The organism is Pseudomonas sp. BF-B-26, from assembly GCF_019956495.1.
Lineage (GTDB): Bacteria > Pseudomonadota > Gammaproteobacteria > Pseudomonadales > Pseudomonadaceae > Aquipseudomonas.
In genome coordinates this window covers 1-80,902 of sequence record NZ_JAHBDP010000068.1, presented here as the reverse complement: position 1 = coordinate 80,902, position 80,902 = coordinate 1, and the positions used below count along the sequence as shown (strand labels likewise).

Here is an 80,902-nt window from a genome sequence, read left to right as displayed (position 1 = left end):
GCGGTGGATCAGTCGATATCAATGTTGACTGACCCACCGCATTCGCGAGCAAGCCCGCTCCCACATTTGATTTGTGTTCGCTTTAAAGTGCCAACGGATTGCCCGATGAAACTCTCCCGCCTCGCCCTGACGCTGACCCTTCTGCCGGCCGGCCAACTGCTGGCCGACACCTTCGAACGCGATCAGGCCCTGAAACTTCCCGACGTGCTGATCAGCGCCAACCGTCAGGTCGAAGCGCGCAATGACAGCAGCGCCGCCAACACCGTGTTCACCCGCGAAGACATTGATCGTCTGCAACCAAGCAGCGTGACTGACTTGCTGCGTCGTGTACCGGGTGTGCAAGTCGGGCAAACCGGCGGGCGCGGCAGTCTGCCGGGGATTTACATTCGCGGCACCAAGTCGGCCCAGAGCCTGGTGCTGGTCGACGGCCAGCGCATCGGCAATGCCACCTCGGGCGACAGCAACCTGCAACACATCAACATCGAACAGGTCGAGCGCGTGGAAGTGTTGCGCGGCTCCCGCTCGGTGATATATGGCAGCGATGCGATTGGCGGGGTGATCCAGATCTTCACCCGGCGCGGCGGCGAGCAAGGCCTGCAACCGCGAATGCACGTAGGCTTTGGCAGCCACCAGACCTGGGAACGCAGCCTCGGGCTGTCCGGCGGCGACGAGCAGACCCGATTCAACCTCGGCGCCAGCCTCGATGAAACTGCCGGCATCAATCGCACCCGCGAGTCGTATCCCAGCGATGGCGATCATGACGAGTACCGCAACCAATCGATGAGTTTGAGCCTGAGTCACGCCCTCACCGATGACATCGAAATCGGCGCCAACCTGTTGGATAACCGTGGCAAAAGTGAGTTCGACAATCCGTTCGGCCGCTTCGACATGGACACGTTCGAGTCAGTCCAGCAACAGCCCTACAGCGACTTCGCGGTGAGCAGCGTCAGCAGTTACGTCGATGCGCGGATCAACGGCCTGTGGAAAACCCGCGTCGAGTTCGGCCACAGCGAAAACCGCGAGAAGACTTTGGACAAGCTCAGTGACGAACGCAGCGTGTTCAACACTTACCGTGATTCGGTGAACTGGCAGAACGACCTGACCCTCGATGAGCGCAACGGCCTGATCCTCGGCGGCGACTGGTATGAGGACCGGGTCAACAGCAGCACGCCATTCGACGAGGACAGCCGCTGGAACCGTGCCGCGTTCATTCAGCATCATTACCAGGCGGATAGCTTCTCCACCGAACTGGGCCTGCGCCGCGATCAGAACCAGCAGTTCGGCGGCCAGAACAGCTGGAGCGGCACCTTCACCCTGCCGCTGAATCCGGACAACGATGTGCTGCTGACCTACAGCGAAGGCTTCCGCGCGCCGACGTTCAATGACCTGTATTACCCCGATTTCAGCAATCCGGACCTGAAACCCGAGACCTCGAAAAGCTACGAGCTGCAATGGCGCAGTCAGCTGACCGACACCGCTCGCCTGGAAGCTTCGCTTTACCGTACGGACCTGGAAGATGCGATTATTTTCGGCAGTAACAACCGGCCGCAGAATGTGGCCTCGGCACGGATCAATGGTTTCGAAGCGGCGTTGAAACAGGAACTGTTCGGCTGGCAGAGCAACCTCGGCGTGGCGATCATTGACCCGCGGGATCGCGACAGCGGCCACACCCTGGCTCGGCGCGCGCGGCGGACCTTGAGCCTGGATCTGGATCGGCAGTTCGACCGGCTAGGGCTTGGCGCCAGCTGGCAGGCTGTGAGCAGCAGCTATGACGATGAGAACAATCGCCAGCCGTTGGGCGGGTACGCGTTGCTGGGGTTGCGCAGCAGTTGGGAGTTGAATCGGGAGATCAAGCTTGAGCTGAAGGTCGATAACCTGCTGGACAAGGGTTACAGCCGGGCGCTGTACAGCCATGACGGCAGTCAGAATGGGTATCGAGAGGAAGGTCGGGCGTGGATGTTTGGGGTGACCTGGACGCCAGAATTCTAAAGACTGGCGCAGTCACCTGTGGCGAGGGGATTTATCCCCGTTCGGCTGCGAAGCAGCCGTAAACCTGTGGATGCGGTGTGACTGCAGCCATTGGGGGCCGCTTCGCAGCCCAACGGGGATAAATCCCCTCGCCACATAAATCCCCTCGCCACAGGTCACCGGTCGGGCGCAATCACCTGGCACAACTTGGCCGTCGCATCGATCATCTGCCCGCTCGGCCGCTCCAGCCCCTTATCCGTTACCAACAGCAATTGCCCCTGCGCCACCGCCGCCACCTGCGGCCAGGCTTTCCACGCATCGAGTTGCGCCTGATCACTGGCCAGAATCACTTCGGGATTACGCTGCAATACCGCTTCAATACTGACCTGCGGCGCCGGCAGCGTCAGGTCGGCAAAGACGTTACGAGCCCCGCACACTTCAAGCGCATCGCTGATGATCTGCCCGCCGCCAACGGTGTATAGCGGCCGATCCCAGACCTGATAAAACACCCGCAATGGCAGCTCTCGACGATAACGCTGGCGCAACGAATCCAGCCGCTGACGCAACTTCTCGGCCAATGAAACACCACGTTCCGGACGGCCGAGTTGTGAGGCAATGGCCTCAATCTGCGCAGTGAGTTGTTCGAGGTTGTGAGGTTCAGCAACGTAGGTCGGGATGTTTAACCGCTTGAGTTGCTCACGCTGGGCCGGGCCAACGCTGCCGGGCCAGAGCAACAGCAGATCGGGCTGGAGGCTGAGCAACTGCTCCATGTCCAGCTGACCATAGCGGCCAACCGAAGGCAGGTGTTTGAGCTCGGCAGGACGCTCACCGGCATCCAGCACACCCACCAGCAGGTCGGCTGAACCCAGCTCAACAACGATTTCAGAGAGCGATGGCGCGAGGCTGACAACGCGTTCGACCGCAGCCGCCGGTCCACTGACGGCCAGCAGCAAAACCGCCAGCCAGACGGGCCGCATCAGCCGAGTTGACGCGGAATACGGTAGAGGTAAAACAGCACCAGGGTCGACAGCGCCAGCAGCATCAACGGCACGGCTTCGAGGCCGACGAACACCGCCAGCGCGCCGATCCAGGCCGGCAGGCCGGCAGCCAGGAACGCCGTGCGACGCTTGGCAGCCAAGGCGATCCAGGCAGCAGGTTCTTCTGGGGTATCGAGGGCTTTTTGAGTGGCGATCAGCGCGTGTTTGTAGCCGCCAAAGAATTTCAGGCTGACAAACATCGACGCCACACCGGCGATGAACAACGGCATCGCCAGCACCGGCAGGATCGCCTCGCTCTGGCCAAATACACCATTGATCACGAACAGCGGCACCAAGGCCAGCGCCAGGTATTGCCACCAATTGACGGACAGTCGCCGCCTGACCTGACCGCGGGTCACGCCCGGTCAGCCTCACCCTGGTGCTCGTTGCCCATCATGTGGTCGAGCTTGCTGGCCTTGGTGGCCAGGTAGAGTTTGTTGTGCGGGTTATGGCCGGTGTGCAGCGGCACGCGCTCGGCGACTACGATGCCCATGTCGGTCAAGGCTTTGACCTTGCGTGGGTTGTTGGTCATCAGACGCAGGGATTTCACGCCCAGGTGCTCCAGCATCGGCAGGCACATGGCGTAGTCGCGCTGATCGGCGGCAAAACCCAACTGTTCGTTGGCTTCAACAGTATCGGCGCCGCCATCCTGCAATTCATAGGCGCGGATCTTGTTCAGCAGGCCAATGCCGCGACCTTCCTGACGCAAGTACAGCAATACGCCACGGCCCTCACGGGCGATGGCCTGCAAGGCGGCCTCGAGTTGCGAGCCGCAGTCGCAACGCTGGCTGAACAAGGCATCGCCGGTCAGGCATTCAGAATGCAACCGGCCGAGTACCGGGGCACCATCGGCAAACTCACCCAGGCTCAGCACAACGTGCTCGCGCCCGTTTTCTTCATCGAGAAAGCCGTGCATGGTGAATTGCGCAAAAGGCGTTGGCAGCTTGGAAGCGGCGACAAAAACGACAGGCACCGGTGTGCTCCTGATCAATAAGTACTGGAGATTCGCAGACGCGGCATTGTAACAGCACGTTCCGACAGACGCTTAGGCTGAATTATGGGGCATAACAATCAAAAAGTTAGATCTCAAGCCATCACAGCCCCCCTGCGGGAGTAAGCCTGCTCGCGATTGCGGTCTGTCTTTCACCATTGATGTCGACTGATACACCGTCATCGCGAGCAGGCTCGCTCCCACAGGGTTAATCAAGCGCTGCAGGGTTCGCGCTTAGTTCGAGTCGAACGGATAGGGTTGTTTCCAGCGCTCGAAGATCGGTTTCAACTGGCCGCTTTTCACCAGTTGCTCCATGCGTTGGTCGAACAGCGCCATCAGTGTCCGGGCCTTGGGGGTCTTGGCAAAGCACAGATACAACGGCAATTCCGCAATGTGAGTGCGACGGAACTGCGTCGGATCCTTGGCCCGCTTGAGGACATAGTCGACTTCGGTCAGCGCGTCGATGTAAAAGTCGGCGCGGTTGCGGGTCAACATCGACAAAATCCCGGTACGCCGCAGTACTTCGTTATAGCGGCGTACGTTGGGCAGGTAATCCTGATAGTCGTAGCCGCGGACCCAGGCCAGTCGATAGTTGCCCAGGGTTTCCGGGGTCGGCGCGGGGTTGCTGGCCAGCCCCAGGGCATAAATGTGATCGGTATCGAAGTTCCAGTGCGGATAGAGCAGATCGCTGGACTCATCAAGATAGGAGCCGACACAGGCATCCACTTCACCGCGCTGGGCCAGGCCCATGGAGCGCACGTAAGGTTCGCTGCGGATGTCCAGCTTGACCCCCGCCGGCTCGAAGACTTCGCGCAATACATCCCAGCCCAGACCGTGGCCATCGGCGGCGGTGTAGTCTTCCCAGTCTTCGCTGGCCAGATGAATCACCGACGGCGTCGTCACTGCATCGTCCGCCTGAACGAGCGAACTGAACACCACAAAAACCATCGCCACCAACCAGCGCCGAGCCATCCCTAGTCCTCTGTTTCGCCACTCAGGCGAAAAACCAAACCAACCCCTGCATCCCCAGCCACGCAAACACCCCGGCCAATACATCATCGAGCATGATCCCGACGCCGCCATGCACATGCCGGTCGATCCAGCGAATCGGCCACGGCTTGAGGATGTCGAAGAAGCGAAACATCAAAAACCCCGCCAGCAACCAGTACCAACCTTCCGGCACCAGCCACAGGGTGATCCACATCCCGACCATTTCGTCCCAGACGATGCCTTCGTGGTCATGCACCCGCAAATCGTCGGCGACCTTGCCGCACAGCCAGAAGCCAAACAGCATGGTGATGCCGAGCATCAGCCAGTAACCCCAATCGGGCAGCATCTGCCACAACGGAATAAAGGGTAGCGCAACTAACGACCCCCAGGTGCCCGGTGCTTTTGGCAAGGTGCCCGAGCCAAAGCCGAACGCCAGGAAGTGCCACGGATTGCGCCAGACCGACGGCGGTACGAATTCCGCCGGGACCTGTTTGGGATGATCTGTCACGGTGTCTCCCGAAAATGTTGATAGCCCCGGTTCTGCGGGGTGATGTCTTGTCCGTCGGCGTCAAGCAGCACTACGCCCTGCCCCGTCACAACACGGCCGACCACATGGATCGGCCAGCCATCGGCCACCAGTTTCGGTAACTCGACAGGGGGCAAGGTAAAGGCCAGCACGTAATCATCACCACCGCTCAGGGCCGCGACTTCTGCACCTGATTGACCGAGGAAGGCGACCAAAGCGTTCGACAATGGCAGCGTGTGCCGTTCAATCTGAATGCCGACCTTCGATGCCAGGGCAATATGTCCGCAGTCCGCGAGCAGCCCGTCGGAGATGTCCAGCGCCGAGGTGGCTTTGCCGCGTAGCGCCTGACCCAACGCGAGTTGCGGCTGCGGCGACCAGTAATGTGCCAGCAGCGGATCGGCGATGGTGGCTTCAGCCGTACGCTGACCGAGCACCAGCGGCAATGCCCCCGCCGCGTTACCAAGCTCACCGCCAACGCACAGCAAGTCGCCTGGCTGCGCACCACTGCGGGTCAACGCCAGACCCGCCGGCACACGACCGAACACCGTCATGGTCAGGCTCAACGGCCCACGGGTGGTATCACCGCCCACCAGCGCCACACCGCAGCGCTGCGCCATGATGTTCAAACCACGGGCGTAGGCGTCCAGCCAATCGGCGGTCACCGTCGGCAAGGTCAGGGCAAGGGTAAAGGCAACGGGAGTGGCGCCCATGGCAGCCAGATCGCTGACGGCCACAGCCAGCGAGCGCTGACCGAGCAGAAACGGGTCGCAAGGATCTGCGAAATGCACACCGGCAACCAGTGTGTCGGTAGAAATGGCCAACTGCTCCCCGGGGGGAACAGCCAGCAAGGCGCAGTCATCGCCGATCCCGAGGGCAACGCATTCGCCGCCCTGCGCACAAGGCGCGGCGGCGAAGAAATTGCGGATCAGCTCAAACTCGCCCATGGCATCTCCAAGCGCAGGTTAGCGCTTGAACGCCTTCACTTCAGCTTCACGCAGACGCGGGGCCAGCTTGTCGAGTACACCGTTGACGAACTTGTGGCCGTCGGTGGAACCGAAGACTTTCGCCAGCTCGATACCTTCGTTGATCACAACGCGGTATGGCACGTCGACGCGCTTGAGCAGTTCCCAGGTCGACAGGCGCAGGACGGCCAGTTCAACCGGGTCCAGCTCTTCGATGGTGATGTCCAGGCACGGCGTCAGTGCAGCGTCGATCTCAGGCTTGTGGGCCGGAACGCCATGCAGGATGTCGTGAAAGTAAGCGGCATCGACATCGCTGAAATCGTTATCGACCCGAAACTGCGCTTCGATCTCGTTCAAAGATTGCTTGGCCATGTGCCATTGGTACAGCGCCTGAGTCGCAAGCTGACGGGCTTCGCGACGCTTGACGCTTTTCGATGGCTTGCCGGCATCCGCAGGCTTTGGATCGCGCGGGTTGAAACGATCGCTTTCGTCGCTAATCACTTGGCCTCCAACTGCGCCAGCAGGCTGACCATTTCCAGAGCGGACAGGGCAGCTTCAGCACCTTTGTTACCGGCCTTGGTGCCGGAACGTTCGATGGCTTGCTCGATGGAATCAACGGTCAGCACGCCGAATGCGACTGGAACGCCGAACTCCATGGACACCTGGGACAGGCCTTTGGTGCATTCGCCCGCCACGTATTCGAAGTGCGGAGTACCGCCACGAATGACCGCGCCCAGGGCGATGATTGCCGCGTATTCGCCCTTCTGAGCGACTTTCTGCGCAACCAGCGGAATTTCGAAGGCGCCAGGTGCGCGGATGATGGTGATGTCGCTTTCGCTCACGCCGTGGCGAACCAGGGCATCAACTGCACCGCTGACCAGACTTTCAACGACGAAGCTGTTGAAACGGCCTACTACCAAAGCGTAGCGGCCTTTAGGGGCGATGAAGGTACCTTCGATGGTCTTCAGGGTCATTCGTTAGATCTCTTAAAGAGCCGGGACGCGTCTCGTACGCGTCCCTCAGTGATATTAGCCACGAATACACGGCCGGAAAAAACCGCATTGCTGCTCGACTACACCCCTGTGGCGAGGGGATTTATCCCCGTTGGGCTGCGTAGCGGCCCCTATTTTTGGACTGCTACACAGTCCAACGGAGGATAAATCCCCTCCCCACAATGGGTGAACATCAGCAATACGAATCTCCGGGTCATTATTCGGAGGGCACGTATTCTACAACTTCCAGATCGAAACCGGATATCGCATTAAATTTCATCGGCGCACTCATCAGGCGCATTTTGCGTACGCCCAGATCCCGAAGGATCTGCGAACCGGCACCCACGATGCTGTAGGTGGTCGGTTTTTTCGCCGGAACGTGCTCCGCGGTTTCGCGGATATGCGCCAGCAACACGTCGCCATCGAGCGGGTGACCGAGCAACAGCACCACGCCACTGCCCGCCTCGGCAACCGCGGCCATCGCGGCGCGCAGGCTCCAGCGGCCGGGCTGTTTGACCATCAACAGGTCGCGCAGCGGGTCCATGTTGTGCACCCGAACCAGGGTCGGCTCTTCGGCGCACACGGTGCCCAAAGTCAGGGCCATGTGCACGTCACCTTCCACGGAATCACGATAGGTCACCAGGTTGAATTGGCCCAGTTCGCTGTCCAGCGGCTGCTCGGCAATCCGCTGAACGGTACGTTCGTGGATCATCCGGTAGTGAATCAGGTCGGCGATGGTGCCGATCTTGATGTTGTGTTCGGCAGCAAATGCTTCCAGTTCCGCGCGGCGGGACATGGTGCCGTCGTCGTTCATCACTTCGCAGATCACGCCGCTCGGCTCGAAACCGGCCATGCGCGCCAGGTCGCACGCCGCTTCGGTGTGGCCGGCGCGAGCGAGGGTGCCGCCAGCCTGGGCCATCAGCGGGAAGATGTGGCCGGGGCTGACGATGTCTTCAGCCTTGGCTTCTTTCGCGGCGGCCGCTTGCACGGTGCGCGCACGGTCAGCAGCAGAGATGCCGGTGGTCACGCCGGTGGCTGCTTCGATGGACACAGTGAACTTGGTGCCGAAGCCGGAACCGTTGCGTGGCGCCATCAAGGGCAGTTTCAGCAGTTCGCAGCGCTCGCGGCTCATCGGCATGCAAATCAGGCCACGGGCGTGCTTGGCCATGAAGTTGATGTGTTCAGGCTGGCAGCACTCGGCGGCCATGATCAGGTCGCCTTCGTTCTCGCGGTCTTCGTCATCCATGAGGATGACCATCTTGCCTTGGCGGATGTCTTCAACCAGTTCTTCGATGCTATTGAGCGCCACAAGGCACCCCCCTTCTTTCAAAATTGAGTTTCAGGAATTGAGGTAGCCGTTCTCGGCCAGAAAGCTTTCAGTAATGTTCCCGGACTTTGCTGGCTCTGCGGCCTTGTCGCCCAACAACAGGCGTTCCAGATAACGGGCAAGCAAGTCAACTTCAAGATTCACCCGGCGACCTGGCTGGTAAGACGCCATGATGGTTTCGCTCAGGGTGTGCGGAATGATGGTCAGCATGAACTCGGCGCCATCGACCGCGTTCACGGTCAGGCTGGTGCCGTCGACGGTGATCGAGCCTTTATGGGCGATGTACTTGGCCAGCTCTTTGGGCGCGCGGATGCGAAACTCCACAGCGCGAGCATTTTCGGTACGGGCAACCACTTCGCCCACGCCATCGACATGGCCGCTGACCAGATGCCCGCCGAGGCGAGTGGTCGGGGTCAGGGCTTTCTCCAGGTTCACCGGGCTGCCGCTTTTCAGATCATTCATGGCGGTGCAGTCGAGGGTTTCGCGGCTGACGTCCGCCGCAAAGCCGTTGCCTGGTAACTCAACCGCCGTCAGGCACACGCCGTTGACTGCGATGCTGTCGCCCAGTTTGACGTCGCTCAGGTCGAGCTTGCCGGTTTCTACGTATACCCGCACATCTCCGCCTTTTGGGGTCAATGCACGAATACTGCCGATGGATTCGATGATGCCGGTAAACATGGAGTCCTCCTCGAGAACAGGGCCGTCGCGTGGCGCAGGCCCGGAATTATACGCTCGCTGCTGGCGAAGGAATGGCGATGACTCGCCAGTCATCGCCAACCGCGCGGATTTCGGTGATTTTGAGTTCAGGCGCATCCTTCATTAGCGCGAGCGGCCAATCCAGCAACGGGCGCGCAGATGAACCTAAAAACTTGCCAGCGATGAAAATCTGAAACTCGTCCACCAGCCCTTGCTGAGCGAAAGCCCCGGCCAGACGCGGCCCCGCTTCGACCAACACTTCGTTGACTCCGCGATTGGCCAGTTCGACCAGCAGTTTACGCAGGTCGACCAAACCATCCTCGCCCGCAACGATCAGGCATTCCGGACCATTGGCGTATTGCTCTTCGATCGCCATGCACGTGGCGACCAGCGCCGGGCCAGCCTTGAAGAACGGCGCATCCAGCGGCACTCGCAGACGGCCGTCGATCAACACACGCAGCGGCGGACGGCTCATGGCCAGGGCCGTTTGCTCAGGATCCAGGCCTAGTTCATCGGCACGCACGGTGAGACGGGCATTGTCCGCCAGCACCGTGTCGGCGCCGGTCAGCACCACGCTGGCCTGAGCGCGCAGGCGTTGTACCGCCGAACGCGCCGCAGGGCCGGTGATCCATTGGCTTTCGCCGCTTTCCATCGCCGTGCGACCGTCGAGGCTCATGGCCAACTTGACCCGCACGAACGGCAAGCCGTGCTCCATGCGCTTGAGGAAACCTTCATTGAGCTTGCGCGCTTCGCCTTCCAGCACGCCGCTTTCGGTAGCGATGCCAGCCTGGGCCAGGCGCTGCATGCCACGACCGGCCACCGACGGGTTCGGGTCTTGCATCGCCGCGACGACCCGAGCCACACCGGCATGTACCAGCGCATCGGCACAAGGCGGCGTCCGTCCATGGTGGCTGCAAGGTTCGAGAGTCACGTAAGCGGTGGCGCCTCGAGCCTTGTCGCCGGCGTCGCGCAGGGCGTGAACTTCGGCGTGGGGTTCGCCGGTGCGCACGTGCCAGCCTTCGCCGACAATTTGCCCGTCACGCACGATCACGCAGCCCACCCGAGGATTGGGGTGCGTCGTGTAATGACCTTTACGCGCCAGTTCCAGCGCGCGGGCCATGTAATGGGCGTCGAGGATGGCAAGTTCTACAGAGGTGGTCATTCTTTCACCGGCTCTCTGGCCAGGCGATCGATCTCTTCGCGGAACTCGTTGAGGTCCTGGAAGCGCCGATACACGGAGGCGAAACGAATGTAGGCGACTTCGTCGAGCTTTTGCAGCTCGGCCATCACCAGTTCACCGACGACAAGGGATTTGACCTCTCGCTCACCGGTGGCGCGCAGTTTGTGTTTGATGTGCACCAACGACGATTCCAGGCGCTCGACGCTCACCGGGCGCTTCTCCAGCGCACGCTGCATGCCGGCGCGGAGTTTTTCTTCGTCGAACGGCTGGCGGCTGCCGTCGGTTTTGATCAGGCGCGGCAACACCAGTTCGGCCGTCTCGAACGTCGTGAAACGCTCGCCGCAGGCCAGGCATTCACGCCGGCGGCGTACCTGTTCGCCCTCGGCGACCAGACGCGAGTCGATGACCTTGGTGTCGTTGGCACCGCAGAAGGGACAGTGCATGGTGGCAGGCAACAAAAAAAGGGAGGGCCATGGTAGCGCATCCCCGTGGCAAGACAAGCCATAGGGTTTGCGGTATACAGACGGGCTATAGAGCTAGATCCATGGATTTCACCTTGCTGGAGCCGAAAATGTCCCTAAGACCGCTCGTTTTGCTCAGTCTTTTCAGCCTGCTGGTGGCCTGCAGCAGCGATGCGCCCAAGCCCCAGCCGCCGACGCCAGGCCCCGCGCCACAGGCCGCGCAGAAGAAAGCCAGGGAATCGGCCAACCTCGGCCCATTGCCCGCGTATCAGCGTGAATTGAGCGGCACCCTGCAAGGCGTGCCGGCCGACGCCGAAGTCGAACTGGCGTTGCTGGTGATCGATGACAAGGGCCGCCCGCAACAATTGTTGGCCAGCTCCAGCCTGATCGGCACCAATCAGGTTCTGCCGTTTCATCTGCGATTCAATCCGGAATCCTTTCCGGTCGGTGCCCGCGTTGAACTGCGCGGCCGCGCCAGCCAGTCCGGCCAGCTAATTTTGCACCTGCCGCCGCAGATCATCACGCAGCCAACGACGCAAGTACTGGGTCAGCTGCAATTCGTCAAAGCCCCATGATTGCACCGCTCAACCTGCAACAGGCGCTAGGTGAACTGCTCGGTGACGCACAGCTGGTTGCCTGTGAATTGCCGGACACCGATCTGAAGCTTTGGCTGATCGACGGCGACAACATGGACCGCGCGTTCAGCCCGGAAGAAACCCGGCGGATTCTCCATGAGCCGCCTTATTGGAGTTTTTGCTGGGCCAGTGGGCTGGCGGTCGCCCGTTATCTCGCCCAGAACCCGCACTGGGTCGAGGGCAAACGGGTGCTGGATTTCGGCGCCGGTTCCGGGGTGGCGGGGATTGCGGCGGTAAAAGCCGGAGCGCTGGAAGTGGTGGCTTGTGACCTGGACCCGCTGGCGATTGCCGCGTGTCGAGCGAATGCCGAACTCAATGACGTACACCTTGATTACTCGACAGATTTTTTCACCGAAGCGGATCGCTTTGATCTGATTCTGGTGGCCGATGTGCTGTACGACCGGGCAAATCTGCCGTTGCTCGATGAATTCCTCAGTCGCGGGCAGCAAGCCCTGGTGGCGGATTCGCGCGTGAGGGATTTTCGCCACCCGTTGTATGAACGCATCGAGATGCTGGAAGCGATGACCCTGCCCGATCTGGCCGAGCCCGAAGAGTTTCGGCATGTGAGTCTCTACCACGCCACCCGAGCCTGATCATTCCCACGCTCCGCGTGGGAATGCAGCCCGGGACGCTCCGCGTCCCAAAGCGGACGCAGAGCGTCCATTGAGGCATTCCCACGCAGAGCGTGGGAACGATCGGCACTCTGGCTTCCGGCCACCCCCGCCAAGTCGTATAGTTGCCCCATTCACGCTTTTACGAGATCCCCCATGAGTCAGGAAACGCCGTACATCTTCGACGCCACGACTGCCGATTTCGAGCAGTCGGTGATCGAGAACTCTTTCCACAAACCGGTGCTGGTGGACTTCTGGGCCGAATGGTGTGCGCCGTGCAAGGCGTTGATGCCGATGCTGCAAACCATCGCCGAGAGCTATCAGGGCGAGTTGCTGCTGGCCAAGGTCAACTGCGACGTCGAGCCGGACATCGTTTCGCGCTTCGGCATTCGCAGTCTGCCGACGGTGGTGCTGTTCAAGGACGGTCAGCCGGTGGATGGTTTTGCCGGTGCACAGCCGGAATCCGCCGTGCGCACAATGCTCGAACCTCACGTGCAAATGCCACCACCGACGGCTGCCGATCCGTTTGAGCAAGCTCAGGCGCTGTTCAATGACAACCGCTTTGCCGATGCCGAAGCCATCCTCAAAGTGCTGTTGGGCGAAGACAACACCAATGCCAAGGCGCTGATTCTCTACGCTCGCTGCCTCACCGAACGTGGTGAGCTGGGCGAAGCGCAAATCGTGCTCGACGCGGTCAAGACCGATGAACACAAGGCCGCGCTGGCCGGCGCCAAGGCGCAGATCCAGTTCCTCGGCCAGGCCAAGGATTTGCCGGATGCGGCAGACCTGAAAGCGCGTCTGGCAAAAAATCCGCAGGACGATGAAGCGGTTTATCAGCTGGCGATCCAGCAACTGGCCCGTCAGCAGTACGACGCGGCGCTGGATGGGTTGCTCAAGCTGTTCGTGCGCAATCGCAGCTACAGCGAAGGCCTGCCGCACAAGACCTTGCTGCAGGTGTTCGAACTGCTGGGCAACGATCACCCGCTGGTGACCACGTACCGTCGCAAGTTGTTTGCCGCGCTTTATTAACCTGCGTTGATCCAGCTGTAGAGCGGCGTATCCCCGCCGCTCGTCACCTTCACATCAGCGCAATGACGCAAACGCACCAGCAAGCGTTTGCCCGACGCCGCGCTGCCGGTCAAACCTTCCAACTGATCCAGCAAATCCGGCCCGCTCAATTGCCCGGCCTTGCGCAGCAAATCCTTGGCGATCTGCCACAGCGCATCATCCTGATTGACCGGTTTTGCCGGCGCCGCATTGGCCTCCGGTGTCACCACCTGCAACTGCGCACCGAGCCGTGCCCAATCGCTGTCATCCATCTCCAGCGTCAAATCCACCGGCCAGTCGCCGATGCTTCCGCGTATTCGCAACATAAGTCTGCTCCTGCACATTTCTGGCTTGCATGCTCCCATGGGACTTGTGCAACGCCAAGCAGGCGGTCAAACTCTCGGCACTTACGTTATAAGATTACATAACAAATTCTTCATTTTACTTTTCGGAGACCCGCCATGCGCCGTCTGCTTCTCGCTCTGCCGTTTGCCCTGTTGCCGCTGGCCGTCGCCCACGCTGGCGAAGAACATGATCATGAACACGGCAGCCTTGGCGCCCACGAACATGGTGTCGGTCGCCTGAACGCAGCGCTGGATGGTCAGACCCTGGAGCTGGAACTGGAAAGCCCGGCGATGAATCTGGTGGGTTTCGAACACGCCGCCACCACCGACGCCGACAAAGCCAAAGTCGCCGTGGTTCGTGCGCAGCTGGAGAAACCGCTGGTGCTGTTCAACCTGCCGAAAGCCGCTGGTTGCGTGGTTGCGACTCAGGAACTGGAAAGTCCGCTGTTCGGCGACAAGCCAGATGCCGACGAAGAGGCCAAGGGCGAACATCACCACGACCACAGCGAAATCCACGCTCATTATCAATTCAGCTGCTCGGCACCGGGTGCGCTGAAAACCCTGGATCTGGGCAACATCTTCAACACCTTCCCGGCGACCCAGAAGATTCAGGTACAACTGATCAGCCCGAGCGGCCAGCAAGGCGTAGAAGTGACATCCAAGGCTGCCGCCCTGAAATTCTAAATTCACCGTAGAACCAATGTGGGAGCGAGCTTTGTGGCGAGGGGATTTATCCCCGTTGGACTGCGCAGCAGTCCCATTTTTTAGGGCCGCTTCGCGACCCAACGGGGCGGTGCGACGTTTCGCTAAATCCCCTCGCCACAAAGCTCACTCCCACAGGGGTTGGTGTTGGATGTGATATTGAGACAAGTCCCCCAAAACCCATGAAATCGGCGCTATGACCCAAGCACTCATCGAACTGTCCGACCTGGGCTTCAGTTGGCCCGGTCATCCGCCGCTGCTGGATATCCCGGCGTTTCGCCTGGAACCCGGCGAAACCCTGTTCCTCAAAGGCCCCAGCGGCAGCGGCAAGACCACCCTGCTCGGGCTGCTCGGCGGTGTGCAGAAGCCCAATCGCGGCAGCATCCGATTGCTGGGCCAGGAGCTGAGCGAACTCTCAGCCGGCGCTCGTGACCGCTTCCGGGTCAATCACACCGGCTACATCTTCCAGCAGTTCAACTTGCTGCCGTTTCTTTCGGTGCGCGAGAACGTTGAGTTGCCCTGCCACTTTTCCAAACTGCGCGCCGAACGGGCGATCCAGCGTCACGGCAGCGTCGATCAGGCGGCGGCCACCCTCCTCGCCCACTTGGGTCTGAAGGACGAGAGCATCCTAAGCCGTCGCGCCGATTCGCTGTCCATCGGCCAGCAGCAACGGGTGGCCGCTGCACGCGCGTTGATCGGTCAGCCTGAATTGGTGATCGCCGACGAACCGACTTCGGCCCTGGACTACGACGCTCGCGAGAATTTCATTCGCTTGCTGTTCGCCGAATGCCGCGAAGCCGGGTCAAGCCTGCTGTTCGTCAGCCATGACCAAAGCCTGGCACCGCTGTTCGATCGCCACCTGTCGCTGGCCGATCTCAATCGCGCCGCCACCCCGTCCGAGGTCTGAGATGTATTTGTTTCGTCTAGCCATGGCCAGCCTGGCTAACCGCCGTTTCACCGCGATCCTCACCGCGTTCGCCATCGCCCTGTCGGTCTGCCTGCTGCTGGCGGTGGAACGGGTGCGCACCGAGGCCAAGGCCAGTTTCGCCAGCACCATCAGCGGCACCGACCTGATCGTCGGCGCCCGTTCCGGCTCGGTGAACCTGTTGCTGTACTCGGTGTTCCGCATCGGTAACGCCACCAACAACATCCGTTGGGACAGCTTCGAGCACTTTGCCAACAACCCGAAAGTGAAGTGGGCAATCCCGATGTCCCTCGGCGACTCCCATCGCGGTTACCGCGTGATGGGCACCACCGAGGCGTATTTCGAGCATTACCAATACGGTCATCAGCAACACCTGGAATTGGCCGACGGCCGCGCCTTCGCCACCGATCCGTTCGAAGTGGTACTCGGTGCCGAAGTGGCCGATGCGCTGCATTACAAACTCGGCGACAAACTGGTGCTGGCCCACGGTGTGGCGGTGATCAGTCTGGTCAAGCACGACGACAAGCCGTTCACCGTGGTCGGTATCCTCAAACGCACCGGCACCCCGGTGGACCGCACGTTGCACATCAGCCTCGGCGGCATGGAAGCGATTCACATCGACTGGCACAACGGCGTGCCGGCGCGCGGCAACGGTCGGATCAGTGCCGATCAGGCGCGCAACATGGACCTGACGCCACAAGCGATCACCGCGTTCATGCTCGGCCTCAACAGCAAGATTTCGACCTTCGCACTCCAGCGTGAGATCAACGAATTCCGGGGTGAACCGATGCTGGCGATCCTCCCGGGCGTGGCGCTGCAAGAACTGTGGAGTTTGATGAGCACGGCGGAAAAAGCCTTGTTCGTGGTGTCGCTGTTCGTGGTGCTGACCGGACTGATTGGCATGCTCACGGCGATCCTCACCAGCCTCAACGAACGACGTCGGGAAATGGCGATTCTGCGTTCGGTGGGCGCTCGACCGTGGCACATTGCGACGTTGCTGGTGCTGGAAGCGTTTGCCTTGGCGCTGTCGGGCGTGATTGCCGGTGTGGCGCTGTTGTATGTGGGCATCGCCTTGGCCCAAGGTTATGTGCAAGCCAATTACGGCTTGTACCTGCCGCTGGCCTGGCCGAGCGAATATGAATGGACGCTGCTCGGTGGCATCCTGATCGCCGCGTTGCTGATGGGCAGCGTGCCGGCCTGGCGTGCGTATCGCCAATCCCTGGCCGATGGCCTGTCGATCCGTTTATGAGGACGTTGAACATGCCCCGCGTTGTGCTTGCGCTGTTGATGCTGGTCGCCTTGCCCCTGTGGGCGGCCGAGCCGAAAGACCTGACCTGGTCGGAAATGATCCCGCCGGACGCCGCGCCGGAAGTGCCGAACATGACGCCGCTGCACGACCTGTCGCAAATGGGCAACGCGTTGGCCGCCGAGTCGGCACCCGCAGCCAAGCAAGACATGCCCAATGCACCCGTGGTGAAAAGTCTCGACGGTCAGAACATTCGGCTGCCGGGCTACATCGTGCCGCTGGAAGTGAGTGAAGAAGGTCGCACTACCGAGTTTCTGCTGGTGCCTTATTTCGGCGCCTGCATCCACGTGCCGCCACCGCCTTCGAATCAGATCGTGCATGTCAAAAGCGAAGTCGGCGTGAAGCTGGATGAGCTGTATCAGCCGTACTGGATTGAGGGTGCGTTGGAGGTGAAAGCATCCACTAGCGAATTGGCGGATGCCGGGTATCAGATGCAGGCGGACAAGATTTATGTGTATGAGCTGCCGGAGTGAAACCGGTAGTTATGGAGTGTTTGATAGATAGCCTTCGCGAGCAAGCCCACTCCCACATTTGATCTGTGCATCAGCACAAATCCCCTGTGGGAGCGGGCTTGCTCGCGAAGAGGCAATCAGCCGCACCACAAAAAATGAGCCATCACTGTTTCATTGAGCTGAGTCAAAAGACCGTATCAGACGCCTCCGTACCATTGGACATCAAACATTTTTAACGTCCTTTGGAGCCCTCCATGCACAAGTCTTTGCTCAGCGCTTCGCTGTTTGCCCTCGCGCTCGCAGCACCGTTAGCCTACGCCCACGAAGCCGGCGATATCATCGTTCGTGCCGGTGCAATCACCGTCAACCCGACAGCCGACAGCTCCAGCGTCAAGGTTGATCAAGGTCCGCTGGCCGGTACGAACCTGGGTGGCAAGGCCACCATGAGCAGCGACACGCAGCTGGGTCTGAACTTCGCTTACATGCTCGACAGCCACTGGGGGATCGAGCTGCTGGCGGCCTCGCCGTTCGAGCATGACGTGAAGCTCAAAGGCACCGCCCTGGGCGCAGCCAACGGCAAACTCGGTTCGCTGAAACACCTGCCACCGACGCTGAGCGTTGTGTACTACCCACTGGACTCGAAGTCGGCGTTCCAGCCGTATGTCGGTGCCGGTATCAACTACACCTGGATCTACGACGAACACGTTGGCAGCGAAGCCAGCGCCAACGGCTTCAGCAATTTCAAGGCGGATAACTCTTGGGGCATGGCGTTCCAGGTCGGCGCCGACTACATGCTGACCGACACCATCATGATCAACGCCCAGGTGCGCTACATCGACATCGACACCACCGCGACCGTAGAAAACAACGCAGTGGCACAAGGCACTCGCGCCAAGGTCGATGTGGACGTAGACCCGTTCATCTACATGGTTGGCCTGGGTTACAAGTTCTAAACCCGCCACACAAAAAAAGGCGCCTCGAAAGGCGCCTTGATCGTTCCCACGCTCTGCGTGGGAATGCAGCCCGGGACGCTCCGCGTCCCATGCCGAAGCGGACGCAGAGTGTCCATTGAGGCATTCCCACGCAGAGCGTGGGAGCGATCTATCAACCTCAGCGTCCCAGCAACCGCGCCAGGCCGACACGCATCGGTGTCTGTTCCGGGCAGGTAAAGCGCTCCAGCAAACGCTGATTGTTCGCTCGCGAGTGGCGGATGTCACCGGAGCGCGCCGGGCCATAGCTCACCGGCGGCAATGGACCGACCACCGCTTCAAGGGCTTCAAGCATTTGCTTGAGGGTCGTGGCCTGGTTCCAGCCGACATTGACCGCACCGACTTCGACCTGCGGCTTCTCGATGGCTTGCACCAGCAAGTCGACCAGGTCTTCGACGTAGACGAAATCGCGAGTCTGCTCACCGTCACCGAACACAGTGATCGGCAGGCCCTTCTGTGCACGTTCGCTGAAAATGCTGATCACCCCGGAGTACGGCGAGGACGGATCCTGGCGCGGGCCGAAGATGTTGAAGAAGCGGAAAATCACCGGTTCCAGACCATGCTGGCGACGGTAAAAATCGAAGTAATGCTCGCTCGCCAACTTGTCCGACGCGTAGGGCGTCAACGGTGCCTTGGGCGTGTCTTCGTCGATCGACTCGCCTTCGCCATTGTTGCCGTAGACCGCTGCACTGGACGCATACAGCACCCGCTTGACGCCGGTCTGGCGCATGGCTTCGCAGACATTCAGCGAACCAATGAAATTGCTCTGGTGAGTCTTCACCGGGTCATCCACCGACGCCTGCACCGACGCCACGGCAGCAAGGTGCGCCACCGCGCTGCAACCGACCATCGCCCGCGCGACCAGCGCGGCATCGGCGACATCCCCCACGATCAGTTCGACGTCGGGATTGTCCAGTGGCAAGTTGCTGCGTTTGCCTGTGGAGAGGTCATCGAGGATGCGCACCGAATGGCCCTTGGCGAGTAACGCATCGGTGAGGTGCGAGCCGATGAAACCGGCGCCGCCGGTGATTAAAACAGGGCCGTCAGCCATGGCGATAAAACCTATCCAGTAAGCCCGGGAGTGCCGCACGCCAGGCGCGGGGCTTGATCCCGAAAGTGTGCAGAATTTTCTTGCAGGCCAGCACCGCGTGTTGCGGTTCTTCGGCGGCGTCGGGCCGGGCGGCGTGAGCCTGGGCGGTCGGCGCTTCGATGGCCAGCGGATGCAGGGCGCGTGCTTCGGTGAGGATCGCCTGCCCAAGCGCCAGCGGCGTGGTCGCCTCATGCCCGGCGTAATGATAGGTGCCCCACAGCGGCGCCGAGCAATCGAGTTGCTTGAGGACCGAGATGATCACTCGGGCGGCGTCATCCACCGGCGTCGGATTGCCCCGGCGGTCATCGGCCATCAGCAATTCTTCCGGTAGTTCGGCGCGACCGAGGAAACGCCCGAGGGTGCCGTCGGGGCTGTCATCCAGCAACCAGCCGAATCGCAGCAACACGTGTTGCGGGCAGGTGGCGCGAACGCTTTGTTCGATCCGCCACAAGGCCTGACCGCGCAGGCCCAAGGGTACCGGCTCGTCTTTTTCGCTGTAGGCCGTCGCCCGGGAACCATCGAACACCCGATAGCTCGACGGTTGCAGCAGCACGATGTTGTGATGCTGGCACAGTTCGGCCAGACGCTCGATCGCCCGTTCCTGCCCGGCCAGACGCTGTTCGCTGACCGTCTCCGCCTGAAACCAGTCGAAGTAATAGGCGAGGTTGATCAACGCGTCTGGACGGGTGTCGTCGAGCAGTTGCGTCAGGCTCGCGGCGTCCCAGCCGTCTTGCGGTGGGCGGGGGGCGAGGAAGCCGATATCTTCCTCCGCACCGAGGCGAATCAGCGCCTGCCCAAGGGCATTTCCGCCGCCCAGTAACATAAGGCGCATTCGCATAGAGTCAGCAGGCCCAGTCTGATTGAAACAATGGCTTTATCGACACCGCTTGCGGGCGATGCCGTCGATAGTTGCAGGAATCGTTGCATTTTGCGGGTTTAGTGCGCAACCGTCATCCGTAAAGTGTAGATCCCTGAGATATGCGCCGCCTGTTCAGGCCCTTTCGCGAGCAAGCCCGCTCCCACATTTGGATCTCCTGTGTACCCATAATTTGTGACCGATACCGTTCAAATGTGGGAGCGGGCTTGCTCGCGAAGGGGCCTTAAGGTCCACCAGAGGGCTTGAGCGGTACTTGCATCTTCAGCCCCCCGCCCGCATAAATTGCTCCATGAATCTGCCAATCCCGACGGACAGCGCCCTGGCAGGCTTCCACCCCGCCGTCAGCGCCTGGTTCAGCAGCACTTTCCCGACGGTCACCGCCGCCCAGGCCCGGGCGTGGCCGTTGATCCGCCAGCACCGTTCGACCCTGGTCGCCGCACCCACGGGCTCCGGCAAGACCCTCACCGCGTTCCTCGCGGTCATCGACGATCTGGTCCACCGCGGCCTGGAAACTGAAGGCGGATTGCCGGATGAAACCCTGGTGGTCTACGTTTCACCGCTAAAGGCCTTGTCCAACGACATTCAGATCAACCTGCAAAACCCGCTGGCCGGCATCACCGAGCAGTTACGCGAGATGGGCCTGCCGCAATTGCAGATCAACACTGCCGTGCGCACTGGCGATACACCGCAAAAAGACCGCTCGGCGATGCGCAAGACCGCGCCGCACATCCTGGTGACCACCCCGGAATCCCTTTACGTATTGCTCGGCTCCGACTCCGGTCGACAAATGCTCAGCACCACGCGCACGGTGATCGTCGACGAAATCCACGCGATCGCCGCCAGCAAGCGCGGCAGCCACCTGGCCCTGAGCCTCGAGCGGCTGCAAGCGTTGTGCGCGCAACCGCTGATGCGGATCGGCCTGTCTGCCACGCAAAAACCCATTGAAGCCGTCTCGCAATTTCTGGTTGGCCGTGATCGTGAGTGCGAAATCATCGACATCGGCCACGCCCGCCCGCGGGATCTGGACATCGAGGTGCCGCCCGTGCCGTTGTCGGCGGTGATGGCCAATGACATCTGGGAACTGGTCTACGACCGCCTCGCCGCCCTCGCCCGCGAACACCGCACCACGCTGATTTTCGTCAACACCCGACGCCTCGCCGAACGCCTGAGCCGTCACTTGAGCGAACGCCTCGGCAAGGACGCGGTGGCCGCCCACCACGGCAGTCTGGCCAAGGAGTTTCGTCTCGACGCCGAACAGCGCCTCAAGCGCGGCGAGCTGCAAGTGCTGATTGCCACGGCGTCCCTGGAATTGGGGATCGACATCGGCGATGTCGACCTGGTCTGCCAGATTGCTTCGCCGCGTTCGATTGCCGGGTTTCTGCAACGGGTCGGCCGCTCCGGGCACCAGGTCGGCGGCACGCCCAAGGGCCGTTTGTTCGCCACCACCCGCGACGACCTGATCGAGTGCGCCGCCCTGCTCGACTGCGTGCGGCGCGGCGAACTCGACACCTTGCTGATCCCCAAGGCGCCACTGGATGTACTCGCGCAACAAATCATCGCCGAGGTCAGTTGCCAGGAATGGCAGGAACAAGCGCTGCTGGAGATGTTTCGCAACGCCTCGCCCTACCGCGAGCTCGACGAAAAACATTATCAAGCGCTGCTGCAGATGCTCGCCGAAGGCTATAACGGTCGCCTGGGCATCCGCAGCGCTTACCTGCATCGCGACGCTGTAACCCGGACCCTGCGCGGTCGCCGGGGCGCCAAGCTGACGGCCGTGACCAGCGGCGGGACGATCCCGGACAACGCCGATTACAGCGTTTTACTCGAACCCCAAGGGTTGAACATTGGCAGCGTCAACGAAGACTTTGCGGTGGAAAGTATCGCCGGGGATATCTTCCAATTGGGCAACACTTCCTACCGAATCCTGCGTGTAGAAACTGGCAAGGTCCGGGTCGAAGACGCTCAAGGCCAACCGCCGACCATTCCATTCTGGCTCGGCGAAGCGCCAGGGCGCAGCGCAGAACTGTCGTTCGCCGTGGCCCGCCTGCAAGCGCAACTCGATGCGCTGCTCGGCGCCACACCCGGTCACTTGCAGCCCGCGACCGACTGGCTGACCGACACCCTCGGTCTGAACCTGGCCAGTGCCGAACAATTGGTCGATTACCTGGCCCGTGCGCGCCTGACATTGGGCGCCCTGCCGTCACAAGACACGTTGCTGATGGAGCGGTTTTTCGACGAGTCCGGCGGCACGCAATTGATCATTCACACGCCGTTCGGCAGCCGCATCAACCGCGCCTGGGGCCTGGCCTTGCGCAAGCGTTTTTGCCGCGCCTTCAACTTCGAATTGCAGGCCGCCGCCAGCGAAGACGCCATCGTGCTGTCGCTGTCCACCAGCCACAGTTTTGAACTCGACGATGTCTGGCGCTATCTGCATAGCAACAGCGCCGAGCACACCCTGATCCAAGCCGTGATCGAGGCCCCGCTGTTCGGTGTGCGCTGGCGTTGGAATGCCGGGGTCGCGCTGGCGCTGCCACGCTACAGTGGCGGGCGCAAAGTCCCGCCGCAGATCCAGCGGATGAAAAGCGAAGACCTGATCGCCAGCGTGTTTCCCGACCAGATTGCCTGCGTGGAAAACCTCGCCGGCGAACGGGAAATTCCCGACCATCCACTGGTGGAACAAACCCTAGACGACTGCCTGCACGAGGCCATGGACAGCGAAGGCTGGCTGGCGTTGTTGCGGCGCATGGAGCGCGGTGACATCCGCCTGATCAGCCGCGACCTGCCGGCGCCCTCGCCACTGGCAGCGGAAATTCTCAGCGCCCGGCCCTACACCTTTCTCGACGATGCGCCGCTGGAAGAGCGTCGCACTCAAGCAGTGCTCAACCGCCGCTGGAGCGATCCACAGTCCACCGACGACCTCGGTGCGCTGGATGCGGACGCGATTCAAGCCGTGCGCGAGGAAGCCTGGCCAACGCCCACTGGCGTCGATGAAATGCATGAGGCGTTGATGAGCCTCGCGTGCATCAACGCCGCCGAGGCCCAGGCTAATCCAGACTGGCTCGAATGGCTGAACGCCCTGGCCGACAGCGGTCGCGCCAGCCGCTTGCAAGTCAATACCGGGCAAGTGCTGTGGTTGGCACTGGAGCGGCTGACGTGCCTGAACGCGATGTATCCACACGCGATTTTGCAGCCACCGTTGCAGGCGTTGCCCGGGTTCGATGAAGTCTGGACGGCGGACGAAGCGGTGCTGGAAGTGATCCGTGCGCGACTCAGCGCGTTCGGTCCGTTGCCGCTGAAAGCGATTGCCGAACCGCTCGGTTTACCGGCAACTCAAGTCACCCAGGCGTTGGCGCAACTGGAACGCGAAGGCTATGTGTTGCGCGGTCAATTCACGCCCGGCACGGCGGAGGAAGAATGGTGCGAGCGCCACCTGCTGGCGCGGATTCACCGCTACACCGTCAAGCGTCTGCGGCGGGAAATCGAGCCCGTGGCGTTGCAGGATTTCATGCGTTTCCTGTTCGACTGGCAGCATCTGTCCGCTGCAACTCAGGGTCAGGGCAACGCAGTATTGCCCGCGATAGTCGGTCAGTTCGAAGGCTACCCCGCCGCCGCTTCAGCCTGGGACAGCGATATTTTGCCGGCGCGAATAAAAGACTATTCAGCGAGTTGGCTGGATGACCTGTGTCGCAGCGGCAAACTGGTGTGGACGCGGCTGACCGCACGCAACAAAAGCGCCAGCACGGCGCTGCGCAGCACACCGATTCTGCTGCTGCCGCGCAGTCAGGTCGGATTGTGGAGCGGATTGACCGAGCAGACGCCGGTCAGCGAACTGTCACCCAAGACGCAAAAAGTTTATGAAGCACTCAGCGAACACGGTGCGCTGTTCTTCGATGAGCTGACTCACGAGGCTCATCTGCTGCGCTCGGAACTGGAAATCGCCTTGCAGGAATTGGTCGGCGCCGGGTTGGTGAATGCCGACAGCTTCGCCGGTCTGCGAGCACTGATTACGCCGGCCAGCAAACGCCAGAATCGCAGCAGCCGACGCGGGCGCGGAGCGTTCGTCGGCGGGATGGACGATGCCGGGCGCTGGGCCTTGCTGCGACGCGGCGCGCAAGCTCCGGTTGTGGATAACAAACGTCCGGCACCGACGCCGACCGACACCCTTGAACACATCGCCATGACCTTGCTCCGACGCTACGGCGTGGTGTTCTGGCGCTTGCTGGAACGTGAAGCGGATTGGTTGCCGAGCTGGCGGGAATTGCTGCGCACGTTCCATCGGCTGGAAGCTCGGGGCGAGATCCGCGGCGGACGGTTTGTCAGTGGCTTGGCCGGTGAGCAGTTTGCGTTGCCCGAGGCCATACCCTTGCTGCGCGAGGTGCGGCGACGGCCGCATGACGGGAGTTTGATTGCCGTGTGCGGAGTTGATCCGCTGAACCTCGCCGGGACGCTTTTACCGGGTGCAAAAGTACCGGCATTGGCGAGTAATCGATTGGTGTATCGAGATGGATTGCCCGCCGCTGCCGAGATTGCCGGTAAGCAGATTTTCTGGCTGGAGCTGGATCAGCAAGACAGTACTGAGGTCCGTATCAAACTGATCCAGCATTGATGCTGTCTGGTCCGGCCCCTTCGCGAGCAAGCCCGCTCCCACAGGGGATCTGTGTCGGCCACAAAACCTTGCTCAGACACAGATCCCCTGTGGGAGCGGGCTTGCTCGCGAAGGGGCCAGTAAGCTCACTCAAATCATTGGGTTCTCGGCTGATCCGACAGGAACACCGATGAATGCTCCGATGCAAGCCCATCGCTTTGCAGCGGCTCAACAGCCTGCCTGGGCATCAAGACCTGCTGTGGATAAGTCTGCGCGAAATGCACCCACGGACTGTTATCCACAAGCTTTTTCAAACGCTGATTGAACGCGCGACTCACCGCGTACTGCCCGCCCGACACCGTGCGGAACTGAGCCGTCAGCACCACGCCGTTAAGGTCCATCTTGTCGACACCAAACACATCCAACGACCCTTGCAGGTTGTACTTGAGGAACGCATCGTCGCGGATGGAATCCCCGGCCTCGCGGATCAACTCGATAGCCTTGTCGACATCGGTGTCATAAGTGAATTGCACCGAGAAAAACGCATAGGCGAATTGCCGCGATTGATTGGTTACGGCCTTGATCTGACCGAACGGCACCGAGTGCACAAACCCCTTGCCATCGCGCAGGCGCAAGGTGCGGATCGTCAGGCCTTCGACGGTGCCGGCGTGGCCAGAGTCGAGCACCACCCAATCGCCAATCGACAACGTGTCTTCGATGATGATGAATAATCCGGTGATCACATCTTGCACCAGCTGCTGGGAACCGAAACCGATCGCCAGCCCCACGACTCCGGCACCGGCCAGAAAGGGTGCAACGTTGATCCCCAGATTAGCCATGGTGGTGATGGCGCAGATCACCACCAGGACGATTTTGATCGCGTTGCGCAGCAGCGGCAGGATGGTTTTGACCCGGGTGCTGGGCTGGCGCGCCGAGCGTTTGCTGACAGGGGGTTTCAGGGCTTCCTGAATCGCCGTGTCCAACACCACCCAGACCATCCAGGTCACCAGGAAAATCAAACCGATTCGGCTCAGGGAATCACTGATCGCCCGGCCGACCGCATTGCTCACCGCAAATTCAAACAGCGACACCCCCCAGATGCGCCCAAGGACATCGATGAACACAACCGCCAGGGCGATGCGCAGCAACGCGTGCGAAAGGCTGATAAAGCGTTCTTTGTAGGCACTGCTGCGGCGCACGGCCAACTCACTGCGCGACTTGAACAGGTGATGAAGCGACGTACTGAGGAACACCGTCGCAATCAGCAACACCGTGGTAAACAGCGCACAGCGCAGGACTTTCTGGTTGTCATCGCCAATGCCGATCAGGTTGATCACCGACACCAGCACCATCAACAGAATCGGCCAGTACCAGAGCCCGGAAAAGATCCGCAGCATTTCACGCAAGGCCGGCTGGCTGAGGCGCTGGGCCAACGGCAAAATGCTGATCAGATGGGCGACCGGACGGCGCATCTTGATCACCAAAATGCCAAAGGTGACCGAAGCCGCCACCCCGGTGAACACGGCGACGCTGCTGGTGAGATTGCCGCCGATCAGGCGGGCGATCTGCGGGCTGGTCAAGCCGTCGCTCAGCGCCACGAGAAAGCCCATCAAAAACAGCGGGCGTGGGCTGTACCGACGAATAATCTGCACCGCCCGGCGCTTGTGGCCGGCGTTGAACAGCACCACCAGCGACAACAGCAACGACGCGGCGAAAATGCCGCTGCTGGTGGCATAGGCGAAACACAATGCCAGCGCCCGGCCGGCGGACACTTGCAGAAAGTGGCTGACATACAGCGTCAGCGGCAGGCTGATCAGCGCCGGAACCGTGTAGGGCAACACATAACCCAGTAATGCCTGACCGCGCTCGCGAGTGAGCAGCAGGCGGTTCTGGCACAGACGTTTGGCGAGCAGCCCGCCAAGCAACCAGAGCAGCGCGAAAACGCCAATCCACACACCGGACAACAGCAGGAAATCCCCCGCCACGCTCCAACTTGAACGGGACGATGGATGATTGACCAGTTGATCCACCTCAACCGCTGCCCGGTCTGCCCGCAGACGCCAGGCGTCCAGCAGGTCCTCGTTGAGATCGAGTTTTCCCTGGACTTGATCAATGCTCGAACTGATGGCACCCAGCAAACCACCCTGTACCAGCGGTTCGGGGTGGGCCAGTGGTGTCGTGGCCGTGGCCGCCGCCGGCACACCCGGCAGTGCGGCAGCCTCCAGCTCGTTGCTGCCCAGAATCAACAATGCCCCCAGTAGTATCGCGGTCTTGAGCTTGAACAAACGCGGCGCTCCTGCAAAAGGGTCTGTAAGGAACTGATCGGGAAAGTGTAGGCAAGTTCGGTTTTGGCGGTGAGATAGCCCACCAATGCGACTCCCTGTGGCGAGGGGGCTTGCCCCCGTTCGACTGCGAAGCAGGCGTAAATCCATTGTTCGCGGTGTATCTGGAGAACACCGATTGACGGGTTTTGGGGCCGCTCCGCAGCCCAACGGGGGCAAGCCCCCTCGCCACAGGTAATTTTCAACCCGGGGTGATCTTTGCGCGTGAGGCAAATATCAAATGCCCATCCCTGTATTTTTCCACACAACCCAAACCCGGACACTGCGCTCCATCAATCAATCCACCGGAGTTGCAGCCATGCCCATTGCCTTGCTCGCGCTGACCCTCAGCGCCTTCGCCATCGGGACGACCGAGTTCGTCATCGTTGGCCTGTTACCCACCATCGGCGCCGACCTTGGCGTCAGCCTGCCGTCCGCCGGCCTGCTGGTCAGCCTCTACGCATTGGGCGTCGCCATTGGCGCCCCGGTGCTGACCGCCCTCACTGGCAAAGTCCCACGCAAATTGCTGCTGTTGTCGCTGATGGTGCTGTTCACCCTCGGCAACCTGCTGGCCTGGAAAGCGCCGAGCTACGAGTCGCTGATCATTGCGCGGATCGTCACCGGCCTGGCCCACGGGGTGTTCTTTTCGATTGGCTCGACCATCGCCACCAGCCTCGTGCCGAAGGAGAAAGCCGCCAGCGCGATCGCCATCATGTTCACCGGCCTGACGGTGGCGCTGGTCACCGGCGTGCCACTGGGGACGTTCATTGGCCAGCATTTCGGCTGGCGTGAAACCTTCCTCGCGGTGTCTGCACTGGGGGTTATCGCGTTCATCGGCAGCCTGCTTTACGTGCCGAAAAACATTGCCCACAGCAAACCGGCTTCACTGTTGCAGCAATTGCAGGTGCTCAAGCAACCCCGTCTGCTACTGGTATACGCCATGACCGCGGTCGGTTACGGCGGCTCGTTCATCGCGTTCACCTTCCTGGCTCCGATTCTTCAGGACATTTCCGGCTTCAGCGCCAGCACCGTCAGCCTGGTGTTGTTGGTCTACGGTATCTCGGTGGCCGTCGGGAATATCTGGGGCGGCAAACTGGCGGACAAACGCGGCCCGATCAGCGCCCTGAAAATCATCTTTGCCCTGCTCGCTGCCGTGTTGTTCGTACTGACCTTTACCGCTGGCAACCCATGGCTGGCCCTGGCCACCGTGCTGGTCTGGGGTGCGGTTGCGTTCGGCAACGTACCGGGCCTGCAGGTTTACGTGGTGCGTCAGGCCGAACATCACACCCCGCAGGCGGTGGACGTGGCGTCGGGCCTGAACATCGCCGCGTTCAACCTCGGCATTGCCGGTGGCGCGTGGGGCGGTGGTTTGATCGTTGCTCACATGGGCCTGATCCACACCGCATGGATCGGTGGTCTGGTGGTGCTGGTCGCGTTGGCGCTGACCGCTTGGAGCGGTCGTCTTGATCGATTGGGTCCGGTGTATGCCGAACCGGTTGAAGGTTTAACCCGAGTAGTCACAGGCCACTGATGCCCCCTGTGGGAGCGGGCTTGCCCGCGATGGCGGCGGCACATCCAGCGATGATGTGACTGACACACCGCTTTCGCGAGCAAGCCCGCTCCCACATTTGATCTGCGGTATTTTGTCGAGCGTGTACCGTCCGTAGTCCCGTCGAAACTTTCTCGCCCGCCCCACAGTCATCAAAAGACAGGGGCAGTCCGAAAGACCATCAGACGGGAGGGGATATGGCGGCGATCCACATCGGTATTTCAGGCTGGCGCTACACGCCCTGGCGGGGGGATTTCTACCCGAAGGGGCTGACCCACAAGCGCGAATTGCAATTCGCCTCACGGGCGGTCAACAGCATCGAAATCAATGGATCGTTTTACGCCCTGCAACGGCCCGAACGTTATGCCCAGTGGTACGCCGAAACCCCAAGGGGCTTCGTTTTCAGCGTCAAAGCCCCGCGTTTCATCACCCACATCAGGCGACTGCGGGACATCCATAAACCCCTGGCGAATTTCTTTGCGTCCGGGGTGCTGGAACTCAAGGAAAAACTCGGCCCGATCCTCTGGCAATTCCCGCCCAACTTCAAATTCGATGCCGAGTTGTTCGAGACCTTTCTCGAGCAGTTGCCCCACAACACCGAAGAGGCCGCCGCCCTCGCCCGCCAGCATGATTCGCACCTGAACGGTCACGCCAGCCTGAAGGCCCACGGAAAAAAGCCTTTGCGCCATGCCGTAGAAATCAGAAACGAGAGCTTCGTCGACCCCGCCTTCATCCGCCTGCTCAAACGCCACAATGCTGCGCTGGTGATCGCCGACACCGCCGGTAAATGGCCGTACCGCGAAGACCTCACCAGCGACTTCGTTTACCTGCGCCTGCACGGTGCCGAAGAACTCTATGCCAGCGGTTACACCCCCGAGGCTCTGAAGCGTTGGGGTGACCGGATCGAGGCTTGGCACCACGGTCAGCAACCGCCCGACCCGCAGCTGATCGCCCCCCGGCAAAAGCCCAAGGCGCGCAAGTCCCGTGAGGTGTTTTGCTATTTCGACAACGACATCAAAGTCCGCGCGCCCTTCGATGCCCGCCGCTTGCTGGAGCGCTTTCATCTGGATAAAGACCTCGCCACCCGACCCGGTGAACGGGCCGCCGAAGGAGTGCTGTCATGAGCATTTCCGAACCGGTCGGCACCACCGACGAACAGCAACCCATCATCACCTCCGTACGCCGCTTTACCGTGCTGACGGTCAACACGCACAAGGGATTCACCGCGCTCAACCGGCGTTTCATCCTGCCGGAATTGCGTGAAGCGGTGCGCAGCGTGTCCGCCGACGTGGTGTTTTTGCAGGAAGTCCACGGCACCCACGAGCGTCATCCCCAGCGCTACAGCAATTGGCCGGCGATGCCGCAATACGAATTCCTCGCCGACACCCTGTGGCCGCAGTTCGCCTATGGGCGCAACGCGGTCTATCCGGCGGGCGATCACGGCAATGCGCTGCTGTCGAAATTCCAGATCATTCGCCACGACAACCTCGACGTCTCCATCAGCGGTCACGAGAACCGCGGCATCCTGCATTGCGTGCTGCGCCTGCCCGGTGACGGCCAGGAAGTGCATGCCATTTGTGTGCATCTGGGTCTTCGCGAAACCCACCGCACCGAACAACTCAAGTTGCTGGCCCAGCGCCTCGAAGAACTGCCCAGCGATGCCCCGGTGATCGTTGCCGGTGATTTCAACGACTGGCGCCAGCGTGCCGACGCACTGCTCAAACCCAGCGGTCTACGGGAGGTTTTCGCCGAACTCCACGGCAAACCGGCGCGCAGTTTTCCAGCACGCTTGCCGGCATTGCGCCTTGACCGCATCTACGTGCGCAACCTCAAGGCCAGTCAGCCGCAAGTGCTGGCCGCGCGGCCCTGGTCACACCTTTCCGACCATGCACCGCTGTCGGTGGAGATCGAGCTTTGAGCAGCCCATCGATGGATAAAACCAACGTGGAGCACTTATCCACAACCCCGCCGATTCGTGAGCCGGGCGTGGTCGACGTCGAATATGGCTGGCAAGGCAACAACCGCGTAGAGCTGCTGGAAAACGGCGAAGCGTATTTCCCTCGGGTGTTCGAGGCGATGCGTCAGGCCAAGACTGAAATCCTCCTGGAAACCTTCATTGTGTTTGAGGACAAGGTCGGTGATGAGCTGCAGGAAGTACTGATCGCAGCCGCTCAACGCGGTGTGCGAATCACCGCCAGTCTCGATGGCTTTGGCTGCGGTGAACTGAGTACGGGGTACCTCGCCGCCCTGAGTGAGGCCGGCGTGCGCATCCAGATTTTCGACCCGGCGCCCAAAACTCTGGGCATCCGCACCAACTGGTTCCGCCGCCTGCACCGCAAGATCGTGGTAGTCGATGGCACGATTGCGTTCATCGGCGGCATCAACTTTTCTGCCGACCATTTGGCTGACTTCGGCCCTGAGGCCAAACAGGATTATTCCGTTGAAGTGCAAGGCCCGGCGGTGGCCGACATCCATCACTTCGCCTTGCTGCAAAGCGGTCGCCCGGCTCGCGCCAAATACTGGTGGCAACGCCGCAGACAACGGCGCTCGGAGCTGGCGTTCACCGATCATGACGGCCAGGTTCGCCTGGTGTACCGCGACAACGGCGAACATCCGACCGACATCGAAGAGGTTTACCGACAGGTTCTTCGCACTGCCCAGCGCCGGGTGGTGATCGCCAATGCCTACTTCTTTCCGGGCTATCGCCTGCTGCGCGAGATCCGCAACGCGGCGCGCCGTGGCGTCGATGTGCGCCTCATCCTGCAAGGTCAGCCCGACATGCTGGCGGCCAAACTCGCCGCGCGCATGACCTATGACTACCTGCTCAAATCCGGTGTGCTGATTTACGAATATTGCGACCGTCCGCTGCACGGCAAAGTCGCGCTGGTGGATGAGGATTGGAGCACGGTCGGTTCGAGTAACCTCGACCCGTTGAGCCTGTCCTTGAACCTGGAAGCCAATGTGTTGATCCGTGATCGCGCCTTCAACCGCGACCTGTTCGAGCGCCTCGAAGACCTGAGTAACAACCATTGCAAGGTCATGTCCGCAGACAAGTCCCCGCGCGGACGGGTCTGGCACATGACCGTCGGCTTTCTGGTGTTTCACTTCCTGCGGCACTTCCCGGCCTGGGCCGGTTGGCTGCCGGCGCACAAGCCGCGCCTGAAACCCTTTTCCCATTCCGCCGGGAGTGACACCTGATGAGCCACTCTGATACACAACCCGCGACCCACGCCGAAACGCCGGGCAAATCCCGCTGGAACCGCTGGAAACGGCCGCTGACAATGCTGTTTTTCCTGGCGCTGATCGTGCTGTTCACCCTGCTTGCCCAGCGCATCGAATGGGATGAAGTGTTCGACAACCTTGCAGATTTCAAGGTGCGTACGCTGATCATCGCCTCCGCTCTGACGTTGGTGAGTTTTCTGGTTTACGCCTGCTTCGACCTGATCGGCCGCACCTACATTCGCCAGGACCTGACGTGGAAGCAGATCCTGCCGGTGGGGATTATCAGCTATGCCTTCAACCTCAACCTGAGCGCGTGGGTCGGCGGCATTGCCATGCGCTATCGGCTGTATTCGCGACTTGGGGTGAGCAAGGGCAACATCGCGAAAATTCTCGGGTTGAGCCTGGCGACAAACTGGTTCGGCTACATGGTAATTGCCGGTGCAGTGTTCAGCAGCGGACTGGTGCGAATGCCGCCAGGCTGGAAGCTGAGCAGCGACGCCTTGCAAGGTGTGGGGGTGTTGTTGCTGCTGGTGAGCGCGGGGTACCTGGCAGCGTGTCAGTTTTCCAGGCGACGGGAGTGGGCGATTCGCGGGGTGGAAATCGACCTGCCGTCCCTGCGCATGGCGGTGCTGCAACTGGCCCTCGGGGCGCTGAACTGGTCGCTGATGGCGGCGGTGATTTTCACCTTGCTGCCGAGCAAGCTGGATTACCCACTGGTGCTTGGGGTGTTGTTGATCAGCGCGATTGCCGGGGTTATCACACACATTCCTGCCGGGCTCGGCGTGCTTGAAGCGGTGTTCGTGGCGCTGCTGCAACACGAAGTGTCCCGAGGCAGCCTGGTGGCCGGATTACTGGCGTATCGGGCGATCTACTTCATCCTGCCGCTACTGATTACCCTGGTGATGTACCTGATCGTGGAAGCCAAGGCCAAGTCGTTGCGGATTTCGAAGAAACCGAGGCATTAGCCGTCCGTTTTTTCACGATGACTGAATAATGCTCAACCGCTCGCCCACCACCATCTCGGTGATCCAGCCCACCAGAATCGAGGTGTACGCCTGCTGCGAAACGGGTTCGCTCAAGGCGTGATCGGCGCCGTCGATAATCCGGTGAGTCAGCGAGTGCGTCTGCTGACAAGCCGCGCGGTAACTCATGATGGTTGCGTGCGGTACGTAGTCGTCAGTCTCTGACTCGACCAACAGCACATCCCCGGTGAATTGCGAACAGGCATGCAGCGCGCGATTGCTGTCGGCTCGGACGATCGTGCTGCGGTAATCACGTAAATCGAGCTTGTCCAGGTCACGTTTGGGCGTGTGCCATTGATCATCGCGATACAGCGCCGGCACCCGCAGTGCCAACCAGCGCACCGGACGCAATGAGGTCAGGATCGAGGCAAGATAACCGCCATAACTGGTGCCGACCACGGCAATCGCCGAGGTATCGAGCGCCGGGTGCGCGAGCAGGCGGTCATACGCCGCCAGCAGGTCGCGCAGGTTGTCTTCGCGCGTGACTCGATTCAGCGCAAGTCCGGCCCCCTCGGTGTGCCCGCGCAAGTCGAACGTCAGGCAAACACAACCCAACCCGGCGATGCCTTTCGCCCGTTCCAGGTCCCGCTCCTGACTGCCGCCCCAACCGTGCACAAAGAGCACGCCGGGGACTTTTGATTTCGGGCTGAGAAAAGTCCCGACCATCTGCTCATCGTCGATGTCGATCTGAATGGTTTCGCTTCTAGCCGTCATAGGATTTAACCGTTACGTACTTGAGTAGAAAGTCACTGTTTTGCGCCGGCCCGCGATACACCTCGATGGCGTCCGCCGGCAGCGGCTGGTCGCTGTAGGTCTCGACCGACGACACGCGAATCGCGCGCATGCCGGGGTCGTTGACAAAGCTTTGCAAGGCGGCGACTTCGGCGCTGCTGGCACCGCCCATCCGCCAGGACTGCTCGAGCACGCCGCTGCGCGGTTTGCCGTTACTGTCCACGCCTTGGGCGATGTCGTAGTTGCGCCGCGAAGCGTAGAAACCGGGATAAGCCTCATCCGCGGCACGGTCGAACACTTGCGCTTGGCGGATCGCCAGCCGAACGTCGTCCGGCAGTTCCAGTTCGAGCAGATCGTCGTAGTCACCCCGCACCACCAGCAGGTTGGACCCTCCATAAACCTGCTCGCCCTGACCGTCTTCGGTCAAGTATTGATCACCGCAATAACTCAGCACCGTGTCACCGATAAAACTCTGACCAACGCTGTGGGTGATCACGTGGTCCAGGTCCTGCTCCAGCACCACGCCTTCGGTGAACAGGGCTTTGGCCTCGGGTCTGGCGAGGATGGCATCGAACTGGTCGAGGCTTTCGATGACTTCCTGACCGCGTCCGGCGCAGGCATGAATCGGCTTGATGCGGATCGGGCCGGTGTAGAGCAGGTGTTCTGCCGCGGGCCGCGCATCGTCCATGGAAAAAACACTGAGGCCGTCGAGCACCACGCTGCGCACACGTTCGCAAAACAACGGAGACCAGCCTTGCGGAGCGCGAGCATTTTTGTTGCGCAACCCGTGACTGATGGCTTTGGTGCAGATGAAATCATGCTCAACGTAACCGCCCCACAAATCCTCCGGCCCCTTGACGCCCAATTGCCGGGCGGCAGCGGCGCCCACAAGTGTCTGGGTCGGCAACAGATACAGGTCTCGCCCGTTGTGCAGTTCGGGGTCGTAACTGCCGCCGTATTTAAGCCCCAGGATCTGCGCCAGCCAACGGGCCAGCGCACGATTGGTTTCCACTTCGTGCAACGGAGCCTCGGCGTGCACGGAGTGGGCGACCACCAGTTTCTTGCGATTTGCCGGGGTCATGCGTCCCCCTTCAATCTGCGCTTGATGAATGTAGTTGAAGGGGTGCAGAGATCAGGCCAAGGGGAGCCGAAGACAAACGCTTTTCAAATCAGCCCGTTGCGAAAAACATGATGGCACCCTGCCTGTTTGATTCTGCACGACAGCCTTCAAGACTCCTGCATTTTGCACGACCGAAGACGTACACAGATCAAAATGTGGGAGCGGCGGTGCGGCGATCCGACTTGCTCGCGAATGCAATCTGTCAGTCGATATTAATGCCGAATGACACACCGCATTCGCGAGCAAGCCCGCTCCCACATTTTTGTTCTTTTGTGATCTGGCTACCGAGCCACGGCTGAGGGTGTCACCCCAAACCGTGTCCGGTAGTCACTCGGCGCCAACCCGGTAATTTTCTTGAACGTCGCCCGAAACGCACTCGGATCCTGATACCCCACCGTCCAGGCAATGTGATCGATGGTGCCGTTGGTGAACTCGAGCATTTCCCGGGCTTTGCCAACCCGCAAGTGCTGGCAATACTCGGTGGGTTTGAGCCCGGTTGCCGCACGAAATCGACGCAGGAACGTGCGCTCTTCCAGCCCTGCCCGCTCGGCCATCGTCGCCACCGACACATCGGTCGCTCCGGTGCTCTGCAGCCAATGCTGGACCTTGAGAATCGAAGCATCGCCATGGCTGAGAATGGGTGAAAAATTGCTGCCGCACTCACTTGCGCTGTCGCTGTGTTCCACCACCAAAAACCGCGCGGTGCTGGTGGCGATACTCGGCCCCAGCAGACGGTTGACCAGACGCAAGCCCAGTTCGGACCAGGCCATCAGCCCCGCCGTGGTGATCAGGTCGCCGTCATCAACGATGGGTGTGTCGGCCTTGAGCTTGATCGCCGGATAACGCTCGGCGAAGGTTTTGGCCGAGGTCCAGTGGGTGGTGGCGCTACGACCGTCGAGCAGGCCGCTCTCGGCCAACAGAATCGACCCCACACAAACCCCGCCAAGTGTCGCGCCATTGGCATGTTGCTGACGCAGCCAGCGAAACAGCGCCTGCGGTGCCTGGCCTTCGGAAAAACCGGCAATCGACGGCGGGATCAACACCGCCACCAACGCACCGTCCGCAGCGGGATGACTGTCATAGACCCGCTCGGGCGCCTGATCGCCATCAACCTGCCAATGGCTGACCCGCAGCAACGGCAACTGCGCCGCCTGATGTTCGGCGGCAATCCGGTTCGCCACCCCAAACAAGTCCGTCAACCCATGCACCGCCGCCATCTGCGCACCGGGATAGATCAGCACACCCAGCTCGGCGATTGCCCTTTCTACATCCATTGTCAGTTTTCCCCCTTCTATTGTCGGTGCCGCCAATCCTCGGACGGCCTGCCAGAGCCAATACTCCATTCCACACCAACAAGCTCTTCGAGGAAACAGTCATGGCCAAGCAAGCACTCATCGTAGTTGATATCCAAAACGACTACTTCCCCCAAGGCAAATGGCCGCTGGTCGGCGCCGACGCCGCCGCGGACAACGCTGCACGGCTGATCAAAGCCTTTCGCGACACCGGTGATTCGGTGGTGCACATCCGCCACGAATTCACCTCCGACGAAGCGCCCTTTTTCACTCCGGGCTCGGAGGGCGCGAAGCTGCACCCCAAAGTCCTCAACCGCGCCGACGAACCGGTCGTGCTCAAACACTTCGTCAACTCGTTCCGCGAAACCGATCTGAAATCGATTCTCGACGAGCAAGGCATCAAGGAACTGGTGGTCGTCGGCAGCATGAGCCACATGTGCGTCGATGGCATCACCCGCGCCGCCGCCGACTTTGGCTACACCGTCACAGTGATCCACGACGCCTGTGCTACCCGTGATCTGGAGTTCAACGGCGTCACTGTCCCGGCAGCCCACGTGCACGCCGCCTTCATGTCGGCCCTGTGTTTTGCCTACGCCAGCGTGGTGTCCACTGACGAGTTCCTGGCGGCGCATCACTGATCAACGCTTGCAATCCGACATTCCCCAACAAAGAAGGCCAGTCGCGTGCGCACATGACTGGCCTTTTTTCTGAGACTTACGGCCGAAAAGCCGGATAATGGCGGCCAAATCGTCTAGCCGTTATTCTGGTAATCCCCCATGGAAATCAAGGTCAACTTTCTCGACAACCTTCGACTTGAAGCCAAGTTCGACGACTTCACGGTGGTGGCCGATCAACCTATCCGCTACAAGGGCGATGGCTCGGCACCGGGTCCGTTCGATTACTTCCTGGCGTCGTCGGCGTTGTGTGCGGCGTATTTCGTGAAGTTGTACTGCGACACTCGCAGCATCCCCACCGAAAACATCCGCTTGTCGCAGAACAACATTGTTGACCCGGAAAACCGTTACAACCAGATTTTCAAGATCCAGGTCGAGCTACCGGCGGACATCTCCGACAAGGACCGCCAGGGCATCCTGCGCTCCATCGACCGTTGCACCGTGAAAAAAGTGGTGCAAGCCGGGCCCGAGTTTGTGATCGAAGAGGTGGAAAACCTCGACGCCGATGCCCAGGCGTTGCTGATGCCTGCTTCTAACTCCGAGGCGAGTACTTATATCGCCGGCAAGGATCTGCCACTGGAGCAAACCATCGCCAACATGTCTGCCATTCTGGCGAACCTGGGCATGAAGATTGAAATCGCCTCGTGGCGCAATATCGTGCCCAATGTGTGGTCGCTGCATATCCGCGACGCGCACTCACCGATGTGCTTTACCAACGGCAAGGGTGCGACCAAGGAAGGCGCGTTGGCGTCGGCGTTGGGCGAGTTTATCGAACGACTCAACTGCAACTTCTTCTACAACGACCAGTTCTGGGGCGAAGACATCGCCAACGCTGCGTTTGTGCATTACCCGAACGAGCGCTGGTTCAAGCCTGGCCGTAAAGATGAGCTGCCAACTGAGATTCTCGACGAGTATTGCCTGAAGATTTACAACCGCGACGGCGAGTTGCGTGGTTCCCACCTGATCGACACCAACTCGGGCAATGAAGAGCGCGGCATCTGCTCGTTGCCGTACGTGCGCCAGTCGGACGGCGAGGTGGTGTACTTCCCGTCCAACCTGATTGAAAACCTTTTCCTGAGCAACGGCATGAGCGCCGGTAACACACTGGCCGAAGCCCAGGTGCAGTGCCTGTCGGAGATCTTCGAGCGCGCGGTAAAGCGCGAAATCATCGAAGGCGAATTCGCACTCCCGGATGTGCCGGCCAGCGTGCTGGCGAAGTACCCCGCCATACTGGCCGGTATTCAGGCGCTGGAAGAGCAGGGATTCCCCGTGTTGGTGAAGGATGCGTCCCTGGGGGGTGAATTCCCGGTGATGTGCGTCACGTTGATGAACCCGCGTACCGGCGGTGTGTTCGCCTCGTTCGGCGCGCACCCGAGCCTGGAAGTGGCGCTGGAACGCAGCCTGACCGAATTGTTGCAGGGCCGCAGCTTCGAAGGCCTCAACGACCTGCCCCAGCCGACGTTTGAAGGCCATGCGGTGACCGAGCCGAACAACTTCGTCGAGCACTTTATCGACTCCAGCGGCGTTGTGTCGTGGCGCTTCTTCAGTGCCAAATCGGATTACGAATTCGTGGAGTGGGACTTCTCCGGCCAGGGTGAAAACTCGAATACCGAGGAAGCCGCGACCTTGTTCGGCATTCTCGAAGGCATGGGCAAGGAAGTGTACATGGCGGTCTACGAGCATATCGGCGCCAAGGCGTGCCGCATCCTGGTGCCGGACTATTCGGAAATCTATCCTGCGGACGATCTGATCTGGGACAACACCAACAAAGCGCTGTTCTTCCGCGCCGATATCCTCAACCTGCATCGCCTGGACGAAGAAGAACTGCAATCGCTGGTTGAGCGTCTGGTGGAAAGTGAGCTGGACGACTACACCGACATCACCAGCCTGATCGGCATCGAATTTGACGACAATACGGCGTGGGGTCAGCTGACGATTCTTGAGTTGAAGCTGCTGATTTATCTCGCCTTGCAGCAATATGAAGAGGCGAAAGAGGCGGTAGAAATGTTCCTGCAGTACAACGACAACACGGTTGAGCGTGGTTTGTTCTACCAGGCGGTCAATGTGGTGTTGGAGATGAAGCTGGACGAAGACCTGGAACTGGAAGACTACGAGGCCAACTTCCGTCGGATGTTTGGCAACGAGCGCACGGATGCAGCGATCGGATCGGTGGACGGCAGCGTGCGTTTCCATGGCTTGACGCCGACCAGTTTGAAACTGGAGGGGCTCGACAGGCACCTGCGGTTGATCGAAAGCTACAAGAAACTGCACTCGGCACGGGCCAATGTGACCGCGTTATCCAGTTAATAGCGCCAACAAAAAAGCGAAGCCAGGTGGCTTCGCTTTTTTGTTACTGACTGGATAGCTGCTTTTTAGAACGGAATATCGTCATCAAAGCTGTCGAAATCCGGAGCCGGTTGCGGAGCAGCCTGCTGTGGAGCCGGAGCCTGACGCGACTGTTGCGGTGCTGCCGACTGCTGCGGACGCGGAGCCTGTTGGCGTGGGGCTGGAGCGGACTGCTGGTAGTTATTGCCCCCGCCTTGTTGGTCGCCCTGCTGTGGACGGCCGCCCAACAGCTGCATGGTGCCTTGCATGTCGACCACGATTTCAGTGGTGTAACGCTTGATACCGTCTTTTTCCCACTCGCGGGTCTGCAGCTTGCCTTCGATGTAGACTTGCGAACCTTTACGCAGGTACTCGCCGGCGATTTCGGCCACTTTGCCGAACATCGACACACGGTGCCATTCGGTCTTCTCGACCTTCTGACCGGTTTGCTTGTCGGTCCACTGTTCGCTGGTCGCCAGACTCAGGTTGGTCACGGCGTTACCGTTAGGCAAGTAGCGAACTTCGGGATCCTGGCCGCAAGTGCCGACCAATATGACTTTGTTAACCCCACGGGCCATAACGTTCTCCTAGGCTACGCACGCTGCCCCGGCCGGGTTGTTCACCAGGCGTTCAAGGGTGGTGCGATCCAATAGTTCTGTGTCCAATTTGATGTAAATCGCCGCTTCATCAGCAACGATCACCGCATCTGTTACCCCTACGACGGCCTTCAGGCGCTCAACCAGACCCGCTTCGCGGATCGCCTCGGGCGACAACGGCAAGCGCAGGCTCGTGACATAAGGTGGTTCGCGCATGGTAACAGCAAAGGCCAGCCAGAGGGCAGCCAGGCCGGCGCATCCAAGGAATACAACCGACAAACCGCCATGCTGGAACAGCCAACCGCCGAGGATGCCACCGAGCGCCGAGCCAAGGAACTGGCTGGTGGAATAAACACCCATCGCCGTGCCTTTGCCGCCTGCCGGTGAAACCTTGCTGATCAGCGATGGTAGAGAAGCTTCCAGCAAGTTGAACGCGGTAAAGAACACCACCGTTCCGATCACCAGAGCTCGCAAACTATCGCCGAACTGCCAGAAGAATAGCTCAGTGAGCATCAGCGTCGTGACGGAGCCGAGTAAAACTCGTTTCATTTTGCGTTTCTTCTCGCCGTAGATAATGAACGGGATCATGGCGAAGAAGGAAATCAGCAGCGCGGTCAGGTACACCCACCAATGCTGCTCTTTGGGCAGCCCGGCTTTTTCGACCAGCGCCAACGGCAACGCAACGAAGCTCGACATCAACATCGCGTGCAACACAAAAATGCCCAGGTCCAGACGCAGCAGGTCCGGGTGTTTGAGCGTCGGTATCAGCGCCTGGCGCGCAACACCGGACTCGCGGTGCTGCAACGGCCCGGTCGAGCGCGGCACCATGAACATCACGATCACGATGCCGAACAGCGCCATGCCGCCCGTGGCGAGGAACAACCCGGACAGGCCGAAGGCGCGGGTCAGCAACGGTCCTACAACCATCGCGACAGCGAACGACAGACCGATCGTCATGCCGATCATGGCCATGGCTTTGGTCCGATGCTGTTCACGGGTCAGGTCTGACAGCAACGCCATCACCGCCGCGGAAATCGCCCCGGCGCCTTGCAGGATTCGTCCGGCGATCACGCCCCAGATCGAATCGGCATTGGCCGCCAGCACGCTACCGAGGGCGAAGACGATCAGCCCCAGGTAAATCACCGGACGACGGCCGATGCGGTCGGAAATGAAGCCGAACGGAATCTGGAAGATCGCCTGGGTCAGGCCGTAAGCGCCAATCGCCAGCCCGATGAGGGCCGGGGTCGCTCCTGCCAGATCCATCCCATAGGTCGCCAGTACCGGCAACACCATGAACATGCCAAGCATACGGAAGGCGAACACCAGGGCCAGACCGCTTGCCGCGCGGGTCTCACTGCCACTCATGCGTTCGCTGTGGGGATCGTGCATGGAAAAACCTCATGTGAACCGGCGGCGATTCTACCAGTCCCATCGATTGACGGGGTATATCGCGACGCTTTGACGCGCTCTGCTGACAGACTCTTCATGTAAGGCTGCAACCCGCTCATTCGATAGTGTGCATCCATCCAGTATTTGGCCGTATACTCCTACGTTTTCGACGCCCGCCGAGCGAGGCCACTTTGGACAAGATCCTGATTCGTGGGGCCCGAACCCACAACCTGAAGAACATCGACCTGACCCTGCCACGGGACAAACTGATCGTCATCACCGGCCTGTCCGGATCCGGCAAATCGTCCCTGGCGTTCGACACGCTATACGCCGAAGGCCAGCGCCGCTACGTCGAATCGTTGTCGGCGTACGCCCGGCAATTTTTGTCGATGATGGAAAAACCTGACGTCGACACCATCGAAGGATTGTCGCCAGCCATTTCCATCGAACAGAAGTCGACCTCGCACAACCCGCGTTCGACGGTCGGCACCATCACTGAAATCTACGACTACCTGCGCCTGCTGTATGCCCGCGTGGGTATTCCGCGTTGCCCGGATCACGACATTCCGCTGGAAGCGCAGACCGTCAGCCAAATGGTCGACCTGGTCCTCGCCCAACCGGAGGGCAGCAAACTCATGCTGCTGGCCCCGGTGATCCGCGAGCGTAAAGGCGAACACCTTTCGGTCTTCGAAGAACTGCGCGCCCAGGGCTTTGTGCGAGCCCGGGTCAACGGCAGGCTCTGTGAGCTGGACGAATTGCCGAAGCTGGATAAGCAGAAGAAGCACTCGATCGATGTGGTGGTCGACCGCTTCAAGGTCCGCGCCGACCTGCAACAGCGCCTGGCCGAATCGTTCGAAACCGCGCTGAAGCTGGCGGACGGCATCGCCCTGGTCGCGCCAATGGACGACGAGCCCGGCGAAGAAATCATCTTTTCCGCGCGCTTCGCCTGCCCGATCTGCGGTCATGCCATCAGCGAGCTGGAACCCAAGCTGTTCTCCTTCAACAACCCGGCTGGCGCTTGCCCGACTTGCGATGGCCTGGGCGTTAAGCAGTTCTTCGACATCAAGCGATTGGTCAATGGCGAACTGACGCTCGCAGAAGGCGCGATTCGTGGCTGGGACCGGCGCAACGTCTATTACTTCCAGATGCTCGGCTCGTTGGCTTCGCACTACAAGTTCAGCCTGGAAGTGCCGTTCAACGAACTGCCCGCCGATCAGCAGAAGTTCATCCTGCACGGCAGCGGGTCGCAGAACGTTGACTTCAAATACCTGAACGACCGTGGTGACATCGTCAAACGTTCGCACCCGTTCGAAGGCATCGTACCGAATCTGGAACGCCGCTACCGCGAAACCGAGTCCGCCTCGGTGCGTGAAGAGCTGGCCAAATTCCTCAGCACCCAGCCTTGCCCGGATTGCCGCGGTACTCGCCTGCGTCGTGAGGCTCGGCATGTGTGGGTGGGCGAGAAGACGCTGCCGGCGGTGACTAATCTGCCGATTGGCGATGCCTGTGAATACTTCGGCGTGCTGAAGCTCACTGGCCGTCGCGGCGAAATTGCCGACAAGATTCTCAAGGAAATTCGCGAGCGACTGCAGTTCCTGGTCAACGTTGGCCTGGACTACTTGTCGCTGGATCGCAGCGCCGACACATTGTCCGGTGGTGAAGCGCAGCGTATCCGTCTGGCCAGTCAGATCGGCGCAGGCCTGGTGGGCGTTCTGTACATTCTCGACGAACCGTCAATTGGTTTGCACCAGCGGGACAACGATCGGCTGCTCGGCACCCTCAAGCACTTGCGGGACATCGGCAACACGGTGATCGTGGTCGAGCACGACGAAGATGCGATTCGCCTGGCTGACTACGTGGTGGATATCGGTCCGGGTGCAGGTGTACACGGCGGGCACATTGTCGCCGAAGGGACGCCAGCCGAAGTCATGGCTCATCCAGATTCACTGACCGGCAAATACTTGTCGGGCCGGGTGAAGATTGCAGTCCCGGCCAAACGCACGCCGCGTAACAAGAAGTTGTCGCTGTCCCTCAAGGGCGCCCGTGGCAACAACTTGCGCAATGTCGATCTGGACATTCCAATCGGCCTGCTGACCTGTGTAACCGGCGTGTCCGGTTCGGGCAAGTCGACGCTGATCAACAACACCCTGTTCCCGCTTAGCGCTACGGCATTGAACGGTGCGACGACGCTCGAAGCGGCCGCTCACGACAGCATCAAAGGCCTGGAGCATCTGGATAAGGTTGTCGACATCGACCAGAGCCCCATCGGTCGAACGCCACGCTCCAACCCGGCGACCTACACCGGGTTGTTCACACCGATTCGCGAACTGTTCGCCGGTGTGCCGGAGTCCCGCTCCCGCGGTTATGGTCCTGGACGCTTCTCCTTCAACGTGAAGGGCGGACGTTGCGAAGCGTGTCAGGGCGATGGCCTGATCAAGGTGGAAATGCACTTCCTGCCGGACATCTATGTCCCGTGCGACGTCTGCAAGAGCAAGCGCTACAACCGCGAAACCCTGGAGATCAAGTACAAGGGCAAGAACATCCACGAAACCCTCGAGATGACAATCGAGGAAGCGCGGGTGTTCTTCGACGCGGTTCCGGCCCTGGCGCGCAAGCTTCAGACGCTGATGGATGTCGGCCTGTCGTACATCAAGCTCGGGCAATCAGCGACCACGCTGTCAGGTGGCGAAGCCCAGCGGGTGAAGCTGTCCCGTGAACTGTCCAAGCGCGATACCGGCAAGACGCTGTATATCCTCGATGAGCCGACGACCGGCCTGCACTTCGCGGATATTCAGCAGCTGCTCGACGTCTTGCATCGATTGCGCGACCACGGCAACACTGTGGTGGTGATCGAACATAACCTTGATGTCATCAAAACCGCTGACTGGTTGGTGGACCTGGGGCCGGAAGGTGGTTCCAAGGGTGGCCAGATCATTGCCGTCGGTACGCCAGAGGAAGTGTCGGAGATGAAACAGTCGCACACCGGCTTCTATCTCAAACCGCTGCTGGCTCGCGACAAGGCTTGAATCACGGCCAAGAAAAAGCCCCTGTCACTTCATCAGTGACAGGGGCTTTTTTGTGTCTTGTGTCTGTAGGAGCAAAGCTTGCTCGCGATGGCGATTTCGAGGACGCCATCGCAGGCAAGCCGTGCTCCTACAAAGCAGAATCAGAACTGCGATTGCAGGTAATTCTCCAGACCAATCAACTTGATCAGACCCATCTGCTTTTCAAGCCAGTAGGTGTGGTCTTCTTCGGTGTCATGCAATTGAACCCGCAGCATCTCGCGGCTGACATAGTCCTTGTGCTGCTCGCAGAGCTCGATGCCCTTGCAGAGCGCGGCGCGGACCTTGTATTCCAGTCGCAGGTCAGCGGCGAGCATGTCCGGCACGGTAGTGCCGACATCAAGGTCGTCCGGACGCATGCGCGGCGTGCCTTCGAGCATCAGAATCCGACGCATCAGGGCATCAGCGTGCCCGGCCTCTTCTTCCATCTCGTGGTTGATACGTTCGTAGAGCTTGGTGAAACCCCAGTCCTCATACATCCGCGAATGGACGAAATATTGATCACGCGCCGCCAATTCGCCGGTCAGCAACGTGTTGAGGTAATCGATTACGTCTGGGTGGCCTTGCATCGCCCTACATCTCCCTGCTTGAAAGTCTGTAGTCTGAACCAAGCAGACTGTTTGGTCACTCTGCCTACGCGATAAAAGCGAAGATATTCTGAGAAAAGTGGTTTAAATAACGCAAAAACCGCCCTAATGAGGGCGGTTCTGCTTCTCGTTTAGACTTCGTTAAGCTGTACGCCCAACGCCTTTGCGATTGCTTCTCCATACGCCGGGTCGGCCTTGAAGAAGTGCTGTAGTTGACGATCAACCACGTCTCCGGAAACCCCTGCCATTGCACCAGCAATGTTGTTTATCAGCAGCGTTTTCTGCGCATCGCTCATCAGACGGAACAGCGCACCCGCGTGGCTGTAGTAGTCAGTATCATCGCGATGATCGTAACGATCGGCCGCACCACTCAGCGCCAGCGCTGGCTCTGCATAGCGAGGCGCTTGTTTCGGCGATTCGATGTAGCTGTTCGGCTCGTAGTTAGGTGTCGCACCGCCATTGCTGCCAAACGCCATCGAACCGTCGCGCTGATAGCTGTTCACCGGACTGCGAGGTGCGTTCACCGGCAGCTGCTGGTGGTTGGTGCCAATGCGGTAGCGGTGAGCATCGGCGTAAGCGAACACTCGACCTTGCAGCATGCGGTCAGGCGACAAACCGACACCCGGGACCATGTTGCTCGGCCCGAACGCCGCTTGTTCGACCTCAGCAAAATAGTTCTGCGGGTTGCGGTTAAGCTCCAACTCGCCCACTTCGATCAGCGGAAACTCTTTTTGCGACCAGGTCTTGGTCACGTCAAACGGGTTCTCGTAGTGCGCTGCGGCCTGAGCCTCGGTCATGATCTGGATGCACACGCGCCATTTCGGAAAATCACCGCGCTCGATCGCGCCGAACAGATCACGCTGTGCGTAATCGGGATCGGTACCAGCTAGGCGCGCCGCATCTGCCGGAGTCAGGTTTTTGATCCCTTGCTTGGTCTTGTAGTGCCACTTCACCCAGTGACGTTCGCCATTGGCGTTAATCAGACTGTAGGTGTGGCTGCCGAAGCCGTGCATGTGACGGTAGCCATCGGGGATGCCACGGTCCGAGAACAGAATGGTGACCTGGTGCAACGCCTCAGGTGAGTGCGACCAAAAGTCCCACATCATTTGCGCGCTTTTCAGATTGCTTTGCGGCAGACGTTTCTGGGTATGAATAAAGTCCGGGAATTTCAACGGATCGCGGATGAAGAACACTGGCGTGTTGTTGCCGACGATGTCCCAGTTGCCTTCTTCGGTGTAGAACTTCAGTGCGAAACCACGTGGATCGCGCTCGGTGTCAGCCGAACCACGCTCACCGCCCACGGTGGAAAACCGCAGGAAGGTTGGGGTTTGCTTGCCGACAGACTCAAACAGTTTGGCGCTGGTGTACTCGGTGATGTCCCGAGTTACGGTGAACGTGCCGTAAGCACCCGAACCTTTGGCGTGTACGCGGCGCTCAGGAATGTTTTCACGGTTGAAGTGGGCAAGCTTCTCGATCAGGTGAAAGTCGTCGAGCAGCAGTGGGCCACGAGGACCGGCGGAACGAGAATTCTGGTTATCAGCGACAGGAGCGCCACTGGCGGTGGTAAGGGTTTTATTTTGGCTCATACGATGTCTTCCTCTGTCAGTCTTTCCTACTGCCGGCTAATCGGCTGAGAGGGAGTATTGACCATCACCATGACACCATCAAATTCATTAAATTGTGAGAATCGATAGATAAATACTAATGAGGCTTTATCGCCTGGGCTTTTCGATACTTTTCGAGCGCGCACAAAAAACCGGGCACTAGGCCCGGTTCTTCGTTTCAGACTGACGTCTTACTCAGCGGATACAGCTTCACCACCGGCAGGACGATCAACCAACTCGACGTACGCCATAGGCGCGTTGTCGCCAGTGCGGAAACCGCACTTGAGGATGCGCAGGTAGCCACCCTCACGGGTAGCGTAACGCTTGCCCAGGTCGTTGAAGAGCTTACCAACGATAGCTTTCGAACGAGTACGGTCGAAAGCCAGACGGCGGTTAGCCAGGCTGTCTGTCTTGGCCAAAGTGATCAGCGGCTCAGCAACGCGACGCAGTTCTTTAGCTTTCGGCAGTGTAGTTTTGATCAGCTCGTGCTCGAACAGCGACACTGCCATGTTTTGAAACATGGCCTTGCGGTGCGAGCTAGTGCGGCTCAGGTGACGACCACTTTTACGATGACGCATGGTTCATTCCTTACCAAACACAACGTTCGGTGATTACGACGATCAGGCAGTCGCCTTGTCGTCCTTCTTAAGACTTGCAGGCGGCCAGTTGTCGAGGCGCATGCCGAGGGACAGACCGCGGGAGGCCAGAACGTCCTTGATTTCAGTCAAGGATTTCTTGCCAAGGTTCGGAGTCTTCAACAGCTCTACTTCGGTACGCTGAATCAGGTCACCGATGTAGTAGATGTTTTCCGCCTTAAGGCAGTTAGCCGAACGTACAGTCAGTTCCAGATCGTCAACCGGGCGAAGCAGGATCGGATCGATCTCGTCTTCCTGCTCGACAACCACTGGCTCACTGTCACCTTTGAGGTCGACGAACGCAGCCAACTGCTGTTGCAGAATGGTTGCAGCGCGGCGAATAGCCTCTTCAGGATCCAGAGTACCGTTGGTTTCCAGATCAATAACCAGCTTGTCCAGGTTAGTACGCTGCTCGACACGGGCGTTTTCCACCACGTATGCGATACGGCGAACCGGGCTGAACGAAGAGTCAAGCTGCAAGCGACCGATGCTGCGGCTTTCGTCTTCATCGCTCTGACGCGAGTCTGCCGGTTCATAACCACGACCACGAGCTACGGTGAGCTTCATGTTCAGGGCGCCGTTAGACGCCAGGTTAGCGATTACGTGATCGGGGTTAACGATCTCGACATCATGATCCAGCTGAATATCGGCAGCGGTAACCACCCCCGAACCCTTCTTCGACAAGGTCAGCGTAACTTCGTCACGGCCGTGCAGCTTGATAGCCAGACCTTTAAGGTTCAACAGGATTTCAATTACGTCTTCCTGTACACCTTCGATGGCGCTGTACTCATGGAGCACACCGTCAATCTCGGCCTCGACTACTGCGCAGCCGGGCATTGAGGACAACAGGATGCGGCGCAGCGCGTTGCCCAGGGTGTGGCCAAAACCACGCTCGAGAGGCTCGAGAGTGATCTTGGCGCGGGTTGGACTGACAACCTGCACATCAATATGGCGGGGTGTCAGGAACTCATTTACCGAAATCTGCATGGATGCACCTATTTTCTAGCCCTTACTTGGAGTAGAGCTCGACAATCAGGCTTTCGTTGATGTCGGCGGACAGATCACTGCGAGCTGGAACGTTCTTGAAAACGCCCGACTTCTTCTCAGTGTCTACTTCTACCCATTCTACGCGGCCACGTTGGGCACACAGATCGAGAGCTTGGACAATGCGAAGTTGGTTCTTTGCTTTCTCGCGAATCGCGACCACGTCACCAGCACGAACCTGGTACGACGGCACGTTTACGGTCTGACCGTTAACGCTTACGGATTTGTGCGATACCAGCTGACGGGATTCGGCACGAGTAGAGCCAAAACCCATACGGTATACAACGTTGTCCAGACGGCATTCGAGCAGTTGCAACAGGTTTTCGCCAGTTGCACCTTTCTTGCCAGCTGCTTCTTTGTAGTAGCCGCTGAATTGACGCTCGAGAACGCCGTAGATACGACGGACCTTCTGCTTTTCACGCAGTTGGGTGCCGTAATCGGACTGGCGACCGCGGCGTTGACCGTGGATACCAGGTGCTGCTTCAATGTTGCACTTCGATTCGATCGCGCGCACGCCGCTCTTCAGGAAGAGATCGGTGCCTTCGCGACGAGCGAGTTTGCATTTTGGACCAATGTAACGAGCCATTCTTTACAATCTCCTGGATTACACGCGGCGCTTCTTCGGCGGACGGCACCCGTTGTGCGGGATTGGCGTCACGTCGGTGATGCTGGCGATCTTGTAGCCACAGCCGTTCAAAGCGCGGACTGCAGATTCACGACCTGGGCCTGGACCTTTGACGTTGACGTCGAGGTTTTTCAGGCCGTATTCCAGCGCAGCTTGACCAGCACGTTCAGCAGCTACTTGAGCAGCAAACGGGGTGGACTTGCGGGAACCGCGGAAACCCGAACCACCGGAGGTAGCCCAGGAAAGAGCGTTACCTTGACGGTCGGTGATGGTCACGATTGTGTTGTTAAAAGACGCGTGGATGTGGGCGATGCCATCAACCACTGTCTTTTTGACTTTTTTACGAGGACGAGCAGCAGGTTTAGCCATGATTAATTTCCTGTCGATTCGCTGGGGCGATTACTTGCGGATCGGCTTACGCGGACCTTTACGGGTACGCGCGTTAGTCTTGGTACGCTGACCGCGTACTGGAAGACCACGACGATGACGCAGACCGCGATAGCAACCGAGGTCCATCAAACGCTTGATTTTCATGTTGATTTCGCGACGCAGGTCACCTTCAGTGGTGAACTTCGCCACTTCGCCACGCAGCTGTTCAATCTGCTCGTCGCTCAGATCTTTGATCTTTGCGGCTGGGTTTACCCCAGTCACTGCACAGATCTTCTGTGCAGTAGTGCGACCAACACCATAGATGTAGGTCAGCGAGATAACAGTATGCTTGTTATCTGGAATGTTAACGCCTGCAATACGGGCCATTCAGTGGGACTCCAATTGACAGCTACCTACGCCCCGGAAGCCAAGAAATAGGGCGCGAGATAATATCGCTGTAATAACAAATAATCAACCCGGTAGCGCACTAGCTACCGGGCTTGAAGCACAATCACACTCAGCCTTGGCGCTGTTTGTGACGCGGTTCCGCGCTGCAAATTACTCGAACAACACCTTCGCGGCGAATAATCTTGCAGTTACGGCACAGCTTTTTCACCGATGCACGAACTTTCATCACCAACTCCTCGAACCTTATGGGTACTCAGCGCAACATGCCGCTGCCGTAACCCTTCAGGTTGGCTTTCTTCATCAGGGATTCGTACTGGTGCGAAACGAGGTGCGATTGTACTTGGGACATGAAGTCCATCACAACCACGACGACGATCAGCAACGAGGTCCCGCCAAGGTAGAACGGTACGTTTGCTGCAACCACCAGGAACTGGGGCAGCAAGCACACGGCCGTCATGTAAAGAGCACCGAACATGGTCAAGCGAGTCAGAACGCCATCAATGTAGCGCGCAGACTGCTCACCTGGACGGATGCCCGGAATAAAGGCACCGGACTTCTTCAGGTTTTCCGCTACGTCTTTCGGATTGAACATCAACGCCGTATAGAAGAAGCAGAAGAAAATAATCCCTGCACTAAACAGCAGAATATTCAACGGCTGACCAGGAGCGATCGACTGCGAGATGTCCTGCAACCAGCCCATACCTTCAGACTGGCCGAACCAGGCACCCAACGAAGCCGGGAACAGCAAAATGCTGCTCGCGAAAATGGCCGGAATAACACCGGCCATGTTCACCTTCAGCGGCAAGTGGCTAGTCTGCGCAGCGAAGACCTTGCGGCCCTGCTGACGCTTGGCGTAGTGAACAGCAATACGACGCTGACCACGCTCAATGAACACCACGAAACCGATAATCGCTACTGCCAGCAAACCGATGGCAACCAGGGCGAAGATGTTGATATCACCCTGACGCGCAGACTCGAAAGACTGCCCGATCGCTCTCGGAAGACCGGCGACGATACCCGAAAAAATCAACATCGAGATACCGTTGCCAACACCACGCTCAGTAATCTGCTCACCCAGCCACATCATGAACATCGCACCAGCCACAAAAGTGGATACCGCGACGAAATGGAAGCCAAAGTCACCAGTGAACGCAACGCCCTGCCCCGCCAGACCAATGGACATGCCAATTGCCTGAACGAGAGCGAGAACGACAGTGCCGTAGCGGGTGTACTGGCTGATCTTGCGACGGCCAGCTTCACCTTCCTTCTTCAACTGTTCCAGCTGCGGGCTCACGGCGGTCATCAGCTGCATGATGATCGATGCCGAAATGTACGGCATGATCCCCAGTGCAAAGATGCTCATCCGTTCCAGCGCGCCGCCGGAAAACATGTTGAACAAGCTAAGAATGGTCCCCTCATTCTGTCGAAACAGGTCCGCGAGTCGGTCCGGGTTGATACCTGGAACCGGGATGTGTGCGCCTATTCGGTAGACGATAATCGCCAGGAACAGAAAACGCAGACGAGCCCAGAGTTCAGACATACCGCCTTTGCCGAGCGCAGAGAGAGCACCTTGCTTAGCCATTTATTCCTCGAACTTGCCGCCAGCTGCTTCGATAGCCGCACGCGCACCTTTGGTGGCGCCGATTCCCTTTCCGATGGTGACAGCGCGAGTAACTTCGCCGGACAGCATGATTTTCACACGCTGAACGTTGACGTTGATCACGTTGGCATCTTTCAAGGACTGCACGGTGACGATGTCGCCTTCCACTTTAGCCAGCTCGGACAAACGCACTTCTGCGCGATCCATGGCTTTCAGGGAAACAAAACCGAATTTCGGCAGGCGACGATGCAGCGGCTGTTGACCGCCTTCAAAGCCTGGAGCAATGGTGCCACCGGAGCGGGAGGACTGACCTTTGTGGCCACGGCCACCGGTCTTGCCCAAACCACTACCGATACCACGGCCCGGACGATGCTTTTCGCGACGGGAACCCGGCGCTGGACTCAGATCATTGAGTTTCATCGATTAACCCTCGACACGCAGCATGTAGTAAGCCTTGTTGATCATCCCGCGATTCTCGGGAGTATCAAGTACTTCTACAGTGTGACCGATGCGACGCAGACCCAGACCCTTAACGCACAATTTGTGGTTAGGGATGCGGCCGGTCATGCTTTTGATCAGCGTAACTTTTACGGTAGCCATGATCAGAAGATCTCCTTGACGCTTTTGCCACGCTTGGCGGCAATGGATTCAGGAGACTGCATAGCTTTCAAACCTTTGAAAGTGGCGTGAACCACGTTTACCGGGTTAGTCGAGCCGTAGCACTTGGCCAGAACGTTCTGAACGCCAGCAACCTCGAGGACAGCACGCATAGCGCCGCCAGCGATGATACCGGTACCTTCAGAAGCAGGCTGCATGTACACCTTCGAAGCGCCGTGACCGGACTTCATTGCGTACTGCAGAGTGGTGCCGTTCAGATCAACTTGGATCATGTTGCGGCGAGCAGCTTCCATTGCCTTCTGGATCGCAGCAGGCACTTCACGCGACTTGCCACGGCCGAAGCCAACACGCCCTTTACCATCACCAACCACGGTCAACGCGGTGAAAGTGAAGATACGGCCGCCTTTAACGGTTTTGGCTACGCGGTTAACTTGAACCAGCTTCTCGATGTAGCCTTCGTCGCGCTTTTGGTCGTTATTTGACATAACTTAGAACTCCAGCCCAGCTTCACGAGCAGCATCAGCCAGCGCCTTGACGCGGCCGTGGTACTTGAAGCCAGAGCGGTCGAAAGCCACCTGCGAGACGCCAGCGGCTTTAGCACGCGTAGCGACCAGCTGGCCAACCTTAGTGGCCGCGTCGATGTTGCCAGTGGCGCCATCACGCAGTTCTTTATCCAAAGTCGAGGCAGATGCCAGGACTTTGTTGCCGTCGGCCGAAATGACCTGGGCGTAAATGTGCTGCGACGAGCGGAACACGCAGAGACGCACGACTTCTAGTTCGTGCATTTTCAGGCGTGCTTTGCGAGCGCGACGCAGTCGAGTAACTTTTTTGTCGGTCATTTGCTATGCCCTACTTCTTCTTGGCTTCTTTACGACGGACGACTTCGTCCGCGTAGCGCACACCTTTGCCTTTGTACGGCTCTGGTGGACGGAAGTCGCGGATCTCGGCGGCCACTTGACCTACCAGCTGCTTATCGATACCCCGGATCAGGATGTCGGTTTGGCTAGGAGTCTCAGCGGTGATGCCTTCCGGCAGTTCATAATCCACTGGGTGCGAGAAGCCAAGAGCCAGGTTCAGCACTGTGCCTTTTGCTTGCGCTTTGTAACCAACACCGACCAGCTGGAGCTTGCGCTCGAAGCCTTGGCTTACGCCTTGGACCATGTTGTTTACCAACGCACGAGTGGTACCAGCCATTGCGCGAGTTTGTTGATCGCCATTGCGAGCAGCGAAACGCAGCTCACCAGCTTCTTCAACGATCTCAACGGACGAATGGATGTTCAGTTCGAGAGTGCCCTTGGCACCCTTCACCGAAAGCTGTTGGCCTGCGAATTTGACTTCGACACCGGCTGGCAGCTTAACGGGGTTCTTAGCGACGCGTGACATGCTTATCCCCCCTTAGAACACAGTGCAAAGAACTTCGCCGCCGACACCGGCAGCGCGCGCAGCACGATCCGTCATCACACCTTTGTTGGTGGAGACGATAGACACACCGAGACCGCCACGAACTTTTGGCAGATCATCGACGGACTTGTACTGACGCAGGCCTGGACGGCTAACGCGCTTCACTTCTTCGATGACCGGACGGCCTTCGAAGTATTTCAGCTCGATAGACAGCAGTGGTTTGATTTCGCTGCTGATCTGATAACCCGCAATGTAACCTTCGTCCTTCAGGACTTTGGCAACAGCTACCTTCAAAGTAGAAGATGGCATGCTTACGACGGACTTTTCAGCCATCTGGGCATTACGGATTCGAGTTAGCATGTCCGCTAACGGGTCCTGCATACTCATGGGCTAGACGCTCCTAATACAAAAAAATTAGCCTTGCGGCTACTACTTGTCGCCGAGCTCATCCATGCGGAAAAAGCACGGGCTCAGGCGAGCCGGGTATTCTAGACACACCCCACAAATGAATCAAGCCCCAAAAGGGGCTTGATTCAAGTTCAAGGTCACCGGTGGTCAGGATCTTGCGATCCCGAACACCGAGACTTTGATAGTGCTTACCAGCTGGCTTTAACCAGACCAGGTACGTCACCACGCATTGCAGCTTCACGCAGCTTGTTACGGCCAAGGCCGAACTTGCGGTAAACGCCGTGTGGACGACCGGTCAGGCGGCAGCGGTTACGCATGCGCGAGGCGCTTGCGTCACGTGGCTGCTTCTGCAGAGCTACTGTAGCTTCCCAACGCGCTTCTGGACTTGCGTTCAGATCAACGATGATAGCTTTCAGTGCTGCACGCTTCTTGGCGTACTTGGCAACCGTGAGCTGACGCTTCAGCTCGCGGTTTTTCATGCTCATCTTGGCCATTTTCCTACTCCAATCAGTTGCGGAACGGGAATTTGAAAGCACGCAACAGGGCGCGACCTTCATCATCGTTCTTGGCAGTGGTGGTCAGGGTAATGTCCAGACCGCGGAGAGCATCGATCTTGTCGTAGTCGATTTCCGGGAAGATGATCTGCTCTTTAACGCCCATGCTGTAGTTACCACGACCATCGAAGGACTTGGCATTCAGGCCGCGGAAGTCGCGAACCCGAGGCAGGGAGATCGACAGCAGACGATCCAGGAACTCGTACATACGCTCACGGCGCAGGGTCACTTTGACGCCGATCGGCCAACCTTCACGGACTTTAAAGCCAGCGATGGATTTCCGAGCGTAGGTCACAACGACTTTTTGGCCGGTGATCTTTTCCAGGTCGGCAACAGCATGCTCGATGACTTTTTTGTCACCGACCGCTTCGCCCAGACCCATGTTCAGGGTGATTTTTGTAACGCGTGGAACTTCCATCACGTTCGAAAGCTTAAGTTCTTCCTTAAGCTTCGGTGCGATTTCCTTCCAGTAAATCTCTTTTAGTCGTGCCATGGTCTTCTACCTAGCAGTGTTCAAGCATCAACCGCTTTTTGGGTCGACTTGAAGACACGAATTTTCTTGCCGTCTTCTACTTTGAAACCAACGCGGTCAGCCTTGTTGGTTTCGCCGTTGAAAATGGCGACGTTAGAAGCGTCCAGTGGAGCTTCTTTTTCGACGATACCGCCTTGTACGCCCGACGCCGGGTTAGGCTTGGTATGACGCTTAACCAGGTTCAGACCACCAATAACCAGACGGTTATTAGCGAGAACCTTAAGCACCTTACCGCGCTTACCTTTGTCTTTGCCGGCGATCACGATGATCTCGTCGTCACGACGAATCTTTTGCATGTCGGATCTCCTTACAGCACTTCTGGGGCGAGCGAGACGATCTTCATGAACTTCTCAGTACGAAGTTCACGGGTCACTGGCCCAAAGATACGGGTGCCGATCGGCTCTTGCTTGTTGTTCAGAAGAACAGCAGCGTTGCCATCAAAGCGGATAATGGAGCCATCAGCACGACGTACGCCGTGACGAGTGCGGACTACAACAGCAGTCATCACTTGGCCTTTTTTCACTTTACCGCGAGGAATTGCTTCCTTCACGGTAACTTTGATGATGTCACCGATACCAGCGTAACGACGATGGGAGCCACCCAGCACCTTGATGCACATAACACGGCGAGCGCCACTGTTATCGGCCACATCGAGCATGGATTGAGTCTGAATCATATAATTTCTCCGACCCCTAGTCCTTAGACTTCCACAGCGCGTTCGAGAACATCAACCAATGCCCAAGACTTGGTCTTGGCCAGCGGACGAGTTTCACGAATAGTGACTTTGTCGCCGATGTGGCACTGATTGGTTTCGTCGTGCGCGTGCAGCTTAGTCGAACGCTTAACGTATTTACCGTAGATCGGGTGCTTAACGCGACGCTCGATCAGAACGGTGATGGTTTTGTCCATCTTGTCGCTGACAACACGGCCAGTCAGCGTACGGACAGTTTTTTCGGCTTCAGCCATGATTACTTACCTGCCTGCTGGTTAAGCACAGTCTTCACGCGAGCGATGTCACGTTTAACTTGCGAGAGCAGATGAGACTGCCCCAACTGGCCAGTTGCTTTCTGCATACGCAGATTGAACTGGTCGCGCAGCAGGCCGAGCAGTTGCTCGTTCAGCTGCTGTGCGGATTTTTCACGAAGTTCATTCGCTTTCATCACATCACCGTCCGTTTAACAAAGGCGGTGGCGAGCGGCAGCTTTGCAGCAGCCAGGGCAAAAGCCTCACGCGCCAGCTCTTCAGTAACACCCTCGATTTCATACAGGACTTTGCCTGGCTGAATCTGGGCAACCCAGTACTCCACACTACCCTTACCTTTACCCATCCGAACTTCGAGTGGCTTTTTGGAAATAGGCTTGTCCGGGAATACACGGATCCAGATCTTGCCGCCACGTTTAACGTGACGGGTCAGAGCACGACGCGCTGACTCGATCTGACGAGCGGTGAGACGACCACGAGCTACAGACTTCAGCGCGAACTCGCCGAAGCTGACTTTGCTACCGCGCTGAGCCAGACCACGGTTGTGGCCTGTCATCTGCTTGCGGAACTTCGTACGCTTTGGTTGCAACATTTGGCGTACCCCTTACTTAGCAGCTTTTTTACGAGGCGCTGGTGCTTGTGGCTTCAGTTCTTCTTGGCGACCACCAATTACTTCGCCTTTGAAGATCCAAACCTTTACACCGATCACACCATAAGTGGTGTGAGCTTCGTAGTTGGCATAGTCGATGTCGGCACGCAGGGTGTGCAGTGGCACACGACCTTCGCGATACCATTCAGTACGTGCGATTTCAGCACCGCCGAGACGACCGCTCACTTGGATTTTGATGCCTTTGGCACCAATGCGCATGGCGTTCTGTACAGCGCGCTTCATAGCGCGACGGAACATTACGCGACGCTCCAGCTGCTGAGCTACGCTCTGCGCAACCAACATACCGTCGAGCTCCGGCTTGCGGATTTCTTCGATATTGATGTGCACAGGCACACCCATTTGTTTGGTCAGGTCCTGACGCAGTTTCTCAACATCTTCACCTTTCTTCCCGATAACGATACCTGGACGAGCGGTGTGGATGGTGATACGTGCAGTTTGAGCCGGACGATGGATATCGATACGGCTTACGGACGCGCTTTTTAGTTTGTCTTGGAGATACTCACGCACCTTCAGATCAGCGAACAAATAGTCCGCATAAGTCCGACCGTCTGCGTACCAGACGGAGGTGTGCTCCTTGACGATTCCCAGGCGAATGCCAATGGGATGTACTTTCTGACCCATCTCTTCGACTCCGTTACTTGTCAGCAACCTTGACAGTGATATGGCAAGACCGCTTGACGATGCGATCAGCACGGCCTTTGGCACGTGGCATGATTCGCTTCAGCGAACGCCCTTCGTTGACGAAAACGGTGCTGACTTTAAGGTCATCAACGTCTGCGCCTTCGTTATGCTCGGCGTTGGCTACGGCCGACTCCAGCACTTTCTTCATGATCTCGGCGGCTTTCTTACTGCTGAAAGCCAACAGGTTGAGCGCTTCGCCCACCTTCTTCCCGCGGATCTGGTCGGCGACCAAGCGGGCTTTCTGGGCGGAGATTCGAGCGCCCGACAACTTAGCGGCTACTTCCATCGTTCCTTACCCCTTAACGCTTGGCTTTCTTGTCTGCCACGTGCCCACGATATGTGCGGGTACCGGCAAACTCGCCCAGTTTGTGGCCGACCATGTCTTCGTTCACGAGAACTGGAACATGTTGACGACCGTTATGAACTGCAATGGTCAAACCGACCATTTGTGGCAGGATCATCGAACGACGCGACCAGGTTTTAACTGGTTTGCGATCGTTCTTTTCCGCCGCCACTTCGATCTTCTTCAGTAGGTGAAGATCAATAAAAGGACCTTTTTTCAGAGAACGTGGCACTGTCGTATCCCTCTATTTACTTGCGACGACGGACGATCATTTTGTCGGTACGCTTATTACCACGAGTCTTCGCGCCCTTAGTCGGGAAGCCCCATGGCGATACCGGATGACGACCACCAGAGGTACGACCTTCACCACCACCATGTGGGTGGTCAACCGGGTTCATGGCAACACCACGAACGGTTGGGCGAACGCCACGCCAGCGTTTGGCACCAGCTTTACCCAGCGAACGCAGGCTGTGCTCGGAGTTCGAGACTTCACCCAGGGTCGCGCGGCATTCAGCCAGCACTTTACGCATCTCACCAGAACGCAGACGCAGGGTCACGTAGACACCTTCACGAGCGATCAGCTGAGCCGAAGCACCAGCGGAACGAGCGATTTGTGCGCCTTTACCTGGCTTCAATTCGATGCCGTGTACGGTGCTACCAACTGGAATGTTACGCAGTTGCAGAGCGTTGCCCGGCTTGATCGGTGCCAGGGCACCTGCGATCAGCTGGTCGCCAGCACTCACGCCTTTAGGGGCGATGATGTAGCGACGCTCGCCATCTGCGTACAGCAGCAGAGCGATGTGAGCAGTACGGTTTGGATCGTATTCAATACGCTCGACAGTGGCAGAGATGCCATCTTTGTCGTTGCGACGGAAATCGACCAGCCGATAATGCTGCTTATGGCCACCACCGATGTGACGAGTGGTAATACGACCATTGTTGTTACGACCACCAGTCTTCGATTTTTTCTCGAGCAGCGGTGCGTGAGGAGCGCCTTTATGCAGCTCCTGGTTGACCACCTTGACCACAAAACGGCGGCCAGGGGAAGTCGGTTTGCATTTAACGATTGCCATGATGCACCCCTTCCTTACTCAGCACTGCTGCTGAAATCGAGATCTTGGCCTGGCTGAAGGGAGATAACTGCCTTCTTCCAGTCATTACGCTTGCCCAGACCGCGAGCAGTGCGCTTGCTCTTACCCAGAACATTCAGGGTAGTAACACGCTCTACTTTCACGCTGAACAGGCTTTCGACGGCCTTCTTGATTTCCAGCTTGGTTGCGTCAGTTGCAACCTTGAAAACGAACTGGCCTTTCTTGTCAGCCAGAACCGTAGCCTTCTCGGAAACGTGCGGGCCAAGCAGAACTTTAAATACGCGTTCCTGGTTCATCCCAGCAGCTCCTCGAATTTCTTCACGGCCGACACGGTGATCAACACCTTGTCGTATGCGATCAGACTAACTGGATCGGAACCTTGCACGTCACGTACATCAACGTGTGGCAGGTTACGAGCAGCCAGGTACAGGTTCTGATCAACCACTTCAGACACGATCAAGACGTCAGTCAGGCCCATGCCGGTCAGTTTGTTCAGCAGATCTTTGGTCTTCGGTGCATCAACAGCGAAGTCCTGAACCACAACCAGACGATCAGTACGCACCAGCTCAGCAAGGATGGAACGCATTGCTGCGCGATACATCTTCTTGTTCAGCTTCTGGGTGTGATCCTGAGGACGAGCTGCGAAAGTGGTACCGCCGCCACGCCAGATTGGGCTACGGATAGTACCGGCACGAGCACGGCCAGTACCTTTCTGACGCCATGGGCGCTTACCGCCACCACGAACGTCGGAACGGGTCTTTTGCTGCTTGCTACCTTGACGGCCGCCGGCCATGTAGGCCACGACTGCTTGGTGAACCAGCGTCTCGTTGAATTCGCCGCCAAATGTCAGTTCGGAAACTTCGATCGCTTGAGCGTCATTTACATTTAATTGCATGTCAGCTTCCCCTTAACCGCGAGCCTTGGCTGCTGGACGTACAACCAAGTTGCCGCCAGTAGCGCCAGGAACAGCGCCCTTGACCAACAACAGATTGCGTTCAGCGTCCACGCGCACTACTTCGAGGGACTGCACGGTCACGCGCTCAGCGCCCATATGACCGGACATTTTTTTGCCCTTGAATACACGACCAGGAGTCTGGCACTGGCCGATAGAGCCTGGAACGCGGTGGGATACGGAGTTACCGTGGGTATTATCTTGCCCGCGGAAATTCCAACGCTTGATCGTACCCTGGAAGCCTTTACCTTTGGATTGACCGGTTACATCAACCAGTTGACCAGCAGCGAAGATTTCAGCGTTGATCAGATCGCCGGCCTGGTACTCGCCTTCTTCAAGACGGAATTCCATTACGGTACGACCAGCGGCAACGTTCGCTTTAGCGAAGTGGCCAGCTTGAGCAGCTGTAACACGCGAAGCACGACGCTCGCCTACAGTGACTTGCACTGCACGATAGCCATCGGTCTCTTCAGTTTTGAACTGGGTGACGCGATTCGGTTCGATCTCAATGACCGTGACCGGAATGGAGACACCTTCTTCGGTGAAAATACGGGTCATACCGCATTTACGACCGACTACACCAATAGTCATGTTGTAAACCTCATGAGTGTACGGGGCTTTCACCCGCTATGGCCGCCCATTTCAGAGCGTTACACGACTAAGACCGAGTCTTAGCCGAGGCTGATCTGCACTTCCACACCGGCCGCAAGATCAAGCTTCATAAGAGCATCAACGGTTTTATCCGTTGGCTGGACGATGTCCAGAACGCGCTTATGAGTACGGATCTCATACTGGTCACGCGCGTCTTTGTTGACGTGCGGGGAGACCAGAACGGTGAACCGCTCTTTACGGGTAGGCAGTGGAATTGGACCACGCACTTGAGCACCAGTACGTTTCGCGGTTTCCACGATTTCCTGGGTGGATTGGTCGATCAGGCGATGGTCAAAAGCCTTCAACCTGATACGGATTTGCTGATTTTGCATTGGATTTCAGACTCCGGCTGCTATTCCCAGCGAGCGCAATACGCCCGTTAAAAGGAGGCGCAATTCTATAGACGGGCTACTACAGTGTCAACCCAATAAAAAAGCCCCCGCTAGGCGGGGGCTTTTTCAAGTCATCACTTATTAAGCGATGATTTTGGCTACGACGCCAGCGCCGACGGTACGACCGCCTTCACGAATAGCGAAACGCAGACCATCTTCCATTGCGATGGTTTTGATCAGGGTGACAACCATTTTGATGTTGTCGCCTGGCATTACCATTTCAACGCCTTCCGGCAGTTCGCAGTTACCGGTCACGTCAGTGGTCCGGAAGTAGAACTGTGGACGGTAGCCTTTGAAGAACGGAGTGTGGCGACCGCCTTCTTCTTTGCTCAACACATACACTTCAGCTTCGAAGGTAGTGTGCGGCTTAACCGAACCTGGCTTGACCAGAACCTGGCCACGCTCAACGTCGTCACGCTTGGTGCCGCGCAGCAGCACGCCGCAGTTCTCGCCAGCACGACCTTCGTCGAGCAGCTTACGGAACATTTCAACACCGGTGCAGGTGGTGACGGTAGTGTCACGCAGACCAACGATTTCCAGTGGATCCTGAACCTTGACGATACCGCGCTCGATACGGCCAGTTACAACAGTACCGCGACCGGAGATCGAGAATACGTCTTCGATTGGCATCAGGAACGGCTTGTCGATAACACGAACTGGATCTGGGATGTAGCTGTCCAGAGTTTCTACCAGACGCTTAACAGCGGTGGTACCCATTTCGTTGTCGTCTTGGCCGTTCAGGGCCATCAGAGCCGAACCAATGATGATCGGAGTGTCATCACCTGGGAAGTCGTAAGTGCTCAGCAGATCGCGCACTTCCATCTCAACCAATTCCAGCAGCTCAGCGTCGTCAACCATGTCAGCCTTGTTCAGGAAGACAACGATGTACGGAACGCCAACCTGACGGGACAGCAGGATGTGCTCACGGGTTTGTGGCATCGGACCATCAGCGGCCGAGCAAACCAGGATAGCGCCGTCCATCTGGGCAGCACCGGTAATCATGTTCTTCACATAGTCAGCGTGACCTGGGCAGTCAACGTGAGCGTAGTGACGGATCGCCGAGTTGTATTCAACGTGTGCGGTGTTGATGGTGATACCGCGAGCCTTTTCTTCCGGAGCGCTATCGATTTTGTCGAAAGCAACAACAGCCGAACCGAAAACTTCGGAGCAGACGCGAGTCAGAGCAGCGGTCAGCGTGGTTTTACCGTGGTCGACGTGACCGATGGTGCCAACGTTGACGTGCGGGAGGGTACGGTCAAATTTTTCTTTAGCCACGACAATTAACTCCTAGCCTAAAGGGGCTGATTCAGCCTTGTTTTTTGGTAACGGTTTCGACGATGTGCGACGGAGCCGTATTGTATTTTTTGAATTCCATAGAGTAGCTTGCGCGACCTTGGGACATGGAACGAACGTCGGTTGCGTAACCGAACATTTCACCCAACGGAACCTCGGCGCGAATAACTTTGCCGGAAACCGTGTCTTCCATACCCAGGATCATGCCACGACGACGGTTAAGGTCGCCCATCACGTCACCCATATAGTCTTCAGGCGTAACAACCTCTACCGCCATGATCGGCTCAAGCAACTCACCACCGCCCTTCTGGGCCAGCTGCTTGGTCGCCATGGAGGCAGCCACCTTAAACGCCATCTCGTTCGAGTCGACGTCGTGGTAGGAACCATCAAACACGGTAGCCTTCAGGCCGATCAGCGGATAGCCGGCGACAACGCCGTTCTTCATCTGCTCTTCGATACCCTTCTGGATAGCCGGGATGTATTCCTTAGGAACCACACCACCCACTACTTCGTTCAGGAATTGCAGACCTTCCTGACCTTCGTCAGCAGGAGCAAAACGAATCCAGCAGTGACCGAACTGGCCACGACCGCCGGATTGGCGAACGAACTTGCCTTCAATTTCGCAACTCTTCGTGATGCGCTCACGGTACGAAACTTGAGGCTTACCGATGTTGGCTTCGACGTTGAACTCACGGCGCATCCGGTCAACCAGGATGTCCAGGTGCAACTCGCCCATGCCGGAGATGATCGTTTGACCAGTCTCTTCATCAGTCTTGACGCGGAAAGACGGGTCTTCCTGAGCGAGTTTGCCCAGAGCGATACCCATTTTTTCCTGGTCGTCCTTGGTCTTAGGCTCTACGGCAACCGAAATAACCGGCTCCGGGAAGTCCATGCGAACCAGGATAATTGGCTTGTCAGCGTTGCACAAAGTTTCGCCAGTAGTGACGTCCTTCATGCCGATCAAGGCCGCGATGTCACCAGCGCGTACTTCCTTGATTTCTTCACGGGCGTTTGCGTGCATTTGCACCATACGACCCACGCGCTCTTTTTTGCCTTTAACCGAGTTGATCACGCCGTCGCCGGAGGCCAACACGCCCGAGTAAACTCGAACGAAGGTCAAGGTACCCACGAATGGGTCGGTAGCGATCTTGAACGCCAGCGCCGAGAACGGCTCACTGTCGTCAGCGTGACGCTCCATTTCCTTGGTCTCGTCATCCGGGTCAGTACCCTTGATGGCAGGAATGTCGGTAGGAGCAGGCAGGTAGTCGATAACGGCGTCGAGAACCAGGGGAACACCCTTGTTCTTGAAGGAAGAACCGCAAACAGCCAGAACGATCTCACCAGCGATAGTACGCTGACGCAGAGCGGCCTTGATTTCCGCGTTGGTGAGTTCTTCACCTTCGAGGTACTTGTTCATCAGCTCTTCGCTGGCTTCGGCCGCAGCCTCAACCATGTTGCCGCGCCACTCGTCAGCCAGTTCCTGCAGTTCAGCAGGGATAGGCTTGCGAACTGGAACCATGCCTTTGTCAGCGTCATTCCAGTAAACAGCTTCCATGGCGATCAGATCGATCTGACCCTGGAAGTTATCTTCGGAACCGATAGCCAACTGGATTGGCACCGGAGTGTGACCCAGACGCTGCTTGATCTGACCGATCACGCGCAGGAAGTTTGCACCAGCACGGTCCATCTTGTTTACGTAAACAAGACGTGGAACGCCGTATTTGTTGGCTTGACGCCATACGGTTTCCGACTGAGGCTCAACACCCGAGGTGCCGCAGAACACAACGACCGCGCCATCGAGTACACGCAGGGAACGCTCAACTTCAATAGTGAAGTCAACGTGGCCCGGGGTATCAATAACGTTGAAGCGGTATTGGTCTTTGTGCTGCTTCTCGGAACCCTGCCAGAAGGCGGTAATAGCAGCAGAAGTAATGGTAATACCACGCTCCTGCTCCTGCACCATCCAGTCTGTGGTCGCGGCGCCGTCATGCACCTCGCCCATCTTGTGACTTTTGCCAGTGTAAAAAAGGACGCGCTCGGTGGTGGTGGTCTTACCAGCATCCACGTGAGCAACGATACCAATGTTACGGTAGCGATTAATCGGTGTAGTACGAGCCATAAAGCCCTCGCAAAATTAGTGACGCTAAAATTAGAAGCGGTAGTGCGAGAAAGCCTTGTTGGCTTCAGCCATGCGGTGCACGTCTTCACGCTTCTTAACTGCAGCACCTTTACCTTCGGCAGCGTCCAACAGTTCGCCAGCCAAACGCAGAGCCATAGACTTCTCGCCGCGCTTGCGGGCGAAGTCTACCAACCAGCGCATTGCCAGGGCGTTACGACGGGACGGACGAACTTCAACCGGAACCTGGTAAGTAGCACCGCCTACACGGCGCGACTTTACTTCGACCAGCGGAGCGATGGCGTCGAGAGCTTTCTCGAAGATTTCCAGGGGGTCGCTGTTCTTGCGTTCTTTAACCTTCTCCAGCGCGCCATAAACGATACGCTCGGCAACGGCTTTCTTGCCGCTTTCCATTACGTGGTTCATGAACTTGGCCAGGATTTGGCTTCCGTATTTTGGATCGTCAAGCACTTCGCGCTTGGCTGCTACGCGTCTTCTTGGCATGGATAAGCCCTCAAACGGTCTTCAGGTTCGCTCGGAATCGGTGCCCTTTCGGGACGCCTCCGACCTTACTCTTATCGACTCAGAAAAATAGAAAATCAGTTTTTACAAAAAGCCACTACTACTTAGGCTTCTTGGTACCGTACTTCGAACGACCCTGGTTACGACCTTTAACGCCGGAAGTATCCAAAGAACCGCGTACGGTGTGGTAACGAACACCTGGCAAGTCTTTTACACGACCGCCGCGGATCAGTACCACGCTGTGCTCTTGCAGGTTGTGGCCTTCACCGCCGATGTACGAGGAAACCTCGAAACCGTTGGTCAGACGCACACGGCATACTTTACGCAGTGCCGAGTTAGGTTTTTTCGGCGTGGTGGTATACACACGGGTGCATACGCCACGACGTTGCGGGCAGTTCTGCAGCGCAGGCACGTCGGATTTCTCGACGATACGCTTACGCGGCTGACGTACCAGCTGGTTGATAGTTGCCATCTACTAGCTCCACTGTTGTCTTGCGACGCTATTGTCTTGCAAGAAAAGCAAAATGGCAGGAACGAATTCCCGCCAAATTTAGGGGTACAAGAGTCTAAAGAGGATCTTGCCCCCAGTCAAGGCAAGGCCCCGACCTCCCCGCTCATCCAACCTCGACAAATTGTCTCGATTCGATGAACGGAATGGCCAGGGCCTTACGCTCATTTACCGCAGAACTCAGTTACCGCTCGAGTTCAGCGCTTCGGTCAGTGCAGCTTCCACTTCACTGGCGCTTACGCGCAACGGTTTGTCAGCATCACGGCGGCGCTTGCGCTCGCTGTGATAAGCCAGACCGGTACCAGCCGGGATCAGACGACCCACGACCACGTTTTCTTTCAGGCCGCGCAGGTAATCGCGCTTGCCGGTTACCGCCGCTTCGGTCAGTACGCGAGTGGTTTCCTGGAAGGAAGCCGCCGAGATGAACGATTCGGTGGACAACGACGCCTTGGTGATACCCAGCAGCACGCGAGTGAACTTGGAAACGAATTTCTCGTCGCCAGCCAAACGCTCGTTCTCTACCAGAACGTGAGTCAACTCCATCTGGTCGCCCTTGATGAAAGTCGAGTCGCCAGATTCAGCGATTTCAACCTTACGCAACATCTGACGCAGGATGGTCTCGATGTGCTTGTCGTTGATCTTCACGCCTTGCAGACGATAAACGTCCTGGATCTCGTTTACGATGTACTTGGCCAGCGCACTCACACCCAGCAGACGCAGGATGTCGTGTGGATCGCTCGGGCCGTCGGAGATAACTTCGCCGCGGTTTACCTGTTCGCCTTCGAAGACGTTCAGGTGACGCCACTTTGGAATCAGCTCTTCGTACGGATCGGAGCCATCGTTCGGAGTGATAACCAGACGGCGCTTGCCCTTGGTCTCTTTACCGAACGCGATGGTGCCGCTGACTTCAGCCAGAATCGAGGCTTCTTTCGGACGACGTGCTTCGAACAAGTCGGCAACACGCGGCAGACCACCAGTGATGTCACGGGTCTTCGAAGTCTCTTGCGGGATACGAGCGATAACATCACCGATCGCAATCTTCGCGCCATCCGCTACACCAACCAGGGCGTTAGCAGGCAGGAAGTACTGAGCAATTACGTCAGTACCCGGCAGCAAGAGATCCTTGCCGTTGTCATCAACCATCTTCACTGCAGGACGAATATCTTTACCGGCAGCTGGACGGTCTTTGGCGTCGAGTACTTCAATGTTGGTCATACCGGTCAATTCGTCAGTCTGACGCTTGATCGTGATGCCTTCTTCCATGCCCACGTAGGTCACGGTACCTTTCATTTCGGTAACGATTGGGTGAGTGTGCGGATCCCACTTGGCCACGATTGCGCCAGCGTCGACCTTGTCACCTTCTTTAACCGAAATCACAGCACCGTACGGCAGCTTGTAACGCTCGCGCTCACGCCCGAAGTCATCAGCGATTGCCAGTTCACCGGAACGGGACACAGCAACCAGGCAGCCATCCACTCGCTCAACGTGCTTCAGGTTATGCAGACGGACGGTACCGCCATTCTTCACCTGAACGCTGTCGGCTGCGGAGGTCCGGCTTGCCGCACCACCGATGTGGAACGTACGCATGGTCAGCTGGGTACCCGGCTCACCGATGGACTGGGCAGCGATAACGCCGACCGCTTCACCGATGTTCACCTGGTGACCACGAGCCAAGTCACGGCCGTAGCACTTGGCGCAAATGCCGTAGCGGGTTTCGCAGCTGATCGGCGAACGCACGATCACTTCGTCGATGCTGTTCAGCTCGATGAACTCGACCCACTTCTCGTCTACCAGCGTGCCGGCAGGAACGATGATTTCTTCGGTACCTGGCTTGAACACGTCACGGGCAATAACACGACCCAATACGCGCTCACCCAGCGGCTCAACAACGTCACCGCCTTCAATGTGCGGAGTCATTACCAGGCCATGTTCGGTGCCGCAATCGATCTCGGTTACTACCAGATCCTGCGCCACGTCTACCAGACGACGAGTCAGGTAACCGGAGTTCGCAGTTTTCAACGCGGTATCCGCCAAACCTTTACGAGCACCGTGAGTGGAGATGAAGTACTGAAGTACGCTCAAACCTTCACGGAAGTTCGCAGTAATCGGCGTTTCGATGATGGAACCGTCCGGCTTGGCCATCAGACCACGCATACCGGCGAGCTGACGGATCTGCGCAGCAGAACCCCGTGCGCCCGAGTCGGCCATCATGTACATCGAGTTGAAAGACTCTTGGTCGACTTCGACACCGTGGCGGTCGATGACTTTCTCTTTCGAGAGGTTGGCCATCATTGCCTTGGAAACTTCGTCGTTCGCCTTGGACCAAAGGTCGATCACTTTGTTGTACTTCTCGCCCTGGGTTACCAGGCCGGAGGCGTACTGACTTTCGATCTCTTTCACTTCATCAGTAGCAGCATTGATGATGCGGGCTTTTTCATCCGGGATAACGAAGTCGTTAACACCGATGGAAACGCCAGAAATGGTCGAATAGGCAAAACCGGTGTACATCAACTGGTCAGCGAAGATCACGGTCTCTTTCAAACCAACCACGCGGTAGCACTGGTTGATCAGCTTGGAGATCGCCTTTTTCTTCATTGGCTGGTTGACGACGTCGTACGACAGGCCAGGCGGAACAACCTGGAACAACAGCGCACGGCCGACAGTGGTGTCGACGATACGGGTGTTCTTGACGCTGCCACCATCACGATCGTTGACGGTTTCGTTGATCCGCACTTTGACTTTAGCGTGCAGTGCGGCTTCGCCGGCACGGAACACACGGTCAACTTCTTGCAGATCCGCAAACACACGACCTTCGCCCTTGGCGTTGATCGCTTCACGAGTCATGTAGTACAGACCCAATACAACGTCCTGCGACGGAACGATGATTGGCTCACCGTTGGCTGGCGACAGAATGTTGTTGGTCGACATCATCAACGCACGCGCTTCCAACTGGGCTTCCAGTGTCAGCGGTACGTGCACGGCCATTTGGTCGCCGTCGAAGTCGGCGTTGTACGCAGCACAGACCAGAGGGTGCAGCTGGATAGCCTTACCTTCGATCAGTACCGGTTCAAACGCCTGGATACCCAGACGGTGAAGGGTCGGTGCACGGTTGAGGAGAACCGGGTGTTCACGGATCACTTCAGCGAGAACGTCCCAAACCTCTGGCAGCTCGCGCTCAACCATCTTCTTGGCAGCTTTGATTGTGGTAGCGAGACCACGCATTTCCAGCTTGCCAAAAATGAACGGCTTGAACAGCTCGAGAGCCATTTTCTTCGGCAGACCGCACTGGTGCAGACGCAGGGTCGGACCTACGGTAATTACCGAACGACCGGAGTAGTCAACACGCTTACCGAGCAAGTTCTGACGGAAACGACCCTGTTTACCCTTGATCATGTCAGCCAGGGATTTCAGAGGACGCTTGTTGGAACCAGTGATAGCGCGGCCACGACGACCGTTATCGAGCAGTGCATCGACAGCTTCCTGCAACATACGCTTTTCGTTGCGCACGATGATGTCCGGAGCGGACAGATCAAGCAGGCGCTTCAAGCGGTTGTTACGGTTGATCACTCGACGATACAGATCGTTGAGGTCGGAAGTCGCGAAGCGACCGCCATCCAGCGGGACCAGTGGACGCAGATCTGGCGGCAGAACCGGCAGAACGGTCAGCACCATCCATTCTGGAAGGTTGCCGGAACCCTGGAAGGCTTCCATCAACTTCAGACGCTTGGACAGCTTCTTGATTTTGGTTTCGGAGTTGGTTTGCGGAATTTCTTCACGCAGACGGCCAATCTCGTGTTCCAGATCGATAGCGTGCAGCAGTTCACGGACAGCTTCGGCACCCATGCGGGCATCGAAATCGTCGCCGAACTCTTCCAGCGCTTCGAAGTACTGCTCATCGTTGAGCAGCTGACCTTTTTCAAGGGTGGTCATGCCTGGATCGATAACGACATAGCTCTCGAAGTAGAGAACGCGCTCGATATCACGCAAGGTCATGTCCATCAGCAAGCCGATACGCGACGGCAGCGACTTCAGGAACCAGATGTGGGCAACCGGCGAAGCCAGTTCGATGTGCGCCATGCGCTCACGACGAACTTTGGCCAGCGCGACTTCAACGCCGCACTTCTCGCAGATCACACCGCGGTGCTTCAAGCGCTTGTACTTACCGCACAGGCACTCGTAATCCTTTACCGGGCCAAAGATCTTGGCGCAGAACAGGCCGTCACGCTCAGGTTTGAACGTACGGTAGTTGATGGTTTCCGGCTTTTTAACTTCACCGAACGACCACGAACGGATCATCTCAGGCGATGCCAATCCAATACGGATGGCGTCGAACTCTTCGACTTGACCCTGGTTTTTCAGCAAATTCAGTAGGTCTTTCAAGGCCTTTCCTCCTGGCGGAGCAGAGAGCGGGCAATCCTGCCCCGCTCTCGATTCGCGTCACGTGTTATTCGGTTTCCAGATCGATATCGATGCCGAGGGAACGAATTTCCTTGATCAACACGTTGAAGGACTCGGGCATGCCCGGCTCCATACGGTGATCGCCATCCACGATGTTTTTGTACATCTTGGTACGGCCGTTCACATCGTCCGACTTCACTGTGAGCATTTCTTGCAGAGTGTAAGCAGCACCGTATGCTTCCAGTGCCCAGACCTCCATCTCCCCGAAACGCTGACCACCGAACTGCGCCTTACCACCCAGCGGCTGCTGGGTAACCAGGCTGTAGGAACCGGTAGAACGAGCGTGCATCTTGTCGTCTACCAAGTGGTTCAGCTTCAGCATGTACATGTAGCCAACAGTAACCGGGCGCTCGAACTTGTTGCCGGTACGGCCGTCGGTCAGCTGCATCTGGCCGCTTTCTGGCAGGTCTGCCAGTTTCAGCATGGCCTTGATTTCGCTTTCCTTGGCGCCGTCGAACACTGGAGTGGCCATTGGAACGCCGCCACGCAGGTTCTTCGCCAGATCCAGGATTTCCTGGTCGGAGAAGCTATCCAGATCTTCGTTACGACCGCCGATCTGGTTGTAGATCTCGTCGAGGAATTTACGAAGCTCAGCGACTTTGCGCTGTTCTTCGATCATCCGGTTGATCTTCTCGCCCAGACCTTTAGCCGCGAGGCCCAGGTGGGTTTCAAGGATCTGACCAACGTTCATACGCGAAGGTACGCCCAACGGGTTGAGGACGACGTCGACCGGGGTGCCATTGGCATCGTGCGGCATGTCTTCAACCGGCATGATCACGGAGACCACACCTTTGTTACCGTGACGACCGGCCATCTTATCGCCCGGCTGGATGCGGCGACGGATTGCCAGGTAAACCTTGACGATTTTCAGCACGCCTGGAGCCAGGTCATCGCCCTGCTGCAGTTTGCGCTTCTTGTCTTCGAACTTGTCGTCCAGCAGACGGCGGCGATCAACGATGTAGGCCTGAGCCTTCTCGAGCTGCTCGTTCAGAGCATCTTCAGCCATGCGCAGTTTGAACCACTGACCATGCTCAAGACCGTCGAGAACTTCGTCGGTGATTTCCTGACCTTTCTTCAGACCGGCGCCGCCTTCGGCTTTGTGGCCGACCAGAGCGGAACGCAGACGTTCGAAAGTTGCGCCTTCGACGATACGGAACTCTTCGTTCAGGTCCTTGCGGATCTCGTCGAGCTGAGTCTTCTCGATCGACAGTGCGCGAGCATCACGCTCAACGCCGTCGCGGGTGAAGACCTGTACGTCGATGACGGTACCCTTGGTGCCGGTAGGCACACGCAGGGAGGTGTCTTTAACGTCGCTGGCTTTTTCACCGAAGATGGCACGCAGCAGTTTTTCTTCCGGAGTCAGTTGGGTCTCGCCTTTCGGAGTGACCTTACCAACCAGGATGTCGCCTGCGCCAACTTCAGCACCTACGTAAACGATACCGGCTTCGTCCAGCTTGTTCAGTGCAGCTTCACCCACGTTCGGGATGTCTGCAGTGATTTCCTCTGGCCCAAGCTTGGTGTCACGTGCCACACAGGTCAGTTCCTGAATGTGGATCGTGGTGAAGCGGTCTTCTTGAACAACTCGTTCCGACAGGCAGATGGAGTCTTCGAAGTTGTAACCGTTCCAGGCCATGAACGCGATGCGCATGTTCTGACCCAGCGCCAGTTCACCCATGTCGGTGGACGGGCCGTCAGCCATGATGTCGCTACGCTGAACCCGATCACCTTTACGCACCAGCGGACGCTGGTTGATGCAGGTGTTCTGGTTGGAGCGGGTGTATTTGGTCAGGTTGTAGATGTCGACACCAGCTTCACCGGTTTCAACTTCATCATCAGCAACACGAACCACGATACGGCTGGCGTCGACGGAATCGATCACGCCACCACGACGAGCCACGACGCAAACGCCGGAGTCACGAGCTACGTTACGCTCCATGCCAGTACCGACCAGCGGCTTGTCAGCGCGCAGAGTTGGTACAGCTTGACGCTGCATGTTCGAACCCATCAACGCACGGTTGGCGTCATCGTGCTCGAGGAACGGGATCAGCGACGCTGCAACCGAAACTACCTGCTTCGGAGAAACGTCCATCAAGGTGACGTCTTCCGGCGCCTTGACGGTGAACTCGTTCAAGTGACGAACAGCTACCAGCTCGTCGATCAGCATCTTCTTGTCGTTCATCGTGGCCGAAGCCTGAGCGATCACGTGATCAGCTTCTTCGATGGCGGACAGGAACACGATCTCGTCGGTGACCAGAGCGTCTTTCACCACACGGTATGGGCTTTCGAGGAAGCCGTACTGGTTGGTGCGCGCATAAGCGGCCAGGGAGTTGATCAGACCGATGTTCGGACCTTCCGGCGTTTCAATCGGGCATACACGACCGTAGTGAGTCGGGTGTACGTCACGAACTTCAAAGCCAGCACGTTCACGAGTCAAACCGCCAGGGCCGAGTGCAGAAACACGACGCTTGTGGGTGATCTCGGACAGCGGGTTGTTCTGGTCCATGAACTGGGAAAGCTGGCTGGAACCGAAGAACTCTTTCACCGCCGCAGCCACTGGCTTGGCGTTGATCAGGTCTTGCGGCATCAGGCCTTCGCTTTCAGCCATCGACAGACGCTCTTTGACCGCACGCTCAACACGTACCAGGCCAACGCGGAACTGGTTCTCGGCCATTTCGCCTACGCAGCGAACACGACGGTTACCCAGGTGGTCGATGTCATCGACGATGCCTTTACCGTTACGGATGTCGACCAGAGTCTTCAGCACAGCAACGATGTCTTCTTTGCACAACACGCCCGAACCTTCGATCTCGGTACGACCGATACGACGGTTGAACTTCATCCGGCCGACCGCAGACAGGTCATAGCGCTCAGGACTGAAGAACAGGTTGTTGAACAGAGTTTCGGCAGCGTCTTTGGTTGGCGGCTCGCCTGGACGCATCATGCGATAGATCTCGACCAGCGCTTCCAATTGGTTGCTGGTGGAGTCGATCTTCAGCGTGTCGGAAACGAACGGACCGCAGTCGATATCGTTGGTGTACAGAGTTTCGATGCGAACAACCTGGGACTTGGCGATTTTTGCCAGGATCTCGGTGTTCAGCTCAGTGTTGCACTCTGCCAGGATTTCGCCGGTTGCCGGATGCACGATGACCTTGGCGGTAGTGCGACCCAGGACGTAGTCCAGAGGCACTTGCAGCTCTTTGATCCCGGCTTTTTCCAGCTGGTTGATGTGGCGAGCAGTGATACGACGACCTTGCTCGACAATAACCTTGCCTTTGTCATCCAGGATATCCAGGACAGCAATTTCACCACGCAGGCGGTGCGGCACCAGTTCCAGGCTGAGGTTTTCACCTTGCACGTGGAAGACGTTGGTGGTGTAGAACGCGTCGAGCACTTCTTCAGTGGTATAGCCGAGCGCGCGCAGCAGTACCGATGCAGGCAGCTTGCGACGACGGTCGATACGCACGAATACGCAGTCTTTCGGGTCGAACTCGAAGTCCAACCACGAACCGCGGTAAGGAATGATACGCGCCGAGTACAACAGTTTGCCGGAGCTGTGCGTCTTGCCACGGTCGTGGTCGAAGAACACGCCCGGGGAACGGTGCAGCTGGGAAACGATTACACGCTCGGTACCGTTGATTACAAAGGTACCGTTCTCAGTCATCAGGGGGATTTCACCCATGTAGACTTCTTGCTCTTTGATGTCCTTGATCGCTTTGTTCGACGATTCTTTGTCGAAAATGATCAGGCGCACTTTTACCCGCAAAGGTACGGCGTAAGTTACACCGCGCAATACGCATTCTTTGACATCAAATGCCGGTTCGCCCAGGCGATAACCGACGTACTCCAGCGCAGCATTGCCGGAGTAGCTGATGATCGGGAAAACGGATTTGAAGGCCGCATGCAGGCCCACGTCGCGGAACTGATCTTTAGTCGCTCCCGCTTGCAAGAATTCACGATACGAATCCAGCTGGATGGCCAGGAGGTACGGCACATCCATGACGTCCGGCAACTTGCTAAAGTCCTTGCGGATACGTTTTTTCTCAGTATATGAGTAAGCCATCAGCGTTCCCCAGCTTGGTCACCTGCTTGTTTGGCCCCTCCCGACGGGAGCAGCCAGAAAATCGTGCAAACCCCATGGTTTGCGCCACCGCATCGGGTGGTTACAGCTCGTTATCAGCACCGACCCAGTCGGCTGCCAATAACGGAAAAAGGCCGGTGGCAAGAGCCACCAGCCATCAGCCTTTCGCTTAACGCTCGGGCTGGAGACGCAAAGTCGATGCTTACTTCAGCTCGACTTTAGCGCCTGCTTCTTCCAGAGTGGCTTTTGCTTTGTCAGCTGCGTCTTTCGAAACAGCTTCCAGAACAACGCCAGGAGCGCCGTCAACTACAGCCTTGGCTTCTTTCAGGCCCAGACCGGTCAGTTCACGTACTGCCTTGATCACGTTAACTTTCTTCTCGCCAGCTTCCAGCAGCATGACGTTGAATTCAGTTTGTTCTTCAACTACGGCAGCGACAGCAGCTGGACCAGCGGAAGCAGCGGCAGCGGAAACGCCGAACTTCTCTTCCATGGCCTTGATCAGCTCAACGATTTCCAGAACGGATTTTTCGCCGATTGCTTCGATGATTTGGTCGTTAGTCAGAGACATGACTATAAATTCCTGTATTGGGGTGACAGCCTACGCGGCCATCGAAATAAACAATAAACGCTGAAAGGAGTCGCTCAGCCTTAGGCTGCGGCAGCTTCTTTCTGGTCGCGAAGAGCCGCCAGAGTACGAGCCAATTTGCTGGTTGCGCCTTGAATCACGCTCATCAGCTGAGAAATTGCTTCGTCACGGGTCGGCAGGCTTGCCAGTACGTCGATCTGATTAGCTGCGAGGAACTTGCCCTCGAACGCAGCTGCCTTGATCTCGAACTTATCCTGACCTTTTGCGAACTCTTTGAAGATACGAGCAGCAGCGCCCGGATGATCTTTGGAGAATGCAATCAAGGTCGGGCCAGTGAACACGTCGTTGAGCACGTCATATTGAGTGCCAGCAACGGCGCGCTTGAGCAGAGTGTTACGTACAACACGTACGTAAACGCCAGCTTCACGAGCCTCTTTACGGAGTCCGGTCATAGCGCCTACTGTTACGCCACGGGCATCAGCCACGACAGCGGACAGAGCAACTTGGGCAGCCTTGTTGACTTCAGCGACGATGGCCTTCTTGTCTTCAAGTTTAATTGCCACGGGAAAAACTCCTGCTTGTTACCGTTTCATCCAACCGAGGCCAGATGTCGTTTTGGTGTCTGATTCGGTAAGGAACCGGGAGCACCATCTGCGTAGGCTTGAGGTTTAAGACTTGCGTCGCCTACGGTCTTGGATAGCCCCCGCCAGGCAGGGACCCCAATCTTTCAATTGGCGCAATCGCTTGCGCCAACCTGTGTCTTACGCGTCGAGCGAACCTTGGTCGATGACCAGGCCTGGACCCATGGTGGTGCTCAGGGTAACGCGCTTGACGTAAATACCTTTCGAGGAAGCTGGCTTGATACGCTTCAGATCAGCGATCAGGGCTTCAACGTTTTCCTTCAGCTTGACGGCGTCGAAACCGACTTTGCCAACGGAGGTGTGGATGATGCCGTTTTTGTCGGTGCGATAACGAACCTGACCAGCCTTGGCGTTTTTAACCGCGGTAGCTACGTCTGGCGTTACAGTGCCGACTTTAGGGTTAGGCATCAGGCCGCGCGGGCCCAGGATCTGACCCAACTGACCAACAACGCGCATTGCATCCGGGGATGCGATAACTACGTCATAGTTCAGGTCGCCGCCTTTCATTTCGGCAGCCAGATCGTCCATACCTACACGGTCAGCGCCGGCAGCCAAAGCGGCCTCAGCAGCTGGACCCTGGGTGAACACTGCAACGCGAACGGTCTTGCCAGTGCCGTGTGGCAGCACAGTAGCGCTACGAACGACCTGGTCGGATTTACGCGGATCAACACCCAAGTTTACAGCAACGTCAAACGACTCGCTGAACTTGACAGTCGACAGCTCAGCCAGCAGAGCAGCAGCGTCTACAAAGTTGTAGGACTTGCCTGCTTCGATTTTGCCGGCGATAGCCTTTTGACGCTTGGTCAACTTAGCCATTACACACCCTCCACGTTAAGGCCCATGCTACGAGCAGAACCGGCGATAGTACGCACGGCCGCGTCCATATCAGCTGCAGTCAGATCCGCGTTTTTGGTTTTCGCGATTTCTTCCAGCTGAGCACGGGTAACGGTGCCAACCTTAACGGTGTTCGGACGAGCGGAACCGCTAGTCAGACCAGCAGCTTTCTTCAGCAGAACCGAAGCAGGTGTGGATTTGGTTTCGAAAGTGAAGCTACGGTCGCTGTAGACAGTGATGATCACTGGAGTCGGCAGACCTGGTTCAATACCCTGAGTACGGGCGTTGAAAGCCTTGCAGAATTCCATGATGTTCACGCCGTGCTGACCCAGAGCAGGACCAACAGGTGGGCTTGGGTTAGCCTGAGCGGCCTTCACTTGCAGCTTGATGTAAGCGGTAATCTTCTTGGCCATGAGGCACTCCAATTACGGGTTCGAACGCCTCGAAAGGCTCCCCGGTTACTTGCGCGTTTATCCCAGTGACGACAAAACCCCACAGCCTAGGGCTGCGGGGTTGGGATGCTTGCTCAGCTAGACTTTTTCGACCTGGCTGAACTCTAGCTCTACCGGAGTAGAGCGACCGAAAATGAGCACTGCCACTTGGATCCGGCTCTTCTCGTAGTTAACTTCTTCGACCGTGCCAGTAAAGTCGGCAAACGGACCGTCATTGACACGTACCGATTCACCTGGCTCGAACAACGTCTTCGGCTTCGGCTTGTCGCTACCATCAGCAACACGACGCAGAATCGCTTCTGCCTCTTTATCTGTGATAGGTGCAGGCTTATCAGCAGTACCGCCAATAAAACCCATCACCCGAGGAGTATCCTTGACCAAGTGCCAAGTACCCTCATTCATGTCCATCTGAACCAGCACATAACCTGGGAAGAACTTGCGCTCGCTTTTGCGTTTCTGGCCATTACGCATTTCAACCACTTCTTCAGTGGGAACCAGAATTTCGCCAAAGCCATCTTCCATGCCAGCCAGCTTTACGCGCTCTACCAACGAGCGCATGACATGCTTCTCGTAACCGGAGTAAGCATGCACAACGTACCAACGCTTAGCCACGGGACACCCTTAGCCGACAATCAAGGAAACAAGCCAGCCGAGCAGGGAATCAAGCCCCCACAACAGCAACGCCATAACCAGAACAACAGCCACAACGATCAACGTGGTCTGCGTGGTTTCTTGGCGAGTTGGCCATACGACTTTACGAATCTCGGTGCGAGCTTCCTTAACCAGTACAAAGAAAGACTTGCCCTTGACTGTCTGCAGGCCTACAAAGGCAGCTACAGCAGCAATGGCGAGCAAAGCAAGTACGCGGTACAGGATCGGCGAAGCAGAGTAATACTGATTGCCAACAACGCCAACAACCACCAAAGCAACTACTACTAGCCACTTGAGCAGATCGAAGCGAGAGCCTTGAGCTTCAGCTTTAGGAGTCATCTATGAAGATCCTGTGAAAAGAAAGCCAGATACACCAAGTGAATCTGGCAGGTCAGGAGGGAATCGAACCCCCAACCTACGGTTTTGGAGACCGTCGCTCTGCCAATTGAGCTACTGACCTAAAACAAAATCAGGCCGACCATTATGCCGGCCCGAAAAAGACATTACAACAATTTACTCGATAACCTTAGCAACGACACCAGCGCCGACGGTACGACCGCCCTCACGAATGGCGAAACGCAGACCATCTTCCATTGCGATGGTTTTGATCAGAGTGACAGTCATCTGAACGTTGTCACCCGGCATCACCATTTCAACGCCTTCTGGCAATTCGCAGTTACCGGTCACGTCCGTGGTACGGAAGTAGAACTGTGGACGGTAACCCTTGAAGAACGGAGTATGACGACCGCCTTCCTCCTTGCTCAGAACGTAAACCTCTGCAGTGAACTTGGTATGCGGCTTGACAGTGCCCGGCTTGACCAGAACCTGGCCACGCTCAACATCATCACGCTTGGTACCACGCAGCAATACGCCGCAGTTCTCGCCAGCACGACCTTCGTCGAGCAGCTTGCGAAACATCTCAACACCAGTGCAAGTAGTTTTGACAGTGTCACGAAGACCAACAATCTCAACTTCTTCCTGAATGCGGACAATGCCACGCTCAACACGACCAGTCACAACAGTACCGCGACCGGAGATCGAGAAAACATCCTCGATCGGCATCAGGAACGGCTTATCAATAGCTCGCTCAGGCTGCGGAATGTAGCTATCCAGAGTCTCGACCAACTTCTTGACGGCAGTAGTACCCATCTCGTTGTCGTCTTGACCATTCAGCGCCATCAGCGCCGAACCAATGATGATTGGAGTGTCATCACCCGGGAAATCGTAAGTACTCAGCAGGTCGCGTACCTCCATCTCAACCAGCTCAAGCAACTCCGCATCATCAACCATGTCAGCCTTGTTCAGGAAGACAACAATGTACGGAACGCCAACCTGGCGGGACAGAAGGATGTGCTCACGAGTTTGCGGCATCGGACCATCAGCGGCCGAGCAAACCAGAATCGCGCCATCCATCTGAGCAGCACCGGTAATCATGTTTTTTACGTAATCAGCGTGACCTGGACAGTCAACGTGTGCGTAGTGACGCACGGCCGAATCGTACTCAACGTGAGCGGTGTTGATGGTGATACCACGAGCTTTTTCTTCAGGGGCGCTATCGATCTTGTCGAAGTCAACCTTTGCCGAACCGAAAACTTCGGAGCAGACGCGGGTCAAAGCAGCAGTCAGAGTAGTTTTACCGTGATCGACGTGACCAATGGTACCAACGTTGACGTGCGGCTTATTACGTTCGAACTTTTCCTTAGCCATCAAAATCACCCCTAGGAGAAGAATTGAGCAAGTCAAACAAGCCATTAAAACAAAGGCAGATATTTTCATATCTGCCTTGTTATATGGAGCTCTTGAGCGGATTTGAACCGCTGACCTCACCCTTACCAAGGGTGTGCTCTACCAACTGAGCTACAAGAGCGTAACGCTATGCAGGATCTGCAAACTTGGAGCGGGTAGCGGGAATCGAACCCGCATCATCAGCTTGGAAGGCTGAGGTTCTACCACTAAACTATACCCGCGGAGCTTGCAGCTCTCGCTAAAAATGGTGGAGGGGGAAGGATTCGAACCTTCGAAGTCGTAGACGTCAGATTTACAGTCTGATCCCTTTGGCCGCTCGGGAACCCCTCCTAAGCGAGCCGGCATTCTATATCATGCCAGCCTTCTGTCAAGCATTTTCTCATTAAAAACCTGAGGTTAGCTGCGTTGACGTCACTTTACGGCGTTAACCATTAAAGGTCTTCACTGCGAAGCGGGCGCCATTCTATGCAAACTAATCGGCGGGTGCAACCCCTCCGCACGGCATTATTTTATGTTTTAACTCATTGAATTCTCTAGAAAGGTTTTTCAGCTGCGAGTCATCTAGCCAACGCCGGCTTTCTGGTGCCACACGCACCCAGTAACCATCAGACCCTGGAGGAGCCCTCAGCAAGGACTCGAACTTGATTTCCATGCCACTCAATCGCCGCTCAACCGCCTGAGCTGCCTCCTGACGAGTAAAGCCGCCAAGATAGAGGCATCCATCGTCTGCCTGGACAGGCTTTCCTTTATCACGAGCCGCGTCAGTCGTCTCACTCAACAAGCGAATATCCTGCTGCGCCCCCCGATACAAATTCAAAGGGGTTACATCCTTCGCACGCAGAGGAGCCTCTTGTTGGTGCCAGATGTAATAGAACACATTGAGAACAAGCAGCAGCAGAAACAACCAACGCATAAAAACCTCAGGACAAGGGGCACGCCATCGCCAAACCTACAAACACCAGATCAGGAACTACCCTGGCCTCAGGCACAATCCCGGAAACCAGGTCTGCATCTCCTCCAGTGAGAAATACAACAAAATCATCCCCCCAATAGCTACGCGCCAACTCTAGCTGCGTCAGGACAAAGCCTCTCAGCATCAACGAGCACCCCCGCTCGACCGCTTCGACAGTTGTCCGACCAGGAACGAGACTTTCCAGAGCGCGCTCGGCGGCTAGATCACCATAACGAATTCTACGAGTATGGGTACGCAATTGGTTTCGCATCAGCGGCATACCCGGACATATAAACCCTCCGAGATGCTCTCCATTCCTGGAGATGAAGTCCGCAGTAACCGCCGTACCAAAATCAAGCACAAGACAAGCACCTGAGGCCAGATGGAATCCCCCGAGCATCGCCAGCCAACGGTCGAGCCCTAACCGCTCGAACTCCTCATAGCCATTACGAACTCCGGACATTTCCCGGGACGGCGCCGCGCATACCACCGACACACCAAAAGCTTCTGTCAGCAGAGAAATCAGGGCACTGGTTTCTTCGGCAGTCCTGACACTGACCAACCGACAAAACTTGAGAGCGAGCCCCTTGAGCGCTTTCAAACTCTCCAACAACGCGAGGTCCGAATCAACGACCCCCTCGCCGACCACCCGCCGAACATCCGCGTCAAGCACACGCCACTTGATAAAACTGTTTCCGCAGTCGAGCTCAAGAATCATCACGCAACCTCAGACTGAGCTCACCACCACTAAAGACTTTTTCCACACCACCCACCTTCAAGCGTAGAGCACCTTGACTATCAATACCCAGCACTTCGCCTTCTATGTGGTTAACGCCTGCGATCAACGACACGGCTCGCCCCTGCCAGAGATGATTTTGCTCCCACTCTGCCTGGATAGGCGAAAATCCGTCGACTTGATGACGACACAGATATGCCTGGAGCATCGCACCCAACTCCCCGACCAAGTGATTTCGATCAAACACCTTGCCCGACTCTAGCCGCATGGACGTCCATTGCTGATCAACCTCATCGGTAATCTGCATGTTCACATTAATTCCCACACCCAGCACAACGTGACACACATCGGCAGGATCCCCCACCAACTCGAGCAATATCCCGGCAATCTTCTTCTGACCCACCAGAACATCGTTGGGCCACTTCAATCCAACCCCCGAAATACCAAGCTCTCGCAAGGCCTGCATGACGGCGAGCCCAACAACTAGACTCAAGCCTTCCAGCTGACGCATTCCACCGTCAATACGCAGCACGAGACTGTAATAGATGTTTTCCGCGAATGGGCTCGCCCACTTTCGTCCACGCCGCCCGCGACCTGCGGTTTGCCGTTCCGCGAGCACCAGAAAGGGCGCCGCTTGACCCCGCTCTATGGCGCGCAAAGCCTCGGCATTAGTGGAGTCAATTGAATCGAAAACCAGGATGGGCCAATCACAAGAAGGCGCCTGCTCTCTTATCTCGACAGGATCAAGCAGCGTCAATGGCGCAGCCAGTTGATAGCCGCGCCCCCGCACCTTATGAATGGATAATCCCAGCTCAGCTTCTAAATGCTGAAGCTGCTTCCAAACGGCACTACGACTGACACCCAAGGCGACGCCCAAGGCCTGACCCGAATGGAATCGGCCATCTTTAAGAAGCTTTAACAATGTCAGCATGCAAGTCTCGCCTCACAATGAGGCCCGCATGATAGCCATGCCCCGCGCCATTGCATAGAAACCCTACAGGTCAGTTTTCCTGCGGGCAAAACAAAACCCCTACCTGCATACGCAGATAGGGGTTTCGGAATTTAATCTTGACGATGACCTACTCTCACATGGGGAAACCCCACACTACCATCGGCGATGCATCGTTTCACTGCTGAGTTCGGGATGGGATCAGGTGGTTCCAATGCTCTATGGTCGTCAAGAAAT

At 57.9% G+C, this 80,902-nt stretch carries 85 protein-coding genes, 4 tRNA genes and 1 rRNA gene; 18 read left to right on the top strand and 72 right to left on the bottom strand.

The window, feature by feature from the left end:
• Window positions 1-105: 105 nt before the first annotated feature.
• A complete protein-coding gene (locus tag KGB03_RS12490) occupies window positions 106-1,989 on the top strand; it encodes a TonB-dependent receptor domain-containing protein (protein ID WP_223527194.1) in 1,884 nt (627 codons plus the stop codon).
• 155 nt (window positions 1,990-2,144) lie between these two features.
• Here KGB03_RS12490 and KGB03_RS12485 read toward each other — a convergent pair whose 3' ends face one another.
• From KGB03_RS12485 to nrdR, 12 genes are all read right to left on the bottom strand, one after another.
• On the bottom strand, window positions 2,145-2,945 hold the full coding sequence (locus KGB03_RS12485) for a cobalamin-binding protein (RefSeq protein ID WP_223527193.1): 801 nt from the start codon (window positions 2,943-2,945) through the stop codon (window positions 2,145-2,147).
• Window positions 2,945-3,364, bottom strand: coding sequence for a hypothetical protein (locus KGB03_RS12480; RefSeq protein WP_033059418.1), 420 nt, complete (start codon window positions 3,362-3,364; stop codon window positions 2,945-2,947). The genes KGB03_RS12485 and KGB03_RS12480 overlap by 1 nt, the downstream gene beginning before the upstream one ends.
• Window positions 3,361-3,978: a GTP cyclohydrolase II gene (ribA, locus tag KGB03_RS12475; RefSeq protein WP_111451202.1), complete on the bottom strand. Its 618-nt coding sequence runs from the start codon at window positions 3,976-3,978 to the stop codon at window positions 3,361-3,363. The genes KGB03_RS12480 and ribA overlap by 4 nt, the downstream gene beginning before the upstream one ends.
• A gap of 252 nt (window positions 3,979-4,230) precedes the next feature.
• Complete coding sequence (locus KGB03_RS12470) at window positions 4,231-4,968, bottom strand: substrate-binding periplasmic protein (protein WP_218537585.1); 738 nt, start codon at window positions 4,966-4,968, stop codon at window positions 4,231-4,233.
• 22 nt (window positions 4,969-4,990) lie between these two features.
• Window positions 4,991-5,494: a phosphatidylglycerophosphatase A gene (locus KGB03_RS12465; RefSeq protein WP_008153532.1), complete on the bottom strand. Its 504-nt coding sequence runs from the start codon at window positions 5,492-5,494 to the stop codon at window positions 4,991-4,993.
• Window positions 5,491-6,456, bottom strand: coding sequence for a thiamine-phosphate kinase (thiL, locus tag KGB03_RS12460; RefSeq protein WP_223527192.1), 966 nt, complete (start codon window positions 6,454-6,456; stop codon window positions 5,491-5,493). The genes KGB03_RS12465 and thiL overlap by 4 nt, the downstream gene beginning before the upstream one ends.
• Window positions 6,457-6,474: 18 nt before the next feature.
• The gene (nusB, locus tag KGB03_RS12455; RefSeq protein ID WP_008153530.1) at window positions 6,475-6,975 is read right to left on the bottom strand and encodes a transcription antitermination factor NusB; all 501 of its coding nucleotides are present in this window, start codon (window positions 6,973-6,975) and stop codon (window positions 6,475-6,477) included.
• Entirely contained in the window at window positions 6,972-7,448 is a 477-nt protein-coding gene (gene ribE, locus KGB03_RS12450; RefSeq protein ID WP_074871273.1) for a 6,7-dimethyl-8-ribityllumazine synthase, read from the bottom strand. The genes nusB and ribE overlap by 4 nt, the downstream gene beginning before the upstream one ends.
• 235 nt (window positions 7,449-7,683) lie before the next feature.
• Window positions 7,684-8,775 (bottom strand): bifunctional 3,4-dihydroxy-2-butanone-4-phosphate synthase/GTP cyclohydrolase II, encoded by a 1,092-nt coding sequence (gene ribBA, locus KGB03_RS12445; RefSeq protein WP_008153526.1) that lies wholly within the window; start codon window positions 8,773-8,775, stop codon window positions 7,684-7,686.
• A gap of 30 nt (window positions 8,776-8,805) precedes the next feature.
• A complete protein-coding gene (locus KGB03_RS12440; RefSeq protein WP_218537586.1) occupies window positions 8,806-9,471 on the bottom strand; it encodes a riboflavin synthase in 666 nt (221 codons plus the stop codon).
• A gap of 46 nt (window positions 9,472-9,517) precedes the next feature.
• Entirely contained in the window at window positions 9,518-10,651 is a 1,134-nt protein-coding gene (gene ribD / locus KGB03_RS12435) for a bifunctional diaminohydroxyphosphoribosylaminopyrimidine deaminase/5-amino-6-(5-phosphoribosylamino)uracil reductase RibD (protein WP_223527191.1), read from the bottom strand.
• Window positions 10,648-11,112: a transcriptional regulator NrdR gene (gene nrdR, locus KGB03_RS12430; RefSeq protein ID WP_003228656.1), complete on the bottom strand. Its 465-nt coding sequence runs from the start codon at window positions 11,110-11,112 to the stop codon at window positions 10,648-10,650. Before nrdR ends, ribD begins: the two co-directional genes overlap by 4 nt.
• Before the next feature lie 128 nt (window positions 11,113-11,240).
• Here nrdR and KGB03_RS12425 point away from each other — a divergent pair, with 128 nt between their 5' ends.
• The 3 genes from KGB03_RS12425 to trxA all read left to right on the top strand — a co-directional run bounded on the left by KGB03_RS12425 (window position 11,241) and on the right by trxA (window position 13,405).
• Window positions 11,241-11,705 carry a hypothetical protein gene (locus KGB03_RS12425; RefSeq protein ID WP_111451242.1) on the top strand — a complete coding sequence of 155 codons (465 nt, stop codon included), beginning with the start codon at window positions 11,241-11,243 and terminating at the stop codon, window positions 11,703-11,705.
• Window positions 11,702-12,358 (top strand): class I SAM-dependent methyltransferase, encoded by a 657-nt coding sequence (locus KGB03_RS12420; RefSeq protein WP_192410786.1) that lies wholly within the window; start codon window positions 11,702-11,704, stop codon window positions 12,356-12,358. Before KGB03_RS12425 ends, KGB03_RS12420 begins: the two co-directional genes overlap by 4 nt.
• A 174-nt stretch (window positions 12,359-12,532) precedes the next feature.
• Window positions 12,533-13,405: a thioredoxin gene (trxA, locus tag KGB03_RS12415; RefSeq protein ID WP_223527190.1), complete on the top strand. Its 873-nt coding sequence runs from the start codon at window positions 12,533-12,535 to the stop codon at window positions 13,403-13,405.
• On the opposite strand, the gene KGB03_RS12410 is transcribed toward trxA, so the two are convergent.
• Window positions 13,402-13,749: a hypothetical protein gene (locus KGB03_RS12410; RefSeq protein ID WP_223527189.1), complete on the bottom strand. Its 348-nt coding sequence runs from the start codon at window positions 13,747-13,749 to the stop codon at window positions 13,402-13,404. The genes trxA and KGB03_RS12410 overlap by 4 nt on opposite strands.
• A 135-nt stretch (window positions 13,750-13,884) precedes the next feature.
• Here KGB03_RS12410 and KGB03_RS12405 point away from each other — a divergent pair, with 135 nt between their 5' ends.
• The 5 genes from KGB03_RS12405 to KGB03_RS12385 all read left to right on the top strand — a co-directional run bounded on the left by KGB03_RS12405 (window position 13,885) and on the right by KGB03_RS12385 (window position 18,105).
• Window positions 13,885-14,451 (top strand): DUF2796 domain-containing protein, encoded by a 567-nt coding sequence (locus KGB03_RS12405; RefSeq protein WP_223527188.1) that lies wholly within the window; start codon window positions 13,885-13,887, stop codon window positions 14,449-14,451.
• A gap of 214 nt (window positions 14,452-14,665) precedes the next feature.
• On the top strand, window positions 14,666-15,376 hold the full coding sequence (locus KGB03_RS12400; RefSeq protein WP_134103435.1) for an ABC transporter ATP-binding protein: 711 nt from the start codon (window positions 14,666-14,668) through the stop codon (window positions 15,374-15,376).
• A gap of 1 nt (window position 15,377) precedes the next feature.
• The gene (locus tag KGB03_RS12395; protein WP_024164579.1) at window positions 15,378-16,643 is read left to right on the top strand and encodes an ABC transporter permease; all 1,266 of its coding nucleotides are present in this window, start codon (window positions 15,378-15,380) and stop codon (window positions 16,641-16,643) included.
• 11 nt (window positions 16,644-16,654) lie between these two features.
• Entirely contained in the window at window positions 16,655-17,173 is a 519-nt protein-coding gene (locus KGB03_RS12390) for a DUF3299 domain-containing protein (protein WP_111451212.1), read from the top strand.
• A 233-nt stretch (window positions 17,174-17,406) separates the two neighbouring features.
• Window positions 17,407-18,105, top strand: coding sequence for an OmpW/AlkL family protein (locus KGB03_RS12385; protein ID WP_218537593.1), 699 nt, complete (start codon window positions 17,407-17,409; stop codon window positions 18,103-18,105).
• A gap of 157 nt (window positions 18,106-18,262) precedes the next feature.
• Here KGB03_RS12385 and KGB03_RS12380 read toward each other — a convergent pair whose 3' ends face one another.
• Together KGB03_RS12380 and KGB03_RS12375 are read right to left on the bottom strand one after the other, a co-directional pair.
• Window positions 18,263-19,192, bottom strand: coding sequence for an NAD-dependent epimerase/dehydratase family protein (locus KGB03_RS12380; RefSeq protein WP_223527187.1), 930 nt, complete (start codon window positions 19,190-19,192; stop codon window positions 18,263-18,265).
• Window positions 19,185-20,069 carry a sugar nucleotide-binding protein gene (locus KGB03_RS12375; protein ID WP_046047341.1) on the bottom strand — a complete coding sequence of 295 codons (885 nt, stop codon included), beginning with the start codon at window positions 20,067-20,069 and terminating at the stop codon, window positions 19,185-19,187. Before KGB03_RS12375 ends, KGB03_RS12380 begins: the two co-directional genes overlap by 8 nt.
• A 328-nt stretch (window positions 20,070-20,397) precedes the next feature.
• On the opposite strand from KGB03_RS12375, the gene KGB03_RS12370 reads away from it, so the two are divergent.
• Window positions 20,398-24,714, top strand: a complete 4,317-nt coding sequence (locus tag KGB03_RS12370) for a DNA glycosylase AlkZ-like family protein (protein ID WP_223527186.1) — start codon at window positions 20,398-20,400, stop codon at window positions 24,712-24,714.
• Between the two features lie 134 nt (window positions 24,715-24,848).
• On the opposite strand, the gene KGB03_RS12365 is transcribed toward KGB03_RS12370, so the two are convergent.
• Window positions 24,849-26,978 carry a mechanosensitive ion channel family protein gene (locus KGB03_RS12365; protein ID WP_223527185.1) on the bottom strand — a complete coding sequence of 710 codons (2,130 nt, stop codon included), beginning with the start codon at window positions 26,976-26,978 and terminating at the stop codon, window positions 24,849-24,851.
• Between the two features lie 355 nt (window positions 26,979-27,333).
• Between KGB03_RS12365 and KGB03_RS12360 the strand changes: the two genes are divergently transcribed.
• The 5 genes from KGB03_RS12360 (at window position 27,334) to KGB03_RS12340 (ending at window position 32,750) form a co-directional block, all read left to right on the top strand.
• Window positions 27,334-28,545, top strand: coding sequence for an MFS transporter (locus tag KGB03_RS12360; protein WP_223527184.1), 1,212 nt, complete (start codon window positions 27,334-27,336; stop codon window positions 28,543-28,545).
• Window positions 28,546-28,760: 215 nt separating this feature from the next.
• Window positions 28,761-29,687: a DUF72 domain-containing protein gene (locus KGB03_RS12355; RefSeq protein WP_223527183.1), complete on the top strand. Its 927-nt coding sequence runs from the start codon at window positions 28,761-28,763 to the stop codon at window positions 29,685-29,687.
• Window positions 29,684-30,481 (top strand): endonuclease/exonuclease/phosphatase family protein, encoded by a 798-nt coding sequence (locus tag KGB03_RS12350; RefSeq protein WP_008145514.1) that lies wholly within the window; start codon window positions 29,684-29,686, stop codon window positions 30,479-30,481. The genes KGB03_RS12355 and KGB03_RS12350 overlap by 4 nt, the downstream gene beginning before the upstream one ends.
• Entirely contained in the window at window positions 30,478-31,761 is a 1,284-nt protein-coding gene (gene clsB, locus KGB03_RS12345; RefSeq protein ID WP_223527182.1) for a cardiolipin synthase ClsB, read from the top strand. The genes KGB03_RS12350 and clsB overlap by 4 nt, the downstream gene beginning before the upstream one ends.
• A complete protein-coding gene (locus KGB03_RS12340) occupies window positions 31,761-32,750 on the top strand; it encodes a lysylphosphatidylglycerol synthase domain-containing protein (protein ID WP_218537600.1) in 990 nt (329 codons plus the stop codon). Before clsB ends, KGB03_RS12340 begins: the two co-directional genes overlap by 1 nt.
• A 12-nt stretch (window positions 32,751-32,762) precedes the next feature.
• Here KGB03_RS12340 and KGB03_RS12335 read toward each other — a convergent pair whose 3' ends face one another.
• The 3 genes from KGB03_RS12335 to KGB03_RS12325 all read right to left on the bottom strand — a co-directional run bounded on the left by KGB03_RS12335 (window position 32,763) and on the right by KGB03_RS12325 (window position 35,933).
• On the bottom strand, window positions 32,763-33,521 hold the full coding sequence (locus KGB03_RS12335; RefSeq protein ID WP_223527181.1) for an alpha/beta hydrolase family protein: 759 nt from the start codon (window positions 33,519-33,521) through the stop codon (window positions 32,763-32,765).
• The gene (locus KGB03_RS12330) at window positions 33,511-34,620 is read right to left on the bottom strand and encodes a DUF3182 family protein (protein WP_223527180.1); all 1,110 of its coding nucleotides are present in this window, start codon (window positions 34,618-34,620) and stop codon (window positions 33,511-33,513) included. Before KGB03_RS12330 ends, KGB03_RS12335 begins: the two co-directional genes overlap by 11 nt.
• A 320-nt stretch (window positions 34,621-34,940) precedes the next feature.
• A complete protein-coding gene (locus KGB03_RS12325) occupies window positions 34,941-35,933 on the bottom strand; it encodes a GlxA family transcriptional regulator (RefSeq protein WP_223527179.1) in 993 nt (330 codons plus the stop codon).
• 101 nt (window positions 35,934-36,034) lie between these two features.
• On the opposite strand from KGB03_RS12325, the gene KGB03_RS12320 reads away from it, so the two are divergent.
• Complete coding sequence (locus KGB03_RS12320; protein ID WP_223527178.1) at window positions 36,035-36,589, top strand: cysteine hydrolase family protein; 555 nt, start codon at window positions 36,035-36,037, stop codon at window positions 36,587-36,589.
• A gap of 138 nt (window positions 36,590-36,727) precedes the next feature.
• On the top strand, window positions 36,728-38,932 hold the full coding sequence (locus KGB03_RS12315; protein ID WP_223527177.1) for an OsmC domain/YcaO domain-containing protein: 2,205 nt from the start codon (window positions 36,728-36,730) through the stop codon (window positions 38,930-38,932).
• 65 nt (window positions 38,933-38,997) lie between these two features.
• Here KGB03_RS12315 and KGB03_RS12310 read toward each other — a convergent pair whose 3' ends face one another.
• On the bottom strand, window positions 38,998-39,528 hold the full coding sequence (locus tag KGB03_RS12310) for a single-stranded DNA-binding protein (protein ID WP_008145505.1): 531 nt from the start codon (window positions 39,526-39,528) through the stop codon (window positions 38,998-39,000).
• A gap of 9 nt (window positions 39,529-39,537) precedes the next feature.
• Window positions 39,538-40,935, bottom strand: coding sequence for an MFS transporter (locus KGB03_RS12305; RefSeq protein ID WP_008145504.1), 1,398 nt, complete (start codon window positions 40,933-40,935; stop codon window positions 39,538-39,540).
• A 191-nt stretch (window positions 40,936-41,126) separates the two neighbouring features.
• Here KGB03_RS12305 and uvrA point away from each other — a divergent pair, with 191 nt between their 5' ends.
• A complete protein-coding gene (gene uvrA, locus KGB03_RS12300) occupies window positions 41,127-43,961 on the top strand; it encodes an excinuclease ABC subunit UvrA (protein ID WP_092277418.1) in 2,835 nt (944 codons plus the stop codon).
• A 140-nt stretch (window positions 43,962-44,101) separates the two neighbouring features.
• On the opposite strand, the gene bfr is transcribed toward uvrA, so the two are convergent.
• From bfr to rrf, 51 genes are all read right to left on the bottom strand, one after another.
• A complete protein-coding gene (bfr, locus tag KGB03_RS12295) occupies window positions 44,102-44,566 on the bottom strand; it encodes a bacterioferritin (protein ID WP_076029558.1) in 465 nt (154 codons plus the stop codon).
• A gap of 149 nt (window positions 44,567-44,715) precedes the next feature.
• Window positions 44,716-46,170 (bottom strand): catalase, encoded by a 1,455-nt coding sequence (locus KGB03_RS12290; protein WP_223527176.1) that lies wholly within the window; start codon window positions 46,168-46,170, stop codon window positions 44,716-44,718.
• Window positions 46,171-46,379: 209 nt separating this feature from the next.
• The gene (gene rplQ / locus KGB03_RS12285; protein WP_008145500.1) at window positions 46,380-46,766 is read right to left on the bottom strand and encodes a 50S ribosomal protein L17; all 387 of its coding nucleotides are present in this window, start codon (window positions 46,764-46,766) and stop codon (window positions 46,380-46,382) included.
• A gap of 42 nt (window positions 46,767-46,808) precedes the next feature.
• Window positions 46,809-47,810 carry a DNA-directed RNA polymerase subunit alpha gene (locus tag KGB03_RS12280; protein ID WP_003186012.1) on the bottom strand — a complete coding sequence of 334 codons (1,002 nt, stop codon included), beginning with the start codon at window positions 47,808-47,810 and terminating at the stop codon, window positions 46,809-46,811.
• 22 nt (window positions 47,811-47,832) lie between these two features.
• A complete protein-coding gene (rpsD, locus tag KGB03_RS12275; protein WP_003210056.1) occupies window positions 47,833-48,453 on the bottom strand; it encodes a 30S ribosomal protein S4 in 621 nt (206 codons plus the stop codon).
• 18 nt (window positions 48,454-48,471) lie between these two features.
• Window positions 48,472-48,861: a 30S ribosomal protein S11 gene (rpsK, locus tag KGB03_RS12270; protein ID WP_002555466.1), complete on the bottom strand. Its 390-nt coding sequence runs from the start codon at window positions 48,859-48,861 to the stop codon at window positions 48,472-48,474.
• 30 nt (window positions 48,862-48,891) lie between these two features.
• On the bottom strand, window positions 48,892-49,248 hold the full coding sequence (gene rpsM / locus KGB03_RS12265) for a 30S ribosomal protein S13 (protein ID WP_003186020.1): 357 nt from the start codon (window positions 49,246-49,248) through the stop codon (window positions 48,892-48,894).
• A gap of 130 nt (window positions 49,249-49,378) precedes the next feature.
• Window positions 49,379-49,495, bottom strand: coding sequence for a 50S ribosomal protein L36 (gene rpmJ, locus KGB03_RS12260; protein ID WP_002555468.1), 117 nt, complete (start codon window positions 49,493-49,495; stop codon window positions 49,379-49,381).
• A gap of 27 nt (window positions 49,496-49,522) precedes the next feature.
• Window positions 49,523-50,851 carry a preprotein translocase subunit SecY gene (gene secY / locus KGB03_RS12255; RefSeq protein ID WP_003228718.1) on the bottom strand — a complete coding sequence of 443 codons (1,329 nt, stop codon included), beginning with the start codon at window positions 50,849-50,851 and terminating at the stop codon, window positions 49,523-49,525.
• Window positions 50,852-51,289: a 50S ribosomal protein L15 gene (gene rplO, locus KGB03_RS12250; protein WP_007896782.1), complete on the bottom strand. Its 438-nt coding sequence runs from the start codon at window positions 51,287-51,289 to the stop codon at window positions 50,852-50,854.
• A gap of 3 nt (window positions 51,290-51,292) precedes the next feature.
• A complete protein-coding gene (gene rpmD, locus KGB03_RS12245; protein WP_003186033.1) occupies window positions 51,293-51,469 on the bottom strand; it encodes a 50S ribosomal protein L30 in 177 nt (58 codons plus the stop codon).
• 2 nt (window positions 51,470-51,471) lie between these two features.
• On the bottom strand, window positions 51,472-51,972 hold the full coding sequence (gene rpsE / locus KGB03_RS12240) for a 30S ribosomal protein S5 (RefSeq protein ID WP_007943782.1): 501 nt from the start codon (window positions 51,970-51,972) through the stop codon (window positions 51,472-51,474).
• A 3-nt stretch (window positions 51,973-51,975) separates the two neighbouring features.
• Window positions 51,976-52,326 (bottom strand): 50S ribosomal protein L18, encoded by a 351-nt coding sequence (gene rplR, locus KGB03_RS12235; protein ID WP_003186037.1) that lies wholly within the window; start codon window positions 52,324-52,326, stop codon window positions 51,976-51,978.
• Between the two features lie 10 nt (window positions 52,327-52,336).
• Entirely contained in the window at window positions 52,337-52,870 is a 534-nt protein-coding gene (gene rplF / locus KGB03_RS12230; protein WP_007896774.1) for a 50S ribosomal protein L6, read from the bottom strand.
• A 12-nt stretch (window positions 52,871-52,882) separates the two neighbouring features.
• Window positions 52,883-53,275 carry a 30S ribosomal protein S8 gene (rpsH, locus tag KGB03_RS12225; RefSeq protein WP_003186040.1) on the bottom strand — a complete coding sequence of 131 codons (393 nt, stop codon included), beginning with the start codon at window positions 53,273-53,275 and terminating at the stop codon, window positions 52,883-52,885.
• Window positions 53,276-53,484: 209 nt separating this feature from the next.
• The gene (gene rpsN / locus KGB03_RS12220; protein WP_003176414.1) at window positions 53,485-53,790 is read right to left on the bottom strand and encodes a 30S ribosomal protein S14; all 306 of its coding nucleotides are present in this window, start codon (window positions 53,788-53,790) and stop codon (window positions 53,485-53,487) included.
• Window positions 53,791-53,803: 13 nt separating this feature from the next.
• The gene (gene rplE / locus KGB03_RS12215) at window positions 53,804-54,343 is read right to left on the bottom strand and encodes a 50S ribosomal protein L5 (RefSeq protein WP_003176415.1); all 540 of its coding nucleotides are present in this window, start codon (window positions 54,341-54,343) and stop codon (window positions 53,804-53,806) included.
• 20 nt (window positions 54,344-54,363) lie between these two features.
• Window positions 54,364-54,678, bottom strand: a complete 315-nt coding sequence (gene rplX, locus KGB03_RS12210) for a 50S ribosomal protein L24 (protein ID WP_008145498.1) — start codon at window positions 54,676-54,678, stop codon at window positions 54,364-54,366.
• An 11-nt stretch (window positions 54,679-54,689) separates the two neighbouring features.
• Window positions 54,690-55,058 carry a 50S ribosomal protein L14 gene (gene rplN / locus KGB03_RS12205; RefSeq protein WP_002555479.1) on the bottom strand — a complete coding sequence of 123 codons (369 nt, stop codon included), beginning with the start codon at window positions 55,056-55,058 and terminating at the stop codon, window positions 54,690-54,692.
• Between the two features lie 23 nt (window positions 55,059-55,081).
• Window positions 55,082-55,348, bottom strand: a complete 267-nt coding sequence (gene rpsQ, locus KGB03_RS12200) for a 30S ribosomal protein S17 (RefSeq protein ID WP_003176419.1) — start codon at window positions 55,346-55,348, stop codon at window positions 55,082-55,084.
• Window positions 55,349-55,350: 2 nt separating this feature from the next.
• Window positions 55,351-55,542 (bottom strand): 50S ribosomal protein L29, encoded by a 192-nt coding sequence (gene rpmC / locus KGB03_RS12195; RefSeq protein ID WP_002555481.1) that lies wholly within the window; start codon window positions 55,540-55,542, stop codon window positions 55,351-55,353.
• Window positions 55,542-55,955: a 50S ribosomal protein L16 gene (gene rplP, locus KGB03_RS12190; protein WP_008145497.1), complete on the bottom strand. Its 414-nt coding sequence runs from the start codon at window positions 55,953-55,955 to the stop codon at window positions 55,542-55,544. Before rplP ends, rpmC begins: the two co-directional genes overlap by 1 nt.
• 12 nt (window positions 55,956-55,967) lie before the next feature.
• Entirely contained in the window at window positions 55,968-56,654 is a 687-nt protein-coding gene (rpsC, locus tag KGB03_RS12185) for a 30S ribosomal protein S3 (protein ID WP_003176422.1), read from the bottom strand.
• A gap of 13 nt (window positions 56,655-56,667) precedes the next feature.
• Window positions 56,668-57,000: a 50S ribosomal protein L22 gene (rplV, locus tag KGB03_RS12180; protein ID WP_003103908.1), complete on the bottom strand. Its 333-nt coding sequence runs from the start codon at window positions 56,998-57,000 to the stop codon at window positions 56,668-56,670.
• A 13-nt stretch (window positions 57,001-57,013) separates the two neighbouring features.
• Window positions 57,014-57,289 carry a 30S ribosomal protein S19 gene (rpsS, locus tag KGB03_RS12175; protein ID WP_002555486.1) on the bottom strand — a complete coding sequence of 92 codons (276 nt, stop codon included), beginning with the start codon at window positions 57,287-57,289 and terminating at the stop codon, window positions 57,014-57,016.
• A gap of 16 nt (window positions 57,290-57,305) precedes the next feature.
• Window positions 57,306-58,130, bottom strand: coding sequence for a 50S ribosomal protein L2 (rplB, locus tag KGB03_RS12170; RefSeq protein ID WP_003176423.1), 825 nt, complete (start codon window positions 58,128-58,130; stop codon window positions 57,306-57,308).
• Between the two features lie 14 nt (window positions 58,131-58,144).
• The gene (gene rplW / locus KGB03_RS12165) at window positions 58,145-58,444 is read right to left on the bottom strand and encodes a 50S ribosomal protein L23 (protein ID WP_002555488.1); all 300 of its coding nucleotides are present in this window, start codon (window positions 58,442-58,444) and stop codon (window positions 58,145-58,147) included.
• Window positions 58,441-59,043: a 50S ribosomal protein L4 gene (gene rplD, locus KGB03_RS12160; RefSeq protein ID WP_007896707.1), complete on the bottom strand. Its 603-nt coding sequence runs from the start codon at window positions 59,041-59,043 to the stop codon at window positions 58,441-58,443. The genes rplW and rplD overlap by 4 nt, the downstream gene beginning before the upstream one ends.
• Before the next feature lie 12 nt (window positions 59,044-59,055).
• A complete protein-coding gene (gene rplC / locus KGB03_RS12155; protein ID WP_003186059.1) occupies window positions 59,056-59,691 on the bottom strand; it encodes a 50S ribosomal protein L3 in 636 nt (211 codons plus the stop codon).
• A gap of 80 nt (window positions 59,692-59,771) precedes the next feature.
• Window positions 59,772-60,083, bottom strand: coding sequence for a 30S ribosomal protein S10 (gene rpsJ / locus KGB03_RS12150; RefSeq protein WP_003186070.1), 312 nt, complete (start codon window positions 60,081-60,083; stop codon window positions 59,772-59,774).
• 141 nt (window positions 60,084-60,224) lie between these two features.
• Window positions 60,225-61,418, bottom strand: coding sequence for an elongation factor Tu (gene tuf / locus KGB03_RS12145; protein WP_111451228.1), 1,194 nt, complete (start codon window positions 61,416-61,418; stop codon window positions 60,225-60,227).
• A 31-nt stretch (window positions 61,419-61,449) separates the two neighbouring features.
• Entirely contained in the window at window positions 61,450-63,555 is a 2,106-nt protein-coding gene (fusA, locus tag KGB03_RS12140) for an elongation factor G (protein WP_033059466.1), read from the bottom strand.
• 30 nt (window positions 63,556-63,585) lie between these two features.
• Window positions 63,586-64,056, bottom strand: coding sequence for a 30S ribosomal protein S7 (gene rpsG / locus KGB03_RS12135; RefSeq protein WP_002555493.1), 471 nt, complete (start codon window positions 64,054-64,056; stop codon window positions 63,586-63,588).
• Window positions 64,057-64,174: 118 nt separating this feature from the next.
• On the bottom strand, window positions 64,175-64,546 hold the full coding sequence (gene rpsL, locus KGB03_RS12130) for a 30S ribosomal protein S12 (protein WP_002555494.1): 372 nt from the start codon (window positions 64,544-64,546) through the stop codon (window positions 64,175-64,177).
• Between the two features lie 216 nt (window positions 64,547-64,762).
• The gene (gene rpoC / locus KGB03_RS12125; protein WP_111451230.1) at window positions 64,763-68,962 is read right to left on the bottom strand and encodes a DNA-directed RNA polymerase subunit beta'; all 4,200 of its coding nucleotides are present in this window, start codon (window positions 68,960-68,962) and stop codon (window positions 64,763-64,765) included.
• Between the two features lie 64 nt (window positions 68,963-69,026).
• A complete protein-coding gene (gene rpoB / locus KGB03_RS12120; protein WP_095131480.1) occupies window positions 69,027-73,100 on the bottom strand; it encodes a DNA-directed RNA polymerase subunit beta in 4,074 nt (1,357 codons plus the stop codon).
• A 220-nt stretch (window positions 73,101-73,320) separates the two neighbouring features.
• The gene (gene rplL, locus KGB03_RS12115) at window positions 73,321-73,686 is read right to left on the bottom strand and encodes a 50S ribosomal protein L7/L12 (RefSeq protein ID WP_008145490.1); all 366 of its coding nucleotides are present in this window, start codon (window positions 73,684-73,686) and stop codon (window positions 73,321-73,323) included.
• Window positions 73,687-73,766: 80 nt separating this feature from the next.
• Window positions 73,767-74,267, bottom strand: coding sequence for a 50S ribosomal protein L10 (gene rplJ, locus KGB03_RS12110; RefSeq protein WP_008145489.1), 501 nt, complete (start codon window positions 74,265-74,267; stop codon window positions 73,767-73,769).
• 198 nt (window positions 74,268-74,465) lie between these two features.
• Window positions 74,466-75,161, bottom strand: coding sequence for a 50S ribosomal protein L1 (gene rplA / locus KGB03_RS12105; RefSeq protein ID WP_007896626.1), 696 nt, complete (start codon window positions 75,159-75,161; stop codon window positions 74,466-74,468).
• Window positions 75,161-75,592 carry a 50S ribosomal protein L11 gene (gene rplK / locus KGB03_RS12100; RefSeq protein WP_003210097.1) on the bottom strand — a complete coding sequence of 144 codons (432 nt, stop codon included), beginning with the start codon at window positions 75,590-75,592 and terminating at the stop codon, window positions 75,161-75,163. Before rplK ends, rplA begins: the two co-directional genes overlap by 1 nt.
• 117 nt (window positions 75,593-75,709) lie before the next feature.
• Window positions 75,710-76,243: a transcription termination/antitermination protein NusG gene (gene nusG, locus KGB03_RS12095; protein WP_007896622.1), complete on the bottom strand. Its 534-nt coding sequence runs from the start codon at window positions 76,241-76,243 to the stop codon at window positions 75,710-75,712.
• A gap of 9 nt (window positions 76,244-76,252) precedes the next feature.
• The gene (gene secE / locus KGB03_RS12090) at window positions 76,253-76,621 is read right to left on the bottom strand and encodes a preprotein translocase subunit SecE (protein WP_008145488.1); all 369 of its coding nucleotides are present in this window, start codon (window positions 76,619-76,621) and stop codon (window positions 76,253-76,255) included.
• Between the two features lie 45 nt (window positions 76,622-76,666).
• Window positions 76,667-76,742: transfer RNA gene (locus KGB03_RS12085), tRNA-Trp, on the bottom strand.
• Between the two features lie 53 nt (window positions 76,743-76,795).
• Window positions 76,796-77,989: an elongation factor Tu gene (gene tuf / locus KGB03_RS12080; RefSeq protein ID WP_007896619.1), complete on the bottom strand. Its 1,194-nt coding sequence runs from the start codon at window positions 77,987-77,989 to the stop codon at window positions 76,796-76,798.
• 84 nt (window positions 77,990-78,073) lie between these two features.
• A tRNA-Thr gene (locus KGB03_RS12075) sits at window positions 78,074-78,149 on the bottom strand.
• Between the two features lie 26 nt (window positions 78,150-78,175).
• Window positions 78,176-78,249 (bottom strand) — tRNA-Gly (locus KGB03_RS12070).
• Window positions 78,250-78,273: 24 nt separating this feature from the next.
• Window positions 78,274-78,358 (bottom strand) — tRNA-Tyr (locus KGB03_RS12065).
• 142 nt (window positions 78,359-78,500) lie between these two features.
• Window positions 78,501-78,941 (bottom strand): hypothetical protein, encoded by a 441-nt coding sequence (locus KGB03_RS12060; RefSeq protein ID WP_192410768.1) that lies wholly within the window; start codon window positions 78,939-78,941, stop codon window positions 78,501-78,503.
• 7 nt (window positions 78,942-78,948) lie between these two features.
• Window positions 78,949-79,698, bottom strand: a complete 750-nt coding sequence (locus KGB03_RS12055; protein WP_218537607.1) for a pantothenate kinase — start codon at window positions 79,696-79,698, stop codon at window positions 78,949-78,951.
• Window positions 79,688-80,647 carry a bifunctional biotin--[acetyl-CoA-carboxylase] ligase/biotin operon repressor BirA gene (gene birA, locus KGB03_RS12050; RefSeq protein ID WP_218537608.1) on the bottom strand — a complete coding sequence of 320 codons (960 nt, stop codon included), beginning with the start codon at window positions 80,645-80,647 and terminating at the stop codon, window positions 79,688-79,690. The genes KGB03_RS12055 and birA overlap by 11 nt, the downstream gene beginning before the upstream one ends.
• A 135-nt stretch (window positions 80,648-80,782) precedes the next feature.
• Window positions 80,783-80,898: ribosomal RNA gene (rrf, locus tag KGB03_RS12045) — 5S ribosomal RNA — on the bottom strand.
• Window positions 80,899-80,902: the final 4 nt, after the last annotated feature.

Bases quoted from the DNA above. Each gene is read 5' to 3' on its own strand.
- rplC (WP_003186059.1), bottom strand. From the start codon at position 59,691: ATGACTATTGGTGTAGTCGGTCGTAAATGCGGTATGACCCGTATTTTC.
- nrdR (WP_003228656.1), bottom strand. From the start codon at position 11,112: ATGCACTGTCCCTTCTGCGGTGCCAACGACACCAAGGTCATCGACTCG.
- trxA (WP_223527190.1), top strand. From the start codon at position 12,533: ATGAGTCAGGAAACGCCGTACATCTTCGACGCCACGACTGCCGATTTC.
- rplN (WP_002555479.1), bottom strand. From the start codon at position 55,058: ATGATTCAGACTCAATCCATGCTCGATGTGGCCGATAACAGTGGCGCT.
- secE (WP_008145488.1), bottom strand. From the start codon at position 76,621: ATGACTCCTAAAGCTGAAGCTCAAGGCTCTCGCTTCGATCTGCTCAAG.
- KGB03_RS12405 (WP_223527188.1), top strand. From the start codon at position 13,885: ATGCGCCGTCTGCTTCTCGCTCTGCCGTTTGCCCTGTTGCCGCTGGCC.
- KGB03_RS12370 (WP_223527186.1), top strand. From the start codon at position 20,398: ATGAATCTGCCAATCCCGACGGACAGCGCCCTGGCAGGCTTCCACCCC.
- rplB (WP_003176423.1), bottom strand. From the start codon at position 58,130: ATGGCAATCGTTAAATGCAAACCGACTTCCCCTGGCCGCCGTTTTGTG.
- rplO (WP_007896782.1), bottom strand. From the start codon at position 51,289: ATGAAACTCAATGATCTGAGTCCAGCGCCGGGTTCCCGTCGCGAAAAG.
- KGB03_RS12340 (WP_218537600.1), top strand. From the start codon at position 31,761: ATGAGCCACTCTGATACACAACCCGCGACCCACGCCGAAACGCCGGGC.
- rplR (WP_003186037.1), bottom strand. From the start codon at position 52,326: ATGACCGACAAAAAAGTTACTCGACTGCGTCGCGCTCGCAAAGCACGC.
- rplX (WP_008145498.1), bottom strand. From the start codon at position 54,678: ATGCAAAAGATTCGTCGTGACGACGAGATCATCGTGATCGCCGGCAAA.
- rplV (WP_003103908.1), bottom strand. From the start codon at position 57,000: ATGGAAGTAGCCGCTAAGTTGTCGGGCGCTCGAATCTCCGCCCAGAAA.
- KGB03_RS12385 (WP_218537593.1), top strand. From the start codon at position 17,407: ATGCACAAGTCTTTGCTCAGCGCTTCGCTGTTTGCCCTCGCGCTCGCA.
- tuf (WP_007896619.1), bottom strand. From the start codon at position 77,989: ATGGCTAAGGAAAAGTTCGAACGTAATAAGCCGCACGTCAACGTTGGT.
- KGB03_RS12375 (WP_046047341.1), bottom strand. From the start codon at position 20,069: ATGCGAATGCGCCTTATGTTACTGGGCGGCGGAAATGCCCTTGGGCAG.
- rpmC (WP_002555481.1), bottom strand. From the start codon at position 55,542: ATGAAAGCGAATGAACTTCGTGAAAAATCCGCACAGCAGCTGAACGAG.
- KGB03_RS12390 (WP_111451212.1), top strand. From the start codon at position 16,655: ATGCCCCGCGTTGTGCTTGCGCTGTTGATGCTGGTCGCCTTGCCCCTG.
- rpsL (WP_002555494.1), bottom strand. From the start codon at position 64,546: ATGGCAACTATCAACCAGCTGGTACGTCAGCCGCGTAAGCGTATCGTC.
- KGB03_RS12055 (WP_218537607.1), bottom strand. From the start codon at position 79,698: ATGATTCTTGAGCTCGACTGCGGAAACAGTTTTATCAAGTGGCGTGTG.
- rpsJ (WP_003186070.1), bottom strand. From the start codon at position 60,083: ATGCAAAATCAGCAAATCCGTATCAGGTTGAAGGCTTTTGACCATCGC.
- KGB03_RS12440 (WP_218537586.1), bottom strand. From the start codon at position 9,471: ATGTTTACCGGCATCATCGAATCCATCGGCAGTATTCGTGCATTGACC.
- KGB03_RS12360 (WP_223527184.1), top strand. From the start codon at position 27,334: ATGCCCATTGCCTTGCTCGCGCTGACCCTCAGCGCCTTCGCCATCGGG.
- KGB03_RS12310 (WP_008145505.1), bottom strand. From the start codon at position 39,528: ATGGCCCGTGGGGTTAACAAAGTCATATTGGTCGGCACTTGCGGCCAG.
- ribE (WP_074871273.1), bottom strand. From the start codon at position 7,448: ATGACCCTGAAGACCATCGAAGGTACCTTCATCGCCCCTAAAGGCCGC.
- thiL (WP_223527192.1), bottom strand. From the start codon at position 6,456: ATGGGCGAGTTTGAGCTGATCCGCAATTTCTTCGCCGCCGCGCCTTGT.
- rpsN (WP_003176414.1), bottom strand. From the start codon at position 53,790: ATGGCCAAGATGAGCATGAAAAACCGCGAGCTGAAGCGTCAGCTCACG.
- KGB03_RS12350 (WP_008145514.1), top strand. From the start codon at position 29,684: ATGAGCATTTCCGAACCGGTCGGCACCACCGACGAACAGCAACCCATC.
- rpmD (WP_003186033.1), bottom strand. From the start codon at position 51,469: ATGGCTACCGTAAAAGTTACGCTGATCAAAAGCATGACCGGCCGCATC.
- rpmJ (WP_002555468.1), bottom strand. From the start codon at position 49,495: ATGAAAGTTCGTGCATCGGTGAAAAAGCTGTGCCGTAACTGCAAGATT.
- KGB03_RS12335 (WP_223527181.1), bottom strand. From the start codon at position 33,521: ATGACGGCTAGAAGCGAAACCATTCAGATCGACATCGACGATGAGCAG.
- KGB03_RS12315 (WP_223527177.1), top strand. From the start codon at position 36,728: ATGGAAATCAAGGTCAACTTTCTCGACAACCTTCGACTTGAAGCCAAG.
- birA (WP_218537608.1), bottom strand. From the start codon at position 80,647: ATGCTGACATTGTTAAAGCTTCTTAAAGATGGCCGATTCCATTCGGGT.
- ribD (WP_223527191.1), bottom strand. From the start codon at position 10,651: ATGACCACCTCTGTAGAACTTGCCATCCTCGACGCCCATTACATGGCC.
- KGB03_RS12320 (WP_223527178.1), top strand. From the start codon at position 36,035: ATGGCCAAGCAAGCACTCATCGTAGTTGATATCCAAAACGACTACTTC.
- rpsC (WP_003176422.1), bottom strand. From the start codon at position 56,654: ATGGGTCAGAAAGTACATCCCATTGGCATTCGCCTGGGAATCGTCAAG.
- KGB03_RS12355 (WP_223527183.1), top strand. From the start codon at position 28,761: ATGGCGGCGATCCACATCGGTATTTCAGGCTGGCGCTACACGCCCTGG.
- bfr (WP_076029558.1), bottom strand. From the start codon at position 44,566: ATGCAAGGCCACCCAGACGTAATCGATTACCTCAACACGTTGCTGACC.
- KGB03_RS12410 (WP_223527189.1), bottom strand. From the start codon at position 13,749: ATGTTGCGAATACGCGGAAGCATCGGCGACTGGCCGGTGGATTTGACG.
- KGB03_RS12060 (WP_192410768.1), bottom strand. From the start codon at position 78,941: ATGCGTTGGTTGTTTCTGCTGCTGCTTGTTCTCAATGTGTTCTATTAC.
- KGB03_RS12380 (WP_223527187.1), bottom strand. From the start codon at position 19,192: ATGGCTGACGGCCCTGTTTTAATCACCGGCGGCGCCGGTTTCATCGGC.
- rplP (WP_008145497.1), bottom strand. From the start codon at position 55,955: ATGTTGCAACCAAAGCGTACGAAGTTCCGCAAGCAGATGACAGGCCAC.
- rpsM (WP_003186020.1), bottom strand. From the start codon at position 49,248: ATGGCCCGTATTGCAGGCGTTAACATTCCAGATAACAAGCATACTGTT.
- rplF (WP_007896774.1), bottom strand. From the start codon at position 52,870: ATGTCACGCGTCGCTAAGAACCCCGTTAAGCTGCCAGCCGGTGTCGAA.
- rpsH (WP_003186040.1), bottom strand. From the start codon at position 53,275: ATGAGTATGCAGGACCCGTTAGCGGACATGCTAACTCGAATCCGTAAT.
- rpsG (WP_002555493.1), bottom strand. From the start codon at position 64,056: ATGCCAAGAAGACGCGTAGCAGCCAAGCGCGAAGTGCTTGACGATCCA.
- KGB03_RS12490 (WP_223527194.1), top strand. From the start codon at position 106: ATGAAACTCTCCCGCCTCGCCCTGACGCTGACCCTTCTGCCGGCCGGC.
- rpsD (WP_003210056.1), bottom strand. From the start codon at position 48,453: ATGGCTCGTTACATTGGTCCAAAATGCAAACTCGCTCGTCGCGAAGGC.
- KGB03_RS12325 (WP_223527179.1), bottom strand. From the start codon at position 35,933: ATGGATGTAGAAAGGGCAATCGCCGAGCTGGGTGTGCTGATCTATCCC.
- rplA (WP_007896626.1), bottom strand. From the start codon at position 75,161: ATGGCTAAGTTGACCAAGCGTCAAAAGGCTATCGCCGGCAAAATCGAA.
- KGB03_RS12290 (WP_223527176.1), bottom strand. From the start codon at position 46,170: ATGAGCCAAAATAAAACCCTTACCACCGCCAGTGGCGCTCCTGTCGCT.
- rplD (WP_007896707.1), bottom strand. From the start codon at position 59,043: ATGCAATTAAATGTAAATGACGCTCAAGCGATCGAAGTTTCCGAACTG.
- KGB03_RS12330 (WP_223527180.1), bottom strand. From the start codon at position 34,620: ATGACCCCGGCAAATCGCAAGAAACTGGTGGTCGCCCACTCCGTGCAC.
- KGB03_RS12425 (WP_111451242.1), top strand. From the start codon at position 11,241: ATGTCCCTAAGACCGCTCGTTTTGCTCAGTCTTTTCAGCCTGCTGGTG.
- rplE (WP_003176415.1), bottom strand. From the start codon at position 54,343: ATGGCACGACTAAAAGAGATTTACTGGAAGGAAATCGCACCGAAGCTT.
- KGB03_RS12470 (WP_218537585.1), bottom strand. From the start codon at position 4,968: ATGGCTCGGCGCTGGTTGGTGGCGATGGTTTTTGTGGTGTTCAGTTCG.
- KGB03_RS12420 (WP_192410786.1), top strand. From the start codon at position 11,702: ATGATTGCACCGCTCAACCTGCAACAGGCGCTAGGTGAACTGCTCGGT.
- rpoB (WP_095131480.1), bottom strand. From the start codon at position 73,100: ATGGCTTACTCATATACTGAGAAAAAACGTATCCGCAAGGACTTTAGC.
- rpsE (WP_007943782.1), bottom strand. From the start codon at position 51,972: ATGTCAAATAACGACCAAAAGCGCGACGAAGGCTACATCGAGAAGCTG.
- KGB03_RS12395 (WP_024164579.1), top strand. From the start codon at position 15,378: ATGTATTTGTTTCGTCTAGCCATGGCCAGCCTGGCTAACCGCCGTTTC.
- fusA (WP_033059466.1), bottom strand. From the start codon at position 63,555: ATGGCTCGTACTACACCGATTAATCGCTACCGTAACATTGGTATCGTT.
- KGB03_RS12280 (WP_003186012.1), bottom strand. From the start codon at position 47,810: ATGCAGATTTCGGTAAATGAGTTCCTGACACCCCGCCATATTGATGTG.
- rplW (WP_002555488.1), bottom strand. From the start codon at position 58,444: ATGAACCAGGAACGCGTATTTAAAGTTCTGCTTGGCCCGCACGTTTCC.
- secY (WP_003228718.1), bottom strand. From the start codon at position 50,851: ATGGCTAAGCAAGGTGCTCTCTCTGCGCTCGGCAAAGGCGGTATGTCT.
- rpsK (WP_002555466.1), bottom strand. From the start codon at position 48,861: ATGGCTAAACCTGCTGCTCGTCCTCGTAAAAAAGTCAAAAAGACAGTG.
- rplL (WP_008145490.1), bottom strand. From the start codon at position 73,686: ATGTCTCTGACTAACGACCAAATCATCGAAGCAATCGGCGAAAAATCC.
- rplK (WP_003210097.1), bottom strand. From the start codon at position 75,592: ATGGCCAAGAAGATTACCGCTTACATCAAGCTGCAAGTGAAGGCCGCT.
- KGB03_RS12485 (WP_223527193.1), bottom strand. From the start codon at position 2,945: ATGCGGCCCGTCTGGCTGGCGGTTTTGCTGCTGGCCGTCAGTGGACCG.
- rplQ (WP_008145500.1), bottom strand. From the start codon at position 46,766: ATGCGTCATCGTAAAAGTGGTCGTCACCTGAGCCGCACTAGCTCGCAC.
- rpsQ (WP_003176419.1), bottom strand. From the start codon at position 55,348: ATGGCTGAAGCCGAAAAAACTGTCCGTACGCTGACTGGCCGTGTTGTC.
- KGB03_RS12400 (WP_134103435.1), top strand. From the start codon at position 14,666: ATGACCCAAGCACTCATCGAACTGTCCGACCTGGGCTTCAGTTGGCCC.
- KGB03_RS12305 (WP_008145504.1), bottom strand. From the start codon at position 40,935: ATGCACGATCCCCACAGCGAACGCATGAGTGGCAGTGAGACCCGCGCG.